Below are 115,343 nucleotides of genomic sequence, written 5' to 3' on the forward strand. Positions count from 1 at the left end.
CCGCGAGAACACCATCGTGCCCATGCTCCGCGTGGGTATGCATTTCTGGACGCTCCGCGTCCTGGCTTGACTGTGCAGCGCGGCGCAGATCTGTGACGCAGAGCGTCACCCACGGCACTCCCACGCTGGAGCGTGAGGAACGATAGCCGCCCGCGAGAACACCATCGTACCCATGCTCCGCGTGGGTACGCATTTCTGGACGCTCCGCGTCCTGGCTTGACTGTGCAGCACGGCGCAGATCTGTGACGCAGAGCGTCACCCAAGGCATTCCCACGCTGGAGCGTGAGGAACGATAGCCGCCCGCGAGAACACCATCGTACCCATGCTCCGCGTGGGTATGCATTTCTGGACGCTCCGCGTCCTATCCCGAATGTGCGGCGCGGCGCAGACCTGTGACGCAGAGCGTCACCCACGGCATTCCCACGCTGGAGCGTGAGGAACGATACCGCCCGCGAGAACACCATCGTACCCATGCTCCGCGTGGGTATGCATTTCTGGACGCTCTGCGTCCTGGCTTGACTGTGCAGCGCGGCGCAGACCTGTGACACAGAGCGTCACCCACGGCTTTCCCACGCTGGAGCATGAGGAACGATAGCCGCCCGCGAGAACACCATCGTACCCATGCTCCGCGTGGGTATGCATTTCTGGACGCTCCGCGTCCTATCCCGAATGTGCGGCGCGGCGCAGACCTGTGACGCAGAGCATCACCCACGGCATTCCCACGCTGGAGCGTGAGGAACGATACCGCCCGCGAGAACACCATGGTACCCATGCCCCGCGTGGGTATGCATTTCTGGACGCTCCGCGTCCTATCCCGAATGTGCGGCGCGGCGCAGACCTGTGACGCAGAGCATCACTCACGGCACTTCCACGCTGGAGCGTGAGGAACGATAGCCGCCCGCGAGAACACCATCGTACCCATGCTCCGCGTGGGTATGCATTTCTGGACGCTCTGCGTCCTGGCTTGACTGTGCAGCGCGGCGCAGATTGACTCAGACCGGCGGCTGGGTCGCGATCATCGATGGGCGTTGACTGATGTCCAGGTACCAGGCGGCCAGTCGCGGATAAGTGCTGCGCCAGTTCAGATCCGGCTGGCGGAAATCCAGATAGCCGAGCGCCGCGGCGACGCTGATCGATGCGACATCGAACGACGTGCTGAGCTCGGTGACCGCATCGCTTTCGAAGTAATGCAGCGAGCGTTCAATCTTCTGCTGCTGGTTGTCCAGCCACTGAACCCAGTGTTTTTCCTGCGGACGCAAGGCGGTTTCATAGCGGATCAGCACCGCTGCATCCAGCACCGCATCGGCCAGCGAGGCCAGGGTCATGCGCCTCCAGCGTGCCGAACCTTCCCGTGGGATCAGTGGCAGGCCCACGTGCTGATGGTCGAGGTAATCAAGAATCACCCGGCTGTCATGAATGACGTTGCCGTCGGCCAGCCTTAACGCGGGAAGTTTGCCGGCCGGGTTGTCTTCATTGAGCTCGGCAGACGGGCTGACCGGTGTCAGTACTGTGGTCTGCAACTCGACGCGATCGAGCTGAGCGGTTTCATGCAGCATCACCATCACCTTGCGGGCGAAGGGCGAAGCGGCGTTGAAGTACAACGTCATCGTGGGCGCTGACATGGGTATTCCTCGAATGAGACAGGATCCTAGACTAGTCAGCCTGTGCTGTGCATGCAATCAGCGCTTCAATCAACCGCGCCGTACCAGCAAGCCCTTGATACTCAACAGGGCCGCCGTCCCCATGCCCAGCCACGCCAGCGTATCCCACCAGCCGTCACCCAATAGCGCAGCGAACAGCCCGCCGCCGATAAGCAGCGCTATGACGGCGGGTATCGCAAAGGTCTTCCAGAATCGCGATGGCTTCGAACTCATTGCGCCACCTGAGCCTGAACAGCACTCACCGAGCGCGCGGCACGACGCCTCACCCACCACAGATAAACGCCGCTGCCGAGTACGATGATGGTCAGCACGTCCAGCACCGCCCAGAGAATCTTCATCGGCATGCCGCCGTAATCACCGAAATGCAGCGGTTGCGACATCCCCAGTGCGTCCATGTACCAGGGACGTTCGACCACGGCGGTGACGTGCAGGGTCTGGGCGTCGATCAGCACCGGTGTGGCGAGGTGCGCAGTCAAGTGTGTATTGCCTTTGAGGAACACCGCGTAATGATGCTCGCTGGAGAAGCGCGTGCCGGGGAAGGCGATGAAATCGGCCTGCATGCCGGGCGCAGCGGATTCGGCAATTTCCAGCAATTGAGTCGCCGGGGCGCGCTGGGTCAATGGCGGCGCGTCCTTGTAAGGGGCGATCATGGTGGCCAGCGCATCGTTGCGCCAGGAGGCAATCAGCAGATCGGCGCAGGCGCTGATCACCCCGGTCACGCCGACCACCAGCGCCCAGGTCAATGTCACTACGCCAATCAGGTTGTGCAGGTCCAGCCAGCGCGTACGCCTGGATTTATTGACCCGCACCTGAACGAACTCCAGCTTGCGCATGAACGGCGCATACAGCACGGTCCCGGAAACGATCGCCACCACGAACAGCAAGCCCATGAACGCCAGCAACAGTTTGCCGGGCAGATTGGCGTACATGTCTACGTGCAGGCGCAGCATGACCATCATGAAGCCGCCGTTGGCAGAAGGCATCTCCAGTGCCTCACCGGTGCGCGCATCGAGGGCGAAGGTGTGCGAGGAGTTGGGCTCGGTGCCGGCGGTTGCAGCGGTGATTGCCATGACGCCATTGGGGTCTTCATCGTCCCAGCCAAAATACTGCATCACCTCGCCGGGGCGATGCGCTTCGGCAGCCCTGGCCAGTTGCTCCAGGTCCAGGCGTGGCGTATCGGCAGGCATCTCTTTGTAATGCGGAGCGTCGCCGAGCAGATGATCGATTTCATGATGAAAGATCAGCGGCAGGCCGGTGACAGCCAGCATCAACAGGAACAGGGTGCAAATCAGGCTGCTCCAGGTATGCACGATGGACCAGCGGCGCACGGTTTGGCTTTTCATGGTTTATCCACAGACGAAGAGACGCAGCGCTGGGCGCGTCCCCGAAATGACTTGTAAGACTAAGCCGCTCGAAACCGAAAAAGTGTCAGGGCGATCCGTTGTCCGCATGAAAGGGTATGTTTCAGAGTTTTGCCGGAGGGGTGCCGGGCTGTTGATCCCTGGGCAGCACCGACACCCACCACGCAGTGTGTTGCTCGATCTGCACAGGCAAGGTCGGCAACAGCGCCTTGAGTGCCAGGTCGGTGTCTTGCAACGGGAAGGTGCCGGTGACGCGCAGATCGGCCACCTTCGGGTCGACGCCCAGATGTCCTGTCCGGTAACGCCCCAGTTCAGCGAGCATGTCTGCCAACCGCGCGTTGTCCACCACCAGCATGCCGCGCGTCCAGGCGTCGACGCCGGAAGGCATGCCAAGCAACGGGCCAAGTCCGTTGCGGGTCAATAGCACCTGTTGGCCCTCGCGCAGAACCTGTTCACCGGAAGCATTACGCGGGTGGGCGACAACCGCCGATTGCAACACGCTGAGCAGGGTTCCATCGGACTCGCGCCGGACCAGAAAACGCGTCCCCAGGGCGCGCATCTTTCCATCCGCCGTCTCGACGATGAAGGGCCGCGGGTCGTCATGATCGCCGGTCTGCACCAGTATTTCACCGTCCTGCAGAATGACCCGACGTTGCTGCGCATCGAAGCGCACATCGATTGCGCTGTGGGTGTTCAGACGAATCAGGGTGTTGTCCGCCAGACGCACGTCGCGCTGTTCACCGGTGGCAGTGCGCTGGTCGGCAAGCCAGTAATCGATCGGCAGATAGCGATCGCCGACGAACAATGCCAGGCCCAAGGCCATGAACACTCCGGCCAGACCGCCACCGAGCTTGCGCAAGCTGTGTCGCAGGGCACCCGGTGACTGTTGCAACGCCTTGCGTGCCGGACCTGCGGGCAAAGCAAAGCGCTGATTGACCATGCCCAACTGGCTCCAGGCCCGGGCATGCTCTTCGTCGGCGGCCAGCCAGCGCGCCAGCTCGGCGTCATTGCCGCCGTTGCTGTCCATGTTCAGTTGCCACTCGATGGCCGCATCGAGCACACGGGCAGAGACCGGTCTGGTGTTCACGTCGGCTCACCGTAGAGCGCCACGTAGCACTGACGCATGGCCTGAGCCAGGTACTGCCTGACGCGCGAGACCGAAACGCCCAGCTTCTCGGCAATCTCGGCGTGACTCATGCCGTCGAGGCGACTGTATAGAAAAGCTGCACGCGCTTTGCTGGACAGGGTACCGAGCATGCGGTCGATCGCCTTGAGGTCTTCCACAATCAGCAACTGCTCTTCCGGAGAGGGCTGCTCGGCCTCGGGCACCTGCATGAATTCCCCGAGGTAAGCCTGCTCCAGCGCAGCGCGTCGGAAGTGATCGAACATCAACCCTTTGGCGACGGTTGCCAGGAAAGCACGCGGTTCTCTGGGCGCAAGCAATTCATGGCGCCCCAGCAAGCGCACGAACGTGTCCTGACTCAAATCCTGAGCACGTTGCGGGCAGGCGACATTGCGTCTGAGCCAGGCCAGCAGCCAGCCGCGATGATCGCGATACAGCGCACCAACGATCTCGCTATGAGTGCTTGGGACTGACGACACGAATGGCCTCGATGAGAAAGTTCTAACTAAAGAGAATCATTCGCGATTGTGGCAGAGCGGAGGGGTAGTGGCAATTCGCGTCTGTCGGGAGGAGGGTCTGAATCGAGCGGGTTCTCGTCCCCACGCGGGAGCGTGAGGAACGAGAATCTCGTAACTGTCGTACCAATGTTCCAGTGTGGACATGCATTCCACGCTGGAGCATGCACAACGCAAGGCGTCCCGGGAGGACGCCTGGTCGTCGGATCAGGCCTGATGGCTGATCTCGCGCAGCGGCTTGCCACGTGCCGGCTTGTCGCCTGCGACGAAGTAGTCGGCCGTGCTGCGTGGCAGAGGCTGACGACCACGGATCTTGTCGGCGATTTTCTCGGCGATCATGATCGTCGGTGCATTCAGGTTACCGGTGGTGATGATCGGCATGATCGAGGCATCGACCACGCGCAGGCTTTGCAAGCCATGCACGCGACCCTGACCATCGACAACCGCCATCTCGTCGGTGCCCATCTTGCACGAGCAGGACGGGTGATAAGCCGTTTCGGCATGCTCACGCACGAACTGGTCCAGCGCCTCGTCGGACTGCACGTCGATGCCGGGGCTGATTTCGCGGCCACGGTACGGGTCCAGTGCCGGTTGCTGCATGATCTCGCGAGTCAGGCGGATGCCGTCACGGAACTCCTGCCAGTCCTGCTCGCTGGCCATGTAGTTGAACAGGATGCTCGGGTACTCGCGCGGGTCTTTGGATTTGACCTGCACACGACCACGGCTCGGCGAACGCATGGAGCCGACGTGAGCCTGGAAACCGTGTTCCTGAACACCCTTGGTGCCGTTGTAGTTAATCGCCACCGGCAGGAAGTGGTACTGAATGTTCGGCCATTCGAACGCTTCACTGGAGCGAATGAAACCACCGGCTTCAAACTGGTTGCTCGCACCGATACCTGTACCGAGGAACATCCACTCAGCACCGATGGCCGGCTGGTTCCACCACTTCAGCGAAGGATACAGCGACACCGGCTGGGTGCAGGCGTACTGCAGGTACATCTCCAGGTGATCCTGAAGGTTCTGGCCAACGCCCGGCAGGTCATGAACCACCGGGATATCGAGCTTGTTCAGCACTTCGGCCGGGCCGACGCCGGAACGCTGGAGAATCTGTGGCGAAGCGATCGCGCCGCCACACAGCAGCACTTCCTTGCGGGCACGGGCCTGGATGCGCGTGTCGCTGTCGCCCACCAGGTAGGCCACGCCGACGGCACGCTTGCCTTCGAACAGAATGCGATCGGTCAGCGCGTGAGTGACGATGGTCAGGGTCGAGCGCTTCTTGGCCTCGTCCAGATAACCACGGGCGGTACTGGCGCGACGACCGTTAGGCGTCACGGTGCGGTCCATCGGACCGAAACCTTCCTGCTGATAACCGTTGAGGTCGTCAGTACGCGGGAAACCGGCTTGCACGCCCGCCTCGACCATCGCGTGGAACAGCGGATTGTTGCCCGCCTTGGGCGTGGTCACGCTGACCGGACCTTCACCACCGTGGTAATCATTCGGGCCGATGTCGCGGGTTTCGGCCTTGCGGAAGTACGGCAGGCAATCGAGGTAGCTCCAGTCTTCGAGACCCGGCTCCTTGGCCCAGCCGTCGTAGTCCATCGCGTTGCCGCGGATATAGCACATGCCGTTGATCAGCGATGAGCCGCCCAGGCCTTTGCCGCGACCGCATTCCATCCGGCGGTTGTTCATGTGCGGCTCTGGCTCGGTCTCGTAGGCCCAGTTGTAGCGACGGCCCTGCAGCGGGAATGCCAGGGCGGCAGGCATCTGGGTACGGAAATCCAGACGGTAGTCCGGGCCACCGGCTTCGAGCAGCAGAACGGTGACGCCTGCGTCTTCGGTGAGACGGGCTGCCAGAGTGTTACCGGCCGAGCCGGCACCGATGATGATGTAGTCGTATTCGGATTGAGTCGTCATAGAGGCTCCCTCATAGAGCTGCGAGTTTCAAGCCTGGGCCGCAAGCAGAAGCCGCCAGGCGATACTCGTGAAAATGGGGTGCGGCAGGCAGCTTTTGAGTGCGTCTGCTTGAGGCCTGCCGCGTGCCACTGAAACCGTGTTTAGAAAACCGAGGCGTAATCGCCCAGCTCGATCTGTACCGACTTGATGCGCGTGTACTGGGCCAGCGAGCTGATGCCGTTCTCACGACCGACGCCCGACTGCTTGTAACCGCCGACCGGCATTTGTGCCGCCGACTCGCCCCAGGCGTTGATCCAGCAGATACCGGCTTCCAGCAGATGAATCACGCGGTGGGCGCGGTTCAGGTCGCGGGTCACGATGCCTGCGGCCAGACCGAAGTCAGTATCGTTGGCGCGGCGCACCACTTCATCTTCGGTGTCGTAACCGAGGATGCTCATCACCGGGCCGAAGATTTCTTCACGCACGATGGTCATCTCGTCGGTGCAGTCGGTGAACACGGTCGGCGCAACGAACGCGCCCTTGTCGAACACACCGCCGGTCAGGCGATCGCCGCCGCACAACAGACGTGCGCCCTGCTCTTTGCCCTTGGCGATATAGCCCAGCACGCTTTCCATGTGCTCGAAGCTGACCAGCGGGCCGAAATTGATGTTTTCGTCTTCCGGGTTACCGGCGCGGATGCGCTTCACACGCTCGAGGATCTTCGCTTCGAACTCGGCTTTCAGGGCATTCGGCACGAACACGCGGGTGCCGTTGGTGCAGACCTGGCCGGAGCTGTAGAAGTTGGCCATCATCGCGATGTCAGCGGCGCGATCCAGATCGGCATCGTCAAACACGATCAGCGGTGACTTGCCGCCCAGTTCCATGGTCACTTCCTTGAGCGACGAGCTCGAGGCGCTGGCCATGACTTTCTTGCCGGTGTCGGTGCCGCCGGTGAAGGAGACTTTCTCGATGCGCGGGTGCTCGGTGATCCAGGTGCCGACTTCACGGCCGCTGCCGGTCAGCACGTTGAATACGCCGTTCGGTACACCCGCTTCGGTGTAGATTTCTGCCAGCTTCAGGGTGGTCAGCGAAGTGACTTCACTCGGCTTGAAGATCATCGCATTGCCCGCCGCCAGCGCCGGGGCAGATTTCCACAGTGCGATCTGGATCGGGTAGTTCCAGGCGCCGATACCGGCTACCACACCCAGCGGCTCGCGGCGGGTGTACACGAAGGAGGAATCGCGCAGCGGGATCTGCTCGCCTTCAATGGCCGGCACCAGACCTGCGTAGTATTCCAGCACGTCGGCGCCGGTCACGATATCCACGTAGCGGGTTTCAGAGATGGCCTTGCCGGTGTCCAGGGTTTCCAGAGCGGCCAGTTCATCGTTGCGCTCGCGCAGGATGTCGACGGCACGGCGCAGGATGCGCGAACGCTCGACCGCAGTCATGGCGGCCCAGATTTTCTGACCCTTTTCGGCCGCGACGACGGCGCGCTCGACATCGTCCTTGCCGGCGCGCTGGATCTGCGCCAGGACTTCGCCGTTCGCCGGGTTGATGGCGTCGAAGGTTTCAGGGTTGCTGGCATCGACATAACCGCCATCGATGTAAAGTTTCTGCAGTTCAAAACGGGCCATAAAGTCCTCGCAAATTCAGTGGGGGGCGATGACTGCTTTCAGTGTGCCGGGTTGGTTCGGCAACAGGCTTCTACAGTTGTTCGGTGAGGAGCTTCGAAAGCTTCAGCTCGCCGATTTCGCCAATTGAAAGTCCATGTACTCGTAAGCGATCCGTTGCGCTTGCTCGGTGTCGAATGCATCGCCTGACAGCGCGCCTCTCAGCCACAACCCGTCTATCAGGGCTGCCAGCCCGCGGGCGGCGCTGCGTGCCTGTTCCAGTGGCAAGGTGCGGCGGAACTGACAGCACAGGTTCGAATACAAACGGTGGTCGTTGATACGCTGCAATCGGTGCAGCGAAGGGTGATGCATGCTGGTCGCCCAGAAGGCCAGCCAGGTTTTCATGGCCGGGCCGCTGACCTGACTGGCGTCGAAGTTGCCTTCGATGATCACTTGCAGGTGAGCCCTGGGGCTGTCTTCGGTCAGCGCCTGACGGCGTTCGCGGACGTTCTGGATCAAGGCGTTCATCAGGTGCCGCATCGTGGCAGCGATCAGGCCGTTCTTGTCCTGAAAATAGTGACTGATGATGCCGTTGGATACGCCTGCCAGTCGCGCAATCAAGGCAATGCTGGCGTCACCCATACCGACCTGATCGACCGCAGTCAGCGTGGCCTGGATCAACTGTTGGCGGCGGATGGGTTGCATTCCGACCTTGGGCATTGGCGCGATTCTCCCGGGTGTCTGCAGTGATCGTTGTATCGACATGACGGGGCCAGTCTAAAGATTTTTTATTGAACGATCAATCAATAAAAAATAAGAAGCGCGTTTTCACTGCCTGTCGGACAGTCTGAATCCGTCCAGCCATCACTTTGCGGCAAGGCACAGATCTGTGACGCGGAGCGTCACGCAAGGCATTCCCACGCTGGAGCGTGCGGAACGATAGGATCTACAACTATCGTGCCCATGCTCCGCGTGGGTATGCCGTTCTGGACGCTCCGCGTCCTCCCTTGAGCAGGTGGCGCGGCTTGGATCTGTGACGCGCAGAGCGTCACGACAGGCATTCCCACGCTGGAGCGTGAGGAACGATGACCTCAACTATCGTGCGACGCTCCGCGTCGCATGCCGTTCTGGACGCTCTGCGTCCGCTCTTCAGAGCCGCAAGGGCTCAATCCTGCAACACCACATCCGCCAGCTCATCGATTGCTTCCTGCCTCTCGCCCTGATTTGGCTTCGGATGTGGGTTGAGCGTCGACCACTGCGGGTGGGCGCGGGCTCGGGAGAGGGGTTCGGGGATTTTGCCTTTGCGCCAGGTCTTGTCCTGCGGCGTGGTCAGTTCGATGCTGTGCAGCGCAGCATGGCCTCTGATACCCAGCGCCAGCAGCAAGTGACGCTGACGCAGGGCAAGCAGGCGCAGTACCGCATCGTCGACGGTCAGCTCTCTGCGCCCCTTGAGCTTGCCGAGCAACCGGCCGCCGTAGCTGCGCGCGGTGGATAACGCACCACCGGCAATCGCCCCGACAAGCGCCGCCGCACCCAGCGTCACGCCGCCAACCATCAGATCGACCCCTGCCCCGGCCGCCGCGCCAGCCGCCACGCCGCCGCCAACGCGCACGCCCATCAACTTCAGGGTTTCCGGGTTGAACAGGTCATCGCCCCAACGGCCGTCCATCAACGGCAAATCGCTGCTGGACACATCATCCTTGCGAAACGCATACAGCTTGAGCAGCGCCTCGACACACTGTTGCTCGCGCTGCCGAACCGCCTTGCGCAGCGCTTCCACGGCCTGCTGCTCCTGGTCGGCGGTGGTTTCGACACTGCGTCGGCACGCTGCGCAATCAATCAGCAGCTCGGCGATCAGGCGAGCAGCGCTGTGGCGTTTGGCCGAGCGCTGTTTTTCCTGATCATCAATCAGCCGTTCAAGCCGCGGCCGCGCGCTTTCCAGCAACAGCGCCAGGCTTTCATACAGACGACGACCGCCGTCTTCCGGGGGCGCTACGCTGTCGAAACGTACCAGCGCATGCAGGCCCAAGCGGGAAAGCGCTTCGCGCCATTCCGGCACGCGGTGCTGCTGCGCACTGACGAAATTCAGCACCGGCAGCAGCGGCTTGCCACAGCTCGCCAATACCGCCAGCTCGTCACGGTATTTGGCCAGCACCGGCTCACGTGCATCGATCACATACAGACCTGCGTCCGAGTCGAGCAACTGGCGCATGACCTTGGCCTCTTGCTCAAAACGCTGGCGTGCCTCGCTGCCCTCCAGAAAACGCGCCAGTCGTGCCGGCCCGTCCAGACGCTCGCCGGGGCGGTCCAGGCGCTCCAGATAATCGAGCAGCGCAATGGCGTCTTCCAGACCCGGCGTGTCGTACAGCTCGACCACGGCCTGACCGTCCACAGAAAGGCGCGCGCCCTCGACATGGCGAGTCGTACTGGGACGATGGGACACTTCGCCGAAGCTGACATCACCGGTCAACGTACGCAGCAGCGAGGTCTTGCCGACATTGGTATGACCGACCACCGCCAGCTTGATCGCACGAGTGCCGTCTGCTTCAGTCATGGCCTGTCTCCAGCCAGTTCAAGGGCACAGTGTCGGCGTGCGGCAACTGCAATTGATCCAGCGCGACGTGCCAGTCGCCGAGGCGCTCAGGGTCAAGCCTCTGCCCGGCAGGCGCGGGCAACAGCCAGATGCGCGTTGCTCCGGCGCAGCGTGCCAGTTCGGCGATCAACGCCAGACTGCCACGGTCCGGCGAGCGGCGCGGGTCGCAGGCGATCAGCATGCGCGCAGGCGGATACTGGGTCAGTTGCTCCAGCAGTTTGTGGCGCGACTCACGGCTGTCGAGAATGCCTGCATCGGCCACACCCGACGGCAGCGCTGGCGGCCAGACCTGCTGATCATCCAGCTCGATGGCCACTAACAAGGCGCCATTGCTTTCGGTTGCCCCTGCGCCGGACTGCACCTGATGCAGTGCAGCAGGTTCGGCATCGTTGACACCCAGGCGCTCGCTGCTGGGCATCAGGCGCTCACGCAATTCAAGGTATTCGGGCAAATCCAGATCAAGGCGCAGCGCTGCCCTGCCCTGCTTCCAGCGCCACAGGCAGAACCCGGCCAGCAACAGACGCGGCACGATGCCGTACACCAGCAACACACCCACCAGCCAGGCCGCCCAGGCCTGACGCGCATTCTCGATACTCAACGCGCCATTGCCGCTGGCACGAATCATGGTTTCATCCGGCACGCTGAACCCCAGCCATGCCGGGACGGTACTGAGCGTCTGGGTAAGGCTGACAAACGTGTCGCTGCTCAGAATGGTGGTTTCCCAGACAAACCCGTAACGTCGGGTCGCCATCAGCATCAGCAGCAACAGCAGCGCAGTGAGTAACGCCAGCAGCCACAGGCTGTGAACCACCAGCCCGAGCGCCCAGCGATTCAGGCGCTGGCGTTGCAGCAGCAAAACCAGCGCGGGGGCGAGTTGTGCGGCCTGGGCGTCACGGGCGAGCTTTTCGCTCAGCCACAGCCATAATCGGCCCAGCCCGGTATTACTGCGCCCGGCGAAGATCAGGCCCAGCGCCCAGGTCAGCAACAGCACAAGGTTCAGCCCAAGCAGGCTGCCCAGCGCCCAGAACACATTGACCGGTGCCTGCCCGTCGCCCATTGCGGCGAACGCCAGGCCCGCGCCACTGATGACCGCGAGCACCGCCAGCGCAATCAACGCCAGCCGTGCGCCCTGCTTCCAGTGATGCAGCGCGCCAAGCATGCCGTCGCGCTGCGCAAGGCCGAGGGCACGGTGGGTAATGCGCGCAGTCAGGTCGCCTCCGGCAGCGCGGGCACGGCGATTGGCTTCCAGATCATCCAGCACGCCAGCCTGCTGTTCACGCAGGCGCACGGCTTCGGTCAGCCAGAGGGTATCGAGGGGGGTCAGTGCAGTCACACAGTGTCTCTTGATTGAATTCAGCGGTGAGCATAACCGCAGTCATGGGACTGAGCACGGCACATGTCAGTTCATTCGCCTGCCCTGCGACCTCTGATATCCTCGCGACATGAAAACTCATCTGCCCCTCAGCCTGATTGCCGCACTTGGTGAAAACCGAGTGATTGGCGTCGACAATTCCATGCCCTGGCATTTGCCGGGGGATTTCAAATATTTCAAGGCAACGACGCTCGGCAAGCCGATCATCATGGGTCGCAAGACCTGGGATTCGTTGGGCCGCCCGCTGCCCGGACGCCTCAATCTGGTGGTCAGCCGCCAGACCGACCTGCAGCTTGAAGGCGCAGAAGTCTTCGCTTCGCTGGACGCCGCCGTCGTGCGGGCCGAGCAGTGGGCGCAGGAACAGGGTGTCGACGAGGTGATGCTGATCGGCGGCGCGCAGCTTTACGCTCAAGGCCTCCCTCAGGCAGATCGCCTGTACCTGACTCGCGTGGCGCTGAGCCCTGACGGCGACGCGTGGTTTCCGGAATTCGATACGGCGCAGTGGGCGCTGGTATCCAACACCGAAAACGCCGCCGTCGATGACAAACCGGCTTACAACTTCGAAGTGTGGGAACGCGTCTGATCAGCAATTTCTGGAGCAATTGCGGCCGCTGACGAAAAACTGCAACAAAAGTGTCGCTTTTGGTTTCACTGTCGCAAATAAAGGGGCAAACGGCGTCATTTGGCCTTTTTCGGGTCGCTGACGTACTTTTGCCTTCACAATAATTTGTTACGGTCTGCCCCTTCGTTTTTTCGACAAGGGGAAATCGCCTATGAAACTCGTGCCAAAACTGTTGGCCGCGGCCGTCTGCTTCGGGCTTGCCAGCCAGGCTATCGCGGCCACCGAACTGAAGCATTGGCCCGAGCCTGCCGCCAAGGCGCTCGACGCAATGATTGCGGCGAATGCCAACAAGGGCAATTACGCGGTCTTCGACATGGACAACACCAGCTATCGCTTCGACCTCGAAGAAGCGTTGCTGCCGTACATGGAAAACAAAGGCCTGATCACCCGCGAAACACTCGATCCCTCGCTGAAGCTGATCCCCTTCAAAGACACCGCCGAGCACAAGGAAAGCCTGTTCAGTTACTACTATCGTCTTTGCGAAATAGACGACATGGTCTGCTACCCGTGGGTCGCGCAGGTGTTTTCCGGCTTTACGCTTCAGGAGCTCAAGGGCTACGTCGATGAGCTGATGGCGCTGAAAAAGCCGATCCCTGCGACCTACTACGAAGGCGACACCGTCAAGCAAATCAACGTCGAGCCGCCGCGGGTATTCACCGGACAGGCCGAGCTGTACAACAAGCTGATGGAAAACGGCATCGAGGTGTATGTGATGACCGCTGCGTCCGAAGAGCTGGTACGCATGGTCGCTGCCGATCCGAAGTACGGCTACAACGTCAAACCACAGAATGTGATCGGCGTGAGCACGCTGCTCAAGGACCGCAAGACCGGCGAGCTGACCACTGCACGCAAGCAGATCACGGCGGGTAAGTATGATCCGAAAAGCAATATGGGCCTGGAGCTGACGCCTTATCTGTGGACCCCGGCGACCTGGATGGCCGGCAAGCAGGCGGCCATTCTGACCTACATCGATCAGTGGAAAAAACCGGTCCTGGTCGGCGGCGATACCCCGACCAGCGACGGCTACATGCTGTTTCACAGCGTCGATGTGAGCAAGGGCGGCGTGCACTTGTGGATCAACCGCAAGGACAAGTACATGACCCAGCTGAATGGCATGATCAAGGACAATGCCGAAGCTCAGGCCAGGGAGAAACTGCCGGTTACGGCGGACAAGAACTGGGTGATCGTCAAGCCGGACGAGATTCAGTAAGCGGCACAACATTGCGGGATTGCGGGTTGTTACCAACCCGCAATCCCGGTCAGTCGACTTTCTCGAACTTCAGATCCCAGACGCCGTGTCCGAGCTTCTCGCCACGGCGCTCGAACTTGGTGATCGGCCGTTCCGCAGGGCGCGGGACGTACTGGTTGTCTTCAGCCTGATTGCGATAACCGGGCGCCACGCTCATCACTTCCAGCATGTATTCCGCGTAAGGCCCCCAATCGGTGGCCATGTGGAACACCCCGCCGACCTTCAGCTTGCTGCGCACCAGTGCGGCGAATTCAGGCTGCACGATGCGGCGCTTGTGGTGACGACTCTTGTGCCACGGGTCCGGGAAGAACAGCATCAGGCGATCCAGGCTGTTATCCGCGACGCAGCGGTTCAGCACTTCGATGGCGTCGCAATCATAGACGCGCACATTGGTCAGCCCCTGGGTCAGGACGCCGTTGAGCAGCGCGCCTACGCCTGGAGAGTGCACCTCGACACCGATGAAGTCGTGCTCGCGAGCCGCAGCCGCCATTTCCAGCAGCGAGTGGCCCATGCCGAAGCCGATTTCCAGCGTACGCGGCGCAGAGCGACCGAACACCTGATCGAAATCCACCGGCGTGTCGGTCAGCGACAGGCCATACAACGGGAGGCCTTGATCGAGGCCGCGCTGCTGACCTTCGGTCATGCGGCCGGCTCGCATCACGAAACTCTTGATGCGGCGGTGCGGGCGCTCTTCGCCTTCTTCGACAGCAGGCGACTCTGGGTGCGGAACGTGCGAATCAGTCATCAACGGGCTCTTACTTGATCAGGCCATCCAGCGGCGAAGACGCGCTGGCATAGAGTTTTCGTGGCATGCGCCCGGCGAGGTAGGCCAGACGACCGGCAATTACGGCGTGCTTCATGGCTTCAGCCATCATCACCGGCTGCTGGGCATGGGCGATGGCCGAGTTCATCAATACGGCTTCACAGCCCAGTTCCATCGCAATGGTGGCGTCTGAGGCAGTACCGACACCGGCATCGACCAGCACCGGCACTTTGGTTTCTTCAAGAATGATCTGCAGGTTGTAGGGGTTGCAGATACCCAGACCGCTGCCGATCAGGCCGGCCAGCGGCATGATCGCGATACAGCCGATTTCGGCCAGCTGGCGGGCGATGATCGGGTCATCACTGGTGTAGACCATCACGTCGAAGCCGTCCTTGACTAGGATCTCGGCGGCCTTGAGGGTTTCGATCACATTCGGAAACAGGGTTTTCTGATCGGCCAGCACTTCGAGCTTGACCAGATTGCGGCCGTCGAGCAATTCCCGGGACAGGCGGCAGGTGCGCACGGCCTCGGTCGCATCGAAGCAGCCAGCGGTGTTCGGCAAAATGGTGTAGCGATCAGGCGGCAGCACGTCCAGCAGGTTCGGCTCGCCGGGGTTCTGGCCCAGGTTGGTGCGGCGCACGGCAACGGTGACGATCTCGGCGCCCGAGGCTTCGATGGCCAGACGGGTCTGTTCCATATCGATGTACTTGCCGGTGCCCACCAGCAGGCGCGACTCGAAAGTCCGACCGGCCAGGACGAAAGGCTTGTCGCTGCGAACATTGCTCATCGGAAATCCTCATAACGTGCAGATGGGGTTGGGCGCAGTGCGGATTGCGAACTAGCCACCGCCAATGGCATGCACCACTTCGACCTGATCGCCTTCGCTCAGGACGGTCGTCACATGCTGACTGCGCGGCACGATATCCAGGTTCAGTTCCACCGCGACCCGGCGCCCTGCAAGGTCCAGACGGGTCAGCAATGCCGCGACGGTTGCGCCATCGGGCAATTCAAAGGGTTCGCCGTTCAACTGAATGTGCATGCGAGAGCAGCCATCATTTTTGGGGGGCCAGCATTCTAGCCCGATCAGCCGGTATGACCAAGGCAAAGCCACGCCATTCGTCTCAAGCGCGGCCTGCTTCACGAGAGCAGACGCTCAAGGAGGCGAACCCAGCCTCCAGGCCGCCAGCCCGAGCATCGACCAGCCGAACAGAAAGGCCAGACCACCGAACGGCGTGATGATGCCCAGCTTGCTGAAACCGGTGAGGGTCAGGGCGTAGAGGCTGCCGGAAAACAGCAGAATACCGACCGCGAAGGAGAATCCGGCCCAGGTGACCAGGCGTCCGGGGATGTGCGTTGCCAGTATCGCCACGCCGAGCAGGGCCAGCGCGTGAATCAGCTGATAAAGCACTCCCGTGTGGAACACCGCCAGGTACTCGGCACTCAGGCGTTCCTTGAGGCCGTGGGCGGCAAACGCGCCAAGGGCCACACCGGTAAAGCCAAAGAAGGCGGCCAGCATCAAAAAGCTACGAAGCATCAGGGACTCCAGGGAAAAATCGTCGAAAGGCGCACGGTCTGTATAATGGCCCGCTCAACGGGTTCGGCCAAGCCATCTCTATGCTGCAGTCTATTCTTCGTCGCATCGTCAAAGCCCTGCTGTGGTTCGCCGCAGGCAGTGTTCTCGTGGTTCTGGTTCTGCGCTGGGTGCCGCCACCGGGCACGGCGCTGATGGTCGAGCGCAAGGTAGAATCCTGGTTCGACGGCGAGCCTATCGACCTGCAACGCGACTGGGAACCGTTGGACAAAATCTCCGACAATCTGAAAATCGCGGTCATTGCCGGCGAAGACCAGAAATTCGCCGAGCACTGGGGTTTCGACGTCGACGCGATTCAAGCGGCCATTCTGCATAACGAGCGTGGCGGCTCGATACGCGGCGCCAGCACGCTCAGCCAGCAGGTATCGAAAAACCTGTTCCTGTGGTCCGGCCGCAGCTACCTGCGCAAGGGACTGGAAGCCTGGTTCACCATGCTGATCGAGCTACTGTGGTCCAAGGAGCGCATCCTCGAGGTGTACCTCAACAGTGTCGAGTGGGACGAAGGCGTATTCGGTGCCCAGGCTGCGGCGCAACACCACTTCCGCACCAACGCCAGCGCGCTTTCCGCCCAGCAGGCCAGCTACCTCGCCGCCGTCCTGCCCAACCCGCGCCAGTGGAGCGCCAGCCACCCGAGCAGCTACGTCTCGCGCCGCGCAGGCTGGATTCGGCAGCAGATGCGTCAGTTGGGTGGGGATGAGTACCTGCAGGGGCTGAACAGCAGCCGTCGGTGGTGATGTTTGCACTCGGTTTCAATGGCCTCTCGCTACCTACGTTCGAGCATGAGAACGGGCCTTTGTAGGAGCGAACTTGTTCGCGAAGGCATTGTTTCGAACAACAAATCTTCTGCGACTGTACGGGCCCTTTCGCGAACAAGTTCGCTCCTACGTTTGGGCATGAGAGCCGGATGGCTTTTGTAGGAGCGAACTTGTTCGCGAAGGCTTTGTTTCGAACAACAAATCTTCTGCGACTGTACGGGCCCTTTCGCGAACAAGTTCGCTCCTACGTTTGGGCATGGGAGCCGGATGGCTTTTGTAGGAGCGAACTTGTTCGCGAAGGCATTGTTTCCAACGCCAAATCTTCTGCGCCTGTACGGGCCCTTTCGCGAACAAGTTCGCTCCTACGTTCGGGCATGAGAACGGGCTTTTGTAGGAGCGAACTTGTTCGCGAAGGCATTGTTTCAAACGACGAATCTTTTGCGACTGTACGGGCCCTTTCGCGAACAAGTTCGCTCCTACGTTCGGGCATGAGAACGGGCTTTTGTAGGAGCGAACTTGTTCGCGAAGGCATTGTTCCGAACGCCAAATCTTCTGCGACTGTACGGGCCCTTTCGCGAACAAGTTCGCTCCTACAAAACTATGCAGTTAGTGACGCTCTGCGTCACAAAGAGGACGCAGAGCGCCGCACGATAGCGGATACACAAACAAAAACGCCCCGATCATCTCGGGGCGTTTTTCGTTGCCGGGTAGCCTTACGCGGCGATCGACGTCTTGAGCTTGTTCATCGCGCTTTTTTCCAGCTGACGAATACGCTCCGCGGAGACGTTGTACTTCTGCGCCAGGTCGTGCAGCGTGGCTTTTTCTTCTGCCAGCCAGCGCTGGTAGAGAATGTCGCGGCTGCGTTCGTCCAGCACGTCCAGCGCCTGATGCAGATTGGCGGTGGAGTTGTCGGTCCAGTCGGAATCTTCCAGTTGACGCGCCGGGTCGTAGCGGTGGTCTTCCAGATAATTGGCCGGCGACTGGAACGCGCTGTCGTCATCCGCTTCGGCGGCCGGGTCAAAGGCCATGTCATGGCCGGTCAGACGGCTTTCCATCTCCCGCACTTCACGCGGTTCGACGCCCAGGCTTTCCGCGACGCGATGCACTTCATCGTTGTTCAGCCAGGCCAGACGCTTCTTCTGGCTGCGCAGGTTGAAGAACAATTTGCGCTGTGCCTTGGTCGTGGCGACCTTGACGATGCGCCAGTTGCGCAGGATGAACTCGTGAATTTCGGCCTTGATCCAGTGCACGGCAAAAGACACCAGACGCACGCCCATTTCCGGGTTGAAACGCTTCACGGCCTTCATCAGACCGACATTACCTTCCTGGATCAGGTCAGCCTGAGCCAGACCGTAACCCGAATAACTGCGAGCGATGTGCACGACAAAGCGCAGGTGGGCGAGGACCATTTGTCGGGCCGCGTCCAGATCCTGCTCATAGTAGAGACTCTCAGCCAGTTCACGCTCCCGCTCGGGCGTCAGCAATGGAATGCTGTTGACCGTTTGCACATAGGCCTCGAGGTTTGCACCCGGGACTAAAGCATAAGCAGGTTGCAAAGAAGTGGTCATACGAAAAAACCTCCAGCGCACAGGTTATGTGCAGTTCAGCATTAGCCAGATTGACCCGGAACCGCTAACCAAGTTCCTTGATTTTCAGAGGCCAGTCTGGTGAAACAATAATGTGGCTCTACCGGGGCGCCAGTTCACGAAGATGTCGGGCCACCGCAATCCAGGCACCGATATACCCTAACAGAACCGCTCCAAGCAAGAGGGAAAGACCATCACCCATCGGCACACCGGCCAGCGCGAAGTCACTGCCATAGAGACCTGCCAGCCCGACGACCGCGCCGTTCAGCCAGTTCAGGCCATAAGCCAGAACGCCCCAGGACAGGATGCCTGCCCCGAAGCCGTACAGCGCGCCCATATAAAGGAAAGGCCTGCGCACGTAGCTGTCGGTACCGCCCACCAGCTTGATGACTTCGATTTCGATTCGGCGGTTTTCAATGTGTAGACGAATTGTGTTACCAATTACTAACAGCAAAGCCGAGACCAGCAAAACCGTCAAGCCGAAAACGAACCGATCACCCAGTTTGAGGATCGCGGCCAGTCTTTCGACCCAGACCAGGTCCAGCTGCGCCTGCTCTACTTTAGGCAATTGGGCCAGTCGCGTACGCAAGGCTTCCAGCGCAGGCTTGTCCACTTCGTCCGGCGTCACCAGCACCACGCCCGGAAGCGGGTTCTCCGGCAATTCCTTGAGCGCCTCGCCCAGCCCGGACTGTTGCTTGAACTCGCCCAACGCCTGTTCGCTGCTGATGTACTCGGCATCTGCCACGCCGGGCATCGCCTTGATTTCATCGCGCAGGCGAGTGCCATCAGCGGTGCTGGCATCCAGGTTCAGGTAGATCGAAATCTGCGCCGCGCGCTGCCACGAACCTCCCAGACGCTCGACATTGCTCAGCAGCAACGACAAGCCCATCGGCAGGCTCAAGGCAATCGCCATGACCAGACAGGTAAAGAAACTGCCAATCGGTTGCTTGCCCAGGCGGCGCAGGCTGTCCAGCAGACTGGAGCGATGGCTTTCCAGCCAGGCAGACAACAGCGCGCTGAAATCAGGGCCGTCGTCATCGTGGTCGTGGCGCTGCTTTTTCTGCTTCGGCGGCACCGGATCGGCGGCTTTGGGCGCGACGCGCTCTGAAACCTTGGGGCTGCGTGTGGCACTCATACTCCGGCCTCCCCGTCACCGATCAGACGACCGCGCTGCAGGGTCAGCATGCGATGGCGCATGCGGGCGATCAATGCAAGGTCGTGACTGGCGATCAGCACGCTGGTCCCCAGTCGGTTGATATCTTCAAAAACACCCATGATTTCCGCTGCCAGGCGTGGGTCGAGGTTACCGGTCGGTTCATCGGCGAGCAGCAGGGCCGGGCGGTGAACGATGGCGCGGGCAATGCCGACACGCTGTTGCTGACCGGTAGAGAGGTCACCGGGGTACAGCTCGGCCTTGTCGGACAACGCCACCCGCTCAAGCGCCGAGTCGACCCGTTTGGCGATCTCGGGCTTGGACAGGCCGAGGATCTGCAAGGGCAACGCGATGTTGTTGAACACCGTGCGATCGAACAGCAACTGATGATTCTGGAACACCACGCCGATCTGGCGACGCAGAAACGGGATTTGTGCGTTGCTGATTTGCCCAAGGTCCTGACCGGCCAGCATCAGTTTGCCGGTGGTCGGACGCTCCATGGCCAGCAACAGGCGCAGCAGCGTGCTTTTGCCGGCACCGGAATGCCCGGTGACGAACAAAAACTCGCCGCGACGTACTCGAAAGCTCAGTTCATGCAACCCGACATGTCCATTCGGGTAGCGCTTACCGACCTGCTCGAATCGAATCATGAACGCTCCCGCTCCGCAAACAGTGCCTGAACAAAGGGTTCGGCCTCGAAGGTACGCAGATCATCGATACCTTCACCGACGCCGATATAGCGAATTGGCAAGCCGAACTGCTTGGCCAGGGCGAAAATCACGCCGCCCTTGGCGGTGCCATCGAGCTTGGTCAGCGCCAGCCCGGTAAGCGTGACGGTCTGGTTGAACTGCTTGGCCTGATTGATAGCGTTCTGCCCGGTGCCCGCATCGAGGACCAGCAGGACTTCGTGAGGAGCATCTGCGTCCAGCTTGCCGATCACGCGGCGAACCTTCTTCAACTCCTCCATCAAGTTGTCCTTGGTGTGCAGACGGCCAGCGGTGTCGGCGATCAGCACGTCGATGCCACGAGCCTTGGCGGCCTGCACGGCATCGAAGATGACAGAAGCCGAGTCGGCACCGGTGTGCTGGGCGATGACCGGTATGTGATTACGCTCACCCCAGACCTGCAATTGCTCGACGGCTGCAGCGCGGAACGTGTCGCCCGCCGCCAGCATGACCTTCTTGCCTTCCAGTTGCAGCTTCTTGGCCAGCTTGCCGATGGTCGTGGTCTTGCCCGCGCCATTGACGCCGACCACCAGAATCACGAACGGCTTGTGTTCGGCCTTGATCACCAGCGGTTGCTCGACAGGCTTGAGCATCGCGGCCAGCTCGCCCTGCAACGAGGTGTACAGTGCCTGGGCGTCGGTCAACTGCTTGCGCGCGACCTTCTGGGTCAGGCTCTTGATGATGACCGAGGTGGCCTCAACGCCGACATCGGCGGTCAGCAGACGGGTTTCGATTTCTTCGAGCAGGTCGTCATCGATGGCCTTCTTGCCCAGAAACAGGCTGGCCATGCCTTCGCCGATGCTGGCACTGGTCTTCGACAGGCCCTGCTTGAGGCGTGCAAAGAAGCCGACCTTGCCGGTTTCCGGCTCGGGTGTCAGAGCAGGAGCAGGCACTGCAAGCGCTTGCGCAGCAGGCTGAACCGGTTGCGGCACTGCCTGCGCGACGACTGGCTCTGGCTCTGCAACAGGCTGAACCAGCACCGGCTCAGGCATCCCGAGCGGCACGATATCCGCCACAGGCTCCGCTACGACGGGTTCAGGCTCCAGCGGCTCGGGCGCAACAGGGGCATGGCTTGGTTCAGGGATGGCCGGCGTGACATGCGGCTCGCGCTCGTCGCTCAAGGCCACCGGCTCTTCGGTCACCGGCAAGGTCAGCCAGGGCTGAGGCGAAGGCGCGCCGGGCTCCACATGCAGTTGCGATGCAGGCGCAGCTGCTTCGACAGTGACTTCAGGCACCGATTGCGAGGCAACATGAGGCTCAACCTGCGGCGTCGCGGCAACCTGATCGGCGATCGGGTCGGGTTGCGTCGGGGATGATTCTGCTGGCTTCGGCTCGGTTTGCTGCGGCTTCTTGCGCAGCCATCCGAACAGGCCTTTCTTCTCTCCAGCCTCGGCTGGGGTCTTCTTGTCGTCGTTGGAACCAAACATGGATGACGGCTATCTCAAGGTTGCGGGGCGCCAGAGGGCGACCCGGAAAATTCTGACATGCAAAACAGACTGCGTTTAGGACTTCTTGTTCACTCACCGGCCGCTTGTGCAGCTACCTTTACCTGCGTTTCAGACAGGTTTCACTCGCAATCGGCCAGTGAAGGCTGTCTCTGAAGCAAACGGATCAGTATCCTAACACCCCCGCGCCCGCCGACGCTAAGTTCACGCGGGCCGTCCTACAGGTTCAAACTACGAATGAATGCTCTAGCCCGCCGCGCCGCAGGCCTGCTGCTCAGCACAATTTGTCTGCCTTTGACAGCAATGGCTGCCGATCCGCAACCGACTCACGAATTCACCCTCGACAATGGCCTGAAGGTTGTTGTCCGCGAAGACCACCGCGCTCCGGTGGTGGTTTCGCAGATCTGGTACAAGGTCGGCTCCAGCTACGAAACGCCGGGACAGACCGGTCTGTCCCACGCACTTGAACACATGATGTTCAAAGGCAGCAGCAAAACCGGACCGGGCGAGTCTTCGCTGATTCTGCGCGATCTGGGCGCTGAAGAGAATGCGTTCACCAGCGACGACTACACCGCCTATTACCAGGTACTGGCGCGTGACCGCCTGAGCGTCGCGCTGGAGCTGGAAGCCGATCGCATGGCAACCCTGAAATTGCCCGCCGACGAGTTCAGCCGCGAGATCGAGGTCATCAAGGAGGAACGTCGCCTGCGTACCGATGACCAGCCAATGGGCAAGGCGTTCGAGCGCTTCAAGGCGATGGCCTACCCTGCCAGCGGCTATCACACGCCGACCATCGGCTGGATGGCGGACCTGGAGCGCATGAAGGTCGAAGAACTGCGCCACTGGTACGAATCCTGGTATGCGCCGAACAACGCCACGCTGGTGGTGGTCGGCGATGTGCTGCCGGACGACGTCAAAGCCCTGGCAGAACGCTTCTTCGGATCGATCCCGCGCCGCGCTGTACCGCCTTCGAAAAAACCGCTTGAACTGGCCGAACCTGGCGAGCGCAAGATCACCCTGCACGTCAAAACCCAGTTGCCGAGCCTGATCTACGGCTTCAACGTACCGAGTGTCGCAACCGCTGAAGATCCACGTTCGGCGAACGCCCTGCGCCTTATCGCAGCGCTGCTCGACGGTGGTTACAGCGCACGCATTCCCGCACGCCTGGAACGTGGCGAAGAGCTGGTCTCCGGTGCCTCGTCGCGTTACGACGCGTTCGCTCGCGGCGACAGCCTGTTCATGATCAGCGCCACACCCAACCAGCAGAAGAAGAAAACCCTGGCCGATGTGGAAGCCGGGATCTGGCGCCTGCTCGATGAGCTGAAAACCAAGGCACCGTCCGCCGAGGAGCTGGAGCGTGTCCGGGCTCAGGTGATTGCCGGGGTGGTCTATGAGCGCGACTCGATCACCAGCCAGGCGACCATGATCGGAGAGCTGGAAACCGTCGGCCTGTCCTGGAAGCTGATGGACAATGAACTGGAGGCGCTGCAAAGCGTGACTCCGCAAGACATCCAGAAAGCTGCCAACACCTATTTCACCCGTGAGCGCCTCAGCGTTGCGCACGTTCTGCCTGAGGAGAAAGCCAAATGATCACGCGCAATGCTCCACGTCATGCGCTGCTTGGCCTGATCCTGGCCGGTTCGCTCGGTGCCTTTTTCGCACTGCCGGCCCTGGCCGACGACGCCCCTGCCGAGCAGAGCCAGGCCGCTCCCGCGCTGGGCAGCAACCTGCAGACCCTCAAGGAACTGGACGGCAAGGCTCCGGCCCGTCGCGCCCTGAATATCCAGACCTGGAATACCGCCGAGGGCGCCCGCGTGCTGTTCGTGGAGTCCCGCGAATTGCCGATGTTCGACATGCGCCTGACGTTCGCCGCCGGCAGCAGCCAGGACCAGAAATCGCCCGGCATTGCCCTGCTGACCAACGCCATGCTCAACGAGGGCATCAAAGGCAAGGACGTCAACGCCATCGCCCAGGGCTTCGAAGGCCTGGGCGCCGACTTCAGCAACGGGTCCTACCGCGACATGGCGGTGGCCTCGCTGCGCAGCCTGAGTGCTGCGGACAAGCGCGATCCGGCCCTGAAGCTGTTCAGTGAGGTGGTGGGCAAGCCCACCTTCCCTGCCGACTCCCTGGCCCGCATCAAGAACCAGTTGATCGCCAGCTTCGAGACTCAGAAACAGAGCCCCGGCGCTATCGCCAGCAAGGAGCTGTTCAATCGTCTGTACGGCGATCACCCCTACGCTCATCCGAGCGAAGGCGACGCCAAGAGCGTCAACGCCATTACCCTGGCTCAGCTCAAGGCATTCCACGCCAAAGGCTACGCGGCGGGCAATGCGGTGATTGCCCTGGTCGGCGACCTGTCGCGAGACGAAGCGCAGGCCATCGCGGCACAGGTCTCGGCCTCGTTGCCCAAAGGCCCGGCGCTGGCCAAGGTCGCTGACCCGGTCGAGCCCAAGGCCGGCACCACGCACATCGAATTTGCCTCCAACCAGACGCACCTGATGCTCGCGCAGTTGGGTGTCGATCGCAACGACCCCGACTATGCAGCACTGACCGTGGGTAACTCGGTACTGGGCGGTGGCGGCTTCGGCAGCCGGCTGATGACCGAAGTCCGGGAAAAACGTGGCCTGACCTACGGCGTGTCTTCCGGCTTCACCGCCATGCAGGTGGCGGGGCCGTTCATGATCGGCCTGCAGACGCGTGCGGAAATGAGCGAAAACACCCTCAAGCTGGTGCAGGACATCGTTCGCGACTTCCTCGCCAACGGTCCCACGCAGAAAGAAGTCGACGATGTGAAGCGCGAACTGACCGGCAGCTTCCCGCTGACCGCAGCCAGCAATTCGGCCATCGTGGGTCAGTTGGGTGCCATCGGCTTCTACAACCTGCCGTTGACCTACCTCGAGGACTACATGGCCGCCGCCCAGAACGTGACCGTCGAACAGGTGAAAGCAGCCATGAGCAAGCACCTGAGCGCCGACAAGATGGTCATCGTCACCGTGGGTCCTACCGTTGAGCAAAAACCATTGCCGGCGCCGACCGACAAACCCGTCCGCCAACCTGCAGGGGTCCCGGAACACTGATGGCCAATCCACGTCCGAAGGGCCACAACGGCCTGGGTCAGCTTCGTATCATCGGCGGAGAATGGGGCAGCCGCCGCCTGACCTTCCCCGACGCACCCGGCTTGCGCCCGACGCCGGACCGCGTGCGCGAAACCCTGTTCAACTGGCTCGCGCCTTACATTGCCGGCGCCAGGGTACTGGATGTCTTCACCGGCAGCGGCGCGCTGTTTTTCGAGGCCCTGTCGCGTGGTGCCAGCATGGGCCTGGCGCTGGACAGCAACGCCGCGGCCATCGCCAGCCTGCGCCAGAACCTCAATGCCCTGAACTGCGCCAGCGGCCAGGTCTCCCAGACCGACGCCCTGCGCCATCTGGAAACCGCCACCGCCTCGCCCTTCGACGTCGTATTCCTCGACCCGCCCTTCCATCAGGGCCTGCTGGCTTCAGCCTGCAACCTGCTGGAAAGCCACGGCTGGCTGGCCGACACCGCCTGGATCTACACCGAAAGCGAAACCCCGCCATCGACCACCGGCTTGCCGGGCAGCTGGCGATTGCACCGCGAGAAAAAGGCCGGGCAGGTGTATTACGCGTTGTGGCAGCGGGGCCAGGCCTGACAGCTCACGTACCAATGCTCCGCGTTTGGCATGCAGTTCTGGACGCTCCGCGTCCTCTTGACGACGCAGAGCGTCATGAACGGCGTTCCCACGCTGGAGCGTGCGGAACGAGACTCTTGTAACTATCGTGCCGATGCTCTGCGTCGGCATGCAGTTCTGGACGCTCCGCGTCCTCGTGGTCATGCAGAGTGTCATGAATACATTCCGGCGCTTCCCCCTTACATCCCCGACTGCTTAGTGGCAACGTATAGCCAGTCACCCCTGAACCGATCATTGAGCAAGCACGTGCCCACACGCCCTACCTTTGTGTCCCATGCCAATCCATTCGTCCCGGCCGTCGGCATGGGCAATCCGCATTTGCAGACGCTTTGGGGGCCGCTGCTGCGCAAGCCGACGTTGCTGGCGCGCACGCGCGAGCGGTTGTGGCTGCAGGATGGGGATTTTCTGGACATGGACTGGCATGGTCCTGATCAGCCCGATAAACCCTTGGTGCTGGTATTGCACGGCCTGACCGGATCGTCCAACTCGCCCTATGTCGCCGGTCTGCAAAAAGCCATGGCGGCGCAGGGCTGGCCGAGTGTGGCGTTGAACTGGCGCGGTTGCTCGGGAGAGCCCAACCTGCTGTCGCGCAGTTATCACTCCGGGGCGAGCGAGGATCTGGCCGAGGTGATCGCCCATTTGCGTTCGCTGCGGCCATTGGCTCCGATTTATGCGGTGGGGTATTCGCTGGGCGGCAATGTGTTGCTCAAGTACCTGGGTGAATCCGGCGCCAACAGTGATTTGCGGGGGGCCGTGGCGGTGTCCGTGCCGTTTCGTCTGGACGAATGCGCCAACCGTATCGGCCAAGGCTTCTCGCGGGTTTATCAGCGGCACTTCATGCGCGAAATGCTGGCTTATATCCGTGACAAGCAGCATCGGTTCCAGCATGAAGGCATCAGCGAGGGGCTGGCCGAACTCGCCGCGCTGGGTTCACTGGAGAACATGCGCACCTTCTGGGACTTCGATGGCCGGGTGACTGCACCACTGCACGGCTTTACCGATGCCACGGATTATTACCGCAGGGCGTCCAGCCGCTACTACCTGGGCCAGATTCAGACGCCGACGCTGATCATCCAGTCCAGCGACGACCCGTTCGTGTTCCCCCACAGCCTGCCCGAACCCAGCGAGCTATCGTCCTGCACCGAATTCGAACTGCACACCAAAGGCGGGCATGTCGGCTTCGTCGAAGGCTCGCTTCGCACTCCGCGTTACTACCTCGAACGTCGCATCCCGCTGTGGTTATGCGCCGCTCAGGAGCGCGAAGGCTCGCCCACGATTTGATAACGAATCAGGCGCCCGTGGCGATTTCACGCTCAGGATCGGTGATCCACTCGCTCCACGACCCCGCATACAGCGTAGCCAGCGGATAGCCAGCCAGACACAGGGCGAACAGGTTGTGGCAGGCGGTGACACCTGAACCGCAATAGGACACCAGACTCTCCGGCGGGCGATCCTGCAGCTTTTCGGCGAAACGCTGCCCGAGCTGCCCGGGCGGCAAAAAGCGTCCGTCCGCGCCGAGGTTGTCGGTACAGGCGGCACACTGCGCACCGGGAATATGCCCGGCCACCGGATCCATAGGCTCTACGTCGCCTCGAAAGCGGGCTTCGGCGCGCGCGTCGATCAGGGTCATTTCCGGGCGCCCCAGACGACCCTGCAAGCGACTGCCGCTGAGCACCATGGACATGTCCGGCTCACCGCTGAAATGACCGGGTTCACGATTCGGCGCATCAAGGCTCAACGGCAGCCCCGCCGCGTGCCAGGCCTTCAGCCCGCCATCGAGCAGGTAGACGCCTTCACGCTTGCCCATCCACGCCAGTAACCACCAGGCCCGTGCGGCATACATTCCCGGCCCATCGTCATACAGCACCACATCGCTGTCGGCGTTGATGCCCCATGCCTGAAAGCATTGCAGCAAAGCGGCGGGATCGGGCAGTGGATGACGTCCGGTCTTGCCCTTGATCACAGTCCCGCTGAGGTCGCGCTTCAGATCGGCAAAAGACGCGCCTTCGATATGCCCCTGGGCGTAACTGCGTTGACCGTAGTCGGAATCTTCGAGCGCGTAACGGCAATCGAGAATCACCAGGCCTGGAGTTTTCTGGCGTTCAGCCAGTTGCTCAGGGTTGATCAGTTGCGCAATGGACATGACACTCTCCCGTGGCAGAGAACTGACAAGCAGGCTGCTCGTCGGTCCCGGAATTCACATCAGAACCTCGGGCAGCGACGCGTGAAACGTTTCGCACAGTGCATCGAACGCTTCGCGAGCCTGAGGCGCGACAAAAACAGATTCGAGCATAAGTACCTGATAGACGCCACGTCGAATAGCCGACTGGTTGATCTGCGTGGAGTTTTCCCGGTTGGTGCACAGAAAACGCACCCACGACGTGAGGACGATCCAGGTGTTGAGACTGGTCCACTCGATCTGCGACTCATCCATCTTCAGGATGCCTGCCTTGATGAATCCCCGATAGATGGTCATCGCCTGCATCAGACAGCGGTATGAGAAACGCCGATAGCGCCGCGCCAGCTCCTCATCGGACGTCAGCAGGTGCTCAAGGTCACGGTGCAGAAAACGGTAGCGCCACATGGCGTCGATGATCGCCAGGAAGTAATCGCGCTTGTCCTCGATGGTCGGCGCACGATCGGCTGGCAAGGTCAGGAAACTGCCGATCAGCACCTCGTACTCGGAGAACAGTTCGGCGATGATCGCCTGCTTGTTGGCGAAGTGGTAATAGAGATTGCCGGGCGAGATTTCCATATGCGCAGCGATGTGATTGGTGGTCACACTACGCTCACCCTGCTGATTGAACAGTTCCAGACTGGTTTGCACGATTCGTTCACGGGTTTTGGTACGCGGTGCCATGCTGGGCCAGACCACTCTATGCTGATCAGATGATGGCAATCTTAGCGCAGGCTGATGCTGCAATGGTGGCAGAATCGTCGCGGTGAGAGTGTTATGTCGACGCAGGCACACGGACCTGGGCCGACACCCGGACGGACCGAAAATCCGCATGACACCTCGCTCATCAACCAGCGTCATCCTTACAAACTTTTTCATACGCCGACCAGGCCTCGTGACTGCGCCAAATAGCCCCAAAATCAGGGATTTCAGTAGAAACATGGCCGATAATCGGCGCAATACGACGTTTGATACCTGCCGCACAGCTTGGCCCATCGGGAAGGCTGCGATACCATCCGAGTCCCACAACGGACTCCGACCAGGACGACGCGATGAACCGAGTGTTGTACCCAGGCACCTTCGACCCGATTACCAAGGGCCATGGAGATCTGGTCGAGCGCGCCTCGCGCCTGTTCGACCAAGTGGTCATTGCGGTTGCCGCCAGCCCGAAGAAAAACCCGCTGTTCCCTCTGGAGCAACGCGTCGAGCTGGCCCGCGAAGTCACCAAGCACTTGCCCAATGTGGAAGTGGTCGGTTTTTCGACCCTGCTGGCGCATTTTGCCAAGGAACAGAATGCCAATGTCTTTCTGCGCGGACTTCGTGCCGTCTCGGACTTCGAATACGAGTTTCAGTTGGCCAACATGAATCGTCAGCTGGCACCGGACGTCGAAAGCCTGTTCCTCACCCCGTCGGAGCGCTACTCGTTCATTTCCTCGACGTTAGTGCGTGAAATCGCCGCGTTGGGCGGTGATATCACCAAGTTCGTTCACCCTGCAGTTGCCCAGGCGCTGACCGAACGCTTCAAGCGCTAGACGCGCTGCATGTGAAGGTGCATCCCGAAGCCTAATGCGGCACAATTCGCCGCATTGGTTTTAATGTGCCCCGGCGTCGGCCGCGGCAGGAGCAATTCATGTCCCTTATCATCACTGACGATTGCATCAACTGCGACGTCTGCGAACCCGAGTGCCCAAACGAGGCGATTTCACAAGGCGAGGAGATCTACGTGATCAACCCGAACCTGTGTACCGAATGCGTCGGTCACTACGACGAGCCTCAATGTCAGCAGGTTTGCCCGGTCGACTGCATCCCCCTGGATGAGAATCACGTCGAGAGCAAAGAGCAGTTGATGGACAAATACCGGATCATCACCAGCAAGGCCTGATAACGGTCTTTACTGCTGCTTGCCGTATCCGTCGCCCGTGCAACCCAGACAACGCACGAAGGCTGCCTTGCCCGGATCCACCACCAGCGCCTTGCCTGTTGCCCCGAGGTTGCCGCCTGCCGCCGCAAAAGGCGCAGCGATCACGAACAGTCCCGTGCCGATGACGGTGGCCGCGATCAGCAAGGGGCGGGCAATCAGCAAGTCACCGATCATGGCAAACGCCGGCGGGTTCTGGATGGTGTAGACCGGATCGCCGCTGCCTGTGGAGACATCGGCGGCAACCGCCGGCAGTGCCTGCAGGCCGATGAACAATGCCAGCGTGGCAGCGAGAATACGAAACGGGCTCATGGCTTGATCCTTCAGGCGTAGCAAATAATTAAGGTGCCATCACTATAAACAGGGCTGTGGGTTAAGCAAATGGCCCAGAGCCCCTGTCATGCGTATTTCAGCGCTGGCATTTCGGGCAATACACGCTGGCGCGCTGGCCGAGTTTGACCTCACGCAGCGTCGTGCCGCACACCTTGCATGGCTGACCGCCACGCCCATATGCAAACAATTCCTGCTGGAAATACCCGGGCTTGCCGTCACCGCCGATGAAGTCACGCAGGGTGGTGCCGCCACGCTCTATGGCGTAGGCCAGAATACGCTTGATCTCGATGGCCAGCTTCAGGTAACGCGCCCGGGACACACTCCCCGCTTCGCGGCGCGGGTCGATGCCCGCGGCGAACAGCGCTTCGGTCGCATAGATATTGCCCACCCCGACCACAACGGCGTTGTCCATGACGAACGGCTTGACCGCGATCGACTTGCCACGCGAACGCTCGTAAAGACGCTCGCCATCGAACAGATCGGTCAGCGGCTCCGGCCCGAGGCGAATCAACAGTTCGTGATTATGCGGATCAAGGCTCCAGAGCATCGCGCCGAAGCGACGCGGGTCGGTATATCGCAAGGCCAGCCCGGACTCCAGTTCGATATCGACATGCTCATGTTTGAGCGCCGGAAGCCCGGCCTCGACCAGACGCAGATTCCCGGACATGCCCAGGTGGCTGATCAGGGTGCCCACCTCGGCCTGGATCAGCAGGTACTTGGCGCGCCGATCGACCTGCACGATGCGCTGGCCGGACAGGCGCACGTCCAGGTCTTCGGGAATGGGCCAGCGCAAGCGGCTGTCGCGCACGATCACGCGGCTGACGCGCTGACCTTCGAGATGCGGCGCAATGCCACGACGGGTGGTTTCGACTTCAGGTAATTCAGGCATGGACAACTCGGTCGTGCAGAAAGGACAGGCCGGGGCGGCGCCGGATCAGCGCGCGCCCAGCTCGCGAATGCTTTCCCTCAGGTATTCAAAGTCATATTCGGACAAACCCACGTAGTCCAGCACCAGCGCACCGATGGATTCCCACTCGTGGTCCTCGTCCTGGTTGCCCAGTACCCGATAGGACTGGCAGATATGCTCGGCCATTTTCAGGGGCGCCAGGAGGTTCTTGAGCGTGGCATTACGACTGGTATCGTCCTGAAAGATCGCCAATGCGTTGTGATGGTTGGCAATCGCGTCGGTAATGTGCGCAGGCAGACGCCAGGATTTGGCCGTGTAATAGCCAACCACCGAATGGTTGGTGTCGAAGGCGCTGTTTTCAGTATCGACGATGCGGCAATCGGGCCCCGCGTTGGCGTAGGCCTCTTCCAGCACTGGCATGTAGTTGGGGAAACGCTTGAGCATCAACGGAATGCCGCAGTCGTGAAACAGGCCCAGAGCATAGGACTCGTCTGCCGTCTGCGAGCCGATGCGCTTGGCCAGGGTCAGACTGGTCATGGCGACATCCTGCGCCGTATCCCAGAAGCGGTTGAGCGCGACGATGGTTTCATCGGTCATCTCGCCCCTGATCGACTGCGCGTTGATCAGGTTGATCACCGTCCGACTGCCCAGCAGGTTTACCGCCTTGTCGATGGAGGCAATCTTGTTGGACAGGCCGTAGTGGGCGGAGTTGACGATCTTCAACAGCGCCCCGGACAACCCGGGATCCTGCGCGATCAATCGCGCAATCGCCCCCAGGTCCGGGTCGGGCATGTATTGCTCCATCTGCAGGTCCACCATGATTTGCGGCTGCGGGGGCACACTGATGCCCTGCAACGCTTGCTGGATCTGTTCTGGGCTTAGCTCTTCGGACATAGGAATTTACTCACGGTGATGACTGGATTCTGACCCCTTGCGGAGAAACGGTCCATCATCCGAGACGAAGATATTCTCGGAACTTTGCCCGGTACGAAGCTTCGGACTCTGTGTTAACGGCGTGAACGGCGGCTGCAAAACGGCTTGCCAGACGCTACTTTTAAGCCCGACACTGGAGGATCCCATGTCTAAAGCATTGACTGGCAAACGCATAGCAATTCTTGTAACCGACGGTTTCGAACAGGTTGAACTGACCGGTCCGAAAGAAGCGCTGGAGCAAGCAGGCGCCACCGTGGAAATCCTTTCCGCTGAAGAGGGCAAGGTCAAAGGCTGGAATCACGACAAACCTGCCGATGACTTCAAGATCGACGGCACGTTCAAGGCTGCCAACGCCAGTGACTACCATGGTGTGGTGCTGCCGGGCGGAGTACAGAACTCAGACACCATCCGCATAGACAGCGACGCGCAGAAGATCGTCAAGGACATCGAGGCCGCGGGCAAGCCGGTGGCGGTTATCTGCCATGGCAGCTGGCTGTTGATCTCGGCAGGACTGGTAAAAGGTAAAACCCTGACCAGCTTCAAGACGCTGAAAGATGACCTGGTCAATGCTGGCGCGAAATGGGTCGATCAGGAAGTCGTCACCGACGGCAAACTGATCAGCAGCCGTCAACCCGACGACATCCCCGCGTTCAACAGCAAACTGATCGAAGCACTGTCTGCCTGACAGATTCCGTCAGTTAATTGCAGTCATCCCGGCCCAGCGCCGGGATGACGCGCTATAATCCCGCTCTTTTTTCAGGAGCGACGTCATGTCCCTGCCTAGCTTGCGCCTCAAAGCCAACGCCGACCGCCGCCTGCGCGCCGGTCATCTGTGGGTCTACAGCAACGAGATCGATGTAGCCGCCACCCCACTGCATGGTTTTGCAGCCGGTGATCAGGCCATCCTCGAAGCTGCGGGCGGCAAGCCGCTGGGCATCGTCGCCATGAGCCCCAACAACCTGATCTGCGCACGCCTGCTGTCGCGCGACATCAAGCTGCCGCTCGACAAGTCTCTGCTCGTCCATCGCCTCAACGTTGCGCTGTCGCTGCGTGAGCGCCTGTTTGACAAGCCCTTCTACCGCCTGGTCTACGGCGACTCCGACCTGCTGCCGGGTCTGGTGGTCGATCGTTTCGGCGACATTCTGGTCGTTCAGCTGGCCTCGGCCACGATGGAAAACCACAAGGAAGACATCATTGCGGCGCTGGTTCAGGTCATCAAGCCAAGCGGCATCCTGTTCAAGAACGATTCGGCGGCTCGCGATGCGGAAGGCCTGAATCGTTACGTCGAGACTGTTTTCGGTCTGGTACCGGAATGGGTCGCACTGGAAGAGAACGGTGTGAAGTTCGAAGCACCGGTCATGGCCGGGCAAAAAACCGGCTGGTTCTATGACCACCGCATGAACCGCGCGCGCATCGCTCCTTACGTCAAAGGCAAGCGTGTGCTGGACCTGTACAGCTATATCGGCGGCTGGGGGATTCAGGCCGCGGCGTTCGGTGCCAGCGACGTCACCTGCGTCGACGCGTCGTCCTTCGCCCTCGATGGCGTGGAGCGCAACGCAGCCCTGAACGGCTTTGCAGAAAAAATGACCTGCATCGAAGGCGATGTCTTCGAAGCGCTCAAGGAACTGAAAGCCGCTGAAGAGCGTTTCGACGTGATCGTCGCTGATCCGCCTGCGTTCATCAAACGCAAGAAAGACATGAAAAACGGTGAAGGCGCCTACCGCCGCCTGAACGAGCAAGCCATGCGCCTGCTCAGCAAGGACGGCATTCTGGTCAGCGCGTCGTGCTCGATGCACCTGCCGGAAGACGACCTGCAAAACATCCTCCTGACCAGCGCCCGCCATCTGGACCGCAACATCCAGCTGCTGGAACGCGGCGGCCAGGGCCCGGACCATCCGGTACACCCGGCGATCGCCGAAACGCGCTACATCAAAAGCATCACCTGCCGGTTGCTGCCCAACAGCTGATACCGAAGCGCCCCGACCTCTTCGCTCCTGCAAGAGCTCGCTGTTCCTGACTATGACTATCGTGCCAATGCTCTGCGTTGGCACGATAGTCAAGACCGCAGCCACTGCCGCAAAAGTGCTTTTCTCCCACGGTGGCGCTGACGACGCAGAGTGCGACGTTAGTGACGGCTGAGTCCTGGCGCTGATCCGGGGGTAGCCTGGCAGGACGCCAGGCTAGCCGCACCGGGCCATGGAGGGCCCGTTGCGGCGACCCCCGGATCAGTGACAGGGCGAAGGAACCCGACGAAGTCGGGCCGGAAACCGGAGCGAGGACTTTGCTCACTTTGGTCCCTCAAAGTGAGTCGCCGAGAGGCGAAAAGGTGACCTGAGCCGCCCCCCCCCATCCACCTGACATCGCAGAACCCCTGTGTGACGCAGAGCGTCACGAACTGCATTCCCACGCGGAGCGTGAGGAACGAGAAGTGTGTGAGGACGCACTGCACACTCCCGATCAACCCCTGCCCAACACCATCCGCAACCCCAGCAACAGCAGAAAGTGCAGCGGGTAGATCGCGTAGGCCCAGCGCCGCATGGGAATCACTGCGAACCCGGGCTTCGCCCGCAGCAGCGCGATGCCCAGCACAGGCGCCAACACGCAGGCGACTATCGAACCGATGGAAATCGGATCGCCCCAGCTCGCACCGGCAAACATCTGCGACCACGCATTACCCGCCAGACAAAAGACCGCCGGGAACACCGCATACCAGAGCCGCTTTTCCAGCACCAGCACAAAGACCAGCGGCAGCAGCACACCGGCAAAGCCAAACATCAGGTATTTCTGGAAGATCGCCGTCAGCAGCAGTGCGACAAGGGCCATCACTCGCGTCGTCGGATTGCGATGCTGCCAGCCCTGAGCAATCACCAGCCCCAGCAGCAGGGTCGGCATCACATTCAGCACCGTCGCGTCAGCCATGAACAGCCGATACGGAATCTCCGCCAGCCCGGCAAATGCCAGCAGCCAGCCCAGATAACGCCATTGCACCCTCGGGGCCACAATCGCTGCGCTGCGCCGGGAAAGATTCACGGCGATGGCCAGACAGAACCAGGGAAAGGCAAAACGCCCCGGCACGTAAAGAAAATCGACTGACCAGCCCACATAGCGAAGGTGGTCAAGCACCATACTCAACATCGCCAGCCACTTGAGCAGGTCCAGCGCCTTGTTGCGTCCGGGCAGAAAAGGCGGGTTGGAAAGATCCATAGTGCTCCTGAACGGGGAATTGCGTCATGCAGCCAACACATGACCGAACCTTATATTGTCGCTACAGTGCGCACCATAATCGCCCATAAGGAATCGGCCATGACAGACCAAAGCCAACAGTTCGCCAGCGACAACTATTCCGGTATCTGCCCTGAAGCCTGGGCAGCCATGGAGCAGGCGAACAAGGGCCATCAACGCGCTTATGGTGACGATCAATGGACTGCCCGCGCTTCGGATGATTTCCGCCGACTGTTCGAAACCGACTGCGAAGTGTTTTTCGCCTTCAACGGCACGGCGGCCAACTCGCTGGCACTGTCATCGCTGTGCCAGAGTTACCACAGTGTCATCTGTTCGGAAACGGCTCACGTCGAAACCGATGAATGCGGTGCGCCGGAGTTTTTCTCCAACGGTTCCAAACTGCTGACAGCCCGCAGCGCGGGCGGCAAGCTGACCCCGGAATCGATTCGTGAAGTGGCGCTCAAGCGTCAGGACATTCACTACCCCAAGCCGCGCGTCGTGACCCTCACCCAGGCCACCGAGGTGGGCGGCGTCTATCAGCCGGAAGAACTCAAGGCGATCAGCGCGACCTGCAAGGAACTGGGCCTGCACCTGCACATGGACGGTGCCCGCTTCTCCAATGCCTGCGCCTTTCTGGAGGCTTCCCCGGCTGAACTGACCTGGAAGTCCGGCGTTGACGTGTTGTGCTTCGGCGGCACCAAAAACGGTATGGCGGTGGGCGAAGCCATTCTGTTTTTCGACCATGATCTGGCTGAAGACTTCGACTATCGCTGCAAGCAGGCCGGGCAACTGGCGTCGAAGATGCGCTTCCTGTCTGCACCGTGGGTCGGCCTGCTGGAAAACGACGCCTGGCTCAAACACGCCCGTCACGCCAACCGCTGTGCGCAACTGCTCGCCGAACTGGTCAAGGACATTCCTGGCGTGGAGCTGATGTTCCCGGTGCAGGCCAATGGCGTGTTCCTGCAGCTGTCGGAGCCGGCCATTGCTGCATTGACCGCCCGCGGCTGGCGCTTCTACACCTTCATCGGCAACGGCGGCGCCCGTTTCATGTGCTCGTGGGACACCGAAGAAGACCGCGTGCGTGAACTGGCCGCCGATATCAGGCTGGTGATGCAGGGCTGAAGCGTCTAAATCAAGCTTGCAGGTGCAGCCTGACGAGCGACGGGTTAATCTCCTTCTTGACGGCAAACGGCCCACAAGGCCGTCCGGACTTTACCGACCGCCCTCAAGAAGGAGCTTGTCTGCATGTTCGATTTCTCCGCCCGGCTCAAGCAGCATTTCGCTGCCCTGCAGAGTGAAGCGCAATTCTTTTCCGTACGTTACGTGCACCGCACCGGCCAGCGCCTGTGCGTGCGCAAGAATGTGGCCGAGCCGCCGTCACTGATCAGCGACGAGGGTGCCATGCTGACCGTGCGCCTGAACGGCGTTGAAGCCTACGCCGCCACCAACGACATCTCCCTGAAGGGTTTGCAGGCGGCCTTGCAGCAGGCCGAAACGCTGGCCCGCCGTCTGGCACCGCATGCGCTGCTGGACCTGAGCGATCAAGCTGTCTCGAGCGCCAAGGCTGACTACCTGTCGCCAAACATGGATCGAGCCTTCCCGCCGCTGAGCGACTGCATCGGCCTGTTGATGGCCGAATCCAGCGCGGTCCCGGCAGACGAACGCCTGGTCAACTGGCAGGCCATACTGGACCTGGAAACCGTCGAGCAAATCTACCTCAACAGCGCGGGCGCAGAATTGCGTCAGGCACAGCGCTTCGTGTTTCCCGGCATGAGCGTGACGGCCTACGACGGTCGCGACAGCCAGACGCGCACCCTGGGCGGGCATAACTTCGGCCAGCAAGGTGGCATCGAAGTGCTGAGCAGTTGCGGCCTGATCGGGTCTGCCGCCACTGTTGCCGACGAGGCCTTGCAGCTGATCCTCGCCCCCAACACACCATCAGGCCCACGCGACCTGCTGCTGATGCCCGATCAGATGGTCCTGCAGATTCACGAGTCCATCGGCCACCCCCTGGAGCTGGACCGGATTCTCGGTGACGAGCGCAATTACGCAGGCACCAGTTTCGTCAAAACGACTGACTTCGGCACCCTGCAATACGGTTCCAGCCTGCTCAACGTAACCTTCGACCCGGAGATTCCCGAGCAACTGGCCAGCTACGCGCACGATGACGACGGCACGTCAGCCAGCAAGCAGTTCCTGATTCGTGACGGCCTGCTGCAGCGCCCGCTCGGTGGTGCCCTGTCGCAATACCGCAGCGGTCTGGCAGGCGTCGCCAACAGCCGCGCCTCCAGCTGGAACCGTGCACCCATCGATCGCATGGCCAACCTGAACATCGAACCGGGTGACCAGTCGCTGGACAGTCTGATCGGCAACATCGAGCACGGCATTCTGATGTCGAGCAATCGCTCCTGGTCCATTGATGACGCACGCAACAAATTCCAGTTCGGCTGCGAATGGGGCCAGCTGATCGAGAACGGCGAGCTCAAGGGCGTGGTGAAAAATCCTAATTACCGGGCGATCTCCGCGCAATTCTGGAAAAACCTCAGCGCCGTAGGTGATGCCAGCACGTTCAAAGTGCTGGGCACGCCGAACTGCGGCAAGGGCGAACCCAACCAGGTGATCCGCGTAGGTCATGCCTCTCCGGCGTGTGTGTTTGCCAATGTCGATGTGTTTGGAGGAGATGCCTGATGTCGCACCAACAGCAGTTCGAGGCGCTGGTCGCCGTGCTCAAGGCTGCCATCAGCCCGACGGAACACTTCACTCTGGCCTACGACGCCGAGGCGTCTGACTTCATCCGGTTCAACCACGGCCAGGTTCGACAGGCCGGGAGCGTCCAGCAGGTCATCGCCACGTTCAAACTGATCGATGACGGCCGGCATGCCAATCTGGAACTGACCTTGTCCGGCGACGCCGAGACCGACCAGCAGCGCCTTGTCGACGCCCTGCAACAATTGCGCGAAACACTGCCGTCGCTGGCCAGGGATCCCTATCTGTTGCCGAACACGACTGCCTGGCAAAGCAGTAACGTTCAAGACTTGCCGCTGCCGGACAGCGCCCGGGTTGTCGAGCAGATCAGCGAACTGGCAGGCGATCTGGACCTGGTAGGCTTTTATGCGGCAGGCCCGCTTTACCGCGGCTTCGCCAGTTCCTGGGGCGCGCTGGGCTGGCATCAGGCCAACAGCTTCAATTTCGACTGGAGCCTGTTTCACGAAAACGGCCAGGCCGTGAAAGCCAACTACGCCGGTCACCACTGGAGCGACGAAGCCTTCGTGCAGCGTTTTCAACAGGCCCGCGAACAGCTGGAGTTTCTCGGCCGCCCGCTGCATGCACTCAAGCCCGGACAATACCGCGCGTACCTGGCGCCAGCGGCTCTGGACGAAGTCATCGGCATGCTCACCTGGGGCGGATTTTCCGCGCAGTCACTGGCCAGTAAACGCAGCCCGTTGCAGAGGCTGTATGACGGCGAGACGCCTTTCAGCCCGTTGGTCAACTTCGACGAAAAAGTCAGCGGTTCACTCTCGCCAGCGTTTTCACGCGAAGGCTACCCGCGCAAGGACCTGAAACTGATCGTCGACGGGCAAGCCCGCGATCGACTGGTGGATTCGAGCAGCGCAGCCGAATACGGCCTGCCTGCCAACGGCGCGGATTACGGCGAAGGCCCAAGCGCGCTGAGTATTGCCGGCGGTTCGCTGGAGCTGGATCAGATCCTCGCCAGGCTCGGCACCGGGCTTTACATCAGCAACCTCTGGTATCTGAACTTCTCCGACCGCGCCGCTGCGCGCCTCACCGGAATGACACGTTTCGCAACGTTCTGGGTCGAAGAGGGCAAGATCGTCGCGCCAGTGAGCACCATGCGTTTCGATGACAGCGCCTACAGCCTGCTGGGCAGCGCACTGGAGGACCTGACCAGAGAAAGGGAACTGATTCTCCAATCGAGCACCTACAGTCAGCGCCAGACCGGTTCAATCCAGTTGCCTGGTGCATTGATCAGCCGACTCACCCTCACGCTATAGCAGGAGCCTATGCAGAACTCAGCAGCGCCGATCATGGACGAAAAGACCCTGCGCTGGATGCCCTGGGTCATCGCCATCGCATTCTTCATGCAAAGCCTGGACGGCACGATTCTCAACACCGCCTTGCCGTCCATGGCCCGCTCACTGGCAGAAGACCCGTTGCGCATGCAGTCGGTGGTCATCGCCTACATGCTGACCATTGCGCTGCTGATCCCGGCTTCGGGCTGGATCGCCGACCGGTTCGGGATCAAGCGCATCTTCTTCAGCGCCATCCTGCTGTTCAGCTTCGGATCATTGCTGTGCGCGCTGTCCTGGTCACTGAACGTGCTGGTGGCCGCCCGGGTGATTCAGGGGCTGGGGGGCGCGCTGATGCTGCCCATCGGGCGCCTGATCGTATTGCGCGCCTATCCGCGCTCGGAGCTGGTGCGAATCATGGGTTTTATCACCGTGCCGGGCCTTTTGGGCCCATTGCTGGGCCCGACGCTTGGCGGCTGGATGGTGGAGTACCTGAGCTGGCACTGGATTTTCCTGATCAACATTCCGGTCGGCATCCTCGGTTGCTATGCCGTCAAACACTTCATTCCTGATCTTCCGGGAGGCGGTCGAACCCGGTTTGACGGCGTTGGCTTCATCCTGTTTGGCGCGGCGATGATACTGATCACCATTGCCCTGGAGGGCCTGGGCGAGCTGCACCTTCCACACATGCGCGTGGTACTGCTGCTGTTTGCCGGAATGGGCTGTCTGGCAGCGTATTGGCTGCGTGCCGGGCACATCGAATCGCCGTTGTTTGCCCCTTCATTGTTCCGTACCCGAACGTTTGCGGTCGGCATCATGGGCAACCTGTTCGCCCGTCTGGGCAGCGGTGCCCTGCCGTTTCTGGTGCCATTGCTGCTGCAAGTGGCGCTGGGGTATTCGCCGTCTCAGGCGGGTATGAGCATGTTGCCACTGGCCGCCGCTGGCATGTTCGCCAAGACTGTCGCCCGCTGGCTGATCGAGCGGCTGGGCTATCGCATGATTCTGACCGGCAACACACTGCTGCTGGGCATCCTGCTGGCCAGCCTGGCGCTGGTCGATGTGCAAACCCCATACTGGGTGTTGCTGGTGCATCTGGGACTGCTTGGCGCGGTCAACTCCTTGCAGTTCACGGCGATGAATACGGTCACTCTGATCGATCTGGACGATGCCAGTGCAGCGAGTGGCAACAGCCTGCTCTCGGTCGTGGCACAGCTGTCGCTGAGTCTTGGCGTGGCAAGCGCAGCAGCCTTGCTGGGTGGTTTCAGCGAAGAAGTTGCCACCGGCGAGGTCAGCAGCATGCTGGGGGCGTTCCAGCTGACCTTCCTGAGTGTCGGGGTGCTGGCCATGTTTGCAGCAGGTATTTTCCTGCAATTGCCCGCGAAGGAGCCCAGGATAGCCAAAGCCTGATTGACAACGGCTCGTGACTGGAGCACATCTGCAAAGCGAATTCCCCTGGAAAACGGGGGTTTCGCCCGAAAAATCAACGAATTTGAGTATCCGACCAGATACACTGAAGAACCTGGACAACCGGCCGACACTTTTATAGCACTAAGCCACTGTGGTCTCTTGTAAGCACGGGCCGCATGATGCAACCTTGCCATACGCGAAAGTGGGGTTTACCCCTGTCGCGACTAGTATTCCGGAAGCGAGTTTGTTCATGAAAAGCCAAACCGATGCTGCCGGTAGATCCGCAGCCGAGGTAGTGACGCAATTGCCAGTGCCCTCGCGCCTGGGCATGCTGCGTTTCGAGCGGCTGAATGAAGCCAATTGGGCGCTATTGTTTCTCGATCCAAATTGCGAAAGGCAGTTCGGACTGGCAGCCGTTGACCTTTGCGCCTTGATTGGATCCCCTTATGCCAGCCTCATGGAGCCGGAAGCTCGTTATCAACTGCACGATGACATCCAGCTGCAACTGGCCTCTTCCCCGAATTACCTGATTCGTTACACCCTTCACAGCCCCAAGGGCCCGCTTGGCCTGCTGGAAATCGGCGAAGCCTACAAACAGCACAACCGCCATCTGTTACGTGGTTATTTTCTGATCGTCGAAGGCCTTGTCACGACTGGCGAACCGGTCACGGACTCCGATCTGGAAACCCGCAACCTGCGACTGCAGATTGCCCTGGAACTCAACCAGCGCGCCCAGCGCGACCAGTTTGCCCACCTGGAGCGCGTGCGCGCCCAGCAGGATCTGATCCTGCGCCTGACCCGACATCGCTACACCACGGCCAATACCCTGCTCGAAGCGGCAGAGCTGATCACCAAAAGCGCCTGTGATATCTACGATGTCGATCATGTCAGTATCTGGAACCTCAACGACAAGCGCCTGGAGCCGATCACCGACTACAGCCGTGAAACCGGCGACTATCAGTCACGCACGCCGGTGGATATCAGCCCCTACCCCACCTACCTGCAAGCGCTGAATACCAGCCGGGCGATCGACGCCAGCAATATCCAGACTGACCCGCGCACCTGCGAAATGGCCAAAAGCCTGAATCCTGGAGAAACCAGGGCGGTGCTCGATGCCAGTATTCGTATCGATGGCCAGGTGATCGGCGTGCTGTGCCTGGAAGAGTCCGGCTCGACGCGCGAATGGCAGTCCGACGAGATCGCCTTCGCCGGCGAGCTGGCTGACCAGTTTGCCCAGGTCATCAACAACCATAACCGTCGGGCTGCGACCAACGCACTACACCTGTTCCAACGCGCGGTCGAACAAAGCGCCAACGCCTTTCTGCTGGTCAACTGCAACGGCGTGGTCGAATACGTAAACCCGAGTTTCACGGCGATCACCCAGTACAGCTCGGAGGAAGTCTCCGGGCACAAGCTGTCGGAATTGCCCGCGCTGGAAAACCTCAACCAGTTGCTGCTGGAAGCCAACTCCAGCCTGACCAACAGCAACAGCTGGCAGGGCGAGTTCAAAAGCCGGCGCAAGAACCTCGAACCCTATTGGGGCCAGCTGTCGATTTCCAAGGTGTACGGCGACAACCGCGAGTTGACGCACTATATCGGCATCTACGAAGACATCACCCAGAGCAAGCTGGCCCAGCAGCGCATCGAGCGCCTGGCGTACACCGACAACCTGACCAACCTGGGCAACCGTCCGGCCTTTATCCGCAATCTGGACGAACGCTTTGCCCGCGACACCGATACGCCGATGAGCCTGTTGCTGGTCGACATCGATAACTTCAAGCGCATCAACGACAGCCTTGGCCACCAGACCGGTGACAAACTGCTGATCAGCCTGGCGCGGCGCCTGCGCAATACCTTGAGCCCGTCCGACATACTGGCGCGCTTTGCCAGTAACGAATTTGCCGTGCTGATCGACAACACCGATCAGGAAGCCGGGCACGCCACCGCCACCCAGGTGCTGGCCACGCTGGACAAGCCGATGTTCGTCGACAATCAGCTGATCAGCGTCACCGGCTCGGTGGGCCTCGCCTGCGCGCCACTGCACGGTCGTGACCCGCAGACCCTGATGAAAAACGCCGGTCTGGCCCTGCACAAGGCCAAAGCCAATGGCAAACATCAGGTTCAGGTGTTTACCGAAGCATTGAATGCCGAGGCCAGCTACAAGCTGTTCGTGGAAAACAACCTGCGCCGCGCCCTGACCCAGAACGAGCTGGAGGTGTTCTATCAGCCCAAGCTGTGCCTGCTGACCGGTCGCCTGCTGGGCATGGAGGCGCTGTTGCGCTGGAATCATCCTGAAAAAGGCATGATCCGACCGGACCAGTTCATCAGCGTGGCCGAAGAGACCGGCCTGATCATCCCCATCGGTAAATGGGTCGCGCGTCAGTCCTGTCGCATGAGCAAGGACCTGACTGCCGCAGGGTTCGGCAACCTGCAAGTGGCCATCAATGTATCGCCCAAGCAGTTTTCCGACCCGGAACTGGTGTCATCGATTGCCGCCATCCTAAAAGAAGAAGAGCTTGACCCCTCGCTGCTGGAACTGGAGCTGACCGAAGGCCTGCTACTGGAAGCGACAGAAGATACCCGCCAGCAACTCGACTCGTTGAAAAAACTCGGCCTGTCGCTGGCCATGGACGACTTCGGCACCGGTTACTCGTCGTTCAGTTACCTGAAGAAATTCCCCATCGATGTGATCAAGATCGATCGCAGCTTCATCCGCGATATTCCGGATGATGAAGACGACATGGAAATCACCTCCGCGGTCATCGCCATGGCTCACAACCTCAAGCTCAAAGTGGTCGCCGAAGGCATTGAAACTGCGGCTCAGCTGGCTTTCCTGCGACGCCACCGCTGCGATGTCGGCCAGGGCTATCTGTTCGACAGGCCTATCCCAGGCCAAGAGCTGATCGAGAAACTGAAGCGCTACCCTCGTCGCCCATCCGCCTGACAACCTTCCCTGCACCCCGCTCTCTCGGGCACACTGTCAGTCTGTTATTACACGGCAGCACTTGTTTCTACGTGTAACGGGACCTATGTAATTGCATTCATCCGTCCTGGCCCCTGCTGCCTGTCTCTAAACGAGAGGATATGGTTCATGACTTTGCGCTCGGAAATTCTAGTGAACAAAAATGTACTGCCTACCGCCGAACAAGCATTGCCGGGTCGTGAAACACCTATGGCGCTTCCGGAATTTCACTTCGTCAACGGCAATCCGCTGCTGGGGCCGTTTTCGAGCAACGTCGAATTCGCCATCTTCGGCATGGGTTGCTTCTGGGGCGCAGAACGCCGTCTGTGGCAACAGGAAGGTGTGGTGAGCACTGTCGCCGGCTACGCAGGCGGATTTACCCCGAACCCGACCTACGAAGAAGTCTGCTCCGGGCTGACCGGTCACACCGAGGTGGTGCTGGTGGTCTACGAGCCAGCAAAAATCAGCTACGAAGAACTGCTCAAGGTGTTCTGGGAAGTGCACAACCCGACTCAGGGCATGCGCCAGGGCAACGACATCGGCACTCAGTATCGCTCGGTGATCTACTGCACGACGCCCGAACAGCTCGACGCTGCCAAAGCCAGTGCCGAAACGTTCCAGGCGCAATTGAACAAAGCCGGCAAGGGCACCATCACCACCGAAATCGAGCAGGCACCGACGGTTTACTTTGCCGAGGCCTACCACCAGCAATACCTGGCCAAGAACCCACAGGGCTACTGCGGGCTGGGCGGCACGGGCGTGTGCATGCCGGCTTGATTCGCGCCTAGCGGCCCGAAAACAGCGTTTTTCAGGCTTCTGCCCGCAGGGCGTAGGAGCGAACTTGTTCGCGAAGATAGTAGTTCAGGTGACGCATTTTCGCCGAATATACTGGCCCTTTCGCGAACAAGTTCGCTCCTACGACCTACGGTCAGAATCAAAAGCGAGCTTATGTATAACGCTGAGCTCCGCGTGGGAATGCAGTTCTGGACGCTCTGCGTCCGCTAGGCAGCGCAACTCGGCCTGGCTATGAACACGCCTACTCGGCAATCAACCAGTCCATCTTCCAGCCGCCCTGGGTCTGGCCCAGCTTCTGGGCGAGGTACGGCATCAGTTCGCGCAGTTCTTCTTCCAGGCCCCATGGCGGGTTGGCGATGGCCAGGCCTGAACCGTTGAGGCTGGCCGGTGTGTCCAGCGGGTGGACGAACAGTTCGACGCGCAGCAGCTTGGGCGCGCCGGTTTCTGCCAGGTCCTGATAGAAGCGGCGCAGCAGGCGGGTATCCTTGATCGGATACCAGATCGCCGCCACTGTCTGACGCATGCGGCCGATGGCTTCCTGGAGCGCGACCGCGCAACGCTTCATTTCATCGAGCTGCTCGAATGGCGGGTCGATGAGCATCACGGCGCGCTTTTCGGCCACTGGCAGCAAGGCACGCGGGACATGCCAGCCTTCCCCAAGATGCACCGCTACGCGGCGGTCGCCCTTCATGTTCTCCTTGAGCAGACGCCCGTCTTCGGGATGCTTCTCGTTGAGCAGCACACGCTCGCGCTCGCGGGTCAGGCGGCGAGCCAGTTCCGGCGAACCGGGGTAGTAGCGCAGCTCGCCATCCGGGTTCATGTCGTGCAGCACTTGCAGATAGTCGGACGCCAGCGCAGGCAGGTCGGTGGCGTTCCACAGACGGCCGATGCCTTCCAGCCATTCTCCGGTGCGCGTGGCCTGATCGCCTTTGAGGTCGTACAGGCCGAGCCCGGCGTGAGTGTCGAGATAGGCGAACGGCTGCTCCTTGCGCGCCATGAGGGCAATCAGGCGAGTCAGGGTCAGGTGTTTGAAGACGTCGGCGTGGTTGCCGGCATGGTAGGCGTGACGGTAATTCATGGCAGCTCCTGGCAAGCTGCGCAGTTTAGCAAACCTGAGCAATGAACAAGAATTTGTAACGAATTTGCGGGACTCGTCTCTTTCGCTTGAAGGAAATTTCCGAGAAACTCCCGGCCCCTTGTGCCTGCCTGTTTCGATCTCTACTCTGCGCCCGTCGCTGCATATTCAGCGGTGAGGATTAGTAGCCCTCGTTATCCAGGCGCATTGCGCCACCTTGTGCAGGTGCCCTTTCACGGCCTGCGCTTTTATGGTGGTCGTGCGTGGGGCATCTTTGGATGCACCGGGGTTCCTGGACCGGGCTACTACCTGCGCATGATCACCACCCTCGATTAGTAGCCGACGGTGATGGTCTTCTAAAACTTCAGGAGATACATCACATGCTAAAAATCGTCCCCGATCCGCCCCTCTTCACCGCCAACCCCAACGTCAGCCATGAAGACGCCCTGATGCATGCCAGCGACCTGCTGCGCTGCGCCGCCACCAGCGCCTGTGAATTCAGCGACAGCATGACCGGCACCCAGCGCGACATGACGCTGTCGATCATGCACCTGGTGGAAATGGCCAAGGTCATGGTCGACAGAACCATAGACAACCTGCAAGCCGAATGACCCCATGAACTGAAAACGACGCACTTGTAGCCAATCCTGCCACTCACGACAGGCAGGGGTTGCCCGCAGGCGGTTGTCCTTCCAGAATCGGAAAAAGCCCGATCAAAGGAACAGACGTCATGATGCACGCGGATTTGATTGACCAGGAAGACCTGCTCGGCCAGCTCAGAGCCCTGGGCTTCGAAGCACCCGGCGGCGCAACCGCTGAACAAGCCTGCGCAAACGCCGTCTGCGGCCTCAACGCCGAACGCGCGACCGCCTTGCGGCGCCTGGTAGAACAACTCCTCACCGGCAGCGCCACCCTCCTCCCCGCCGTCCGCCAGGCCATCGACCAGCAACTGCTGCCCGCGCTGGCGGCTTACAAGCAGAGTCAGAGTGGATCAGGACGATAAACGCCCGAAAGAACGCCTATCGTACCCATGCTCCGCGTGGGTATGCCGTTCGTGACGCTCTGCGTCACATAGCGTCAGGCGTGCTCAATACTCAATCCGCACATCGCCCTTCGGCACGCTGCAGCAGGACAGGATGTATCCCTCTGCAACATCATCGTCGGTGATGCCGCCGTTGTGTTCCATCTCGACTTCACCGCTCAGCTTCATGACCTTGCAGGTCCCGCAGATGCCCATCCCGCAGGCTTTGGGGATCATCAGGCCGAGTTTCGCGGCGGCGGCGTGCACGGTTTCGCCCGGTCCCACACGGATGCTCTTGCCGGTGTCGGTGAACTCCACCTGATGCAGATCGGCGATGTCGACATCGGGCGCGTCGGCGGCGATTTCGGCCTGCTCGACGGCATCGGCCCTGGCTTCTGGCGGTGTCGCACCAAACGACTCTTCATGGTACTGCGCCATGTTGAAGCCGTTTTCCTGCAACAGACGCTTGACCGCGGTCATGTACGGCGTCGGCCCGCAGCAGAACACCTCGCGCTCCATGAAGTCCGGGGCCATCAGTTCAAGCATTTTCTGGTTCAGGTAACCGCGATAACCCGCCCACGGCTCGCCCAGCCCGTGTTTTTCACAGACCAGGTGAAGGTTGAAGTTGTCGATCCGCGACGCCATGTGCTCCAGCTCGCGGTGGTAGATGATGTCCTTGGGCGAGCGGGCGCTGTGCACGAAGACCATGTCGACATTGGCGTTGGTGTCGTAGAACCAGCGCGCCATGGACATCACCGGCGTGATACCGACACCGCCGCTGAGGTAGAGAATCTTCGGGTTCGGGAAGTCGATGGCATTGAACAGCCCGACCGGCCCGTGTACCGCCAGCTCCTGCCCTTCAATCAGGGTGTCATGCAGGTAGTTGGAAACCCTGCCGCCCGGCACACGCTTGACGGTGATCGAAAAACTGTACGGCACCGATGGCGAGCTGGAGATGGTGTAGGAGCGCATGATCGGCAGGCCGTCGATCTCCAGCTCCAGGGTCACGAACTGGCCCGGCTTGAAGAAGAACATGATCGGCTGGTCGGCCATGAAGCAGAACGTGCGCACGTCCCAGGTTTCCTGGATGACTTTGACGACACGTACCAGGTGACGCCCGTTGGCCCATGTCTGGGTCGTGACCGGGCTCAGGAAACTTTGGGACATACTCGATCTCCACGGCCGACTGTCGGCCTCTCATGCTGCGGATTCTGCGTAACGCGCGAGGCGGCCATTTACCTATCAACGACATTCACGTACTTACCGCGACCAGCCCCGTCCAACAAGGCCTGTCGCGTCGGGAACGGATGCGGCCATGTCGCCCATGGATAAGGTTCGCTGAGCGCCCGGCTCCACACTCGCCACCAAGGGTCATAAGCATGATCGACTGATCTATCGTCATGCGTGAAAAGCGATCACACCCGTATCAGCCATATTCGCAGGCCGCCCATGCCGCGGTCATGAGGGATTTAATCGATGGACGTCACCGCAACCTTGAGCCTGGGCGATCCGCTGGAACCTGCACGCAAGGCCACTGCCGAGATGCTGCAGAATCGCGAGCGCACGTACTCGCTGCCGCAGCCTTTCTACAGTGATGAGCGACTGTTTGAAATCGACATGCAGGAAATCTTTCACAAGGAGTGGCTGATTGCCGGGATGACGTGCGAAATCCCGACCAAGGGCAATTACCTGACGCTGCAGATCGGCAAGAACCCGATCCTGGTCGTGCGCGGCCCGGACGGTGCCGTCAACGCGTTCCACAATGTGTGCCGCCATCGCGGCTCGCGCCTGTGCACAGCCGAAAAAGGCAAGGTCGCCAAACTGGTTTGCCACTATCACCAGTGGACGTATGAGCTGGACGGTCGCCTGCTGTATGCGGGCACTGAAATGGGCGACGACTTCGACATGAAGCAGTTCGGCCTCAAACCGGTCCACGTCAAGACTGCGGGCGGCTACATTTTCATCAGCCTGGCAGAAAACCCGCCGGCCATCGACGAGTTCCTCTCGACGCTGCGCCACTACATGGAACCCTACGATATGGAGAACACCAAGGTGGCGGTGCAAACCACCTTGATGGAGAAGGCCAACTGGAAGCTGGTGCTGGAAAACAACCGCGAGTGCTACCACTGCAGTGGCTCGCACCCGGAATTGCTCAAGACGCTGCTGGAATGGGACGACGTCACCGATCCCCGCGCCGATCAGACCTTCAAGGATCATGTCGCCGCGTCCGCCGCTGCCTGGGACGCAGAGAAAATTCCCTACGCCCACGCCAGCTTCGGCCTGCGCAACCGTATCGTGCGCATGCCACTGCTTAAAGGCACAGTGTCGATGACCATGGACGGCAAGGTCGGCTGCAAGAAACTGATGGGCCGTATCCAGAACCCTGACCTGGGCTCGATGCGCATTCTGCATTTGCCGCACTCCTGGAACCACTGCATGGGCGATCACATCATCGTCTTCACGGTGTGGCCGATCAGCGCGCAGGAAACCATGGTCACCACCAAGTGGATTGTCCACAAGGATGCGGTCGAAGGCGTCGATTACGACGTCGAGCGTATGCGCCAGGTCTGGGACGCTACCAATGATCAGGACCGTCGTCTGGCCGAGGAAAACCAGCGAGGCATCAACTCCAGCGCCTATCAACCCGGCCCTTACTCGAAAACCTATGAGTTCGGCGTGGTCAACTTCGTCGACTGGTACAGCTCGCGCATGCTGGAAAACCTCGGCGCGGAGCCTGCACCGTATTTGAAGGGCGTGGCGGTCAATCACGAGTAGCGTTTACCCCGCCAACGCGATACGTCAGGGCTGACTCACTTCACGCACGAAGCGAGTCAGCCCTGAAGTATCGCCGACACAAAAGCCTTCCCGCCGATACCGTCATTTCTGACAGTTACGTGAAAAAACCTTTCGTGATCAACTCCCGTTGCAGTCAATCCAACGGACGGAGACACGAATCATGCTCAACCCAAAAATCATCACTCAATACAAAAACAAGAAGGTCGACGCCGCATCGACCATGACGGATATATCAGGGAAAAATATCCTCATGGGCTTCTGGCATAACTGGCCCTCGGAATCAGGTCAGGGCTACCAGCAGGGAATGTTTGCCGAAATGCCGCTGACAGGCATAGATAAGGCCTACAACGTCATTGCAGTGGCTTTCATGAAAGGCGCCGGCATACCGACCTTCAAGCCTTATAACCTGAGTGATGAGGCGTTTCGCGCTCAGGTAGCGGAACTGAATGCCCAGGGCCGGGCGGTGCTGATCTCGCTTGGCGGGGCTGATGCGCATATCGAGCTGCATGCCGGCCAGGAAGAAGCGCTGGCCTACGAGATTATCCGGCTGGTCGAAGTCTATGGCTTTGACGGCCTGGATATCGATCTCGAACAGGCCGCCATTACCTTTGCCGATAACCGCACCGTATTACCCGCCGCACTGAGAATGGTGCGCGAGCATTACGAGACCGAAGGCAAGCATTTCATTATCAGCATGGCTCCGGAGTTTCCTTATCTGCGATCGGCTGCCCGCGATACGCCACTGCTGAAAGAAATCACCACCTACTTTCCGTTTCTGAAAGAAGCCGTCGCCTTCCTCACGTCCTTCAGAAGTGGCGGCGCGTACCTCGCTTATATCGAGGCGCTTGAGGACCTCTATGACTTTATCGCCCCCCAATACTACAACCAGGGTGGCGACGGCATATGGGTCGACGAGCTCAACCTGTGAGTGACGCAAAACAATGATGCCCACAAGAAGGAATTTCTCTATTACCTGACCGACAGCCTGATCCACGGCACGCGCGGCTTTACCAAAATCCCGGCGAACCGGCTTGCGATCGGCTTGCCCACCAATAATGACGCCGCCGCGACAGGTTATGTGATCAACCCGGACGACGTGAAATACGCCCTGGACACCCTGCAGGCCGACGGCAACCCGATTCGCGGTCTGATGACCTGGTCGGTCAACTGGGACAATGGCACGCCCAAGGTTGGCGAAGCCTATAAATGGGAGTTTGCCAAACGCTACGGTTATCTCACCGGCGGCGAAACGCCCGTACCTGACAAGCCTTCAGTACCCACTGGCCTCAGGTCAACCGAACAAACCCCAACGTCGGTGAAACTCGTCTGGTCGCTGTCGGCAGGCCAGAACCCGGTACTGCGCTATGAACTGCGCCGCGACAACAGCGTGTCGTTATTTGCGGACAGCCCTTCGTATGAAGACACCGGCCTTCAGTCCGGTATCACTTACAGTTACCAGGTACGTGCCATTGATGTCATGGGCAACACCTCGGCATTCTCTCCAGCGATCAGCGTGAGTACCCAGGCAGGAGGCGGCGGTGCGGCGAACCCAACACCACCAGTCTTGAGCCTGGCAGGCGTCACCGATAGAAGTGTATCGCTGGAATGGACACAGTCCAGCAGCGAAGCTGGACTCCTCGAGTATCAAATTGCCCGGGATGGCTGGCCTTTTGTGAAGGTCCCTGCTGACCAACCACGCGTCTATACCGATGAGAACCTCACAGCGGGCAGAACGTATACCTACTTCGTTATTGCAAAAGATATACAGGGTAAGTGGTCGGAGATCAGCAACGAGCTGGAAGTCCCAACCGATCTGGAACCCTATAGACCTTCAGTGCCTGTCGACTTCAGGTCAACCGGGCGGACCACCACATCGATAACGCTGGACTGGAGTGTTTCGACGGATGCCAGCGGTCCGTTTGACTATGAGCTGTTCCGCGAGGGTGTTTCGATAGGCAAGGGCAAGGTTCCTCCCTTCACCGACGAAGGCCTTCTGCAAAGCCGCCTTTATGGTTATCACATCATCGCGACCGACAGTCTGGGCAACAGCTCAGGACTCTCTGAAGAACTTCTGGCCACTACAGAATCCGAGGCGTCCAATGATCGACCTGCGCCACCCGGCAACTTGCGTCAGACAGGTGCGACCCCCACCAGTGTTTCACTGGCATGGGATGCACCTACCGGGGGTACTGCCGTTGACGTCTACCATGTCTACAGTTTCGACGCGCCTACTGTGACCGTCGACTCAACCGTACTGACTTATACCGTCAGAGGCCTGACCCCAAGCAAGACCTATCAGTATCTGGTCGGCGCACGCGATAAAGATTCAGAACTGTCCGGGCCCAGCAACGTTGTGCAGGCCTCGACCAGCGCCGCATTGCTTGAATGGAAAACAAATACTGACTACGTGAAGGGGGATAAGGTGATGTATGCCGGTGCCTCTTACATCTGCCTCAATCCTCACCATTCACAAACAGACTGGTACCCAGGCGGTGCGCCGACGCTATGGGCACCCTGGACCGAGCAAGCAGGCGGCAGAGGTTTCCGCGACTGGCCGAAAGAATGGCAGTGAACCTCGCGAGTACCTGCCCTGGCTCATAAACAGACGGTGACGGTGTAATGACTGAACGACTTATCCACAGCGCCCAAAAAGCGTTTATGGATAAGTCGTTTTTTCGTAGGCTCGGAAATAGCTCGGGCAACAACGACTTACCGTGGAACACCTCAATCACAAAGCCTGTATGTTTTTTAACCAACTCTCTGCAGAGCTTAATTTCATTGGGCTACAGACGAGCACGAACACCTTATCCACAGAAGCGCCAACAGACTTTGGGTACAACTTGGTCCAGATAACCCATCCGCTGTGGACAACGTCTGAAATGGCCAAAAAAACCTCGCCGTCAGGATGATTTCGCGCGCAACCTACCATCCTGATCATTTTTTGAACAACAGCTCAAGACCCTTTAAATATATAGCCTGCAGACAACCACAAACAAGTTGTCCACAGTCACACCAACAGAGATTGTGGGCAAAGTGAGTGACTGACAGGTAGCGCCTGAATGCTTATCCACAAAAAGCCCAATGGAAATAACCACTTAGATTGATCAATTTTTGATCGCTACGTCACACGCCACGTCCAGCAAGAGCTTCAGCGATTAACGAACACTTTATCCACAGGCACGCGCACAGGGATTGTGTGTAAGTCCATCCCGGCTGCCACGTCCACCTATCAGTTTTGCGAGTATCTCGACGCGTGGCACGCGCATAGGCTCTTTTCAGCGCTCCTTGATTAATCAAAGACGCAATTCCGAGCCACTGTGAATGGACGCACCGGTGCCATGAAAAAATACCAAAGGACTGTATTGTCAGTGGCGTTCATCACAGGCCTGCTATTGGCCTGGCTCGTCAGTGCGGCCCCAGACCAGGGACCTTCTTCTCTGCCAGCGCCAGCGGTGTCGATTGCGCAAGTGTCGACCGTTAGCAGGGAAGTGAATGCGGGCACGTTCGAACAACCAAGACAGGCCGGAGAACCCGCCTTCGAGGGCGCCGTGTTCTTCGTCCATACGGGCCAGTTCATTGCACTCTTTATCGCAGCCTTCGACAGCCAGCCTGAACAGCTCGATCCAGCCCTTCCCGACACACCCCATTCGACGGACTTCTGGACCTACGCCGGCCAGCATTCAGGTCTGGGACCTGACCTTAAGCCATTCGACGAGCCAACCCGCGAGGGGGCGCTGCACCTGGCGATGATCGAAGGCAAAAACGCCTTGCTGAGCTCGAAAATCAACGGCATGCCCGGTCCGCAAACGCCCTATCCAACCACAGCGCAAAGCAATGACTTCTGGGACTTCATCGGCTTTTTTGACAAGCCCGGTACACCTGAAGCGATGAAAACCGATCAGGATCTGGTCTGGCCTGGCGTCTTCGTCTATTTCGAGCAGACCAAGGCCGTTTATCTGGCGCAGCACACCGGACGCCCAAGCGTCGATGCATGGCCTGCACCCGGCACAGAGCGCGGCGCCGGGTACTGGACGTTTGCGGGGACGCTGTCAGGCATTCAGACCTCCCTCCCCAAACCCTGGACCGACCTGAGCACGTCGAAAGGCTCTTATTATCGCAACCCGCTGACGCCGCTACGCAGTGACTACTACGCCTCCACCTTTATCGGATTCGCGCCCCTTCTGAATGCACAATTCCCGGGCGGCGCGCAGAGCAATCAGTACTGGGATTATCGCGGCGTCCATGAAGGCTCATACACCGACCAGAAAGCCTTCGGAGAAAACACCGCGCTCGAAAAACTGCATCGCGCCAAACTGCAGGGCAAGTGGGTTTCGTTTGCGGCCCACTTCTCAGGGGCAGTTGAACAGCCTTACCCGACCTCGCCCACCAACACCACTTATTGGGGAGTGCGCCACATCACCCAGAATGCCGGAACCTGGCAGGACCCCAGGACTGATCTGGACACCGAGACGTGGGTCGGCGCTATCCATTCGGTACAGCAGGGCCAGGGAAAAGCGCTGTACCGTGCGCTGAAATCCTGGACCGCGCCGCCAACCGGCTGGGATTACAGCCAGACCGACGAGTTTGAGTTATTGGGGACCTCCCTCCATGCAGGAACAGTGGCCGACCCCAAAACCCAACAGGAATTTACCTGGCCAGGCGCAGTGCACGAAACGCTGATCGACGACAACCCGGTGTATTTCGTCTCGCTGGCGGAAGGCCTTCCCTCCAAGCATGACTGGCCGCTACCAGCCACACCAGAAAGCAACGAGCACTGGTCGTATATTCCAGAGATACCACCGCTGGGTACCTTCGAAGCCCCGAGACGATTCGATGACTACAGCCAGGCAGGTTCGGTGTACGTGGATGGCACCGTTCCAGGCGCGCGCACGTTCTATGTTTCCAGCTACGAAGGCTATCCCGCCAACGATCTCGACAGCTTCTCGACGGTGGGCATCGTCGATCCTTACTGGGTCTATGCAGGCGGACACGCAGGCACATGGAGCGACTTCAAGCCCTTCGATGACATTACCCGGATCGGCGCACTGCATGAAGCCTCGATCAAGGGTCAGCGTGTAGTGCTGCGCTCACTGTTCGACGGCATGCCCTCTGCAGCGACGCCTTACCCAAGTGATCTTGCCAGTAACACCCACTGGGAATTCGTCACAGTGTTCAAACATGCCGGTACGGCAGACGACCTCAAAGGCCGTGATGACGCCACATGGCCAGGCGCACTGCACCTGGATGACGATCAGCACATCATTTTCGCGGCCCGGCAGCAGGCTCAACCGGTTGCAGGGGGATGGGTTTATCCGGTGGGTGAAACAAGCGATGAGCAGTGGAGCTACGTGACCTCACTCAACGGCGGCACTGCCGAAACGCCACGCGAACGTAACGACATCAACACCCCCGGCGCAATCTTTGCCGACCAGCTTGGCCTGACCCGTCAAAAACTTTTTCGCTCCAGATTTGCCGGATTTGCCCAGGATGTGGGTGCCGTCTATCCCTCAGGTGAAGAATCCAACACGTTCTATGAGTACGCCGGAGAACATGCCGGCACCTTCTCGGACCCAAAACCCTTCACCGATCCTACCTGGCCGGATGCGATACACGTGGCCACCATCAATGGCCAACGGGTGCTCCTCAAATCGAAGATGACCGGAAAGCCCACTTCGCAAACACCTTACCCGCAAGACCCCACAAGTACAGACTTCTGGGAGTTCATGTTTACCTCAGATCAGGCGGGCACTTACGCCGACCCCAAATCAATGAGCGGCCAGACCTGGATTGGCGCTGTTCACGAGTACAGCTCATCAGGCAGGCGCCAGCTTTACATCGCTCAGCAGTCGGGAAACCCGATCGCCGACAATTGGCCTCTCCCGACTTCGGGCGACACACAGTATTGGAAAGTGCTGGGCCTGGTCCGGCACAAAGGCACGTTTGCCGATCCGAAAGACTTCGATGAAATGACCAGCCAGGGGCTGATTCACGCCACTATCGTTGAAGGGCAGCGCGTCTATTATCGCGCCCTCGCACGAGGCGTTCCTCAAGCCAATGACTGGAGTTACCCCGCGCCCGGAACCCACAACGAGCACTGGGAGTATCTGGGCACAAACCTTCCCGTGGGCACCTGGGCCGATCCGAAAGGCGACTCCGGCTTTACCACGCCGGGCAGCATTCACGCGATGCAAGCCAGAGACCGTACTCTGTATCTGCTTTCCAAGGTCGATGGACTGCTTGCCGAGCACGACTGGCCGATTCCGCTGGTCGGAGAAAATGATTACTGGACAGTGGTCGGGGAATCCCGGCATTCGGGCGAGATCATCGACCCCAAGGATCAGCAGGAAGTGACCTGGACCGGGGCGATTCATATGCGCCAGGTCGACAACACCAGGCGTTATTACCGCTCGAAGATTACGGGCAATCTCGCGGTCATCGGCATCGATCACCCGCTGCCGCTGGAGGCAACCGACAACGCCTGGTGGGAGTTCGCGGGGCAGTCCTCTCACCAAGGCACACTGACTGATCCAGTGCAGACGGGGGAGATGATCAGGCCCGGAGACACTGTCAAGGTTATCCATACTGCGGACGAGTATTACCAGGCTCGCTTTGCCGGTGTTTTCAATACCGGGCATCCGCTGCCTGACTCACAGCAAAGCAATGACAACTGGTTTTATGTGGGTAAAAGTGCCTTTGCAGGCACCTTGCAATCGCCCAAGGACGCTTACGAAATCACCTGGCCCGGTGCGATTCACCGCTTTGAAGTTGATGGCAAGGCTTACTTCGCAAGGGCCCTCATCGATGGCGCTCCCGGCCAGGAAGGATGGCACTATCCGGCACCGCCTGACAGTAACGAGCAGTGGTCTTACCTGGACATGGGCATTCACGCGGGCAGTTGGCTCGATCCGAAACCTCAATCCGATGCGACCTGGCCAGGCGCGCTGCACGTGGTGAAGATCCCCACCGGCATCGGCGAAAGTTTCACCCGATGGTTCTACAGATCAAAAATCTGGGGGCATGTAGCGGATGATGAAGAGGGTTACGCGAACGAAAACAACTTTGATCGTGTGGGCTTTTCGATTTACCAGGGCACGCTGAACAGTCCCAAGCTTTTCGATCAGCCCACCTGGGTGGGCGCCATCCATCTGGACCGGGGAACGCAGTTTCTGTTTGAAGCCAGAAAATCCGGCGAAATGGGTATAGATGTAGGCGAGCGGCCAATGACGCCGACGGATAACGAATCCTGGCACTTCCTGGGTATCAGCAAGCACTTCGGCACCCAGAACGATCCCAAGGAATGGGATGAATACACCTGGCCCGGACGTCTGCATCGCTATGAGCATGACGGCAAAACACTCTATTTTCATGCACAGATGACAGGGACACCCTCAACCAACAACTGGTACTACCCGACCGATGAAAGCAGCACCGAGCAGTGGGCCTATTACGGTACAACATCCCATGCAGGCACTTTTGCCGACCCTCATATACCTGACGAAGTTACGTGGAGGGGAGCGATTCATCGCGTAGAAAAAGACGGCATACGGTTCTATTTCAAAGCCAGAAGCGCTGGCATACCCGAGCAGCAGAACTGGACCTACCCCACGGACGCGACGAACAATGAGCATTTCATCTACGTAGCGACCGAAAGACACGCCGGCACGCTCAGCGATCCCAAGGATGAGAAGGAGCCCGTCGTACCGGGCGATTATGTAAAAACACCCCATGAGGGCATTGATCTTTATTTCATCGCAAAAAACAGCGGCGTTCCTTCATTGAATGACTGGCCGTTCCCCTTCGACATGCGAGACACCGAAAACTGGGTTTTCTATGGCATCTCCAGAAACGCAGGCACCCTCGATGCCCCCAAGGAGTGGGACGAAGTCAGCTGGCGCGGCGCCGTGCATGTGCACAACTTCAGCGGGATGCGTTTATTGTTTAGCGTGAACTCCGACAAGGAGGGCATTCCAGAACAGGACAAGTGGACGCTGCCTCCGAACGCGCCACTGGATGCGGACGAAGAAAAGAAGCCTCCGGCTCTGGTCGAAAAGTCACCGGCCTGGAAGTTTCTTCAGGTCACGCACCTCAACGGAACACGCGAACAGCCCAAAAGCGTAGCTGACTGGACGCAGAACGGGCTCGTCCACCAGACCACCATCGACTATCAGCGCATGCTGTTCAGGTCGAAGTTCACAGGGAAGAACGACTACCCCAAGGGGCAGCCCGCAAAAGATGACCCCGTTGCCCCCAAGAGTTCTACATGGTGGGAGTTCTTCAGCAAGGGACGGGGCACCCTCCAAGTGCCCAATACCTGGAACGACTACGCCTACCCGGATGATATCTACAGCTACGACTACCAGGGCGAACGGTTGTTATTCCGCGCAGAAAAAGAGGGTCGTCCTTCTGAAAAAGGCTGGTACTTTCCGACCTCGGAATACAGCACGTCAGACTGGACATACCTCTACAAAAATGAAGGTAACTACGCCGATCCCAAAACGTGGAACGAATTTACGCGTGTGGGGGAAATCCATCGTTCCGATCACGACGGCCAGACGTGGTTCTTCAAGGCCTTGCAGGAGGGCAGCCCTGCCAGACACAACTGGTATTACCCTGCTGGTGCCGCAGACAATGGTTTCTGGACCTATGCCGGCAAGCATGCAGGCACCTGGCAGGACCCGAAGGAATGGAACGAGCCTACTTATCCTGGCGCCATTCACTCGCTGAATAACATCACTTTTTACCGTTCGAAATTTTCCGGTAACGCGGCGACGCACTATTGGTACTACCCGACCGCCGAAACAGAAAACGCCTACTGGATCAAGGTCAGCAAGGACGCTTATGCAGCGCCGGGCATCAATGATTTTACCAGGCCATTCGATCAGTACACATGGGTCACCGCGCACAACGCCTATCTGGACGCCATTACCCCGCAACTGGAGCGTGGGATCAGAGGGTTCATGCTGGATATCCACATGGATGTGGGCGATTACAACGGGCAAAAACGGGTTCGGGTATGCCATCTGCCGGCGATCGGTGCATGCTGGGCGGACGCGCCCTTGTTAAGCGACGTACTCAGAGAGTTTGTTGCCTATATGCAGAAAGACCGAAATGCCGTCATTTCCCTGCTGTTCGAATCGACGCTGAGCTCAGACGAACTGCGTCCGGTGCTGGAGCAAGTGCCGGAATTGGCAGATTACAGCCATGTGTCCAATGGATACAGCTGGCCAACGCTTCGGGAAATGATCGACAGTAACAAACGCCTCGTCATGTTATCGAACGGAGAAGTGGCCAAAAGGTACACGCTGGCCGGCAAGCAGGCCGAGGTTCTTTGGGCACCCGATACAGAAGTCGAGAACACCTATAACCTGGGTATAACGTCGCTGGTGCATGACTGGCAGTGCAAAAGCCGCTACGGTTACATGGACCTTTCGTTACGCACCCGGGACGGCGGCCTGCCGCGGTTATTTGTCCTCAATCAATTCCATTCCTGGGGCAGTACTACGCTGCATGCAGGGGACGTGGATAACAACCTGACCTGGTTGCAGCGCAGGGTAGAAAACCATTGCGGTGAAGCGACCGGTTGGCGCAAACCCAACTATCTGGGCATTGATTTCAACCAGGTGGGTGACGCACTGCCCTATGCCGCGACGCTTTCTCAAGGCGGTCTTTATTTCTACGAACGCAACAATGCCGATCGTGGAGGCGACGCCTCCTGCGTGTTGCCGGTCAATCAGAGCGGGGGCAGCAGCGGCGTTCAATATGATCTGAAGCTTGCCTCACGCGGGTGTGAGAACGACGAACTCAGGTCAATGGAACTTGAAGGTGTTCGAGCGGGCACGCGTATCGAACTGTACGACAACCCCAACGGTGACCGGCAGGACGACTTCACGATCATAGACGTCAAGCAATCGATTCCCATGGGCAAAAGGGTGCGAATCGACTCATTCGAGGGTTCAACCGATATGTTCTATTACCGCACGCTCGCCTCTCATAATAACGGGCTTGACGGTAAGGTGTCGCGAATAAAAGTGCTTAACAAGCCAGACGATAACGACATCAGCGACGCAAGCATTGTGTTTTATGAAGGCAATGGGGCCACACAGAATATTGTCTGCACGGTGCCCTTCAATGTGGACAGACAATTCAAAATGGGCAACGGCAACAACAGCTTTGGCTGCGACAACGATGAAATACGCTCAGCCAAAATACTCAAGGCGGGCAAGGGATCAGTGTTCTCGGTTACCGGCAGGCCGGACGGCGGCTTTGGTCAAGGTCGTACAGGCGTGACATTCAAACGGACCATTTTGTTACCCATCACGATTTCCAGTTTCAACCGCAGTTACGAAAACGCGGATGTCAAAGTCGAGGTCAGCAATGGCGGCGGTCTGGACGGGAGCATTTCCTATGCCTACTTCCGGCCGGCCTCCGAACAGAAAGGCAAACCGCCTATCAAAGAGGGCAGCACAGGACCCTAGGGTTACCTTACAACGCCCTCATCGATCAACAGCTTCAGAATCGCGGCTGCGCCCTCTTCAGGGCGCAGCCCCTTGAGCACCTGCCCCCCGCCACCACTGGCCTTGGCGGTGGCGGCTTTCATGCGATCAGCGCCGCTCTTGGCCTTGATCACTTTCAGGCGTTTGGGCCGCGGTCTGGCGGGCTGCAGCGATTGGTCGGTCAATAACTCATCGGTAACTGCCTGAACGATTTCGGTGTCCAGCGTGCCACGCTGCGCGGGCCCGAAGGCGCTTTGTCGAGGTGTGGGAGCCGCGTTATCCACAGTGGCCAGAAACGGCAGGCGAACCTTCAGCCGGCGACGCTGGCCGCGAGGCAGAGCCTGCAAGACCAGCGCGGTGCCGTTGTTCAGCGCCTCGACTTCAGCCAGACCGGTCACCAATGGCCAGCCCAGCCTCTCAGCCAACAGAAAGGGCAGCATGCCCGACCCTTCACCGGTTTCAGCCTGACTGCCGGCCAACACCACCTGTGCGGCAGAATCCCGGAGGTAGTCAGTCAACGCAATCAGCGCATCGGCGCCCTCGGGTTGCTCCAGCACATGCAGTTCGCTGAGGCCCATGCCCAGGTAGGCACGCAGCGCCGGTTCTTCGGCATTGCCGGCATGCAGCACCTGCAAGTTATCCCCAGCCAGTTGCAAGCCAAGCTCGACGGCTCGGGCATCCTGCTCGGCGCGGCGCGCACGACCGGATGTCGGGTGCGCCCCGATGGACACCAGACTGATGATCTGTACCGCATGCTTATCCACAGACACTTCAGGCTGCATCGCGCTTACCTCCGCTACGCCAGGCTCGCACTGCGGCGATCAACGCCGTGAGCACTTCGGCACTCTCGCCGATGACCGATAGATCAGCGCGCTTGACCATGTCGCAGCCCGCATCCAGATTGATCGCAATGACCTTGTCACAGGCGCCGATGCCCTGCAGATGCTGGATGGCCCCGGAAATACCGACGGCCACATAGACCCTTGCGGTCACCCAGGTGCCACTCGCGCCTACTTGACGCTCGCGGCCCATGAAACCATCGTCCACTGCCACCCGCGACGCCCCTTCGGTAGCCCCGAGTGCCGCAGCGGCTTGATGAAACAGGTCCCAGTCCCTGACGCCATTGCCGCCAGACAGAATGAATTCGGCTTCAGCCATGGGGATAACGCCGGGATCGACGGCTACCGCCCCCAGGTCTTCGATACGCGGCAGGCTGCGCGCCACGCCTGTGGACAACTCGACCGGCAATGCCTCGTGGCGGGTTTCGCTGACCGGTTCGGCGCACTCCACAGCGGCCAGAATCAGGCGCGCCAGAGGCCGAACCAGGTCTTCGCGGCCTGCACCTGCGCGGCTTATGCACAGCTGGTCCTTGACCTGCCAGACCCGCGTTGCGGGTCGCTCGCCGATGCTGGCGGCAAAACGTCTTCCCAGCTCGCCACCGCCGCTGCGGCTGTCCGGCAGCAGCCAGTGGCGCGGGTTGAACTGGTTATCCACAGCCCGCAGCCCTTGCACACGCTGTTCAGGTGAATAACCGTCGAACTCGGCACCGTCGATAATCAACAGCCGATCCGCGCCAGCGGTGTCGAAGGCAGTTTCCTTGTGCTCGCCGAACACCACCGCCAGCACGGCGCCCTCGGCCCCCGCCAGCTGACGCGCCAGGCCCAGCAAATCACGGTCATGGCTGCTCAGGCGGCCGCCGACCATATCGGGCACCACGGTGATATAGAACCCTGGCTCGGCGACGGCATGCAGCGGTAGCTGCACCTCGACAGCGGCCGATCGCTTGACCGCGCCGCCCTGCTGCGCGCCGCTGCGGTCAATACGCTTGATGCCGTTGGGGCCGATAAATCCCTGACCATGCAGGTTTTTGCGCATCAGGCCATTCGGCCCCATCCAGCTGTTCTGTACGGGCTGCATGGCCGCGTGCAACGGATGCAGTCGATTGCGGGCGATCCACTCGGCGCGTGGATCACGGCGGATAAGGTCGCTCATCAGTGCACCTCCGCAGGTTCACGTTTGGCCGGTGCTGGCGTGCTGGGGATAACTTCCTCGATCAACGCATCGGCCACCAGCTCGGCGATGTCCTTGATCAGCGGTCGCGGTTCGACAACGCCTTCGAGCATGGCCGTGCACTGTGGACAACCCACGGCCACCAGTTCGGCAGCCGTTTCACGAATGTCGTCCATGCGCATGTCGGGAATCCGCTGTCTGCCGGGAATATCCGTGATCGGCGCGCCACCGCCGCCACCGCAGCAGCGGGAACGGAAGCCCGAGCGCTGCATTTCCCTGATCTCGATCCCCAGTGCGCGCAGCACTTCACGCGGCGCCTCGTATTCGCCGTTGTAACGGCCCAGATAACACGGGTCGTGATAGGTCACGCTGGCGCCTTTGTGCTGACTCAGATTCAGGGCGCCGCTGCGCACCAGCTCGGCCATGAAGGTGCTGTGATGCTGCACCTGATAATCACCGCCAAAAGCGCCATATTCGTTCTTCAATACATGAAAGCTGTGCGGGTCGCAGGTCACGATGCGTTGGACACTGTACCGGGACAGGGTCTGAATGTTGCGTCGGGCGAGCGCCTGGAAGGTCGCTTCATCACCCAAACGTCGCGCCACGTCGCCGCTGTCGCGTTCTTCGAGGCCCAGCACGGCAAAATCCACACCGGCCGCCTTGAGGACTTTGACGAACGCGCGCAGGGTACGCTGGTTACGCATATCGAACGCGCCATCACCGACCCAGAACAGCACATCCACGGTTTTTTTCTCGCTGAGCAGCGTCAGGTTCAGATCGGCCGCCCAGTTCATTCGCCCGCCCGGCGCAAACCCGCCGGGGTTGTCGGTAGCAATCAGGTTGTCCAGCACTTCAGCGCCCTTGTTCGGCGTAGCGCCCTTTTCGAGAGTCAGGTGGCGGCGCATGTCGACGATGGCATCAACGTGCTCGATCATCATCGGACACTCTTCGACGCAGGCCCGGCATGTGGTGCAGGACCACAGCGTTTCGGCGTCCACCAGCCCGTTGACGATGGGCTGATGCGGATTGCCGCCATGCTCGCCCAGCGGTTTGCCTTTACCGTCCAGCGATGGATACGGACTGCCCGCAAATTTTGCGTCGGTGCCACCGGCAAGGCCGACCACCATGTCCTGAATCAGCTTTTTGGGGTTGAGCGGCTGGCCCGCCGCAAACGCCGGGCAGGCCGCTTCGCACTTGCCGCACTGCACGCAGGCGTCGAAGCCCAGCAGTTGATTCCAGGTGAAGTCCTGGGGCTTTTCCACACCCAACGGCGCGCTGCGATCGGCCAGGTCCAGCGGTTTCAAGCCCGTGGAACGTCCGCCACCAAAACGCTCGGCCCGGCGATGCCAGGCCAGGTGCAGCGCCCCGGCGAAGGCATGCTTCATCGGCCCGCCCCAGGTCATGCCGAAAAACAGTTCGCTCACGCCCCACAGCACGCCCAGCCCAAGGACGGCCACCAGCACCCAGCCACCGAAGTGCTCGGGAAGAATGCCGGCCACCGGCAGCGTGACCAGAAAGAAGCTCGCGGAAAACGCCATGAGGCTTTTCGGCAGGCGCATCCATGGGCCTTTCGACAGACGCGCAGGAGGGTTCAGACGACGACGATAGACAAACACCGCGCCGACAAACATCACCGCCGTCATCAGCAGCAGCGCATAGCCAAGCACGCGATTATGCAGACCGAAACCGTGCACCAGAATCGCCAGCACAATCGAGGCCACCGCACCGCCCGCTGTGGCCACGTGGGTATTGGCGATGTATTTGTCGCGTGCGACCACATGATGCAGATCGACCATGTAACGCTTGGGCATAGCCAGCAGGCCACCCAGCCAATCGACTTTCGAGGACCGACCGTTGCGCCACAGGGTTACCCGCCGCCAGGCGCCCAGCGCCGCAAGGGCCAGGGCGCTGAACAGCAGGATGGGAAGAAGAGTGTCTAGCATCATGTCGCTCTCAAGGCAAAAGCCTCAAGCTGCAAGCTGCAAGCTTCAAGAAAAAGCACGGAACAGAAGCGCTTACTTGCCGCTTGAAGCTAACAACTTGCAGCTGCTCTCAGAAATCCTTACACAGCCGCAAGCCGTCATAGATCGCCGCGTGGGTATTACGCTGCGCCACGCAATCGCCTATACGAAACAGCAGGTAACCGTCACCCGGCTGGCTCAACGATGGCTGTGGCTGAATGGCGAACAGCGCGTCGATGTCGATCTGGCCTTTGTTGCGCGAGCCTTCCTTGAGCGCGTAGTAGATCGCTTCGTCCGGACGCACACCGTTTTCCACCACCACCTGATCGACCACCCGCTCTTCCTTGGCGCCGGTGTATTCGTTTTCCAGCACCGCTACCAGCTTGTCGCCCTCGCGATAGACCTTTTCCAGCATCATGTCGCCGGTCATGATCACTTCCTTGGGGTACATGCTGCGGTAGTAGGTCGGGAACGAGGTTCCGCCAATCGCTACGCCCGGTTTGATGTCATCGGTGACGATTTCGACCTGGCAGCCCTTGTCGGCCAGAAAGTCGGCCACCGACATGCCGGTGAACTCGCAGATGGTGTCGTAGACCAGCACGTTCTTGCCTGGCGCCACCTTGCCGTCCAGCACGTCCCAACTGCTGACCACCAGGCCTTCCGCCGCCCCCCAGTGTTCGTTCTGCTCCAGAAACGGATGACCGCCGACCGCCAGCACCACGATGTCCGGGCGCAGGTCGAGAATGGTTGCCGCATCCGCTGCGGTCCCCAGACGCAGGTCGACTTTCAGGCGCGCCAGCTCCAGCTGGAACCAGCGGGTGATGCCGGCGATCTGGTCGCGCTGCGGTGCCTTCGATGCCGTGGTGATCTGCCCGCCGATGAAGTCCTTCTTCTCGAACAGGGTCACGTCATGGCCGCGTTCGGCGGAGACCCGCGCCGCTTCCATGCCGGCAGGACCGGCACCGACCACCACGACCTTGCGCTTCGGCCCGGCGGATTTCTCGATAATGTGCGGCACGCCCATGTATTCGCGGGAGGTCGCGGCGTTCTGGATGCACAGCACGTCCAGGCCCTGATACTGACGATCGATGCAGTAGTTGGCACCGACGCACTGTTTGATCTGATCGATCTGGCCCATTTTGATCTTGGCGATCAGGTGCGGGTCGGCAATGTGCGCGCGGGTCATGCCGACCATGTCGACATAGCCGCCTTCCAGAATTCGCGTTGCCTGGTTCGGGTCCTTGATGTTCTGCGCATGCAGCACCGGGGCCTTGACCACTTCCTTGATGCCGGCCGCCAGGTGCAGGAACGGCTCCGGTGGATAACTCATGTTCGGAATGACGTTGGCCAGGGTGTTGTGGGTGTCACAGCCCGAGCCCACCACGCCGATGAAATCGATCATGCCGGTGTCGTCGTAATACCTGGCGATCTGTTTCATGTCCTCGTGGCTGAGGCCGTCCGGGTGAAACTCGTCGCCACAGATGCGCAACCCCACACAGAAGTCGGGGCCGACTTCCTTGCGCACCGCCTTGATCACTTCGAGGCCGAAGCGCATGCGGTTCTCGAAACTGCCGCCCCATTCATCGGTGCGCTTGTTGACGCGTGGGCTCCAGAACTGGTCGATCATGTGCTGATGCACCGCCGACAACTCGACGCCATCCAGACCACCGGCCTTGGCACGCGCCGCAGCGCTGGCGTAGTTGCCGATTACCCGCCAGATTTCTTCCGGCTCGATGGTTTTACAGGTTGCCCGGTGTACCGGCTCACGAATGCCCGACGGCGACAGCAGGGTCGGCCAGTGGTCGCCATCCCAGCGCGAGCGACGGCCCATGTGGGTAATCTGGATCATGATCTTGGCGCCGTGCTTGTGCATGGCGTCGGCGAGGTTCTGGAAGTGCGGGATGATTCTGTCGGTCGCCAGGTTGACCGATTTCCACCAGCCTTGCGGGCTGTCGATGGCCACGCTTGAAGAGCCGCCACAAATGGCCAGACCGATACCGCCCTTGGCTTTCTCCTCGTAGTACTTCACGTAACGATCCGTGGTCATGCCGCCGTCGGTGGCGTAGACCTCAGCGTGCGCAGTGCTCAGCACGCGATTGCGGATGGTGAGTTTGCCGATCTGGATCGGCTGGAACATCGCTTCGAAAGCCATAACCCGATCCTCGATTTACAGCGGCTTGACGACGAACAGACCGTCGTCATGACCTTCTTCGGAACCACCGTAAACCTGCTCGGCAACCGTGCGCACAGGGCTGCCGCTGGCAGCGAGGATCTGGTCCATGGCCCCGGCGAACCAGCCGGTGAACATGTAATCGACCTTGCGCCCGACCTTGCCGTAGACGTACACGAAACAGGAGTGCTCCAGCTTCACACTGGCAGTGCCTTTCTCGACGTCGATGTCCTGGATCTTGAACAGGCCCCAGCCACGCTGCGACAGGCGCTTCATGTAATGCTCGAACACCGCAACGCCTTGCAGACCATGACATTCGGCTTCCTTTTCGCACCAGTGCCAGGCGGATTTGTAACCCGCCTTGTAGAGGATGTCGGCGTAGGCATCGGCGCCCAGCACTTCTTCGATGCCCATATGGTTGTTGACGAAAAAGTGCCGGGGCACGTACAGCATCGGCAACGCATCGGAGGTCCAGACGCCGGTTTCGCTGTCGACTTCGATGGGCAGTTGCGGGGCGATTTTAGCCATGGCGGTCAAACTCCAGATGATTCGGGCTACACCCACCGCTCGAAGGGCCGTGGGGGTTCAATTCGATAAGGTATGGCGGGCGGTTTACTCGCCCCAGACGTCGGCCAGAACGTTGACCCAGTTCTCGCCCATGATCTTGCGCACCACGCGTTCGGAGTGACCGCGCTTGAGCAACGTTTCAGTCAGATTGGGAAACTCCCCGACGGTGCGGATGCCCAGCGGGTTGATGATCTTGCCGAAGTTGGTCAGGCGGCGGGCGTAGCCCTTGTCGTGGGTCAGGTACTCGAAAAATTCCTGGCCGTGACCCTGGGTGAAGTCAGTACCAATGCCGATGGCGTCTTCGCCGACGATGTTCATCACATATTCGATGGCTTCGGCGTAATCGTCGATGGTCGACTCGATGCCCTTGGCCAGGAACGGCGCGAACATGGTCACACCGACAAACCCGCCATGGTCGGCGATGAACTTCAGTTCGGCGTCAGACTTGTTGCGCGGGTGTTCCTTGAGGCCGGACGGCAGGCAGTGGGAATAGCAGACCGGTTTTTTCGATTCGAGAATGACTTCTTCCGAGGTTTTCGAGCCGACATGGGACAGGTCGCACATCACCCCGACACGGTTCATTTCAGCGACGATCTCACGACCGAAACCCGACAGCCCGCCGTCGCGCTCGTAGCAGCCCGTGCCCACCAGATTCTGGGTGTTGTAGCACAGCTGCACGATGCCGACGCCGAGCTTCTTGAAGATCTCGACGTAGCCGATCTGGTCTTCATAGGCATGCGCGTTCTGGAAGCCGAACAGGATGCCGGTCTTGCCCAGTTCCTTGGCCTTGCGGATATCGGCTGTGGTGTGCACCGGCATGACCAGGTCGCTGTTCTCGCGCATCAGTTTCTGGCTGGTGCAGATGCTGTTGATGGTCGCCTGAAAGCCTTCCCACACCGACACGGTGCAGTTGGCCATGGTCAGGCCGCCCTTGCGCATGTCTTCAAACAGCTCGCGGTTCCACTTGGCGATGATCAGCCCGTCAATAACGATGCTGTCAGCGTGTAATTCGGCTGGGCTCATCAGGCTGTCCCCTTTTTTGATTCCGGTGCGCCGAATCGGCTGTCGGCGCTAATGGGGTCAGCATATGCCGGAGGGTCAGGGGAACCGGGTGCAAAAACGACAGGGGGTTTGCCGAAAGCGTCAAGATGCGACAAAGGGGTACGGCGCGTGGTCGTGCGATGTCGTAAACCTGTTCAATGTCTCGCGCTTGAGACAGAATCGAGCCTATCAATGGATCGGAGCGACTCGATGAAAACGTTTTTGCTGACCCTGGCCCTTATGACGACAGCTGTGACAGGCGTACATGCTGCTCAGAATCCGGACGCGTCGCCCTGCGACGGTGTCGAGGACGACAAGCAGACACTGGAATGCTCGGCCTACAGCCGTACCACTGCCGAACAGTTGCTCAAGGAGAACTTCGACAATCTGCTCAAGCGGGTTCAGTCCCAGTTCGTTGCCAATAAGACGCAGTTCAACGACTTTACCAGCAAACTCAAAACCGCCCAGCAAGCCTGGGAGAAGCTGCGTGACGCCGACTGCGCGGTGGAAGTCTTTCCTTCTGCAGCAGGCAGCAAGGCCTTCACCATCAGCGAAAACGACTGCATTGCACGCATGAGTGACGAGCGCTCGGAGTATCTGGAGTCGATAGCTCAGGAATAACGTCTACGATGAGATAACCTGCCTCTTTATATGAACGAGCTCATCAGGTTTTCTCATGATTATTTGCGGTGTAGAAATCAAAGGCAGCGAAGCCATCTTCGCCCTCGCCACACGGCAGAGCAGCGGCCTCGCCCACCTGCCGCTGGCCACGAAAAAGATCGCGCTGGAGGACGATGAAGAGCCTGCCAACGTCAAGGCTTTCGCCACGCAAATCGCAGGCTTCGTGCGTGAAAACGGCGTCAGCCACATCGCCATCAAGAAGCGCAGCAAGAAAGGCGAATTCGCTGGCGGCCCGACCACCTTCAAGATCGAAACCATCTTTCAACTGATGTCCGATTGCGACGTGGTGCTGATCTCGCCGCAAACCATCAACGCACAGAACAAGAAACACTCCTTCGCCCTGCCTGACACCCTGAACAAGTACCAGCACGAAGCGTACAAGGCGGCGTGTGCAGGGTTGATGAAGAGCGTTTAAGCGCTTCAAGAGCGTCCGGAACCGCATGCCCACGCGGAGTACCCATCGTTACGCACAAGTCCGCTTTTGATTCTGGCCGAAGGCTGTGGGAGCGAACTTGTTCGCGAAGACGGTCGTTCAGAAAATGCATTTTTGGAGAATGTACCGGCCCTTTCGCGAACAAGTTCGCTCCTACGCCCGCCGGGCAGAAGCGAGATGTTCAGGCTCTTCAGTACTTGTGTCTAACCATGAGCGCGGAGCATTCATTCACCCGGCAGGTGCTTTTGACCGGACATAAAAAAACCCGCACTTCTGCGGGTTTCTTCAATGCTCAGTCAACTCAGTTGACCTTGGCATCCAGTTCGCCACGCGCGTAGCGTTCGAACATGGCGTCCAGGGAGATCGGCTTGATCTTCGAGGCGTTGCCAGCGGTGCCGAATGCTTCGTAACGAGCGATACATACATCACGCATGGCCGAAACGGTCTTGGCCAGGTACTTGCGCGGGTCGAACTCGCTCGGGTTTTTGGCCATGAATTCGCGGATGGCACCGGTCGACGCCAGACGCAGGTCGGTGTCGATGTTGACCTTGCGCACGCCGTGCTTGATGCCTTCAACGATTTCTTCGACCGGCACACCGTAGGTTTCTTTGATGTCGCCGCCGAACTCGTTGATGATCTTCAGCCATTCCTGTGGAACGGACGAAGAACCGTGCATCACCAGGTGAGTGTTGGGGATGCGCTTGTGGATCTCTTTGATCCGCTCGATCGCCAGGATGTCGCCGGTAGGCGGCTTGGTGAACTTGTAAGCGCCGTGGCTGGTGCCGATGGCGATGGCCAGGGCATCGACCTGAGTGCGCTTGACGAAATCAGCGGCTTCTTCCGGGTCGGTCAGCATCTGGCTGTGATCCAGAACGCCTTCCGCACCAACGCCGTCTTCTTCACCGGCCATGCCGGTTTCCAGCGAACCCAGCACGCCCAGCTCGCCCTCCACCGAAACGCCGCAGGCGTGAGCGAAGGACACCACGCGACGGGTAACGTCGACGTTGTAGTCGTAATCGGCCGGGGACTTGCCGTCTTCACGCAGCGAGCCGTCCATCATGACCGAGCTGAAACCCAGCTGGATCGAGCGCTGGCAGATGTCAGGGCTGGTGCCGTGGTCCTGGTGCATGACCACCGGGATGTGCGGGAATTCTTCGATCGCGGCGAGGATCAGGTGACGCAGAAACGGCGCGCCGGCGTATTTGCGGGCACCGGCAGAAGCCTGGACGATCACCGGGGAGTCGGTCTTGTCGGCCGCTTCCATAATGGCGCGCATCTGTTCCAGGTTGTTTACGTTGAAGGCTGGAACGCCGTAGCCGAATTCGGCTGCGTGGTCCAACATCTGGCGCATGCTGATAAGTGCCATTGTCTGTGTCTCTCCCGGTAGGGTCGTTAGTCGAGCAAGCCTGCCGTAGTGGCGGCTGCCATTCAAGTTATAAGCTCAGCCGCGAGGCCGTGCGTGTGTGCCCGAGATCCGACTTATCTGGCCTTGCAGCCGCGACCGATCAGATCGTTGGTAGCGTCCCAGTAGATCAGGCCCTCGCTACCCTTGTTGACGAATGCCAACACATTGTTGCTGTACAGCGTTCCGCTGGCAGCGCCGGGTTCGGCCTTGAGCCTGAACACCTGATCGCTCTGATTCAGACGCACATCGACTTCCTTTTTGGCCGAGTCGATGTAGCGCCAGTTGACCTCAGCATTGCTGTCGCATACCCAGCGATTCCAGGGATCATTCTGCTGCGGTGAACTCATGCTCGAACAACCGCCAAGCACTGCCAAAACCCCGAGGGCAATCACGCCTTTCATTACGTCTCCTGGCTGCCCTGCGAAACGCGGCGTGTGCCGGCCGTTTCAACTGTCAGGGGCAGTTCTGTTCCTGTTTTCGGTCATCGGCCGGCTCACCGGTCACATGCGCCTCGACCCGTTGACTGTTTTCGGTCGTCGGCACATTCACGTCGGCCGGGCTGAATATCTGACAGGTCTTGGCACGCGAGCCAGAACCGGTACAACCAGCCAGTACAAGGCAGCTCATAAGAGCCAGGGCAGCGATCTTCATGGCGAAACTCCTTTCGCGGAAAAATATCCACCCTTTAAAGACCACTGAAGCCCGTCAATGTTGCCAACGGGTTTCAGACCTGGCTCACAGACAACCTACATTGCCGGTCCGCGGCATGAATTCGTAACGATCCCATACTTCCGGGCCGCCGCGCTTGTAGACAACCGGCACCGTTTCGGCCTGCCAGCCCGCCTGATAGCAGCTTAGCTGGAGCGGTTGCGTCGGGGAGTCGCTCTCCACCTCTTCAGCCGCAGGCTTGCCCGCGCAACCGGCCAGTAAACCTGCGATGAGAAACCACGGTAACGCCCTGACCATTGACCACTCCTTGTCCAAGGCTTTCACTCAAGCCTTGGCGCGTTGTTCGAGCACTTCCACCGCTGGCAGGACCTTGCCTTCCACGAACTCGAGGAACGCACCGCCACCGGTCGAAATGTAGGAAATCTGTTGTGCAACACCATACTTGTCGATGGCCGCCAGTGTGTCACCACCGCCCGCGATGGAGAACGCCTGGCTTTCAGCAATGGCCTTGGCCAGCGTTTTGGTGCCTTCACCGAACTGATCGAACTCAAATACGCCGACCGGACCGTTCCACAGGATAGTCCCGGAAGATTTCAGTAATTCGGCGAAATGTGCAGCAGTTTGCGGGCCAATATCGAGAATCATGTCGTCATCGGCAACATCGGCAATCAGCTTGACGGTAGCGGCAGCGCTCTCGGCGAACTCCTTGGCAACCACCACGTCAGTTGGCAGTGGCACGCTGACCTTGGCGGCGATGGCGCGTGCGGTGTCGAGCAGATCAGGTTCGTACAGCGATTTACCGACCTTGTGACCGGCTGCAGCCAGGAAGGTGTTGGCAATGCCGCCGCCGACGATCAACTGATTGCAGATGCCGCTCAGGCTGTTGAGCACATCCAGCTTGGTGGAGACCTTGGAGCCGGCAACGATGGCGGTCATCGGCTGGGCCGGAGCGCCCAATGCCTTGCCCAGTGCTTCGAGCTCGGCGGCCAGCAACGGACCCGCCGCCGCCACCTTGGCGAATTTGGCCACGCCGTGAGTAGAACCCTCGGCACGGTGCGCGGTGCCGAAGGCATCCATCACGAACACGTCGCACAGCGCTGCGTATTGCTGCGCCAGCTCGTCGGCGTTCTTTTTCTCGCCCTTGTTGAAGCGAACGTTCTCGAACAGGACCACATCACCGGCCTTCACGTCGACGCCGTCCAGGTAATCGGCAACCAGCGGAACGTCACGACCCAGCGCCTTGCTCAGGTAGTCGGCAACCGGCTTGAGACTGTTCTCGGCAGAAAACTCACCTTCTGTCGGGCGGCCAAGGTGCGAGCAGACCATGACGGCCGCGCCCTTTTCCAGCGCCAGCCTGATGGTCGGCAGCGAAGCGAGGATACGTGCATCACTGCTGACCACGCCGTCCTTTACCGGGACGTTGAGGTCTTCGCGAATCAGTACACGTTTACCTTGCAGATCGAGGTCGGTCATCTTCAAGACGGTCATGAGCATTCCTGTTTTTTTACTGTTATTGGTCAGCGACGCGCAGAAAGTGATCGGCGACGTCGAGCATTCGATTGGCAAAGCCCCACTCGTTGTCGAACCAGGCCAGCAGATTGACCAGCCGGGGTCCGGAAACGCGGGTCTGACTCGCATCGACAATGGCCGAATGCGGGTCATGGTTGAAATCGCAACTGGCGTGCGGCAATTCAGTGTAGGCCAGCAGTCCCTTGAGCGGACCGCTGGTGGCGGCCTCACGCAGGATACGGTTGATCTCCACGGCATCGGTGTCTCGCGACATCTGCAACGTAATGTCCAGACAGGACACATTCACGGTCGGCACGCGAACAGCTTTGGCCTGAATTCGGCCGGCAAGTTCCGGAAGCAGCCGTTCGATTCCTCGCGCCAGACCGGTGGACACCGGGATGATCGACTGGAAGGCCGAGCGGGTACGGCGCAGATCCTCGTGATGATAAGCATCGATCACCGGTTGATCGTTCATCGCCGAGTGGATGGTGGTAATGGTCATGTATTCCAGGCCGATGGCCTGATCCAGCAAGCGCAGCAGCGGCACACTGCAGTTGGTGGTGCACGACGCGGCGGAGACCAGCAGCTCGCGGCCGGTCAGCTTGTGCTGATTGATGCCGAACACCACGGTGGCATCGACATCCCGTTCGCTGGCCATCGGCTGGGAAAACAGCACCCGCGGCGCGCCGGCATCCAGAAAGCGCTGGCCATCTTCGCGAGTGTTGTAGACACCGGAACACTCAAGCACCAGATCGACTTCCAGAGCGGCCCAGTCGATGCCTTCCGGCGTCGCACTGCGCAACACCTTGATCCGGTGATCATTGATGTGCAGGTATTGCCCTTCGACCCGCACTTCGCCGGGGAACCGGCCATGTGTGGAATCAAAGCGCGTGAGGTATTCGAGACTGGCCATGTCGGCCAGATCATTGATGGCAACCACTTCAAACCCGGCCTTGGCCCCTCGCTCGCACAGCGCGCGAACGACGCAACGACCAATACGGCCGTAACCGTTCAGAGCAACTTTGTAAGGGCGGGGCTGGGGCATGAAGTTTTCGCCAGGGAATAACAATCATGTGGGAGCGAAGCGTCGCCCGGTCCGCTCCCACAACATCAACATCACATAGCTGATCAGTCTTCCAGCAGCTCTTCAGCAGTGCTCAGGACGTTTTCCAGCGTGAAGCCGAACTCTTCGAACAGCGCTGGCGCAGGGGCCGACTCGCCGAAGGTGGTCATGCCGATCACGCGCCCTTCCAGACCAACGTATTTGTACCAGTAGTCGGCGTGAGCCGCTTCGATGGCAATACGCGCGCTGACCTGCAACGGCAGCACCGCCTGCTTGTAAGCAGCATCCTGAGCTTCGAAAATGCTGGTGCATGGCATGGACACCACGCGCACGTTGCGACCCTGCTCGGTCAGCTTGTCGTACGCCTGCACAGCCAGACCGACTTCCGAACCGGTTGCGATCAGGATCAGTTCAGGCTCGGCAGCACAGTCACGCAGCACGTAGCCGCCACGCGCGATGTAGGACAGTTGCTTCTCGTCACGCGCCTGATGGGTCAGATTCTGACGGGAGAAGATCAGTGCCGACGGGCCATCGTCACGCTCGATCGCGTGTTTCCAGGCTACGGCCGACTCCACGGCATCCGCAGGACGCCAGGTGTCCAGGTTCGGCGTGGTACGCAGACTGGTCAATTGCTCGATCGGCTGGTGAGTCGGACCGTCTTCGCCCAGACCGATGGAGTCGTGGGTGAATACGTAGATCACGCGCTTCTTCATCAACGAGGCCATACGCACCGCGTTGCGAGCGTATTCCATGAAGATCAGGAAGGTGGCGCCGTAAGGCACGAAGCCGCCGTGCAAGGCGATGCCGTTCATCATGGCGCCCATGCCGAACTCGCGAACACCGTAGTGCAGGTAGTTGCCGTTAGGGTCTTCGCCGGTGATGCTCTTGCAGCCTTTCCAGATGGTCAGGTTGGACCCGGCAAGGTCAGCCGAACCACCCAGAATTTCAGGCAACAACGGGCCCAGTGCACCCAGCGCGTTCTGGCTGGCCTTGCGGCTGGCGATGGTTTCGCCCTTTGCGTTGACTTCGGCGACATAAGCCGCTGATTTTTCAGCGAAATCATCAGGCAACTGCCCACTCATGCGACGAATGAAGTCATTGGCCAGCTCCGGGAACGCGGCGGAATAGTCAGCAAAGCGCTGGTCCCACTCGGCTTCGGCAGCCAGGCCTTTTTCCTTCCCGTTCCACTCGGCATAGATATCAGCCGGGATTTCGAAAGGACCGTAGTTCCACTTCAGTGCAGCACGGGTCAGGGCGATTTCGTCAGCACCCAGCGGCGCACCGTGGGACTCTTCCTTGCCCTGTTTGTTCGGCGAACCGAAACCGATGGTGGTCTTGCAGCAGATCAGCGTCGGCTGATCGCTCTTGCGAGCGGTCTCGATGGCCGTCTTGATTTCTTCAGGATCATGACCGTCGACATTGCGGATCACCAGCCAGCCGTAGGACTCGAAACGCTTTGGCGTATCGTCGGTAAACCAGCCTTCCACTTCGCCATCGATGGAGATGCCGTTGTCGTCGTAGAACGCGATCAGCTTGTTCAACTGCAACGTACCGGCCAGCGAGGCCGCTTCGTGGGAAATACCTTCCATCATGCAGCCATCACCCATGAACACGTAGGTATGGTGATCGACGATGGAGTGGCCTGGGCGGTTGAACTGCGCGGCGAGCGTCTTCTCGGCAGCAGCGAAACCGACAGCGTTGGCAAAGCCCTGACCCAGCGGACCGGTGGTGGTCTCGATGCCAGGCGTGTAACCGTATTCCGGGTGGCCCGGTGTACGGCTGTGCAATTGACGGAAGTTTTTCAGGTCGTCGATGGACAGGTCGTAGCCGGTCAGGTGCAGCAGCGAATAGACCAGCATCGAGCCGTGGCCGTTGGACATGATGAAACGGTCACGGTCGGCAAACGAAGGGTTTGCCGGGTTGTGCTTCAGATAATCGCGCCAAAGAACCTCGGCGATATCCGCCATGCCCATGGGGGCACCCGGATGGCCGCTGTTGGCTTTTTGCACGGCATCCATGCTGAGGGCACGAATAGCGTTGGCACGCTCACGACGGCTTGGCATCGCTGATCTCCTGGGAATTAAGAAATAGGATTGAGAAAAAGAAGGCCATTTTCCCTCACGGACAGGCCGGGGGCAATCACAGATAGACGACCATAGGCTTTTTTCCGGGGTTGCGGACATTATTTGCCACGCAAAGACTGGATCACCCGCCTGCACGACAAGTTCACAACGCCTGACCGACGCCATCCATCCCGCAATATCAAAACTTTTTGATATTGCCCTTGCGACACTCCGGATCGCTCTCTAGACTGCGCAGCTATGAACCTGCGTGTACCTGCCATTCGCCACGATGCATGCGACGACCTCTCTGCATTGTGCAAGGCCGGCGGCGATCCCTTGCGGCTGAACGTGCTGCGTGTGCTGACCAACGACTCGTTCGGCGTACTGGAACTGGCGCAGATTTTCGCCATCGGCCAGTCCGGCATGAGCCACCACCTCAAGGTGCTGGCGCAGGCTGATCTGGTCGCGACACGGCGTGAAGGCAACGCGATTTTCTACCGCCGCGCCCTGCCCCACACCGAATTACCGGGTGGCAGGCTGCATGCGGCGCTGCTCGATGAAGTGGATACGCTGGACTTGCCGGACGACGTACAAAGCCGTATCGGCCTGGTGCATCGGCAACGGGCATTGGCCAGTCAGGATTTTTTCGCCCGCACCGCAGAAAAGTTTCGCGCCCAGCAGGACCTGATCGCCGGTTTGGCGCAGTACAGCGAAAGCCTGCTGACCTTGCTCGACAAACTGAGCTTCGGCGCGCAAGCGACCGCTCTGGAAGTAGGCCCCGGCGACGGCGGCTTCCTTCCTGAGCTGGCGCGACGCTTCGGTCAGGTGATCGCGATGGACAACAGCCCGGTCATGCTGGACCTGGCACGCGGCGTCTGCGAGCGCAAGGCACTGGCTAACGTTGAGCTCAGACTGGCCGATGCACTGACCGACGCTAAAGTCAGTGCCGATTGCGTCGTCCTCAACATGGTGCTGCATCATTTCGCGGTACCGGCCGAAGCCTTGAGGCAACTGGCCGAACATGTAAAACCCGGCGGTAGCCTGCTGGTAACAGAATTGTGTAGTCATGACCAGAGTTGGGCCAGGGAGGCCTGTGGCGATCTCTGGTTAGGTTTCGAGCAGGAAGACCTGGCCCGTTGGGCCATCGCTGCGGGGCTAGTTCCCGGGGAAAGCCTCTATGTAGGCTTACGTAATGGTTTCCAGATCCAGGTTCGCCATTTTCAGCGACCGGCTGGCGACACTCACCATCGGTAAAATGAAGGAAACCCGTAGAGATGAGCGAATACTCACTTTTCACCTCCGAGTCCGTGTCCGAAGGGCATCCGGACAAGATCGCCGACCAGATTTCCGACGCGGTTCTGGACGCCATCATCGCTGAAGACAAATACGCCCGTGTAGCGTGCGAAACACTGGTCAAGACCGGTGTGGCGATCATCGCTGGCGAAGTGTCGACTTCGGCCTGGGTCGATCTGGAAGACATCGTGCGTAACGTCATCCTCGACATCGGCTACAACAGCTCCGACGTCGGTTTCGACGGCGCGACCTGCGGCGTGATGAACATCATCGGCAAGCAGTCGGTAGACATCGCCCAGGGCGTTGACCGCAGCAAGCCAGAAGATCAGGGCGCTGGCGACCAGGGCCTGATGTTCGGCTATGCCAGCAACGAGACTGACGTGCTGATGCCAGCGCCGATCACCTTCTCCCATCAGTTGGTGCAGCGTCAGGCCGAAGCGCGTAAATCCGGCCTGCTGCCGTGGCTGCGCCCGGATGCCAAATCCCAGGTCACCTGCCGTTACGAAAACGGCAAGGTGGTCGGCGTCGACGCTATCGTATTGTCGACCCAGCACAACCCGGATGTGTCGTACAAGGACCTGCGCGAAGGCGTGATGGAGCTGATCGTCAAGCACGTCATCCCTGCGCACCTGCTGCACAAGGACACCCAGTTCCACATCAACCCGACCGGCAACTTCATCATCGGTGGCCCGGTAGGCGACTGCGGTCTGACCGGCCGCAAGATCATCGTCGACACCTACGGCGGCATGGCCCGTCACGGCGGCGGTGCTTTCTCCGGCAAGGACCCATCGAAGGTTGACCGTTCGGCTGCCTACGCCGGTCGCTACGTCGCCAAGAACATCGTCGCTGCCGGCCTGGCCGAGCGTTGCGAGATTCAGGTGTCCTACGCCATCGGCGTCGCTCAACCGACTTCGATCTCGCTGAACACGTTCGGCACCGGCAAGCTGTCCGATGACAAGATCATCAAGCTGGTCCGCGACAATTTCGACCTGCGTCCTTACGCAATCACCACCATGCTCGACCTGCTGCACCCGATGTACCAGGCCACTGCAGCCTACGGCCACTTCGGTCGTATCCCGGTCGAAATGACCGTTGGCGATGACACCTTCACCGCCTTCACCTGGGAAAAAACCGACCGCGCCGACGCCCTGCGCACAGCTGCCGGTCTGTAAAAACCCAGAAAAAAGCCCCGGACGACCTAGTCGTTTCGGGGCTTTTTTTCGTCTGCGCGGCAGTCATTCCACGTTCACACTTCAAGCCCGCCGCGACACCAGCAGTACCGACGCAGCGCTTGCCAATAACCCTGCGCATACCCTGTTGAACAACCGCTTGCCACTGGGTCTGGCCAACAGGCGACGAGCATGGATCCCCATCGCGGCATACAACGCGATCGCTACGTACTCCAGTACCAGAAACAGACCACCCAGCACCGCGAACTGACCTGACACATCACTTTGCTGATCCACAAACTGCGGAAGAAAAGCAGTGAACAGCAGGATCGCTTTCGGATTACCAATAGCCACCAGAAACTCTTGACGCGCAAGGCTGCCAGCGTTGGCTGTTGTGATCTCTGCCTGGTTCTGAATAGCCGGGTCGGCGCGCCATAGCTGCACCGCGAGATAAAACAGATACGCTGCGCCGACGACCTTGATCACATGAAACAACCATTCGGACGTATGCAACACAGCAGTCAGTCCTGCGCCGGCCAAGGCGATCATGATGACAAACGCCAGCAAGCTCCCCGCTCCGCCGACGCAAGAGCTGGAGAAGCCGTAGCGGGTAGCGTTACTGATCGACAGAAGATTGTTCGGACCGGGCGCCATGTTCAGCGCAAAGCAGGCCGGAATGAATACAGCGAGTGTCGAGATGTCCATTGGCTCCAATCCCTGAGTTGAGTCAGCTATTCAGTCTGGCTTTTTTTAATGAACGGTCAAGACACAGCTGCGCCGTGAAATGCGGCCGGGCTGCAGCGGCAAGGCCATGCGTACCCAGCCTTTGTGGGAGCTTGCTCACGAAGGGGCCGGTGCAGGCGCGACTATCGTGCGGCGCTCTGCGTCGCATGCCTTTCTGGACGCTCCGCGTCCTCTTGACGACGCAGAGCGTCGAGAACTGCGTTCCCACGCTGGAGCGTGAGGAACGATAACCTCAACTATCGTGCCCGATGCTCTGCGCTTCTGCCCGAAGGGCGTGTGAGCTTGCTCACGAAGACGCCGGTGCAGTCACTGATTACTCTGCGTGGACATGCCGGCCTGCGCAATCGCAAAACCCGGTAACCAAGCCCTACCCCATCACCACGCGACAACGACTAGCCTCATCGGGCCCATTCCTAAAGCAAGGATGCTTCGATGCTGCCTACCGTTCGCCTGATGACGTGCGCTCTTGTGTTTGTTCTGCCCGGCCTCGGCCATGCCAGGCAATGCCCTGACTGGCCTGCAGCCAAGGCGCGCAGTGAGGTCACCGCCTTGCAACAGCAGATTGCCGAGTGGGATGACAGCTACCACCGGCAGGGCATTTCGCAAATCGCGGACGAGCTCTACGATCAGGCGCGGCAAAAACTGAACCTGTGGCGCTCGTGCTTTGCCGTTTCCACCCCCGAGTCCGATCCGCTAAAGACAGCAGTCGGCCCGTTGCCTCATCCCGTTCCGCACACGGGCGTCAACAAGCTGGCCGACGAAGGCAGCGTCAAGGGCTGGCTCAAGGGCCGCAACGATCTGTGGATTCAACCCAAGGTCGATGGCGTAGCCGTCACGCTGGTCTACGAAAAGGGCCGGCTTGTGCAGGCGATCAGTCGTGGTGACGGGCGCAAGGGGCAGGACTGGACCTCGCAGGCGCGGCTGATCAAGGCCATTGCTCAACAACTGCCCCAGGCTGAATCCACAATCCTGCAAGGCGAGCTGTACTGGCGGCTGGACGATCATATTCAGGCCGCATCCGGCAGCGTCAACGCGCGCAGCAAGGTCGCGGGACTGCTGGCACGGCAGACGATCAGCCCACAGCAGGCCGACGCTATCGGGCTGTTCGTCTGGGACTGGCCGAACGGGCCTGCCGATATGGCGCAACGACTCGCAGGCCTGCAAGCCATGGGCTTTGAGGACAGCGCGGCCTATACGCATCCACTGGAAAACTACGCCCAGGCCGCCCGATGGCGCGAACATTGGTATCGCAATCCCCTGCCGTTCGCCACGGACGGCGTGATCATGCGCCAGGCTCAGCGCCCACCTGCGCAGCGCTGGCAAGCCAGTGCGCCTTACTGGATTGCCGCCTGGAAACATCCCTACGCCCAGGCGCTGGCCGAGGTGCGCAAGGTCAACTTCAAGATCGGCCGCAGTGGCAGGATTACGCCGGTGCTGGAGCTGACCCCGGTGCGCCTCGATGATCGTACCGTCAGCCGCATCAGCACGGGCTCGCTGCAGCGCTGGCAAACACTGGATATCAGGCCTGGCGATCAGATCGCCGTGAGTCTGGCCGGGCTGACGATTCCACGACTCGACGGCGTGGTGTCGCGTGCTGCCGAACGCGCTGACATGATCGTCCCGCGAGCTGACGACTTTCATGAACTCAGCTGCTGGCAAGCCACTCCAGGCTGCGAAAGTCAGTTCCGCGCCAGACTGGCATGGCTCAGTGGCAAGAAAGGCCTGGCCTTGCCCGGCGTTGGTCCGGGGACCTGGAACGCACTTATCGACAATGGCCAAATCATGGGCTTGCTCGATTGGATGACCCTGAATCATGCTGAGCTTGTTAACATTCCCGGCTTCGCTGAACGCAGTAGCGCTAAACTGCTCGACAGCCTGCAAACCGCACGCGAACGGCCGTTTCAGACATGGCTCAAGGCCATCGGACTGCCGCCCACGGGAGGCGCCAGACTGCCCGACAACTGGCACGAGCTGGCTGGTCGCAGCGTCGAGCAATGGCAAGCAGAGCCCGGCATCGGTCCTGGTCGTGCAGCCAGGCTCAGGGCTTTTTTTCAGGACCCACAGGTACAGGCACTGAGCCAGCAATTGCAGGCACAGAGCATTTCAGGTTTTAAGTAGCGGACGTTCATTTTTCTGTCCGTATTCAAACGGAGTTCATATGCAGTTTTTATCACCACTGATTCTTTTCACCAGCTGCACGCTGCTCGCCACAACCGTATTCGCAGACGCACAGGCCCCCGTGCAGTCCGAATGCCAGATCAAAAGCCAGGAAATCAGCAGCAAGATTCAGAACGCCAAGACCGAGGGTGACAAAACGGAGCAGGCCAACCTTGAAAAGGCACTCGCCGAGGTCAATGCCAACTGCACCGAAACGTCATTGATCAAACAACGCAAGCAGAAGGTGCTCGACGCCAAGCAGGAAGTCAGCCGCCGTCAGACCGACCTGAACAAGGCCATGGAAAAGGGCGATCCAGAGAAGATCAACAAGCGCAAGGACAAGCTCGCCGATTCGCGCAAGGAATTGCAGGAAGCCCAGACCGAACTCGAGAAAGTCCAGCCGGACGATTGATCAGGTTGCGACGCTGCCCATGATCGGCAGCGTCGCAAACCGGCTGTCAGGACACGGCCGGGAAAGCCGACACCCCGAACAGCGCGATGATCAGGCCCATGCCCACCAGCCAGACAAGCGAGCGCAGTGCGGCCAGATCGGCCAGGTAGAAGATGATGTACAGCAGGCGACTGGTGATAAACAGCACCGCCAGCACGTCAATGGTCACCAGCTGCGCGTTACCGGCAATGTGCGCAATGATCACCGCTGCAGCAAACGCCGGGGTCACTTCAAAGCTGTTCAGCTGGGCAGCATGCGCGCGGCGCGGGAACCCCTCCAGCTTGTCGAGAAAGGCACGCGGGTCATGATTGTGCCCGCTGCCAAATTTGCCGCTGCCGAACTTGGCGATACCGGCACAGATAATCGGCAGCAGGATCGCGACCAGCACGCACCAGAAAGCAACTGTCATACGTCCATCCTTATAGGTTCAGCTTCATCTGAAGCATCCGGGCAATACCCGCTCACACATTCTGAGCCGGGGGTCAGCGAAAGGTTCTTGAAGAACGACCACCGACCTGACGCATTACACCAGTTTAGGAAAGATCAGGCTGAACGTGGTGAATTGGCCTGGCTCGCTCCGCACCGTGACCTGCCCTTCATGCAGGCTCATGATGGAACGCACAATCGCCAGACCGAGCCCGGTCCCGCCCTGCTGTCGCGCGCGGCTGACATGCACCCGATAGAAACGATCGAACAGGCGTGGCAGGTGCTCGGCATCGATACCATCCCCTGCGTTGCGCACCGCCAGTGTCACTTCATCTTCATGCGTGGCTAGCGTGACGGTAATGACGCTGCCCGACAGACCGTGACGAATGGCGTTGGACAGCAGATTGGAAATCGCTCGCTGAATCATCAGCCGGTCACCGGTCGCCCTGGCGTGCCCCTGAACCTGCAAGGTGATGTCGCGATCCTCCGCCGAAGAGGAAAACAGTTCGGCGACCTTGTCCGCCTCCTCGCGAAGGTCGATGACCTCGACCGGCAACGGCGCTGCTGGCTGACTGACACTGGCCAGAAACAGCATCTGACTGATCATGCGCGACATGCGCTCCAGCTCTTCGGTGCAGGACTCCAGGGCCTGTTTGTACTCCTCCGCCGGACGCGGTCTGGACAGCGTGACCTGCGCCCTGCCCATCAGGTTGTTCATCGGCGAGCGCAACTCATGCGCGAGGTCGTCCGAGAACTGCGCCAGTTGCTGCACATCGCCGTCCAGCCTGTGCAGCATGAAGTTGACGGCATGTGCCAGGTCGCGCAATTCGTCAGGCAGGCCCTTCACTTTCATGCGATGAGACAGGTCGCGGGCCGAGATCAGCGCGGTGACTTTCCTGAACGCCCCCAGCGGCCTGAGCCCGCGACGCACCACCCACCAGACGCCAAAGCCGACCAGCAGCAGAATCACCGGCAAGGCCAGGCAGGTCGATGTGACGTAAGCGTGCAGCAGCACGGTGTCGCTTTCCCTGTCCATGGACAGCCTGACCAGCACGTCCTGACCGGTCTTGAGGCGCACGGTCCTGTAACCCAGCAGAATCTTGTGGCCCTGGGCGGATTTCAGTTCCTGAAAGCCTTGCGGCAGCGTGTCGGCATCGGGAACCGGCAGATTTCGTCCCTCTACGTTACCAACGCTCATCAGTTCTTGCCGAGGGCTGCCCGAGTCGAGAATGGTCAGCGAGAAGCTGTCATGCCCGACGATCTGGTCACGCAGCGTGTGCGGGTACTGGACGATGTCGGCGACGCCCAGAAACCCCTCGCTCATGCTGTGTTCGATCTGCCTGAACTTCTCGCTCAAAGCGTCTTCGGCACGTATATCGAGCTGACGGGAAATGGCTGTATAGGCGAGCATTTCCATGACCAGCACCAGACACCCGATGAGTGCCGCGACCGTCAATCCGAGACGTGTCGAGAGACGGGTCAGCTTCATTCACGCACTTCCAGTACGTAACCGACACCACGCAGCGTGTGAATCAGCTTGGTCTCGAACGGATCATCGATCTTCGCGCGCAGACGGCGGATCGACACCTCCACCACGTTGGTGTCGCAATCGAAATTCATATCCCAGACCAGCGAAATGATCTGGGTGCGCGACATGACCTCGCCGCTGTGCCGCATCAACAGGTGCAGCAGCGCGAACTCCTTGGTCGTCAGGTCAATGCGCTGCTTGCCGCGAAACGCCCGGTGCCGGCCTTGATCGAGCTCCAGGTCGCCGACCTGCAACACCTTGGCGGTCGTGGTCTGTTCGCTGCGGCGCATGAGTGTGCGGACCCGGGCCAGCAGCTCGGGAAACTCGAACGGCTTGACCAGATAATCATCGGCGCCCATTTCCAGCCCCTTGACCTTCTCCTCCAGCCGTCCCCGTGCGGTGACCATCATGATGCGCGTGTTGACGGTTTTCCTCAGGCGGCTCAACACCTCCCAGCCATCCATCTCCGGCAGGTTCACGTCCAGAATCACGACGTCGTAGGCCTGATGCTGCGCGAGATATAGCCCATCGAGTCCGGTGTTGGCGATATCGACCACATAGCCGCTTTCGGTCAGCCCCTGATGCATGTACTCGGCAGTTTTCGGCTCGTCCTCTACTACAAGGATTCGCATAACCAGGCTTCCTGTTTGATGAACGGTGAATGACGATGCCGTGCAGTGTACTGAAAAGAAACGCCTGTCTCGCGAGATAACAGAATCGTAATTTTCCAGCAATCCCTGTGATAGCTCCCATTGCATAAAGTCCCGCTCAGCCAACTTCAGTGCCTTGGTGCCTGTTTGTATTCTTGCTTTGATGGGGTGATTTCATGGATCTGGAGAACAACGTACGCATTCGGCGTACCGAAGAGTTGGCAGGGAGCCCGGCATGAGAGTCGGCGCACTTTGTCTGATGTTGTTACCGTTCATTGCTCCGGGCATGGCGATGGCCCAGGGCATCAGTCTGCCTCAGGCACTGGAAGCCGCCTTTGCCCGTAACCCGGAACTGGCCGCAGCCCAGTGGGAGATCGGCGTTGCCGAGGGTGATCGCCAGCAGGCTGGACTGATTCCCAACCCGACAGTGTCATGGGAAGTCGAAGACACCCGCCGCGAGACCAGCACCACCACCGTGATGCTCAGCCAGGCACTGGAACTGGGCGGCAAACGCGGGGCGCGCATTGAGGCCGCGAGCAAGGGTCAGGACGCTGCGCGTCTGGAGCTGGAGCGCCGCGGCAATGAACTGCGTGCCGAGGTGGTTCAGGCGTTCTACGCAGCCGCGCGGGCACAGGCTGGCCTGGAACTGGCGCGCCAATCCAGGACACTGGCCGAACGCGGCCTTGAGGTTGCCGAAGGGCGAGTCCGGGCGGGTAAGGTATCGCCGGTGGAAGCCACACGCGCCCAAGTGCAGTTGGCTGAAACCGACCTGCTGGTGCGCCGCGCCGAGACCCTGAAAATCAACAGCAAGCGCGAGCTGGCGCGCACCACTGGTTCGCCGCTCGCCTCTTTCGAACGTCTGGACTACAGCGACCTGTCGCCGGGCAAACTGCCACCGAGCGCAAAGCTACTGACCGCCCTCAATCAGTCCGCCGAGCTGCGCCTGGCGCAGACCCAGATCGAGCAGCGCGAAGCCGCGCTGGGGTCGGAACGCGCCAAGCGCATCCCCGACCTGACCGTCAGCGTCGGTAGCCAGTACAGCCGCGAAGAGCGCGAGCGGGTCAACGTCGTGGGCCTGTCGATGCCGCTGCCGCTGTTCGACCGCAATCAGGGCAACGTGCTCGCGGCATCACGCCGTGCCGACCAGTCACGCGACCTGCGCAACGCCGTCGAACTGAAGCTGCGCACGCAGACGCAGTCCGCCCTCGATCAATGGACCACCGCCGCGCAGGAAGTCGAGTCCTTTGACCGCGTGATCCTGCCCGCCGCGCAACGTGCCGTCGACACGGCAACGCGCGGTTTCGAGATGGGCAAGTTCGGTTTTCTGGAAGTGCTGGATGCGCAACGGACGCTGATTTCGGCGCGCAGCCAGTACCTCGAATCGCTGGCCACCGCCACCGAGGCCAGAGTCGCCATCGAGCGAATACACGGTGATCTCAACCGCTTCAGCCTCAACCCCTGACTTTCCTTTTCCGCCTGTATCGAGCGTATCGAAAGGTGCTGCACGCACCTGATCGCCGGGAGCCTTCATGAACAACAAACGAAGCATTGTCATCGCGCTGGCGGTGGTGGTCATCATTGGTCTGGGCAGTCTGACCCTTAACCCGCAGATGCTGCCGTTCACCGCCGGACCCAAGCCATCGACCGAGGAGCACGCGCATGACGCCGAGCAGGGGCACTCTGAAGAGCCAGGCCACGCCGACGAGCAGGGCCACGGCAACGAGGCGAAAAAACCGGATGCCGCAGCCTCCGAGTCTTCCCATGAAGAAGAGGAAGAAGGACACATCGAGCTGACCGCCGAGCAGATCAAGGCGGCAGGCATCGAGCTGGCCAGCGCAGAACCCCGGCAGATGAGCACGACCGTGACCTTCCCCGGTGAAATCCGCTTCGATGAAGACCGCACTGCGCATGTGGTGCCGCGGGTCAGCGGCGTGGTCGAAGCGGTGAAGGTCGATCTGGGTCAGTCGGTGAAAAAGGGCCAGGTGCTGGCGGTGATTGCCAGCCAGCAGATTTCCGATCAACGCAGCGAATTGAACGCCGCACAACGACGCCAGGAACTGGCGCGCCTGACCTTGCAACGCGAAAAGAAACTCTGGGAAGACAAAATCTCGGCCGAGCAGGATTACTTGCAAGCGCGTCAGGACTTTCAGGAGGCCGACATCAACCTCGCCAATGCACGGCAGAAGATCAGCGCCATCGGCGCCAGCACCCATCCTTCAGCGGGAAGCCGCTACGAGCTGATCGCACCGTTTGACGCCGTAGTCGTGGAAAAACACCTGGGCATCGGCGAGATGGTCAGCGAGGCGAGCAACGCCTTCACGCTGTCCGACCTGTCGCGTGTATGGGCCACCTTCGGCGTGGCGCCCAGGGATCTGGACAAGGTGGTGGTCGGTCGTCCGGTCATCGTCAGTGCGCCCGACCTGAATGCCCGGGTCGAAGGACGGGTCGGCTACGTCGGCAGCCTGCTGGGCGAGCAGACCCGCGCTGCGGCCGTGCGCGTGACACTGGCCAACCCGCAGGGCGCCTGGCGTCCCGGCCTGTTCGTTTCGGTGGAAGTCGCCGCCGAGCAGGCTAGTGTGGCGGTCAGTCTTCCCGAATCGGCGATTCAGTCGGTCGAGGACAAGCCCTCGGTCTTCGTGCGCAACGCTGAAGGGTTTCAGCTGACGCCGGTGACACTTGGCCGCCGCGATGGTGGCCACGTGGAAATCGTCAAGGGCCTGGCGGCCGGCACACAAGTGGCCACCGCCGGCAGTTTCATCCTCAAGTCGGAGCTGGGCAAAGGCTCCGCCGAGCACGCCCATTGATCTGCGTCCCACGAGTACACCCACATGTTTGAACGGTTGATTCAATTCGCGATTGAACAGCGCATCGTCGTGATGCTTGCTGTGCTGCTCATGGCTGGGCTGGGCATCGCCAGTTACCAGAAACTGCCCATCGATGCGGTCCCCGACATCACCAACGTACAGGTGCAGATCAACACCTCTGCGCCCGGCTTCTCGCCGCTGGAAACCGAGCAGCGCATCACCTTCGCCATCGAGACCAACATGGCGGGGCTGCCCGGTTTGCAACAGACGCGCTCGCTGTCGCGCTCGGGCCTGTCCCAGGTCACGGTGATTTTCGAGGACGGCACCGACCTGTTCTTCGCCCGCCAACTGGTGAACGAGCGCCTGCAGATCGCCAAGGACCAGTTGCCGGAAGGCGTCGATACGATGATGGGGCCGATCTCCACCGGCCTTGGCGAGATCTTCCTGTGGACAGTCGAGGCTCGTGAGGGCGCGCTGAAAGAAGACGGCACGCCGTACACGCCGACCGACCTGCGGGTAATTCAGGACTGGATCATCAAGCCGCAACTGCGCAACGTGCCGGGCGTGGCCGAGATCAACACCATCGGCGGTTTCGCCAGGCAGTACCAGATCGCGCCTGATCCGAAAAAACTGGCCGCCTACAAGCTGACGCTCAACGATCTGGTGGCAGCGCTGGAGCGCAACAACGCCAACGTCGGCGCAGGCTACATAGAGCGCGGCGGCGAGCAGTTACTGATTCGCGCACCGGGTCAGCTGGGCACCGTGGACGACATCGCCAACATCGTCATCGCCAATGTGCAGGGCACGCCGATCAGAATCAGCAGCGTGGCCGAGGTCGGCATCGGCAAGGAAATGCGCTCCGGCGCAGCCACCGAAAATGGCCGTGAAGTGGTGCTCGGCACCGTGTTCATGCTGATCGGTGAAAACAGCCGGACCGTCTCGCAGGCGGTGGCCGCCAAACTCGCCGAGATCAACCGAACATTGCCGCAGGGTGTGGAAGCGGTAACGGTTTATGACCGCACCACGCTGGTGGAAAAAGCCATCGCAACGGTCAAGAAGAACCTGATCGAAGGCGCGATTCTGGTCATCGTGATTCTGTTTCTGTTCCTCGGCAACATCCGTGCTGCGCTGATCACCGCCATGGTGATTCCGCTGGCCATGCTGTTCACCTTCACCGGCATGTTCACCAACAAGGTCAGCGCCAACCTGATGAGCCTGGGTGCACTGGACTTCGGCATCATTGTCGATGGCGCGGTGGTGATCGTCGAAAACGCCATTCGCAGGCTGGCGCATGCCCAGCAAAAGCACGGTCGCATGCTGACCCGCAGCGAGCGTTTCCACGAGGTCTTCGCTGCCGCCAGAGAAGCCCGTCGGCCGCTGATCTTTGGTCAGCTGATCATCATGGTCGTGTACCTGCCGATCTTCGCCCTCACCGGTGTGGAAGGCAAAATGTTCCACCCGATGGCCTTCACCGTGGTCATCGCCCTGCTCGGTGCCATGATTCTTTCGGTGACCTTCGTGCCTGCCGCCATCGCCATGTTCGTGACCGGCAAGGTCAAGGAAGAAGAAGGCTTTGTGATGCGCACCGCCCGCCAGCGCTACGCACCGATCCTGAGCTGGGTACTGGGGCATCGCTCGATAGCGTTCGGCATGGCCTTCGTGCTGATCGTGCTGTCAGGGTTCACCGCCAGCCGCATGGGCAGCGAGTTCATCCCGAGCCTGAGCGAAGGCGACTTCGCCTTGCAGGCATTACGTGTGCCCGGGACCAGCCTGACCCAGTCGGTGGACATGCAGCAGCGTCTGGAAAAAGCCATCATCGAAAAAGTCCCGGAAGTGCAGCGCGTGTTCGCCCGCACCGGCACCGCCGAGATCGCCGCCGACCCGATGCCGCCCAACATTTCCGACAGCTACGTGATGCTCAAGCCGCAAAGCGAATGGCCTGACCCGGACAAGTCTCGCGAAACTCTGATCGCCGACCTGCAAAAGGCCGCAGCCAGTGTGCCGGGCAGCAACTACGAACTGTCCCAGCCGATCCAGTTGCGCTTCAACGAACTGGTTTCCGGAGTGCGTAGCGATGTGGCGGTAAAGGTCTTCGGCGACGACATGAACGTGCTGAACCAGACCGCCGCAAAAATCGCCGCCACCCTGCAAAAAGTGCCGGGTGCCTCAGAAGTCAAAGTCGAGCAGACCACCGGCCTGCCAGTGCTGACCATCAACATCGACCGCGACAAGGCCGCGCGTTACGGCCTCAACGTGGCCGACGTGCAGGACGCCATCGCCATTGCGCTGGGCGGTCGTCAGGCGGGCACGCTGTATGAGGGCGACCGCCGCTTCGACATGGTGGTGCGCCTCTCCGAGCAACTGCGAACCGACGTGGACGGGCTTTCCAGCCTGCTCATTCCTGTGCCTGCAAGCGCTGGCAACCAGCAGATCAGCTTCATCGCCCTGTCCCAGGTCGCCAGCCTCGACCTGGTGCTCGGCCCGAACCAGATCAGCCGCGAGAACGGCAAACGTGTGGTCATCGTCAGCGCCAACGTGCGCGGTCGCGACCTTGGTTCGTTTGTCGAAGAAGCGGGCACCACCATCGACAACGGCGTGCAGATCCCGGCCGGCTACTGGACCAGTTGGGGCGGGCAGTTCGAACAACTGCAATCGGCCGCCAAACGCCTGCAGATCGTCGTGCCGGTGGCGCTGCTGCTGGTACTGGCGCTGCTGTTCATGATGTTCAACAACCTCAAGGACGGCCTGCTGGTCTTCACCGGTATCCCGTTCGCCCTGACCGGCGGCGTCATGGCCCTGTGGCTGCGCGACATCCCGCTGTCGATCTCCGCAGGCGTGGGCTTCATCGCCCTGTCGGGTGTGGCGGTGCTGAACGGTCTGGTGATGATCGCCTTCATCCGCAGCCTGCGCGAACAAGGCCACTCACTGCACGACGCCATCAACGAAGGCGCCCTCACCCGCCTGCGCCCGGTGCTGATGACCGCACTGGTCGCCTCCCTGGGCTTCATCCCTATGGCCCTCGCCACCGGGACTGGCGCCGAAGTACAGCGACCGCTGGCGACCGTGGTGATTGGTGGGATTCTGTCGTCGACGGCGCTGACGTTGCTGGTGTTGCCGGCGTTGTATCAGTGGGCGCATCGGCGGGAGGATGAGGAGGCGGTTGAGGCGTTGAAATAGGTTTTTAAGTAAAAATTGCGCTGATCCAGCTGATGTTACCGTCAACTGGCCCAGCGCAGTCGGCACTGTCTGTAGCCAACGTCTTACTCCATTTCCAGAAACGCAGCACACCTGCTGGCGAATGACCCAGATAGACGCTGCAGCACTGAACGATGATATTTAGAGCCTCAGCATTTACCTGCTGACGATTGAGTGCCTCAAGCAACAGTTGCTTGAGCAAGACAAGATCGTCAGTAAAGTCAAAAAAGAACAAGGAAGCTGCATGAGTGGTTATGTTCCAAGACCCGCTTTGCCCAATGCAAGTAAAAGTAACAGCGGTGTGGAGCCTGTTGATATTCATGCCCAGCGCTGGGCCGAATACAAAGTCCATCAAGCGAAGGAAGACACCAAGCCCAACACCGTGGGCTGTGTGTTTGCAAAGAGCTGCGATCTTCCTGACGGCGTGATCGACCATGAGAAACCAGCAGGGTTTATTCCTGCTGAGAAGGTAGCCAACTACGGCGATCTATCAATTCTCGGCGGCCGTGAAACAGATGCGGACGGGAAGATCCACCTCAAAAAGATCAGTGGAAGCGCGTTGCCAACAGCGCTCGGAACACTTTTATGCGCGGTGCAGCGACTACTGCGAGTGTTTCCTGCAGCGGTCTCTGCACCACTGGAGCGGCTGTTGCTGCGGGTACAGGGACTGCTGCAACTGGCGCGGGGACTGGAGCAGGCGTAGTCACGGCAGGTGTTGCAGCCGGTACCTTGGCCGGTGTGGTTGCACTGCTCTGGCCATCAAGCCTCGGTGATAGCAGTCTTTACATCGAAGAACAGCTCAAGTCGCTCAAGGAAGGCCGCACACGTGTTCGGTTGCATATCGAGCAACAAGCTGATGGCACTCTGAAAGGTTATGGTTACAACACTCAGAAGCGCCGCGATTGGGAAATGATTCCGGTCGTGCAGTTCAAGGCGCAAGGCTCGCAGCAGGTGGCCGATTTTGGTGACGGCGTTACGTTGATTTGGACGCCTGCCGTCCCCCCCGCCGATACGTTGGGAATTCCAGCACTGGAAGCCGCACCGCAAGCCCCGCAAATCTGGATTTATCCGCCGACCGAGCAAGCGGATAACATGATCGTCAACCCGACTCATCCGCCTGACTACAAGGATTTTATCCTTGTTTTTCCGGCTGACTCGGGCATAAAACCGCTCTACATCGTGATGAACGTGCGCCTCGATCCGGGCACTGTGACAGGGCAGGGGCAGGACGTTTCGGGGATTTGGTTAGCCGGTGCAGGGGCTGGGCTTGGTGCAGCAATTCCAACTCGTATTGCTGACCAGCTCCGGGGGAAAAGCTTTGCCAGTTTCGACGCGTTCAGGAAGGCGTTCTGGAAAGCTGTGGCGACAGATCCGGAGTTAAGCAGTCAGTTTAATCCGGATAATATTAAGAGGCTTTCGAAGGGATTATCACCAACGACCCGGATGAAAGATCAGCTCGGAAAACGGATATCTTTTGAGCTTCATCACCTAGACACAATTGCAGATGGCGGTGCTGTTTACGATGTGGATAATCTCCGTGTAAACACGCCTAAAAACCACGTAGATATTCATAGGGATGCACATTAATGGAGCTGAAAAACGCGCTTTCTGACTACACCGAATCTGAGTTCAGGCAGATAATTCAGACCATTAAAAACTGTGACGGTGACGAGGCGTTTCAGGACGATTTAATTGCTCACCTGAATCTCATTGCCTTAGAGGCTGGTGGGTCTGACTTGGTTTTTTACCCGGAGGAAGGAGCTGATAATTCAGCCGAAGGCATCACCCAAACGATTAAAGAATGGAGTGCAGCCAATGGCCTGCCCGGCTTCAAAGATGCCTGAGGTCATGCCTTGATTTGCCCGCAAGGCATTAGACGCCTCCTGGATCCTCGCTTGTGCATTGCACCTAGTGCGCGGATACCCGGCAAAACCGACTGGTCTATCACCCAAAGAAAAAAACCAGCGCCCGTAAGAGCCCCGGTTTTTTATCACGCTCAAATCGCTTGTAGTCGCCGTGGTGTCATTTCGCGCCCTGATCACCACAAGGCATGGCCACGGACCTTGAGCACAGCCAGCTCGATCCCGTTCCCGATTGCGACTCGTATTGCCGATCAGTTGCGCGGCAAAAGCTTCAGCAGTTTTGGTGCGTTCAGGAAGGTATTTTGGATCTCGCTAGCTAATGACTCGGAGTTAAGCCAGCAATTCAGCTCACCTAACCTGTCCAGCATGGCAAAAAGGCTTGGCCCCCGGCAGCACCGAAAAGCGAGCACGCAGGAAAGCGCATCGCATTCGAACTGCACCACGTAGAACTAATTAAAAACGGTGGTGCCGTGTACGATGCCGACAATCTTCGAGCTGTTACACCAAGACGTCATATTGTGAGTAATGGAATTTAAGAGCGCTCTTGCCGGCTACACAGAGCACGAATTCAAAGCCCTGGTTGACACTATGGACGATGCTGGAACGGAAGAGGATTGCGGAGAGTTGGTGGAGCACTTCAACAAGGTTGTGCTTGCGGATCAAAGACCCCAATAAAAAGAAAAGCGCCCCGAAGGACGCTTCTACGGATGCTGTCGAGAATGTGATATGCGGTCAAAGCACACTCAACGGATACTCCACAATCACCCTCACCTCATCCAGATCCGATTCGAACGCCGTGGCCCGGGTCGTTGCCTGGCGTACGCGCAGCGACAGGTCTTTGAGTGATCCGGTCTGCACGATGTATTTCGCTTCGATATCACGCTCCCAGCGTTTTTGATCGGTCAGTGGGTTGCCTTGTGCGTCGCGGCGCATGTAGGTGCTGTTGGCGTTGGAGTAGTCGGCGTCGGTGCCTTTGCCGTAGCGGGTCATGAACGACAGGCCGGGCACGCCGAAGGTGGACATGTCGAGGTTGTAGGTGACCATCCACGAGCGCTCCTTGGGTGAGTTGAAGTCGCTGTACTGGATGGAGTTGGCCAGGTAGATGGAGTCGGACTGCCTGAGGTAGTCGAAGTCATCATCACCTTCGTTGCGCTGGTGCGAAAGCGACAGGGTGTGTGCGCCGTATTGCAGGGCGAGTTTTGCGCTCCAGATGTCGTTGTCGAATTCGCCGAGCAGCTTTTTGCCCTCGTCGGTGGCGTTGTAATAGTTCAGGCTGCCGGTCAGTGCGAGGTCATCGGAAAGTGGCAGCACATAAGACGCCGAGGCGTATTTCTGATCCCAGACATCTTTCAGGCGGCTGGTGTAAAGGCCGAGGCTAAGCCTGTCGGTGGCCTGGTAATCACCGCCGAAGTAGGCAACCCAGGGAGAGTCGACCGCGCCGCCGTAGAAGGTCACGAAGCCGTCGCGCAGGTTGCTGGAGACCGGCTGGCTCATGGAATGCAGGCGACCGCCTTGCAGGGTCAGGCCGCTGATGCTGTTGTTGATCGCCGTGACGCCACGAAAGCTTTCCGGCAGCAGGCGTGAATCACCGAATGCAACCACCGGCGTCGACGGGAAGACATCGCCCACGTTGACGACGGTGTCGAAGGCCCTGGCCTTCAGCGAGCCGCCGACTTTGCTGTACTCGTCGCGGGCATTGCCCTGCCCATCGACCGGCAGCACATCGAATGCGCTGCGCCCGCCGTTGCGTCCATCGCCTGTGTCGAGCTTGATGCCGATCATGGCAAAGGCATCGACCCCGACGCCGAATGTGCCTTGAGTGAAACCTGACTGGAATCGCCCGATGATGCCCTGCGCCCATGCTTCGGAGTAACCATTGCCGGTCGGGCTTGACTCGCCGTTGCGGTGGTCGCGGTTCATGTAGAAGTTACGGTTGAGTACCGTCAGCGTGCTGCCTTCGATGAAGCCTTCTTTCTGTTCTTCGGCGAGTGCGGTAATCGGCGTTACACCTGCCAGTGTCGAGCACAGGGCAAGGGACAATGTTCTGAGTTGGGTCATATGTGCTCCGATGGATCGGCAGATTGTTTTAAACGTGTCGACCTGGCTCTTTTTATAGGTGCGAGAGCTGCCAGCGGGGCACCATCTTGAAGTGGCGAAGATAACGTCGAGGTGACGGCGGGATTACAAATATGAAAGGAAGTGAAGTACCGCCTGCGTTAGTTCAATACGGTGAAACAGGCATTGAACGGATACGTCTGTTTTTATTCTCGCCGAAGGCCGTAGGAGCAGGCCGGGCGACGTTTCGCTGGTTAGCGAAGATGGTGCATTTGCAGCGAGCATGCCGGCCTCTTCGCGAACAAGTTCGCTCCTACGCCCTTCGGGCAGATGCATGAAAAACGCTTATCGCCGACGTTTCTGCCAGGAATAAAAAAAGCGCCCCGAAGGACGCTTAAAGATTCGCCCCGACCAAAGGAGCAGGGAGCTGCTACAAAGGGCGAATAGGGGTGCAGCGGGTCGGGCAGCAAAGGCATCAGCCTTCGGACTTGGTCGACCGCTCAGCCTCGGCTTTCTCGTCGGTATTGACGTACCGCTCGGCTTTGCTGCTGTTCTGTTCCTTGAAGCGCATCTCCTGCGCCAGGCGCATCTTGTCGGCAGCGGGGCTTGCGTACTCGTTACCGTCGTCGGCAAAGGCTGCAGTGGCGGACAAGGCAGCTACGGCGAAGACCATCGATTTGACCAGTTTCATCATCATTACCTTTCTCGGTTGAATGTCGGACCTGCGCAGCGCTCGGCGCTCGTCAGGGATGAAACAAGCTTACGGAGGGGGAGCTAACAGGAAGGTGAGCGAACAATGACAATACTGTTAGGAAGCTGACATCTGCGAGATGACCGATTTGTAATGTTTCAGCAACCTTCCGGTTAGTGCGCATTGGTTAGGGTTAAGCCACATTCAAACGGAGACAAAAGAAAATGCGCACAGCCAAATCGTTGTTACTTGCCCTGGTCATCCTTTCGCCCATCAGTGCTTTCGCCTACACCTCTGATGAGGTCAAAGCCACCACGGTGATCAAGGAACACCAGGCCAGCGTGCAGAAGTATGCCGCCCTCCATAACAAGCCGATGCCGGAGATCAAGGAGTACACCTACGGCATGAAGCTGGACGTTGCCAAGCTGGTCCGCAAGTCCCCGGATCTGCAAACCTGTAGCGTGATGCCAAAACTGATGACCTACGAAGACTCCAAGGGCAAGCTGAACACCGTTCAGTACCAGGTCCTCAGCGGATGCAGAAACAGCCAATGATTCTGACCCTGCCAGGAAGGCCACTCAGCGTTACATCCCCCGTCAGCCCGGACCGTCATTCGGGCTGAGTTTTTTGCGTCTGCAATCCCCTCCTTTTCCCGTCTAAAATCCAGCTTCAATTGGTGATTCCGGCCTTTTTTTGCAACATCACCGCCTCTGCGTGGTCAACGCAAACCCCACTGTGGCGTGTCGAGATGTGTCTGGACGTAGTTCCGGTCCATCAAACACAGGCTCGGTTACGGTGATCGAGACACTGCAATTACGGATTTGGAATGACCGATGCTTGAACTCGCTGCTGGTTTTATCTGCCTCACTGCGCTGCTGACCTACGTGAACTACCGTTTCATCGGCCTGCCGCCCACCATCGGCGTGATGGTCACCGCGCTGATGTTCTCGTTGCTGCTGCAGGGTCTGAGCTTTCTGGGCTATCCCGGCCTGGAAGATCGCGTTCAACAATTGATCGGCCAGATCGACTTCGGCGACCTGCTGATGAACTGGATGCTGTCCTTTCTGCTGTTCGCCGGGGCGCTGCACGTCAACCTGGGCGACTTGAGAAGCTACCGTTGGCCCATTGGCCTGCTGGCAACTTTCGGGGTACTGATCGCCACCACCGTGATCGGCGCACTGGCCTACTGGATCTTTGCCCTGTTCGGCTGGCACGTCAGCCCGTTGTACTGCCTGCTGTTTGGTGCACTGATCTCGCCTACCGACCCGATTGCGGTGCTTGGTGTGTTGCGTACCGCCAACGCCTCGAAACCGCTGAAGACCACGATCGTCGGCGAAAGCCTGTTCAACGACGGCACCGCGGTGGTGGTGTTCACCGTGCTGTTGGGTATCGCGCAGTTGGGCGAGACGCCGACGGTTGGCGAAACCGCTCTGCTGTTCGTTCACGAAGCGGTGGGCGGGGTGCTGTTCGGCGGCCTGATCGGTTACGCCGTGTACCTGATGATCAAGAGCATCGAGCAGTATCAGATCGAGGTCATGCTCACGCTGGCACTGGTGATCGGCGGCTCGGCGATGGCGTCTGAACTGCATGTGTCCGGTCCTATCGCGATGGTCGTGGCCGGCCTGATCATCGGCAACCTGGGACGCAATCTGGCGATGAACGACATGACCCGTCGCTACATGGACGGTTTCTGGGAGTTGCTGGATGACATGCTCAACGCGCTGCTGTTCGCGCTGATCGGTATGGAGCTATTGCTGTTGCCGTTCTCATGGCAGCACCTGATTGCAGCCAGCCTGCTGGCGGCGGCGATTCTGCTGTCGCGCTTCGTCACCGTCGCTCCGGCCATCCTGCTCCTGCGTCGCTGGCGCAAGGTGCCGCACGGCACGATCCGCATCCTCACCTGGGGTGGCTTGCGCGGCGGTGTCTCGGTTGCCCTGGCCCTGGCGCTGCCGACCGGGCCGGAACGCGATCTGCTGCTGAGCATCACCTACATCGTGGTGCTGTTGTCGATCCTCTTGCAGGGCCTGACCATCGGCAAGCTGGTGAATGCCGTCACCCGCGCCCCGCAGGCGAAAGACCCGGCAGAGCATTGATCAGGCGGATGCAGCGGCGCGCCGGTATTCACTGGGCGTCTGCTGCATCTCCACGCGGAAGTGTCGGTTGAAGTTGGACAGGTTGGCATAGCCGACTTCAAAGCAGATGTCCGACACCGACATCTCGCTGTGCAGCAGCAACCGGCAGGCCCGCTGGACCCGCAGTTTGCGCATCAGGTCGATAAAACAATGGCCCGTGGTGCGCTTGAAGAAGCGTGAAAAACCCGGATCGCTCATGTCCAGTCGCTGCGCGATGACGGACAGGCGAATATCGCTGGTCAATTCGGTCAACAGATAGTCGAACGCCTTGTTGATCCGTTCGGAGCTGCGCGCATCCAGGGTCGGTGCATACCAGGTGCTGGCCAGCAGGCGAACCTCGTGCGCAGGCGCTTTCATCAGCGTGTTGACCAGTTGCAGGAACAGAATCAGCCGCTCCAGCCCCTGAGCCGGGCCGATCTCTTCAAGCAGGCGCGCGGCCTGCACCGCTGTCGCACCGGTGAACTCCAGGCCGCGGCGCGCCTGCTCGAACAGGCGCTGCAAGTCACCCATCTCCGGCAGCGTGCCACGCAAGGCGAGCAACGCTGCACCGTCGAACTGCAGCACCACGTCCCGCCCGGGCAGATGTTCGCCGGGGGCCAGGTCGCCGATCCAGTCATGCGGCAGATCCGGGCCGATCAGGGCCACATGCCCTGCCGCGAACTCACCGATGTAATCACCGGCCACCAGCTTGCCGCTGCCCTGGCGGATCAGATGGATTTCGAATTCCGGATGATGGTTCCAGCGCGCCAGCGCGTAGGGATAGTCATGCTCGTACCAGCGAAAGCAGTGGTCGGGCTGCGGGAGAATAACCTCAAGCTCGGCAGGGCGCTGCTCGAGCAAGGCGGCTCGGCTGTCAGGCACGGGATGCCCCTTTTTATCGTTATGAATGCTCTTTGGACACTTGAACATACGCCCTCGCGCCTGGCCAAGGCTAGCTCGCGATCAAACCGGCACTGATACTTTTTTGCTTTCGGACCGCCGGAGCGCGCTCGGTTAAAAAAGTATCAGTCGCTCATCCGCCCTGCGTTTGTTCAGCACCCTGAGGGCTGCTGTAATCGAGCCGTCCACCAGGGTGACTCAACCGTGGCCAACAACAAAAACAATGACTCCCGCCAGACAAGGCGCGGGGTGGAGAGCACTACGATGAACATTCGGAAAACGCTTTTCCTGTCCGCAGGCGTGTCCGCCGCCCTTTTCAACCTGACCGTCCAGGCTGCCGAAACCGTGACCATCGCCACGGTGAACAACGGCGACATGATCCGCATGCAGCGCCTGTCGAAAACCTTTGAACAGCAGCATCCCGACATCAAACTCAACTGGGTGGTGCTCGAAGAAAACGTCCTGCGCCAACGCCTGACCACCGATATCGCCACACAGGGTGGCCAGTTCGACGTATTGACCATCGGCACCTACGAGACCCCGTTATGGGGCGCCAAACAGTGGCTGGAGCCGATCACCGGCCTTGCGCCGGACTACGATCTGGAGGATATCTTTCCCTCGGTGCGCCAAGGCTTGTCAGTCAAGGACACGCTCTATGCCCTGCCCTTTTACGGCGAAAGCACCATTACTTATTACCGCACCGATTTGTTCAAGCAGGCAGGCTTGAGCATGCCCGAGCACCCGACCTGGACGCAGCTGGGAGAATTTGCCGCAAAGCTGCATCAACCCGACAAGGGCGTTTACGGCATGTGCCTGCGCGGCAAGGCCGGTTGGGGTGAGAACATCGCCTTGCTCAGCACCATGGCCAATGCATTCGGCGCGCGCTGGTTCGATGAGCAATGGAAACCTGAATTGACCAGCCCGGAATGGAGCAAGGCGGCGAATTTCTACGTCGACACTCTGAAAAACTATGGCCCGCCGGGCGTGTCGAGCAACGGTTTCAACGAAACACTCGCGCTGTTCAACAGCGGGAAATGCGCGTTGTGGGTGGATGCCAGCGTGGCCGGCTCGTTCACCACCGACAAGGAGCAGAGCAAGGTTGTCGACAGCGTCGGCTTTGCACCTGCGCCGGTCGAAGTGACTGACAAGGGCTCGTCGTGGCTTTACGCCTGGTCGCTGGCAATACCGACTACCTCGAAACACAAGGATGCAGCCAAGGCGTTCATCACCTGGGCGACGTCCAAGGCGTATATCCAGCTGGTCGCCGAGACAGACGGCATCAGCAACGTGCCACCTGGCACCCGCGCCTCCACCTACAGCGAGGCTTATCTGAAAGCTGCGCCGTTCGCCAAGGTCACGCTGCAGATGATGCAACACGCCGACCCGGCGCACCCGTCGGCCAAGCCCGTGCCCTATGTCGGTATCCAGTACGTGACCATTCCCGAGTTTCAGGCCATCGGCACCTCGGTCGGCAAGCTGTTTTCTGCCGCTGTAACCGGGCAAACCACCACTGAACAGGCGCTCACAGCCGCGCAGGCGGTGACCGAACGCGAGATGAAACGTGCCGGCTACCCGAAGTAGAGCGCCAGCCCTCAACTGTATTGAACGGATGATGAACCCATGAAACGACTTGAAGGTAAAAGCGCGCTGATCACCGGATCGGCGCGAGGCATCGGCCGGGCGTTTGCGCAGGCGTACATTCACGAAGGTGCGCGCGTGGCGATTGCCGATATCGATCTGCAACGCGCACAGGCGACAGCGACCGAACTGGGACCCAACGCGTATGCGGTGCGGATGGACGTCACGGATCAGTCGTCCATCGATCAGGCCATAGCCGCAGTAGTCGCCCAGGCCGGCAAGCTGGATATCCTGATCAACAACGCCGCGCTGTTCGACCTGGCACCAATCGTCGACATCACCCGCGACAGCTACGAGCGGCTGTTTTCGATCAATGTCGGCGGCACGCTGTTCACCTTGCAGGCTGCGGCGAAGCAAATGATTGCCCAGGGGCACGGCGGCAGGATCATCAATATGGCCAGCCAGGCCGGTCGCCGGGGCGAGGCGCTGGTGGCGGTGTATTGCGCGACCAAGGCTGCGGTGATCAGCCTGACCCAATCGGCCGGGCTGGACCTCATCAGGCACGGCATCAATGTCAACGCCATCGCGCCGGGTGTGGTCGATGGCGAACACTGGGACGGCGTCGATGCGTTGTTCGCCCGCCACGAAAACCGGCCGTTGGGCGAGAAGAAAAAACTGGTGGGCGAGCAAGTGCCTTACGGGCGCATGGGCACGGCGGACGATTTGACCGGCATGGCCATTTTTCTGGCTTCAGCGGACAGCGAGTACGTGGTCGCCCAGACCTATAACGTCGACGGTGGCAACTGGATGAATTGAAGTGGGACAGAGGTAAAGATGAGCCGAACCGCGCAAAAAAGCCTGCGACCGCTTCCATTGCCGAAGCGATTGGCTAAGATGCGCGGACCGTCTGCTGCCTGAGCCGGCTCATTGATGTACAGGAGTACGAATGTCCACTGAAGAGGAGATCGCCATTTCCGGCGGTACACCTATGATCCCTGATCAGCGCCGGGAGCTGATGCTGCGTCAGTTACGCAAGCATCAGGTGCTCAGCGTGCATCAGTTGATGGAGATGTTCGATTGCTCGCACATGACCATCCGCCGCGACATTGCCCTGCTGGAGCAGGAAGGTCGCGCCTACTCGGTCACCGGCGGCGTGCGTATCGCCAGCCAAGTCCACAGCGAACCCAGCCACCAGTCCAAGGCGGTGGTGGAGTTGCCACACAAGCAGGGCATGGCGCGGCTCGCAGCGGGGCTCTTGCACCCGGACATGACGATCTATCTGGACGCAGGCACCAGCACACTCGAAATCGTCCCGCACATCATCGCGCTGTCGGGCATGACCGTGGTCACCAATGATTTCGGCGTGGTCAACGCGCTGGCCGATGCTGCGCATGTGGATGTGATTCATACCGGCGGGCTGCTCGATCATCCGAATCGTTCCAGCGTCGGCGGCCTGGCAGCGGCAACCTTGCGCCAGCTGGCGACCGATGTGGCCTTCATGTCCACCAGCTCGTGGGACCTGCAACGCGGCACCACCACACCGTCGGCGCTGAAGGTCGAGGTCAAGCAGGCCGCCATGCAGTCCGCCTCGCAAACCGTGCTGATCGCCACCAGCTCCAAGTACGGCACCTTCGGTATGTACAAGGTCGCCGGGCTCGAGCAGTTCGACACCATCATCACCGACGCAGCCCTGGCCGAAGCGGCTGCCGACGGGATTCGCAAGCAGCGTATCGAGTTGCTGCTGGCGCCAGTGGGCGGCCGTTCGAAGTAGCTTGTCGCCAGGCGAGCTGTGCCACAGGCCACGAATGGCAGGCATAAAAAAACCCGGTCTCGCGACCGGGTTTTTTGTGTCTAGCCGACTAACCGATTACTCAGTTGCCCGACTTCTTGGCAGCACGAGTACGCTCGCTTTCACCAAGGATTTTCTTACGCAGGCGGATCGACTTTGGCGTCACTTCGCAGAGTTCGTCTTCTTGTACGAATTCCAGCGCTTGTTCCAGAGTGAAACGGATAGGCGGAACCAGAGCGATGGTTTCGTCTTTACCGGAAGCACGCATGTTGTCGAGCTTCTTGCCTTTGGTTGGGTTGACACCCAGGTCGTTGTCGCGGCTGTTGATGCCGACGATCTGACCTTCGTACACGTCTTCGCCATGACCCAGGAACAGCTTGCCACGGGCTTGCAGTGTTTCCAGGGAGTAGGTCAGCGCCTTGCCGGTAGCAACCGAAACCAGAACGCCGTTCTGACGGCCGGACATGTCGCCCGACTTCATCACGTCGTAACGGTCGAAGATGCTGGTCAGGATGCCTGCGCCGGAAGTCAGGGTCAGGAACTCGTTACGGAAACCGATCAGGCCACGTGCCGGGATGTTGTACTCAAGGCGCACACGGCCCTTGCCATCCGGAACCATGTTGGTCAGGTCGCCTTTACGGTTACCCATTTGCTCCATGATCGCGCCCTGCGCTTCTTCAGGCAGGTCGATGGTGACGTTTTCGTACGGTTCGTGCTTGACGCCGTCAACCATGCGGATGATCACTTCAGGACGACCAACACCCATTTCGAAGCCTTCGCGACGCATGGTTTCGATCAGTACTGAGAGGTGCAGCTCACCACGGCCGGAGACCTTGAACTTGTCGGCGGTGTCGCCTTCTTCAACGCGCAGAGCAACGTTGTAGAGCAGTTCCTTGTCCAGACGCTCCTTGATGTTACGGCTGGTGACGAACTTGCCTTCCTTACCGCAGAACGGCGAATCGTTAACCTGGAAGGTCATCGAAACGGTAGGTTCGTCAACGGTCAGCGGCTTCATCGCTTCGACGTTCAGTGGGTCGCACAGAGTGTCGGAGATGAACAGCTGGTCGAAGCCGCTGATGCAGACGATGTCGCCGGCAGCTGCTTCTTCAACGTCGATGCGGTGCAGACCGTGGTGACCCATCAGTTTCAGGATACGGCCGTTACGCTTCTTGCCGTTGACGTCAATGGCAACCACCGGAGTGTTCGGCTTGACGCGACCACGAGCGATACGGCCAACACCGATGACGCCCAGGAAGCTGTTGTAATCCAGTGCGGAAATCTGCATCTGGAACGGACCGTCACGGTCAACCTTTGGCGCAGGGACGTGATCGACGATCGCCTGGTACAGCGGGGTCATGTCTTCAGCCATGGCGGTGTGTTCCAGACCGGCAATGCCGTTCAGGGCCGAGGCGTAGACGACTTTGAAGTCCAGCTGTTCTTCAGTGGCACCCAGGTTGTCGAACAGGTCGAAGATCTGGTCCAGAACCCAGTCCGGACGTGCGCCTGGACGGTCAACCTTGTTGATGACCACGATCGGACGCAGGCCGGCTTCGAAAGCCTTCTTGGTCACGAAACGGGTTTGCGGCATAGGGCCGTCCTGGGCATCGACCAGCAGCAGTACGGAGTCGACCATCGACATCACGCGCTCTACTTCACCACCGAAGTCGGCGTGGCCCGGGGTGTCCACGATGTTGATGTGGTAGCCATTCCAGTTGATCGCGGTGTTCTTCGCGAGAATGGTAATACCGCGCTCTTTCTCCTGGTCGTTGGAGTCCATCACGCGTTCGTCGTTGAGCTCGCCGCGCTCCAGAGTGCCGGATTGACGCAGGAGTTTGTCTACCAGGGTGGTCTTACCATGGTCAACGTGAGCAATGATGGCGATGTTACGTAGATTTTCGATCACTTGTGTATCTCGATCAGAGGATTCGGTCTGCTGACTGGTTAAGGACAGCGATTACTATTTTGAGTCGGCAAAAGCCGTAACGGCATGACGACGGGTGTCGGGGGGCCGGTGACGCAAGCCACAGGCAAACAGCCCCGGGCACTTAGCTCGGTCGATATACGCGCACATTGGCATGTCCCTCACTGAGCAAATGGTGGGCATGCAGGCGACTCATGACGCCTTTGTCGCAATACAGCAGGTACTGGCGCGTGTCATCCAGTGCCTTGAAACGGCTGTTCAATGCGTAGAACGGCAACGTCTGTATCTCCACGCCAGGCACTTGCAGCGGTTGGTCTTCCTGGGCATCCGGGTGACGGATGTCGAGGATCACCTGACCGGCCAGCGCCTGGCTGACTTCTTCTATATCGACATTGCGGCTCAGATCGTCGATCACCCGATCGATCGAAACCAGCTTCGCGCGTTCGAGCGCCTGCTCGAGAATCGCCATGTCGAACTGTTTTTCTTCGTACTCAACGCGATTTCGCTTGGCGTTGGTCTTCGGGTTGACCGAAATCACCCCGCAATACTCTGGCATGTGCCGGGCAAAATCAGCGGTGCCGATTTCAGTCGCCAGGTCCACGATGTCCTGCTTATGGGTGGCAACCAGCGGCCGCAGGACCAGCTTGTCGGTTGCCGCGTCAATCAGCGACAGGTTGGGCAGCGTCTGGCTGGCAACCTGTGAAATCGCTTCGCCGGTGACCAGCACATCGATTTCAAGACGATCGGCCACGGCGGATGCAGCGCGTAACATCATACGCTTCAAAACTACACCCATATGACTGTTATCGACTTTCTGCAGAATTTCTCCGAGAACTTCCTCGAACGGTACGCTGACGAACAGCACCCGCTGTGAACTGCCGTACTTCTTCCAGATGAAGTGCGCGACTTCCATCACGCCCAGTTCATGGGCCCGTCCGCCCAGATTGAAGAAGCAGAAGTGCGCCATCAGGCCGCGGCGCATGATCTGGTAGGCCGCAACGGTCGAATCGAACCCGCCGGACATCAGTACCAGGGTCTGCTCCAGCGCGCCCAGCGGGTAACCGCCCATGCCCTGATGCTGGTCGTGAACGACAAACAACCGTTGGTCGCGAATTTCCATGCGCACGACCAGATCGGGCTTTTTCAGCTCGATTCCGGCCGCGCCGCACTGCATGCGCAGCTTGCTGCCGACGTATTTCTCGACGTCCATGGAGCTGAAGTCGTGGCGACCGGCGCGCTTGCAACGCACTGAAAACATCTTGCCAGGCAACAGGTCGGCGTAGTGCAGCTCGCACTTGGCGACGACGTCGTCGAGATCGCCCAGCGGGTACTCGGCGACCTGCAGAAAGTTGGCAATGCCGGGCATGCAGCTCAGCCGCTCCCTGATGCCCTGCAGCACTTTGGGGTCGGTCAGCCGGGTTTCGACCTCAAGGTTGTCCCATACGCCACCCACGACAATGTCCGCGTCCAGTTCACGGAGCACGGTACGAATGTTCTTGCCCAGTTGCCGGATGAACTTCTTGCGCACCGGCGGGCTTTTGATGGTGATTTCTGGGAAAACTTTAACGATTAGTTTCATGGAAACGGAGCGTGAGGTGCCGACCAAAAAAGGGGGGCGCGGATTATAGCGGAAATTGCTCAAGGTTTAACCAGTTATCGTACACGCAATCAGCGACGCACCAAAAAGAGTCGGCGCACCAAATTGCAGCGCCATAAAGGTGCGTGTTTTTCCCGCGTGGTGCGTTTTCGCCCCCTGAAAACCTGCGTTTGAGGCAAAAAACCCAACACGGGGCACTGGCATGCAAATTGCTCCCTTGTGAGGCAGGTTGCCTTGGCAGAGTATCTGCGCCGGCATCACCCAAATTCAAGGGACCATAACTCTATCAAGTCGGTCTCTAGCCACCCGGAGGACACCATGTCGAAGTCGGTTCAACTCATCAAAGATCATGACGTTAAGTGGATTGATCTGCGCTTCACGGACACCAAGGGCAAGCAGCAGCACGTCACCATGCCTGCGCGCGATGCACTGGAAGACGATTTCTTCGAAGTCGGCAAAATGTTCGACGGTTCCTCCATCGCTGGCTGGAAAGGCATCGAAGCGTCCGACATGATTCTTCTGCCAGATGACGAAACCGCCCTGCTCGACCCGTTCACCGAAGAGCCGACCCTGGTTCTGGTCTGCGACGTCATCGAACCTTCGACCATGCAAGGCTACGACCGCGACCCGCGCGCCATTGCCCACCGTGCCGAGGAATACCTGAAGTCGACCGGTATCGGCGACACCGTATTCGTAGGTCCGGAGCCAGAGTTCTTCATCTTCGACGAAGTGAAATTCAAGTCCGACATCTCCGGTTCCATGTTCAAGATCTTCTCCGAACAGGCTTCCTGGATGACCGACGGCGACGTCGATGGCGGCAACAAGGGCCACCGTCCGGGCGTCAAAGGTGGTTACTTCCCGCTGCCACCGGTCGATCACGACCACGAAATCCGCACCGCCATGTGCAACGCTCTGGAAGAAATGGGCCAGACCGTTGAAGTTCACCACCACGAAGTGGCGACTGCCGGCCAGAACGAAATCGGCGTGAAATTCAACACGCTGGTCAAGAAGGCTGACGAAGTTCAGACCCTCAAGTACTGCGTACACAACGTTGCCGACGCTTACGGCCGTACCGCTACTTTCATGCCCAAGCCACTGTACGGTGACAACGGCTCGGGTATGCACGTACACATGTCCATCTCCAAGGATGGCAAGAACACCTTCGCAGGCGAAGGCTACGCCGGTCTGTCCGATACCGCCCTGTACTTCATCGGCGGCATCATCAAGCACGGCAAGGCGCTGAACGGCTTCACCAACCCGTCGACCAACTCCTACAAGCGTCTGGTCCCGGGTTTCGAAGCACCGGTCATGCTGGCCTACTCGGCGCGTAACCGCTCCGCATCGATCCGTATTCCTTACGTCAACAGCCCACGCGGCCGCCGTATCGAAGCACGCTTCCCGGATCCGGCAGCCAACCCGTACCTGGCCTTCGCGGCCCTGTTGATGGCTGGCCTGGACGGCATCCAGAACAAGATCCACCCTGGCGACGCAGCTGACAAAAACCTGTATGACCTGCCGCCTGAAGAGGCCAAAGAGATCCCACAAGTTTGCGGCAGCCTGAAAGAAGCCCTGGAAGAACTGGACAAGGGCCGCGCGTTCCTGACCAAGGGCGGCGTCTTCAGCGACGACTTCATCGATGCCTACATCGAGCTGAAAAGCGAAGAAGAAATCAAGGTTCGCACCTTCGTACACCCACTGGAATACGAGCTGTACTACAGCTGCTGATCCAGCCACGCCAGCGTTGATGGCGTAACAGGAGACCTCCTTCGGGAGGTCTTTTTTTGCCCGGATTTTACCGCGTGAACATTTGTTCACCCCGCAACACTGGCTCTGACCGGTCGCCTGGAGTTAAATCTGCATCTCCCAACCGAACCGAGATGGAACTGCCATGCGCCTTATTCTGGCCACTTCCCTGCTGACAATGACGTTCATGTCTACCTGTTTCGCCTTCACTGCCGAGCAAAAACCTTCTGCACTTGAACCGCTGTTGCAAGCGATCAGCGAGCGCCTGACCATCGCCGATCAGGTTGCCCTTAGCAAGTGGGACAGCGGCAAGGCCGTCGAGGACCCGCCGCGCGAGCTGCAAGTGATCAGCGCCGCCCAGGCCCGTGCTGCCGAGTTCAAGCTCGACCCCGATGACGTTCAACGCCTGTTCCGCGCCCAGATCGAAGCCAATAAACAGGTGCAGAACGCCCTGCTCGCCCAATGGCACGCGGCAGGCAAGGCGCCCGACACGGTCAGGCTCAGTCTGGTCGATGACATTCGTCCGAAGCTGGATCGCCTGCAAACCCAGTTGCTCCAGGCCTACGCGGACTTCCAGCCACTGCGCAAGGCAGAAACCTGCCGGATGCAACTGGATGCGGCGCTGAAGCGTTATCAGACCGACCCGATTCACGATCAGGCGCTGGTACTGGCCACAGCCGACCTTTGTCCTGCGAAACTCTGACACATCAGGCGGATAGCGCAGCATAGGGCGATGTGTTCTATGCTGACGGCCAATCTTGCCCTGCTGTCGAGAGTCTCATGCGTCAAAGTCTGATTTGCCTGCTGCTGTTGATCAGCCTGCCTGCGCTGGCGCAGATCTATAAGTACACCGATGCGAACGGCAACACCGCGTTCAGCAATCAGCCGCCCAACGGCACCAAGACCGAAGTGGTCGAGTTACCGCCGCTCAACAGCATCGAAACGCAGACACCTTCCAGGCCAGCCCTCAACCGCGAGCCGCAACCGGCCCCTGTGGCGCCACCCTCGCAGCCGCAAACGGCCTACGACGTGCTGGAACTGAAAGACCTGCCCACCGATGAAGCGTTACGCGCCAACAATGGCACGTTCATCATCGGTGTGAAGATCGAGCCACGCCTGCAACCGACTCACAGCCTGCAACTGCTGCTGGACGGCAACCTGTACGGGCAGCCCTCCAACCTGCCGCGCTTTCAGGTGGTCAACGCAGATCGCGGTGAACACAGTTTCGCGGTGGTCGTGAAAGACGGCGAGCGGATCATTCAGCAGAGCGAAACCATCACCCTGACCGTACAGCGCGTACACCTCGGCAAGCCATGAGCAGACACACGATGCGCCGCCTGCTGACCTGCCTGTTGTTGCTCTTGACGCTGCCCGCAGTGGCCGACGTCTACACCTATATCGACGCGCAGGGTAATCGGGTGTTTACCGACCAGCCGCGCAAGAACGCCACCCGCGTCGACATCGCCCCCAGCAACAACATGACCGGCACGCCGCCGACCCGCACCTTGAAGGCCCACCCCGCCAAACCGGCAGTACAACCGATGTTTCATTACCAGTTGCTGAGAATCCTGGTGCCTGAACCGGACGCTACTCTGGTCAATCCCAGTGGCGACCTGATCGTTACCGTCACCAGCGAACCGGTGTTACAGGCGGGGCACAGCTACCGGCTGCTGCTGGATAACGTTGCCGTCGGCCAGGCCGGCCGCAGCCCGGTGTTTCCGTTGAGCAATGTGGATCGCGGCACCCATCAACTGTCGGTAGAGATTTTCGACGAGCTTGGCCGTGTTCTGGAAAAAACCCCGAACCAGCCGTTTCACGTGCAGCGCATTTCCCTGGCGCAAAAGCGCGCGACCCACCCCTGCAAGGATGATGACTACGGCGTGCGTCCGGAGTGTCCGCTCAAGGACAAGCCCGAGCCAAAAAGCAGCATTCTGCCCTTCTTTTGATCTCGCCAAATCGTCGGCACCTTTTTGGTGCGCTCAATGCCTGCCTGCGCAACAATACAGCCCAATCTGGTTCAGGAACCTTGGCCGGGTAGCGCCGTATGCGGGCACTCTTTACAAAAACGGCCCGATTTTGCAGATAAAGCGCTTCTTTTCGGAGCCTTGGTTTGTTTTTTGCAACTTCACTGGCAAAGCACCGTATTGGTGGCCTTGCTCCTGCTGGTGCAGACCAACCAGCACCCGCATTGCGCGACTGCAATGTGCCAAAAGAGGTCAACACGATTCATGACTATCAGCGATGCGCTGCACAGACTGTTACTGGATAACCTGACCACTGCCACCATTCTGCTCAACGCCGACCTGCGACTTGAGTACATGAACCCGGCGGCGGAAATGCTGCTGGCCATCAGCGGGCAGCGCAGCCATGGGCAATTCATCAGCGAGCTGTTCACCGAGTCGGCCGAAGCATTGAGTTCGCTGCGTCAGGCAGTCGAACAGGCTCATCCTTTTACCAAGCGCGAAGCGATGCTCACTGCACTGACCGGCCAGACCCTGACGGTCGACTACGCGGTGACGCCTATCCTTAGCAAGGGCGATACCCTGCTGCTGCTTGAAGTGCATCCGCGTGACCGGCTGTTGCGTATCACCAAGGAAGAGGCTCAGCTGTCCAAGCAGGAAACCACCAAGATGCTGGTGCGTGGCCTGGCTCACGAGATCAAGAATCCACTGGGCGGCATTCGCGGGGCCGCACAATTGCTGGCCCGCGAGCTGCCTGAAGAAAGCCTCAAGGACTACACCAACGTCATTATCGAAGAGGCCGACCGCCTGCGTAATCTGGTCGACCGCATGCTCGGCTCCAACAAGCTGCCATCGCTGGCGATGACCAACGTGCACGAAGTGCTGGAGCGCGTGTGCAGCCTGGTCGAGGCCGAAAGCCAGGGTTGCATTACCTTGGTGCGCGACTACGACCCAAGCATCCCGGACGTGTTGATCGACCGCGAGCAAATGATCCAGGCGGTGCTCAATATCGTGCGCAACGCCATGCAGGCCATCAGCGGCCAGAACGAGTTGCGCCTTGGCCGGATCACCCTGCGTACCCGCGCCATGCGCCAGTTCACCATCGGCCACGTTCGCCATCGACTGGTGAGCAAGATCGAAATCATCGACAACGGCCCCGGTATTCCGGCCGAACTTCAGGAAACCATTTTCTATCCGATGGTCAGTGGCCGCCCGGATGGCACGGGACTAGGTCTTGCCATTACCCAGAACATCATCAGCCAGCACCAGGGTCTGATCGAGTGTGACAGCCATCCCGGCCACACCACATTCTCGATCTTCCTGCCGCTGGAACAAGGAGCAGCTTCGACATGAGCCGTAGTGAAACTGTCTGGATCGTAGACGACGATCGTTCTATCCGCTGGGTACTGGAAAAAGCCTTGCAACAGGAAGGCATGACCACGCAAAGCTTCGACAGCGCCGACGGGGTGATGAGCCGTCTGGCCCGTCAGCAACCGGACGTGATCATTTCCGACATCCGCATGCCGGGTGCCAGTGGCCTGGACCTGTTGGCGCGGATTCGCGAGCAGCATCCGCGTCTGCCGGTGATCATCATGACCGCCCATTCGGACCTGGACAGCGCCGTGGCGTCCTATCAGGGCGGTGCGTTCGAGTACCTGCCCAAGCCATTCGACGTCGATGAAGCCGTGTCGCTGGTCAAGCGCGCCAATCAGCACGCTCAGGAACAACAGGGCCTGGACGTCGCCCCGACGCTGACCCGCACTCCCGAGATCATTGGCGAAGCACCAGCGATGCAGGAAGTGTTTCGCGCCATCGGCCGTCTGAGCCACTCCAACATCACGGTGTTGATCAATGGTGAGTCGGGTACTGGCAAGGAACTGGTCGCTCACGCATTGCATCGCCACAGCCCGCGTTCGGCCTCGCCGTTCATTGCGCTGAACATGGCGGCGATCCCCAAGGACCTGATGGAGTCCGAGCTGTTCGGGCATGAGAAAGGCGCGTTCACCGGCGCGGCCAACCTGCGCCGTGGACGCTTCGAACAGGCCGACGGCGGCACGCTGTTTCTCGATGAAATCGGTGACATGCCTGCCGACACCCAGACCCGTCTGTTGCGTGTCCTGGCGGATGGCGAGTTCTACCGGGTCGGCGGTCACACGCCGGTCAAGGTCGACGTGCGCATCATTGCCGCCACCCACCAGAATCTGGAAACCCTGGTGCAGGCCGGCAAGTTCCGCGAGGACTTGTTCCACCGCCTGAACGTGATCCGAATCCACATTCCGCGCATGTCGGACCGTCGCGAAGACATCCCGACCCTGGCCAAGCACTTCCTCAGCCGCGCGGCCCAGGAACTGGCGGTCGAACCCAAGCTGCTCAAGGCCGAGACCGAGGAATACCTCAAGCATCTGCCGTGGCCTGGCAACGTTCGTCAGCTGGAAAACACCTGCCGCTGGATCACGGTCATGGCCTCGGGTCGTGAAGTGCACATCAGCGATCTGCCGCCGGAACTGCTGAGCCTGCCGCAGGACGCCGCGCCGGTCACCAACTGGGAACAGGCATTGCGCCAGTGGGCCGATCAGGCTTTGTCTCGCGGTCAGTCCAGCCTGCTGGACAGCGCCGTGCCGACCTTCGAGCGGATCATGATCGAAACCGCCCTCAAACACACCGCCGGCCGCCGCCGCGACGCCGCCGTATTGCTGGGCTGGGGTCGTAACACCCTGACCCGCAAGATCAAGGAACTGGGCATGAAGATCGATGGCGGGGATGACGACGAGGCCGATGAGGGCTGAGTGGTTATATGATGGTTGTTCATGCCTACGCGGAGCGCTCAGCGTTATACAAGTCCGCTTTTGATTCTGGCCGTAGGGCGTAGGAGCGAACTTGTTCGCGAAAGGGCCGGTATGATCGCCGAAAATGCGTCGTCTGACACACTGTCTTCGCGAACAATGCGGACGCCGCCCCGATCGCTCCTACGCCCTATGGGCAGAAGCCTGAAAGCCCTGTATTACGGGCTTTCAAGGGGTTATGTATAACGATGAGCGCGGAGCGCGGGAATGACGGTCATAGGCCGCAGCGCATCACTCAGCCAGCGACGGCTTTTCCCACAGGTTGATCCCGCCTTCCACCGCAAAGCTGTCGATCTCGGTCAGCTCTTCGGGGCTGAACGCCAGGTTCTTCAGCGCGCCGACGTTTTCGATGATCTGCTCGGGACGGCTCGCACCGATCAACGCTGAAGTCACACGCGGATCGCGCAACGTCCAGGCCAGGGCCATTTGCGCCAGGCTCTGACCGCGACGCTGGGCGATTTCATTGAGCGCGCGCACGTGGGCGATGTTCTGCTCGGACAGGTGCGAAGCCTGCAGTGAACCACCACCCGGACGATTGACCCGCGCATCCTTGGGCACGCCGTTCAGGTACTTGTCCGACAGCAACCCCTGGGCCAAAGCAGTAAAGGCAATCACGCCGGCACCCAACTCTTCAGTAGCATCGAGCAAGTCTTTCTCGACCCAGCGGTTAAGCAGGTTGTAGGCCGGCTGGTGAATCAGCAGCGGCACTTTCCACTCTTTGAGCAACGCGGCGATTTCGCGGGTCTTGGCACCGGAATACGACGAGATACCGATGTACAACGCCTTGCCCTGCTGAACTGCGGTGGCCAGGGCGCTGGCGGTTTCTTCCAGCGGAGTGTCCGGGTCGAAACGGTGGGAATAGAAGATGTCGACGTAATCGAGGCCCATGCGTTGCAGGCTCTGGTCGAGGCTGGCGAGCACGTATTTACGTGAACCGCCGCCCTGCCCGTACGGCCCTGGCCACATGTCCCAGCCGGCCTTGCTGGAGATGATCAGCTCATCACGGTAGTGCTTGAAGTCTTCGCGCAGCAAACGGCCGAAGTTGATCTCGGCGCTGCCGTACGGCGGGCCATAGTTGTTGGCCAGGTCGAAATGGTTGATGCCCAGATCAAACGCCGTGCGCAGCATGGCGCGCTGGGTATCGATCGGCGTGCTGTCACCGAAGTTGTGCCACAAGCCCAAAGACAGTGCCGGAAGCACCAGCCCGCTGCGGCCGGTACGGCGATAAGGCATGTCTTCGTAACGATTTTCGGCAGCGATGTAGGTCATTGAATCCTCTCTTGTCTGGGGGATATTCGAGGCGTCTTGATTGCGTTTGCGAACAGGCGACGCCTGTTCGCAACGCCGGAATCATGGCTTTTGCCAGACAACCTGCTGAATGTCGACCCGCTTGGGTATCAAGTGGTTGTCGTAAAACAGATCAGCGGTCGCCTGCTGCGCACGCACGATCTCCGGCGTGATCGGCAGACTGGGTGATACAGGCCGATGGTCAAGATACTGAGTGATGACCGCTTCGGACAAGCCCATGCTGCGCGCCAGTATCTGAATACTCTCGGCACGCTGCGAGCGCGACAGCCCATCGGCAACTGTCAGTTCGTCGAGCACCTGCTGCACGAGCGCCGCGTTTTCGTCGGCAAACGCCCGCCGTGCGGTATAGAACGGACCGGACAATCCAAGCCCCTCGCCGTTGGCCAGCAGGCGGCTGTGGCCTTCGCTCATGGCGATGGAGTAGTAAGGGTCCCAGATCGCCCAGGCATCGACACTGCCGTTTTCAAAGGCAGCGCGGGCATCGGCAGGGGTCAGGTAGATTGGCTGAATATCCTTGAAGGTCAGGCCGGCTTTGTTGAGCAAACGCAGCACCACGTTGTGCGAGCTGGAGCCTTTCTGCAGCGCGACCTTGCGGCCTTTCAATTCCGCGACGCTGTGCACCGGGCTTTCGTTGCGCACCAACAGGGTTTCCACCTGCGGCTTGGGTGGCTCGGCACCGATGTAGACCAGGTCGGCACCTGCGACCTGGGCGAAGATCGGCGGGATGTCGCCGGTGGAGGCGATGTCCAGGCTGCCAATGTTCAGCGCCTCCAGCATCTGCGGCCCGGCCGGAAACTCGATCCATTTGATTTTTTTCTCGGGAAACCGCTTTTCCAGCAGGCCGTTTTCCTTGGCCAGCACCAGCGTGATCGAGCCCTTCTGATAGCCGATGCGAAGAGTGTCGGGCTCGTCGGCAGAAGCTGTACCGAAAAGACCGCTGAAGGCCAGAATGGCGGCGATAAACGTGAATGGTTTCATGGGTGATCCTTTCTCGGTCGACTCTCGTGCCAATGCTCCGCGTTGGCATGCATCCCGTGACGCTCCGCGTCACCTCTCTGCAGCCAGGCTTGGTATCTGGTACGGGAAATTATCAAAATCTATAAGCAGGCCGTTGCAAGCCCAGGTTCTCGCGCAAGGTCGTGCCTTCATACTCGGCGCGAAACAGCCCGCGCCGCTGTAACTCCGGCACCAGCAACTGCGCGACATCTTCCAGGCCGCCCGGCAGGTGTGGCACCAGCACGTTGAAGCCATCCGCCGCACCTTGCTCGAACCAGCGTTGCAACTCATCGGCAATCTGCTCTGGCGTACCGATCAGGCTGTAGTGCCCTCGCCCACCGGCAATCCGCCGTCCCAGTTGCGCCAGGGTCAGGTTTTCCTGATCAGCCAGTTCGGTGAGCAGTTTCTGCCGGCTGCGCTGGCCGCTGTCGGTCAATGGCAACTCTGGCAGCGGGCCGTCCAGCGGGTAGCCCGACAGGTCGAAATTGCCCAGCATGCGGCCCAGCAGAGCGACCCCGACCTGAGGCTCGACCAGTTCCTGAAACGACTCGAATTTGGCTTTGGCCAAGGCTTCGGTTTCGGCCACGACGATGAACACGCCGGGCATGATTTTCAGTGAGTCTGCGTCACGCCCAAAGGCGCGTAACCGGCCTTTGATATCCGCATAAAACGCTTGCGCACTGGCCAGCGAGGTCTGCGCGGTGAACACCACTTCCGCCGTCTGCGCCGCCAGATCACGTCCGACTTCCGAGGAGCCGGCCTGCACCACCACTGGCTGCCCCTGCGGCGAACGCGCCACGTTCAGCGGACCCTTGACGCGGAAATGCTCGCCCTGATGATCGAGCACATGCAGCCTGGCCGGGTCGTAATACTCGCCACTGGCCTTGTCGCGGGTGAAGGCATCGTCTGCCCAACTGTCCCACAGGCCGGTCACCACCTGATGAAACTCTCGTGCGCGGCTGTAGCGCTCGGCATGCGCCACATGCTCGGCGCGACCGAAGTTCTGCGCTTCGGCGGCAGCATCCGACGTCACCAGATTCCAGCCCGCTCGCCCACCCGAGAGATGATCCAGCGAGGCGAACTTGCGGGCTACGTGATACGGCTCGTTGTAGGTGGTGGTCGCTGTCGCGATCAGACCAATATGCTCGGTCACCGCGCTGAGTGCCGAGAGCAGGGTCAGCGGCTCGAAATGATCGGAGCGCGCCATGCGGCTGGCGATATCACCGGTCGCGGCAGCCACACTGTCAGCGACGAACAGCGCATCGAATTTTGCCGCCTCCGCGACCCTGGCCACATGCCGGTAATGCTTGAAATCCAGCCCTGCATCCGCAGGCACATCCGGGTGCCGCCAGGCGGCGACATGGTGCCCGGTGGCCATCAGGAAAGCGCCCAGCTTCATCTGTCGGGCAGTGGTGCTCATACCTCACTCCTTACGTGTTGCCTGGGGTCTCGGCTCAAAAATCCTTGCGCAACTGCACGCCGAAATAACGTTCATCATCACGCGGCACTGATCGATAAACGTAGTTGCCCCCGGTCGCCAGCATTGGCGAGTAGGACTTGTCCGCCAGGTTCTTGCCCAGCAATGCAACGCGCCAGCCACTGTTGTAATCGGCCAGTGCCACGCTGGCGTTCCAGATGCCGTAAGCACCCTGCCTGGTGTCCGGGTTCTGGCTGATGTCGTACTGCACTTCGCTCTGCCAGCTGTAATCGGTGCCCAGTTCGATATCCAGGCCGTTGTCCAGCGGGATGGTGTAATCGGCACGAACGTAGCTTTTCCAGTCCGGGCTGTACGGCAGGGTCTTGCCGTCGACATTGCAGGACGCCGCCGCACCGGCCGGGCAGGCAAAGCTGTCGATGCGTGCTCTGGTGTAGGACAACGCCCCGGAGAATTTCAGGTTTCGGGTGGCTTGCAGGGCGTAATCCAGCTCGACGCCTTCGGTGCTGACGCTGCCTGCGTTGATCAGGCGCGTCACGACCTGCCCGGCAACACTGTCGAAGAAATTCGCCTGATAGTTGTCGTACTCGCTGTGGAACACCGCCAGGTTGGTGGTCAGGCGATTGTTCCAGGTGGTGGCCTTGAGGCCGACCTCCCAGGTGTTCGAGGTTTCCGGCTTGAGCGCCTCGGTGTCACGCGGCTGCATGTTGAAGAACACGTTGTAGGCCGGGCCTTTGTAGCCGCGCGAGTAGGTGATGTAGGTCATCACACTGTC

Annotated in this window: 96 protein-coding genes and 3 pseudogenes (1 of these 99 only partly in view); 46 read left to right on the top strand and 53 right to left on the bottom strand. The window is 60.0% G+C overall.

Annotation, left to right across the window (positions count from 1 at the left end):
* Positions 1-992: 992 nt before the first annotated feature.
* From KUIN1_RS24895 to KUIN1_RS24950, 10 genes are all read right to left on the bottom strand, one after another.
* Positions 993-1,622, bottom strand: a complete 630-nt coding sequence (locus KUIN1_RS24895) for a glutathione S-transferase family protein (protein WP_024638082.1) — start codon at positions 1,620-1,622, stop codon at positions 993-995.
* Between the two features lie 69 nt (positions 1,623-1,691).
* Complete coding sequence (locus KUIN1_RS24900; RefSeq protein WP_003402221.1) at positions 1,692-1,874, bottom strand: hypothetical protein; 183 nt, start codon at positions 1,872-1,874, stop codon at positions 1,692-1,694.
* Entirely contained in the window at positions 1,871-3,004 is a 1,134-nt protein-coding gene (locus KUIN1_RS24905; protein WP_152092353.1) for a PepSY-associated TM helix domain-containing protein, read from the bottom strand. The genes KUIN1_RS24900 and KUIN1_RS24905 overlap by 4 nt, the downstream gene beginning before the upstream one ends.
* A 121-nt stretch (positions 3,005-3,125) precedes the next feature.
* Positions 3,126-4,109, bottom strand: a complete 984-nt coding sequence (locus KUIN1_RS24910; RefSeq protein WP_152092354.1) for a FecR domain-containing protein — start codon at positions 4,107-4,109, stop codon at positions 3,126-3,128.
* Positions 4,106-4,624 (bottom strand): RNA polymerase sigma factor, encoded by a 519-nt coding sequence (locus KUIN1_RS24915; RefSeq protein ID WP_152092355.1) that lies wholly within the window; start codon positions 4,622-4,624, stop codon positions 4,106-4,108. Before KUIN1_RS24915 ends, KUIN1_RS24910 begins: the two co-directional genes overlap by 4 nt.
* A gap of 243 nt (positions 4,625-4,867) precedes the next feature.
* Positions 4,868-6,574, bottom strand: a complete 1,707-nt coding sequence (gene betA / locus KUIN1_RS24920; protein WP_003402225.1) for a choline dehydrogenase — start codon at positions 6,572-6,574, stop codon at positions 4,868-4,870.
* A gap of 140 nt (positions 6,575-6,714) precedes the next feature.
* Positions 6,715-8,187, bottom strand: coding sequence for a betaine-aldehyde dehydrogenase (gene betB / locus KUIN1_RS24930; RefSeq protein WP_003393629.1), 1,473 nt, complete (start codon positions 8,185-8,187; stop codon positions 6,715-6,717).
* 102 nt (positions 8,188-8,289) lie between these two features.
* Positions 8,290-8,883, bottom strand: a complete 594-nt coding sequence (betI, locus tag KUIN1_RS24935; protein WP_002555619.1) for a transcriptional regulator BetI — start codon at positions 8,881-8,883, stop codon at positions 8,290-8,292.
* A 445-nt stretch (positions 8,884-9,328) separates the two neighbouring features.
* Positions 9,329-10,717 (bottom strand): GTPase/DUF3482 domain-containing protein, encoded by a 1,389-nt coding sequence (locus KUIN1_RS24945; RefSeq protein WP_152092356.1) that lies wholly within the window; start codon positions 10,715-10,717, stop codon positions 9,329-9,331.
* Positions 10,710-12,089, bottom strand: coding sequence for a DUF2868 domain-containing protein (locus KUIN1_RS24950; protein WP_152092357.1), 1,380 nt, complete (start codon positions 12,087-12,089; stop codon positions 10,710-10,712). The genes KUIN1_RS24945 and KUIN1_RS24950 overlap by 8 nt, the downstream gene beginning before the upstream one ends.
* A 109-nt stretch (positions 12,090-12,198) precedes the next feature.
* On the opposite strand from KUIN1_RS24950, the gene KUIN1_RS24955 reads away from it, so the two are divergent.
* Positions 12,199-12,711 carry a dihydrofolate reductase gene (locus KUIN1_RS24955; RefSeq protein WP_003341335.1) on the top strand — a complete coding sequence of 171 codons (513 nt, stop codon included), beginning with the start codon at positions 12,199-12,201 and terminating at the stop codon, positions 12,709-12,711.
* A 190-nt stretch (positions 12,712-12,901) separates the two neighbouring features.
* The gene (locus KUIN1_RS24960; RefSeq protein ID WP_003402229.1) at positions 12,902-13,960 is read left to right on the top strand and encodes a hypothetical protein; all 1,059 of its coding nucleotides are present in this window, start codon (positions 12,902-12,904) and stop codon (positions 13,958-13,960) included.
* A 49-nt stretch (positions 13,961-14,009) separates the two neighbouring features.
* Here the strand turns inward: KUIN1_RS24960 and trmB are convergent, their stop codons facing one another.
* The 4 genes from trmB to KUIN1_RS24980 form a co-directional block, all read right to left on the bottom strand.
* Positions 14,010-14,657, bottom strand: coding sequence for a tRNA (guanosine(46)-N7)-methyltransferase TrmB (gene trmB, locus KUIN1_RS24965; RefSeq protein WP_232060035.1), 648 nt, complete (start codon positions 14,655-14,657; stop codon positions 14,010-14,012).
* Positions 14,658-14,754: 97 nt separating this feature from the next.
* A complete protein-coding gene (locus KUIN1_RS24970; RefSeq protein WP_003304387.1) occupies positions 14,755-15,549 on the bottom strand; it encodes a thiazole synthase in 795 nt (264 codons plus the stop codon).
* 51 nt (positions 15,550-15,600) lie between these two features.
* Positions 15,601-15,801: a sulfur carrier protein ThiS gene (gene thiS, locus KUIN1_RS24975; protein ID WP_024650565.1), complete on the bottom strand. Its 201-nt coding sequence runs from the start codon at positions 15,799-15,801 to the stop codon at positions 15,601-15,603.
* Positions 15,802-15,915: 114 nt separating this feature from the next.
* Positions 15,916-16,296, bottom strand: coding sequence for a DUF423 domain-containing protein (locus KUIN1_RS24980; protein WP_011269203.1), 381 nt, complete (start codon positions 16,294-16,296; stop codon positions 15,916-15,918).
* A gap of 80 nt (positions 16,297-16,376) precedes the next feature.
* Between KUIN1_RS24980 and mtgA the strand changes: the two genes are divergently transcribed.
* On the top strand, positions 16,377-17,087 hold the full coding sequence (mtgA, locus tag KUIN1_RS24985) for a monofunctional biosynthetic peptidoglycan transglycosylase (protein ID WP_003402232.1): 711 nt from the start codon (positions 16,377-16,379) through the stop codon (positions 17,085-17,087).
* Between the two features lie 734 nt (positions 17,088-17,821).
* Here the strand turns inward: mtgA and rpoH are convergent.
* From rpoH to ftsY, 4 genes are all read right to left on the bottom strand, one after another.
* Positions 17,822-18,676, bottom strand: a complete 855-nt coding sequence (gene rpoH / locus KUIN1_RS25000; protein ID WP_003402233.1) for an RNA polymerase sigma factor RpoH — start codon at positions 18,674-18,676, stop codon at positions 17,822-17,824.
* A gap of 118 nt (positions 18,677-18,794) precedes the next feature.
* Entirely contained in the window at positions 18,795-19,829 is a 1,035-nt protein-coding gene (gene ftsX / locus KUIN1_RS25005) for a permease-like cell division protein FtsX (RefSeq protein ID WP_003402234.1), read from the bottom strand.
* The gene (gene ftsE / locus KUIN1_RS25010) at positions 19,826-20,497 is read right to left on the bottom strand and encodes a cell division ATP-binding protein FtsE (protein WP_002555631.1); all 672 of its coding nucleotides are present in this window, start codon (positions 20,495-20,497) and stop codon (positions 19,826-19,828) included. Before ftsE ends, ftsX begins: the two co-directional genes overlap by 4 nt.
* Positions 20,494-21,999: a signal recognition particle-docking protein FtsY gene (ftsY, locus tag KUIN1_RS25015; protein ID WP_103713740.1), complete on the bottom strand. Its 1,506-nt coding sequence runs from the start codon at positions 21,997-21,999 to the stop codon at positions 20,494-20,496. The genes ftsE and ftsY overlap by 4 nt, the downstream gene beginning before the upstream one ends.
* Before the next feature lie 255 nt (positions 22,000-22,254).
* On the opposite strand from ftsY, the gene KUIN1_RS25020 reads away from it, so the two are divergent.
* The 4 genes from KUIN1_RS25020 to KUIN1_RS25040 all read left to right on the top strand — a co-directional run bounded on the left by KUIN1_RS25020 (position 22,255) and on the right by KUIN1_RS25040 (position 27,004).
* Complete coding sequence (locus KUIN1_RS25020; RefSeq protein WP_024641853.1) at positions 22,255-23,607, top strand: M16 family metallopeptidase; 1,353 nt, start codon at positions 22,255-22,257, stop codon at positions 23,605-23,607.
* Positions 23,604-25,094, top strand: coding sequence for a M16 family metallopeptidase (locus KUIN1_RS25025; protein ID WP_060405814.1), 1,491 nt, complete (start codon positions 23,604-23,606; stop codon positions 25,092-25,094). The genes KUIN1_RS25020 and KUIN1_RS25025 overlap by 4 nt, the downstream gene beginning before the upstream one ends.
* Positions 25,094-25,684 (top strand): 16S rRNA (guanine(966)-N(2))-methyltransferase RsmD, encoded by a 591-nt coding sequence (rsmD, locus tag KUIN1_RS25030; RefSeq protein WP_058823419.1) that lies wholly within the window; start codon positions 25,094-25,096, stop codon positions 25,682-25,684. The genes KUIN1_RS25025 and rsmD overlap by 1 nt, the downstream gene beginning before the upstream one ends.
* Positions 25,685-25,969: 285 nt before the next feature.
* Positions 25,970-27,004 carry a hydrolase gene (locus KUIN1_RS25040; protein WP_032619941.1) on the top strand — a complete coding sequence of 345 codons (1,035 nt, stop codon included), beginning with the start codon at positions 25,970-25,972 and terminating at the stop codon, positions 27,002-27,004.
* A 7-nt stretch (positions 27,005-27,011) separates the two neighbouring features.
* Here the strand turns inward: KUIN1_RS25040 and KUIN1_RS25045 are convergent, their stop codons facing one another.
* Together KUIN1_RS25045 and KUIN1_RS25050 are read right to left on the bottom strand one after the other, a co-directional pair.
* Positions 27,012-27,866 carry a sulfurtransferase gene (locus tag KUIN1_RS25045; protein ID WP_024659943.1) on the bottom strand — a complete coding sequence of 285 codons (855 nt, stop codon included), beginning with the start codon at positions 27,864-27,866 and terminating at the stop codon, positions 27,012-27,014.
* 54 nt (positions 27,867-27,920) lie between these two features.
* A complete protein-coding gene (locus KUIN1_RS25050; RefSeq protein ID WP_011269213.1) occupies positions 27,921-28,583 on the bottom strand; it encodes a TetR/AcrR family transcriptional regulator in 663 nt (220 codons plus the stop codon).
* Between the two features lie 368 nt (positions 28,584-28,951).
* On the opposite strand from KUIN1_RS25050, the gene coaD reads away from it, so the two are divergent.
* Both coaD and KUIN1_RS25060 read left to right on the top strand, forming a co-directional pair.
* Positions 28,952-29,431 carry a pantetheine-phosphate adenylyltransferase gene (gene coaD, locus KUIN1_RS25055; protein WP_003348749.1) on the top strand — a complete coding sequence of 160 codons (480 nt, stop codon included), beginning with the start codon at positions 28,952-28,954 and terminating at the stop codon, positions 29,429-29,431.
* Positions 29,432-29,529: 98 nt separating this feature from the next.
* The gene (locus KUIN1_RS25060; RefSeq protein ID WP_003316325.1) at positions 29,530-29,781 is read left to right on the top strand and encodes a YfhL family 4Fe-4S dicluster ferredoxin; all 252 of its coding nucleotides are present in this window, start codon (positions 29,530-29,532) and stop codon (positions 29,779-29,781) included.
* A 9-nt stretch (positions 29,782-29,790) separates the two neighbouring features.
* On the opposite strand, the gene KUIN1_RS25065 is transcribed toward KUIN1_RS25060, so the two are convergent.
* The 3 genes from KUIN1_RS25065 to KUIN1_RS25075 form a co-directional block, all read right to left on the bottom strand.
* On the bottom strand, positions 29,791-30,129 hold the full coding sequence (locus KUIN1_RS25065) for a hypothetical protein (protein WP_054091254.1): 339 nt from the start codon (positions 30,127-30,129) through the stop codon (positions 29,791-29,793).
* 97 nt (positions 30,130-30,226) lie between these two features.
* A complete protein-coding gene (mutM, locus tag KUIN1_RS25070; RefSeq protein ID WP_003372546.1) occupies positions 30,227-31,039 on the bottom strand; it encodes a bifunctional DNA-formamidopyrimidine glycosylase/DNA-(apurinic or apyrimidinic site) lyase in 813 nt (270 codons plus the stop codon).
* Positions 31,040-31,084: 45 nt separating this feature from the next.
* Complete coding sequence (locus tag KUIN1_RS25075) at positions 31,085-31,897, bottom strand: HDOD domain-containing protein (protein ID WP_172452203.1); 813 nt, start codon at positions 31,895-31,897, stop codon at positions 31,085-31,087.
* A 238-nt stretch (positions 31,898-32,135) separates the two neighbouring features.
* On the opposite strand from KUIN1_RS25075, the gene KUIN1_RS25080 reads away from it, so the two are divergent.
* Entirely contained in the window at positions 32,136-32,675 is a 540-nt protein-coding gene (locus KUIN1_RS25080) for a type 1 glutamine amidotransferase domain-containing protein (protein WP_003372548.1), read from the top strand.
* 85 nt (positions 32,676-32,760) lie between these two features.
* Positions 32,761-33,957, top strand: a complete 1,197-nt coding sequence (locus tag KUIN1_RS25085; protein ID WP_003393654.1) for a class I SAM-dependent rRNA methyltransferase — start codon at positions 32,761-32,763, stop codon at positions 33,955-33,957.
* A gap of 490 nt (positions 33,958-34,447) precedes the next feature.
* Here KUIN1_RS25085 and KUIN1_RS25095 read toward each other — a convergent pair whose 3' ends face one another.
* Positions 34,448-35,194, bottom strand: a complete 747-nt coding sequence (locus KUIN1_RS25095) for a TraX family protein (protein WP_003402257.1) — start codon at positions 35,192-35,194, stop codon at positions 34,448-34,450.
* A gap of 99 nt (positions 35,195-35,293) precedes the next feature.
* Here KUIN1_RS25095 and KUIN1_RS25100 point away from each other — a divergent pair, with 99 nt between their 5' ends.
* The 6 genes from KUIN1_RS25100 (at position 35,294) to msrA (ending at position 44,386) form a co-directional block, all read left to right on the top strand.
* The gene (locus KUIN1_RS25100; protein WP_011269215.1) at positions 35,294-36,334 is read left to right on the top strand and encodes a threonine aldolase family protein; all 1,041 of its coding nucleotides are present in this window, start codon (positions 35,294-35,296) and stop codon (positions 36,332-36,334) included.
* Positions 36,335-36,457: 123 nt separating this feature from the next.
* A complete protein-coding gene (locus KUIN1_RS25105; RefSeq protein ID WP_060405816.1) occupies positions 36,458-37,900 on the top strand; it encodes a TldD/PmbA family protein in 1,443 nt (480 codons plus the stop codon).
* Positions 37,900-39,225 carry a TldD/PmbA family protein gene (locus tag KUIN1_RS25110; RefSeq protein WP_096104194.1) on the top strand — a complete coding sequence of 442 codons (1,326 nt, stop codon included), beginning with the start codon at positions 37,900-37,902 and terminating at the stop codon, positions 39,223-39,225. Before KUIN1_RS25105 ends, KUIN1_RS25110 begins: the two co-directional genes overlap by 1 nt.
* A gap of 9 nt (positions 39,226-39,234) precedes the next feature.
* Positions 39,235-40,647, top strand: coding sequence for a multidrug transporter subunit MdtD (gene mdtD, locus KUIN1_RS25115; RefSeq protein ID WP_003402270.1), 1,413 nt, complete (start codon positions 39,235-39,237; stop codon positions 40,645-40,647).
* 250 nt (positions 40,648-40,897) lie between these two features.
* Entirely contained in the window at positions 40,898-43,591 is a 2,694-nt protein-coding gene (locus KUIN1_RS25120) for a bifunctional diguanylate cyclase/phosphodiesterase (protein WP_003402271.1), read from the top strand.
* A 147-nt stretch (positions 43,592-43,738) separates the two neighbouring features.
* Positions 43,739-44,386 (top strand): peptide-methionine (S)-S-oxide reductase MsrA, encoded by a 648-nt coding sequence (msrA, locus tag KUIN1_RS25125; protein ID WP_011269219.1) that lies wholly within the window; start codon positions 43,739-43,741, stop codon positions 44,384-44,386.
* Positions 44,387-44,645: 259 nt separating this feature from the next.
* Here msrA and KUIN1_RS25130 read toward each other — a convergent pair whose 3' ends face one another.
* Entirely contained in the window at positions 44,646-45,482 is an 837-nt protein-coding gene (locus KUIN1_RS25130) for a 23S rRNA (adenine(2030)-N(6))-methyltransferase RlmJ (protein WP_003402281.1), read from the bottom strand.
* A 377-nt stretch (positions 45,483-45,859) separates the two neighbouring features.
* Between KUIN1_RS25130 and KUIN1_RS25135 the strand changes: the two genes are divergently transcribed.
* Both KUIN1_RS25135 and KUIN1_RS25140 read left to right on the top strand, forming a co-directional pair.
* Entirely contained in the window at positions 45,860-46,090 is a 231-nt protein-coding gene (locus KUIN1_RS25135; RefSeq protein WP_011269220.1) for a DUF6124 family protein, read from the top strand.
* Positions 46,091-46,209: 119 nt separating this feature from the next.
* Positions 46,210-46,482 carry a hypothetical protein gene (locus tag KUIN1_RS25140; protein WP_024639826.1) on the top strand — a complete coding sequence of 91 codons (273 nt, stop codon included), beginning with the start codon at positions 46,210-46,212 and terminating at the stop codon, positions 46,480-46,482.
* Positions 46,483-46,566: 84 nt separating this feature from the next.
* Here the strand turns inward: KUIN1_RS25140 and gbcB are convergent, their stop codons facing one another.
* Positions 46,567-47,667 carry a glycine-betaine demethylase subunit GbcB gene (gene gbcB, locus KUIN1_RS25145; protein ID WP_024661241.1) on the bottom strand — a complete coding sequence of 367 codons (1,101 nt, stop codon included), beginning with the start codon at positions 47,665-47,667 and terminating at the stop codon, positions 46,567-46,569.
* Positions 47,668-47,976: 309 nt separating this feature from the next.
* Here gbcB and gbcA point away from each other — a divergent pair, with 309 nt between their 5' ends.
* The 3 genes and pseudogenes from gbcA to KUIN1_RS25165 all read left to right on the top strand — a co-directional run bounded on the left by gbcA (position 47,977) and on the right by KUIN1_RS25165 (position 59,771).
* Entirely contained in the window at positions 47,977-49,275 is a 1,299-nt protein-coding gene (gene gbcA, locus KUIN1_RS25155; RefSeq protein WP_011269222.1) for a glycine-betaine demethylase subunit GbcA, read from the top strand.
* 181 nt (positions 49,276-49,456) lie between these two features.
* Positions 49,457-51,868 (top strand): annotated as a pseudogene (locus KUIN1_RS25160) (fibronectin type III domain-containing protein).
* Positions 51,869-52,634: 766 nt separating this feature from the next.
* The gene (locus tag KUIN1_RS25165) at positions 52,635-59,771 is read left to right on the top strand and encodes a PI-PLC domain-containing protein (RefSeq protein ID WP_152092359.1); all 7,137 of its coding nucleotides are present in this window, start codon (positions 52,635-52,637) and stop codon (positions 59,769-59,771) included.
* A 2-nt stretch (positions 59,772-59,773) separates the two neighbouring features.
* Here the strand turns inward: KUIN1_RS25165 and etfB are convergent, their stop codons facing one another.
* The 6 genes from etfB to KUIN1_RS25195 form a co-directional block, all read right to left on the bottom strand.
* Complete coding sequence (gene etfB / locus KUIN1_RS25170) at positions 59,774-60,571, bottom strand: electron transfer flavoprotein subunit beta (protein WP_103713735.1); 798 nt, start codon at positions 60,569-60,571, stop codon at positions 59,774-59,776.
* Positions 60,561-61,781: an electron transfer flavoprotein subunit alpha gene (gene etfA / locus KUIN1_RS25175; RefSeq protein ID WP_024639821.1), complete on the bottom strand. Its 1,221-nt coding sequence runs from the start codon at positions 61,779-61,781 to the stop codon at positions 60,561-60,563. Before etfA ends, etfB begins: the two co-directional genes overlap by 11 nt.
* Positions 61,781-63,742: a dimethylglycine demethylation protein DgcB gene (dgcB, locus tag KUIN1_RS25180; RefSeq protein WP_162885988.1), complete on the bottom strand. Its 1,962-nt coding sequence runs from the start codon at positions 63,740-63,742 to the stop codon at positions 61,781-61,783. Before dgcB ends, etfA begins: the two co-directional genes overlap by 1 nt.
* Positions 63,743-63,851: 109 nt before the next feature.
* Positions 63,852-65,912, bottom strand: coding sequence for a dimethylglycine demethylation protein DgcA (dgcA, locus tag KUIN1_RS25185; RefSeq protein WP_003405157.1), 2,061 nt, complete (start codon positions 65,910-65,912; stop codon positions 63,852-63,854).
* Positions 65,913-65,927: 15 nt separating this feature from the next.
* The gene (locus KUIN1_RS25190; protein ID WP_003405158.1) at positions 65,928-66,458 is read right to left on the bottom strand and encodes a DUF5943 domain-containing protein; all 531 of its coding nucleotides are present in this window, start codon (positions 66,456-66,458) and stop codon (positions 65,928-65,930) included.
* Between the two features lie 84 nt (positions 66,459-66,542).
* Positions 66,543-67,520 (bottom strand): dipeptidase, encoded by a 978-nt coding sequence (locus tag KUIN1_RS25195; RefSeq protein ID WP_003405167.1) that lies wholly within the window; start codon positions 67,518-67,520, stop codon positions 66,543-66,545.
* Between the two features lie 228 nt (positions 67,521-67,748).
* Between KUIN1_RS25195 and KUIN1_RS25200 the strand changes: the two genes are divergently transcribed.
* Both KUIN1_RS25200 and KUIN1_RS25205 read left to right on the top strand, forming a co-directional pair.
* Positions 67,749-68,159: a lysozyme inhibitor LprI family protein gene (locus KUIN1_RS25200; protein WP_003405168.1), complete on the top strand. Its 411-nt coding sequence runs from the start codon at positions 67,749-67,751 to the stop codon at positions 68,157-68,159.
* Between the two features lie 55 nt (positions 68,160-68,214).
* Positions 68,215-68,634 (top strand): DUF3010 family protein, encoded by a 420-nt coding sequence (locus KUIN1_RS25205; protein WP_003405170.1) that lies wholly within the window; start codon positions 68,215-68,217, stop codon positions 68,632-68,634.
* Between the two features lie 319 nt (positions 68,635-68,953).
* Here the strand turns inward: KUIN1_RS25205 and fba are convergent, their stop codons facing one another.
* The 7 genes from fba to tkt all read right to left on the bottom strand — a co-directional run bounded on the left by fba (position 68,954) and on the right by tkt (position 75,361).
* A complete protein-coding gene (gene fba / locus KUIN1_RS25210; protein ID WP_003316351.1) occupies positions 68,954-70,018 on the bottom strand; it encodes a class II fructose-bisphosphate aldolase in 1,065 nt (354 codons plus the stop codon).
* Between the two features lie 113 nt (positions 70,019-70,131).
* Entirely contained in the window at positions 70,132-70,458 is a 327-nt protein-coding gene (locus KUIN1_RS25215; protein ID WP_003320832.1) for an MliC family protein, read from the bottom strand.
* 52 nt (positions 70,459-70,510) lie between these two features.
* Complete coding sequence (locus tag KUIN1_RS25220; RefSeq protein ID WP_032655827.1) at positions 70,511-70,708, bottom strand: hypothetical protein; 198 nt, start codon at positions 70,706-70,708, stop codon at positions 70,511-70,513.
* Between the two features lie 84 nt (positions 70,709-70,792).
* Positions 70,793-71,023, bottom strand: a complete 231-nt coding sequence (locus tag KUIN1_RS25225) for a lipoprotein (protein WP_003316354.1) — start codon at positions 71,021-71,023, stop codon at positions 70,793-70,795.
* A gap of 27 nt (positions 71,024-71,050) precedes the next feature.
* A complete protein-coding gene (locus KUIN1_RS25230; RefSeq protein WP_003405174.1) occupies positions 71,051-72,214 on the bottom strand; it encodes a phosphoglycerate kinase in 1,164 nt (387 codons plus the stop codon).
* 22 nt (positions 72,215-72,236) lie between these two features.
* Positions 72,237-73,280, bottom strand: a complete 1,044-nt coding sequence (epd, locus tag KUIN1_RS25235) for an erythrose-4-phosphate dehydrogenase (protein ID WP_011269230.1) — start codon at positions 73,278-73,280, stop codon at positions 72,237-72,239.
* Positions 73,281-73,363: 83 nt separating this feature from the next.
* The gene (tkt, locus tag KUIN1_RS25240) at positions 73,364-75,361 is read right to left on the bottom strand and encodes a transketolase (protein WP_024639817.1); all 1,998 of its coding nucleotides are present in this window, start codon (positions 75,359-75,361) and stop codon (positions 73,364-73,366) included.
* Positions 75,362-75,619: 258 nt separating this feature from the next.
* On the opposite strand from tkt, the gene KUIN1_RS25245 reads away from it, so the two are divergent.
* Both KUIN1_RS25245 and metK read left to right on the top strand, forming a co-directional pair.
* Positions 75,620-76,615 carry an ArsR/SmtB family transcription factor gene (locus tag KUIN1_RS25245; protein ID WP_003316359.1) on the top strand — a complete coding sequence of 332 codons (996 nt, stop codon included), beginning with the start codon at positions 75,620-75,622 and terminating at the stop codon, positions 76,613-76,615.
* Between the two features lie 20 nt (positions 76,616-76,635).
* Complete coding sequence (gene metK, locus KUIN1_RS25250; RefSeq protein ID WP_024652330.1) at positions 76,636-77,826, top strand: methionine adenosyltransferase; 1,191 nt, start codon at positions 76,636-76,638, stop codon at positions 77,824-77,826.
* 81 nt (positions 77,827-77,907) lie between these two features.
* Here the strand turns inward: metK and KUIN1_RS25255 are convergent, their stop codons facing one another.
* On the bottom strand, positions 77,908-78,528 hold the full coding sequence (locus KUIN1_RS25255; RefSeq protein WP_024652331.1) for a LysE family translocator: 621 nt from the start codon (positions 78,526-78,528) through the stop codon (positions 77,908-77,910).
* Between the two features lie 471 nt (positions 78,529-78,999).
* On the opposite strand from KUIN1_RS25255, the gene ligB reads away from it, so the two are divergent.
* Entirely contained in the window at positions 79,000-80,685 is a 1,686-nt protein-coding gene (gene ligB / locus KUIN1_RS25265; protein ID WP_103713733.1) for an NAD-dependent DNA ligase LigB, read from the top strand.
* 40 nt (positions 80,686-80,725) lie between these two features.
* Positions 80,726-81,136, top strand: coding sequence for a DUF1090 domain-containing protein (locus KUIN1_RS25270; protein ID WP_003405184.1), 411 nt, complete (start codon positions 80,726-80,728; stop codon positions 81,134-81,136).
* 46 nt (positions 81,137-81,182) lie between these two features.
* On the opposite strand, the gene KUIN1_RS25275 is transcribed toward KUIN1_RS25270, so the two are convergent.
* The 3 genes from KUIN1_RS25275 to KUIN1_RS25285 all read right to left on the bottom strand — a co-directional run bounded on the left by KUIN1_RS25275 (position 81,183) and on the right by KUIN1_RS25285 (position 83,761).
* Positions 81,183-81,584, bottom strand: a complete 402-nt coding sequence (locus KUIN1_RS25275) for an MAPEG family protein (RefSeq protein WP_003405186.1) — start codon at positions 81,582-81,584, stop codon at positions 81,183-81,185.
* A 114-nt stretch (positions 81,585-81,698) separates the two neighbouring features.
* Complete coding sequence (locus KUIN1_RS25280) at positions 81,699-83,090, bottom strand: heavy metal sensor histidine kinase (protein ID WP_103713732.1); 1,392 nt, start codon at positions 83,088-83,090, stop codon at positions 81,699-81,701.
* Complete coding sequence (locus tag KUIN1_RS25285) at positions 83,087-83,761, bottom strand: heavy metal response regulator transcription factor (protein WP_003405189.1); 675 nt, start codon at positions 83,759-83,761, stop codon at positions 83,087-83,089. Before KUIN1_RS25285 ends, KUIN1_RS25280 begins: the two co-directional genes overlap by 4 nt.
* A gap of 253 nt (positions 83,762-84,014) precedes the next feature.
* On the opposite strand from KUIN1_RS25285, the gene KUIN1_RS25290 reads away from it, so the two are divergent.
* The 3 genes from KUIN1_RS25290 (at position 84,015) to KUIN1_RS25300 (ending at position 89,760) form a co-directional block, all read left to right on the top strand.
* The gene (locus tag KUIN1_RS25290) at positions 84,015-85,241 is read left to right on the top strand and encodes a TolC family protein (RefSeq protein ID WP_103713731.1); all 1,227 of its coding nucleotides are present in this window, start codon (positions 84,015-84,017) and stop codon (positions 85,239-85,241) included.
* Positions 85,242-85,308: 67 nt separating this feature from the next.
* On the top strand, positions 85,309-86,583 hold the full coding sequence (locus KUIN1_RS25295) for an efflux RND transporter periplasmic adaptor subunit (RefSeq protein ID WP_103713730.1): 1,275 nt from the start codon (positions 85,309-85,311) through the stop codon (positions 86,581-86,583).
* 24 nt (positions 86,584-86,607) lie between these two features.
* Entirely contained in the window at positions 86,608-89,760 is a 3,153-nt protein-coding gene (locus tag KUIN1_RS25300; RefSeq protein ID WP_103754589.1) for a CusA/CzcA family heavy metal efflux RND transporter, read from the top strand.
* A 4-nt stretch (positions 89,761-89,764) separates the two neighbouring features.
* Here KUIN1_RS25300 and KUIN1_RS25305 read toward each other — a convergent pair whose 3' ends face one another.
* Positions 89,765-90,013: a hypothetical protein gene (locus KUIN1_RS25305; protein ID WP_024652179.1), complete on the bottom strand. Its 249-nt coding sequence runs from the start codon at positions 90,011-90,013 to the stop codon at positions 89,765-89,767.
* A gap of 9 nt (positions 90,014-90,022) precedes the next feature.
* On the opposite strand from KUIN1_RS25305, the pseudogene KUIN1_RS25310 reads away from it, so the two are divergent.
* The 4 genes and pseudogenes from KUIN1_RS25310 to KUIN1_RS28855 form a co-directional block, all read left to right on the top strand.
* Positions 90,023-91,365: pseudogene (locus KUIN1_RS25310) on the top strand (S-type pyocin domain-containing protein).
* Positions 91,365-91,622, top strand: a complete 258-nt coding sequence (locus KUIN1_RS25315) for a bacteriocin immunity protein (RefSeq protein WP_024652177.1) — start codon at positions 91,365-91,367, stop codon at positions 91,620-91,622. The pseudogene KUIN1_RS25310 and the gene KUIN1_RS25315 overlap by 1 nt, the downstream one beginning before the upstream one ends.
* Positions 91,623-91,895: 273 nt before the next feature.
* Entirely contained in the window at positions 91,896-92,087 is a 192-nt protein-coding gene (locus tag KUIN1_RS28850; RefSeq protein WP_442963302.1) for a hypothetical protein, read from the top strand.
* Positions 92,027-92,176 (top strand): annotated as a pseudogene (locus tag KUIN1_RS28855) (S-type pyocin domain-containing protein); the annotation flags it as partial. The gene KUIN1_RS28850 and the pseudogene KUIN1_RS28855, both read left to right, overlap by 61 nt.
* Before the next feature lie 196 nt (positions 92,177-92,372).
* On the opposite strand, the gene KUIN1_RS25330 reads toward KUIN1_RS28855, so the two are convergent.
* Together KUIN1_RS25330 and KUIN1_RS27770 are read right to left on the bottom strand one after the other, a co-directional pair.
* Positions 92,373-93,698 (bottom strand): OprD family porin, encoded by a 1,326-nt coding sequence (locus tag KUIN1_RS25330; protein WP_057458108.1) that lies wholly within the window; start codon positions 93,696-93,698, stop codon positions 92,373-92,375.
* Between the two features lie 472 nt (positions 93,699-94,170).
* Entirely contained in the window at positions 94,171-94,392 is a 222-nt protein-coding gene (locus KUIN1_RS27770; RefSeq protein WP_024640423.1) for a hypothetical protein, read from the bottom strand.
* Between the two features lie 218 nt (positions 94,393-94,610).
* Between KUIN1_RS27770 and KUIN1_RS25340 the strand changes: the two genes are divergently transcribed.
* Together KUIN1_RS25340 and KUIN1_RS25345 are read left to right on the top strand one after the other, a co-directional pair.
* The gene (locus KUIN1_RS25340; protein ID WP_003343803.1) at positions 94,611-94,940 is read left to right on the top strand and encodes a DUF2790 domain-containing protein; all 330 of its coding nucleotides are present in this window, start codon (positions 94,611-94,613) and stop codon (positions 94,938-94,940) included.
* 279 nt (positions 94,941-95,219) lie between these two features.
* The gene (locus tag KUIN1_RS25345; RefSeq protein ID WP_003405216.1) at positions 95,220-96,479 is read left to right on the top strand and encodes a cation:proton antiporter; all 1,260 of its coding nucleotides are present in this window, start codon (positions 95,220-95,222) and stop codon (positions 96,477-96,479) included.
* On the opposite strand, the gene KUIN1_RS25350 is transcribed toward KUIN1_RS25345, so the two are convergent.
* Entirely contained in the window at positions 96,480-97,379 is a 900-nt protein-coding gene (locus KUIN1_RS25350; protein ID WP_162886009.1) for an AraC family transcriptional regulator, read from the bottom strand.
* Positions 97,380-97,661: 282 nt separating this feature from the next.
* On the opposite strand from KUIN1_RS25350, the gene KUIN1_RS25355 reads away from it, so the two are divergent.
* From KUIN1_RS25355 to KUIN1_RS25365, 3 genes are all read left to right on the top strand, one after another.
* Entirely contained in the window at positions 97,662-98,978 is a 1,317-nt protein-coding gene (locus KUIN1_RS25355; RefSeq protein WP_116886456.1) for an ABC transporter substrate-binding protein, read from the top strand.
* Positions 98,979-99,017: 39 nt separating this feature from the next.
* The gene (locus KUIN1_RS25360) at positions 99,018-99,791 is read left to right on the top strand and encodes an L-iditol 2-dehydrogenase (RefSeq protein ID WP_011269242.1); all 774 of its coding nucleotides are present in this window, start codon (positions 99,018-99,020) and stop codon (positions 99,789-99,791) included.
* Between the two features lie 130 nt (positions 99,792-99,921).
* On the top strand, positions 99,922-100,746 hold the full coding sequence (locus tag KUIN1_RS25365) for a DeoR/GlpR family DNA-binding transcription regulator (RefSeq protein WP_003316379.1): 825 nt from the start codon (positions 99,922-99,924) through the stop codon (positions 100,744-100,746).
* 100 nt (positions 100,747-100,846) lie between these two features.
* Here the strand turns inward: KUIN1_RS25365 and typA are convergent, their stop codons facing one another.
* Together typA and thiI are read right to left on the bottom strand one after the other, a co-directional pair.
* Positions 100,847-102,667 carry a translational GTPase TypA gene (typA, locus tag KUIN1_RS25370; RefSeq protein ID WP_003405222.1) on the bottom strand — a complete coding sequence of 607 codons (1,821 nt, stop codon included), beginning with the start codon at positions 102,665-102,667 and terminating at the stop codon, positions 100,847-100,849.
* Positions 102,668-102,809: 142 nt separating this feature from the next.
* On the bottom strand, positions 102,810-104,264 hold the full coding sequence (gene thiI / locus KUIN1_RS25375; RefSeq protein ID WP_011269243.1) for a tRNA uracil 4-sulfurtransferase ThiI: 1,455 nt from the start codon (positions 104,262-104,264) through the stop codon (positions 102,810-102,812).
* Positions 104,265-104,600: 336 nt separating this feature from the next.
* On the opposite strand from thiI, the gene glnA reads away from it, so the two are divergent.
* The 6 genes from glnA to ntrC all read left to right on the top strand — a co-directional run bounded on the left by glnA (position 104,601) and on the right by ntrC (position 110,772).
* Positions 104,601-106,007: a glutamate--ammonia ligase gene (gene glnA, locus KUIN1_RS25385; RefSeq protein ID WP_003343817.1), complete on the top strand. Its 1,407-nt coding sequence runs from the start codon at positions 104,601-104,603 to the stop codon at positions 106,005-106,007.
* Between the two features lie 163 nt (positions 106,008-106,170).
* Entirely contained in the window at positions 106,171-106,728 is a 558-nt protein-coding gene (locus KUIN1_RS25390) for a chorismate mutase (RefSeq protein ID WP_003405228.1), read from the top strand.
* Positions 106,729-106,805: 77 nt separating this feature from the next.
* A complete protein-coding gene (locus KUIN1_RS25395) occupies positions 106,806-107,342 on the top strand; it encodes a DUF4124 domain-containing protein (protein ID WP_003405230.1) in 537 nt (178 codons plus the stop codon).
* An 11-nt stretch (positions 107,343-107,353) separates the two neighbouring features.
* Positions 107,354-107,971, top strand: coding sequence for a DUF4124 domain-containing protein (locus KUIN1_RS25400; protein WP_003405232.1), 618 nt, complete (start codon positions 107,354-107,356; stop codon positions 107,969-107,971).
* A gap of 282 nt (positions 107,972-108,253) precedes the next feature.
* A complete protein-coding gene (gene glnL, locus KUIN1_RS25410) occupies positions 108,254-109,339 on the top strand; it encodes a nitrogen regulation protein NR(II) (protein WP_002555720.1) in 1,086 nt (361 codons plus the stop codon).
* Positions 109,336-110,772 carry a nitrogen regulation protein NR(I) gene (gene ntrC / locus KUIN1_RS25415; protein ID WP_003413458.1) on the top strand — a complete coding sequence of 479 codons (1,437 nt, stop codon included), beginning with the start codon at positions 109,336-109,338 and terminating at the stop codon, positions 110,770-110,772. Before glnL ends, ntrC begins: the two co-directional genes overlap by 4 nt.
* Before the next feature lie 288 nt (positions 110,773-111,060).
* On the opposite strand, the gene mgrA is transcribed toward ntrC, so the two are convergent.
* From mgrA to KUIN1_RS25440, 4 genes are all read right to left on the bottom strand, one after another.
* A complete protein-coding gene (mgrA, locus tag KUIN1_RS25425; RefSeq protein WP_003426913.1) occupies positions 111,061-112,098 on the bottom strand; it encodes an L-glyceraldehyde 3-phosphate reductase in 1,038 nt (345 codons plus the stop codon).
* A gap of 81 nt (positions 112,099-112,179) precedes the next feature.
* Positions 112,180-113,115, bottom strand: coding sequence for a sulfonate ABC transporter substrate-binding protein (locus KUIN1_RS25430; protein ID WP_096104454.1), 936 nt, complete (start codon positions 113,113-113,115; stop codon positions 112,180-112,182).
* A 112-nt stretch (positions 113,116-113,227) separates the two neighbouring features.
* Complete coding sequence (locus tag KUIN1_RS25435) at positions 113,228-114,553, bottom strand: LLM class flavin-dependent oxidoreductase (protein ID WP_096104453.1); 1,326 nt, start codon at positions 114,551-114,553, stop codon at positions 113,228-113,230.
* A gap of 34 nt (positions 114,554-114,587) precedes the next feature.
* Positions 114,588-115,343 carry the end of a TonB-dependent receptor gene (locus KUIN1_RS25440; protein WP_152092360.1) on the bottom strand. The gene runs 1,512 nt beyond the window's last position, so only the last 756 of its 2,268 coding nucleotides appear in the window; its start codon lies off the right edge, out of view — the gene reads right to left on this strand; it ends in the stop codon at positions 114,588-114,590.

The sequence above is a fragment of the Pseudomonas sp. KUIN-1 genome (assembly GCF_009176725.1).
In the GTDB taxonomy this organism is placed as follows: Bacteria; Pseudomonadota; Gammaproteobacteria; order Pseudomonadales; family Pseudomonadaceae; genus Aquipseudomonas; species Aquipseudomonas fragariae.

Bases quoted from the DNA above. Each gene is read 5' to 3' on its own strand.
- KUIN1_RS24895 (WP_024638082.1), bottom strand. From the start codon at position 1,622: ATGTCAGCGCCCACGATGACGTTGTACTTCAACGCCGCTTCGCCCTTC.
- KUIN1_RS24900 (WP_003402221.1), bottom strand. From the start codon at position 1,874: ATGAGTTCGAAGCCATCGCGATTCTGGAAGACCTTTGCGATACCCGCC.
- KUIN1_RS24905 (WP_152092353.1), bottom strand. From the start codon at position 3,004: ATGAAAAGCCAAACCGTGCGCCGCTGGTCCATCGTGCATACCTGGAGC.
- betA (WP_003402225.1), bottom strand. From the start codon at position 6,574: ATGACGACTCAATCCGAATACGACTACATCATCATCGGTGCCGGCTCG.
- betB (WP_003393629.1), bottom strand. From the start codon at position 8,187: ATGGCCCGTTTTGAACTGCAGAAACTTTACATCGATGGCGGTTATGTC.
- betI (WP_002555619.1), bottom strand. From the start codon at position 8,883: ATGCCCAAGGTCGGAATGCAACCCATCCGCCGCCAACAGTTGATCCAG.
- KUIN1_RS24945 (WP_152092356.1), bottom strand. From the start codon at position 10,717: ATGACTGAAGCAGACGGCACTCGTGCGATCAAGCTGGCGGTGGTCGGT.
- KUIN1_RS24955 (WP_003341335.1), top strand. From the start codon at position 12,199: ATGAAAACTCATCTGCCCCTCAGCCTGATTGCCGCACTTGGTGAAAAC.
- KUIN1_RS24960 (WP_003402229.1), top strand. From the start codon at position 12,902: ATGAAACTCGTGCCAAAACTGTTGGCCGCGGCCGTCTGCTTCGGGCTT.
- trmB (WP_232060035.1), bottom strand. From the start codon at position 14,657: ATGCGAGCCGGCCGCATGACCGAAGGTCAGCAGCGCGGCCTCGATCAA.
- KUIN1_RS24970 (WP_003304387.1), bottom strand. From the start codon at position 15,549: ATGAGCAATGTTCGCAGCGACAAGCCTTTCGTCCTGGCCGGTCGGACT.
- thiS (WP_024650565.1), bottom strand. From the start codon at position 15,801: ATGCACATTCAGTTGAACGGCGAACCCTTTGAATTGCCCGATGGCGCA.
- KUIN1_RS24980 (WP_011269203.1), bottom strand. From the start codon at position 16,296: ATGCTTCGTAGCTTTTTGATGCTGGCCGCCTTCTTTGGCTTTACCGGT.
- mtgA (WP_003402232.1), top strand. From the start codon at position 16,377: ATGCTGCAGTCTATTCTTCGTCGCATCGTCAAAGCCCTGCTGTGGTTC.
- rpoH (WP_003402233.1), bottom strand. From the start codon at position 18,676: ATGACCACTTCTTTGCAACCTGCTTATGCTTTAGTCCCGGGTGCAAAC.
- ftsX (WP_003402234.1), bottom strand. From the start codon at position 19,829: ATGAGTGCCACACGCAGCCCCAAGGTTTCAGAGCGCGTCGCGCCCAAA.
- ftsE (WP_002555631.1), bottom strand. From the start codon at position 20,497: ATGATTCGATTCGAGCAGGTCGGTAAGCGCTACCCGAATGGACATGTC.
- ftsY (WP_103713740.1), bottom strand. From the start codon at position 21,999: ATGTTTGGTTCCAACGACGACAAGAAGACCCCAGCCGAGGCTGGAGAG.
- KUIN1_RS25020 (WP_024641853.1), top strand. From the start codon at position 22,255: ATGAATGCTCTAGCCCGCCGCGCCGCAGGCCTGCTGCTCAGCACAATT.
- KUIN1_RS25025 (WP_060405814.1), top strand. From the start codon at position 23,604: ATGATCACGCGCAATGCTCCACGTCATGCGCTGCTTGGCCTGATCCTG.
- rsmD (WP_058823419.1), top strand. From the start codon at position 25,094: ATGGCCAATCCACGTCCGAAGGGCCACAACGGCCTGGGTCAGCTTCGT.
- KUIN1_RS25045 (WP_024659943.1), bottom strand. From the start codon at position 27,866: ATGTCCATTGCGCAACTGATCAACCCTGAGCAACTGGCTGAACGCCAG.
- KUIN1_RS25050 (WP_011269213.1), bottom strand. From the start codon at position 28,583: ATGGCACCGCGTACCAAAACCCGTGAACGAATCGTGCAAACCAGTCTG.
- coaD (WP_003348749.1), top strand. From the start codon at position 28,952: ATGAACCGAGTGTTGTACCCAGGCACCTTCGACCCGATTACCAAGGGC.
- KUIN1_RS25060 (WP_003316325.1), top strand. From the start codon at position 29,530: ATGTCCCTTATCATCACTGACGATTGCATCAACTGCGACGTCTGCGAA.
- KUIN1_RS25065 (WP_054091254.1), bottom strand. From the start codon at position 30,129: ATGAGCCCGTTTCGTATTCTCGCTGCCACGCTGGCATTGTTCATCGGC.
- mutM (WP_003372546.1), bottom strand. From the start codon at position 31,039: ATGCCTGAATTACCTGAAGTCGAAACCACCCGTCGTGGCATTGCGCCG.
- KUIN1_RS25080 (WP_003372548.1), top strand. From the start codon at position 32,136: ATGTCTAAAGCATTGACTGGCAAACGCATAGCAATTCTTGTAACCGAC.
- KUIN1_RS25085 (WP_003393654.1), top strand. From the start codon at position 32,761: ATGTCCCTGCCTAGCTTGCGCCTCAAAGCCAACGCCGACCGCCGCCTG.
- KUIN1_RS25095 (WP_003402257.1), bottom strand. From the start codon at position 35,194: ATGGATCTTTCCAACCCGCCTTTTCTGCCCGGACGCAACAAGGCGCTG.
- KUIN1_RS25100 (WP_011269215.1), top strand. From the start codon at position 35,294: ATGACAGACCAAAGCCAACAGTTCGCCAGCGACAACTATTCCGGTATC.
- KUIN1_RS25105 (WP_060405816.1), top strand. From the start codon at position 36,458: ATGTTCGATTTCTCCGCCCGGCTCAAGCAGCATTTCGCTGCCCTGCAG.
- KUIN1_RS25110 (WP_096104194.1), top strand. From the start codon at position 37,900: ATGTCGCACCAACAGCAGTTCGAGGCGCTGGTCGCCGTGCTCAAGGCT.
- mdtD (WP_003402270.1), top strand. From the start codon at position 39,235: ATGCAGAACTCAGCAGCGCCGATCATGGACGAAAAGACCCTGCGCTGG.
- KUIN1_RS25120 (WP_003402271.1), top strand. From the start codon at position 40,898: ATGAAAAGCCAAACCGATGCTGCCGGTAGATCCGCAGCCGAGGTAGTG.
- msrA (WP_011269219.1), top strand. From the start codon at position 43,739: ATGACTTTGCGCTCGGAAATTCTAGTGAACAAAAATGTACTGCCTACC.
- KUIN1_RS25130 (WP_003402281.1), bottom strand. From the start codon at position 45,482: ATGAATTACCGTCACGCCTACCATGCCGGCAACCACGCCGACGTCTTC.
- KUIN1_RS25135 (WP_011269220.1), top strand. From the start codon at position 45,860: ATGCTAAAAATCGTCCCCGATCCGCCCCTCTTCACCGCCAACCCCAAC.
- KUIN1_RS25140 (WP_024639826.1), top strand. From the start codon at position 46,210: ATGATGCACGCGGATTTGATTGACCAGGAAGACCTGCTCGGCCAGCTC.
- gbcB (WP_024661241.1), bottom strand. From the start codon at position 47,667: ATGTCCCAAAGTTTCCTGAGCCCGGTCACGACCCAGACATGGGCCAAC.
- gbcA (WP_011269222.1), top strand. From the start codon at position 47,977: ATGGACGTCACCGCAACCTTGAGCCTGGGCGATCCGCTGGAACCTGCA.
- KUIN1_RS25165 (WP_152092359.1), top strand. From the start codon at position 52,635: ATGAAAAAATACCAAAGGACTGTATTGTCAGTGGCGTTCATCACAGGC.
- etfB (WP_103713735.1), bottom strand. From the start codon at position 60,571: ATGCAGCCTGAAGTGTCTGTGGATAAGCATGCGGTACAGATCATCAGT.
- etfA (WP_024639821.1), bottom strand. From the start codon at position 61,781: ATGAGCGACCTTATCCGCCGTGATCCACGCGCCGAGTGGATCGCCCGC.
- dgcB (WP_162885988.1), bottom strand. From the start codon at position 63,742: ATGCTAGACACTCTTCTTCCCATCCTGCTGTTCAGCGCCCTGGCCCTT.
- dgcA (WP_003405157.1), bottom strand. From the start codon at position 65,912: ATGGCTTTCGAAGCGATGTTCCAGCCGATCCAGATCGGCAAACTCACC.
- KUIN1_RS25190 (WP_003405158.1), bottom strand. From the start codon at position 66,458: ATGGCTAAAATCGCCCCGCAACTGCCCATCGAAGTCGACAGCGAAACC.
- KUIN1_RS25195 (WP_003405167.1), bottom strand. From the start codon at position 67,520: ATGAGCCCAGCCGAATTACACGCTGACAGCATCGTTATTGACGGGCTG.
- KUIN1_RS25200 (WP_003405168.1), top strand. From the start codon at position 67,749: ATGAAAACGTTTTTGCTGACCCTGGCCCTTATGACGACAGCTGTGACA.
- KUIN1_RS25205 (WP_003405170.1), top strand. From the start codon at position 68,215: ATGATTATTTGCGGTGTAGAAATCAAAGGCAGCGAAGCCATCTTCGCC.
- fba (WP_003316351.1), bottom strand. From the start codon at position 70,018: ATGGCACTTATCAGCATGCGCCAGATGTTGGACCACGCAGCCGAATTC.
- KUIN1_RS25215 (WP_003320832.1), bottom strand. From the start codon at position 70,458: ATGAAAGGCGTGATTGCCCTCGGGGTTTTGGCAGTGCTTGGCGGTTGT.
- KUIN1_RS25220 (WP_032655827.1), bottom strand. From the start codon at position 70,708: ATGAAGATCGCTGCCCTGGCTCTTATGAGCTGCCTTGTACTGGCTGGT.
- KUIN1_RS25225 (WP_003316354.1), bottom strand. From the start codon at position 71,023: ATGGTCAGGGCGTTACCGTGGTTTCTCATCGCAGGTTTACTGGCCGGT.
- KUIN1_RS25230 (WP_003405174.1), bottom strand. From the start codon at position 72,214: ATGACCGTCTTGAAGATGACCGACCTCGATCTGCAAGGTAAACGTGTA.
- epd (WP_011269230.1), bottom strand. From the start codon at position 73,280: ATGCCCCAGCCCCGCCCTTACAAAGTTGCTCTGAACGGTTACGGCCGT.
- tkt (WP_024639817.1), bottom strand. From the start codon at position 75,361: ATGCCAAGCCGTCGTGAGCGTGCCAACGCTATTCGTGCCCTCAGCATG.
- KUIN1_RS25245 (WP_003316359.1), top strand. From the start codon at position 75,620: ATGAACCTGCGTGTACCTGCCATTCGCCACGATGCATGCGACGACCTC.
- metK (WP_024652330.1), top strand. From the start codon at position 76,636: ATGAGCGAATACTCACTTTTCACCTCCGAGTCCGTGTCCGAAGGGCAT.
- KUIN1_RS25255 (WP_024652331.1), bottom strand. From the start codon at position 78,528: ATGGACATCTCGACACTCGCTGTATTCATTCCGGCCTGCTTTGCGCTG.
- ligB (WP_103713733.1), top strand. From the start codon at position 79,000: ATGCTGCCTACCGTTCGCCTGATGACGTGCGCTCTTGTGTTTGTTCTG.
- KUIN1_RS25270 (WP_003405184.1), top strand. From the start codon at position 80,726: ATGCAGTTTTTATCACCACTGATTCTTTTCACCAGCTGCACGCTGCTC.
- KUIN1_RS25275 (WP_003405186.1), bottom strand. From the start codon at position 81,584: ATGACAGTTGCTTTCTGGTGCGTGCTGGTCGCGATCCTGCTGCCGATT.
- KUIN1_RS25280 (WP_103713732.1), bottom strand. From the start codon at position 83,090: ATGAAGCTGACCCGTCTCTCGACACGTCTCGGATTGACGGTCGCGGCA.
- KUIN1_RS25285 (WP_003405189.1), bottom strand. From the start codon at position 83,761: ATGCGAATCCTTGTAGTAGAGGACGAGCCGAAAACTGCCGAGTACATG.
- KUIN1_RS25290 (WP_103713731.1), top strand. From the start codon at position 84,015: ATGAGAGTCGGCGCACTTTGTCTGATGTTGTTACCGTTCATTGCTCCG.
- KUIN1_RS25295 (WP_103713730.1), top strand. From the start codon at position 85,309: ATGAACAACAAACGAAGCATTGTCATCGCGCTGGCGGTGGTGGTCATC.
- KUIN1_RS25300 (WP_103754589.1), top strand. From the start codon at position 86,608: ATGTTTGAACGGTTGATTCAATTCGCGATTGAACAGCGCATCGTCGTG.
- KUIN1_RS25315 (WP_024652177.1), top strand. From the start codon at position 91,365: ATGGAGCTGAAAAACGCGCTTTCTGACTACACCGAATCTGAGTTCAGG.
- KUIN1_RS25330 (WP_057458108.1), bottom strand. From the start codon at position 93,698: ATGACCCAACTCAGAACATTGTCCCTTGCCCTGTGCTCGACACTGGCA.
- KUIN1_RS27770 (WP_024640423.1), bottom strand. From the start codon at position 94,392: ATGATGATGAAACTGGTCAAATCGATGGTCTTCGCCGTAGCTGCCTTG.
- KUIN1_RS25340 (WP_003343803.1), top strand. From the start codon at position 94,611: ATGCGCACAGCCAAATCGTTGTTACTTGCCCTGGTCATCCTTTCGCCC.
- KUIN1_RS25345 (WP_003405216.1), top strand. From the start codon at position 95,220: ATGCTTGAACTCGCTGCTGGTTTTATCTGCCTCACTGCGCTGCTGACC.
- KUIN1_RS25355 (WP_116886456.1), top strand. From the start codon at position 97,662: ATGAACATTCGGAAAACGCTTTTCCTGTCCGCAGGCGTGTCCGCCGCC.
- KUIN1_RS25360 (WP_011269242.1), top strand. From the start codon at position 99,018: ATGAAACGACTTGAAGGTAAAAGCGCGCTGATCACCGGATCGGCGCGA.
- KUIN1_RS25365 (WP_003316379.1), top strand. From the start codon at position 99,922: ATGTCCACTGAAGAGGAGATCGCCATTTCCGGCGGTACACCTATGATC.
- thiI (WP_011269243.1), bottom strand. From the start codon at position 104,264: ATGAAACTAATCGTTAAAGTTTTCCCAGAAATCACCATCAAAAGCCCG.
- glnA (WP_003343817.1), top strand. From the start codon at position 104,601: ATGTCGAAGTCGGTTCAACTCATCAAAGATCATGACGTTAAGTGGATT.
- KUIN1_RS25390 (WP_003405228.1), top strand. From the start codon at position 106,171: ATGCGCCTTATTCTGGCCACTTCCCTGCTGACAATGACGTTCATGTCT.
- KUIN1_RS25395 (WP_003405230.1), top strand. From the start codon at position 106,806: ATGCGTCAAAGTCTGATTTGCCTGCTGCTGTTGATCAGCCTGCCTGCG.
- KUIN1_RS25400 (WP_003405232.1), top strand. From the start codon at position 107,354: ATGCGCCGCCTGCTGACCTGCCTGTTGTTGCTCTTGACGCTGCCCGCA.
- glnL (WP_002555720.1), top strand. From the start codon at position 108,254: ATGACTATCAGCGATGCGCTGCACAGACTGTTACTGGATAACCTGACC.
- ntrC (WP_003413458.1), top strand. From the start codon at position 109,336: ATGAGCCGTAGTGAAACTGTCTGGATCGTAGACGACGATCGTTCTATC.
- mgrA (WP_003426913.1), bottom strand. From the start codon at position 112,098: ATGACCTACATCGCTGCCGAAAATCGTTACGAAGACATGCCTTATCGC.
- KUIN1_RS25430 (WP_096104454.1), bottom strand. From the start codon at position 113,115: ATGAAACCATTCACGTTTATCGCCGCCATTCTGGCCTTCAGCGGTCTT.
- KUIN1_RS25435 (WP_096104453.1), bottom strand. From the start codon at position 114,553: ATGAGCACCACTGCCCGACAGATGAAGCTGGGCGCTTTCCTGATGGCC.